The organism is Tengunoibacter tsumagoiensis, assembly GCF_003967535.1.
Classification (GTDB): Bacteria; Chloroflexota; Ktedonobacteria; order Ktedonobacterales; family Ktedonobacteraceae; genus Tengunoibacter; species Tengunoibacter tsumagoiensis.
This window is the reverse complement of sequence record NZ_BIFR01000001.1, coordinates 1-115,343: the sequence shown is the minus strand read 5'-3', so window position 1 is coordinate 115,343 and position 115,343 is coordinate 1. Positions and strand designations below refer to the sequence as shown.

The following is a 115,343-nucleotide window of genomic DNA, read 5'->3' as shown; positions in this document are numbered from 1 at the left end:
TGCTCCGTATAATACTGATTCTGGCGGGAATCCTTATTGTAGGAGTGCTTGTCTGGCAAGGCATTACCGCTTCGGGCACTCCTGATCCGACTGCACCACATCTTGATCATAATGCAGTCATTTTAAATACCGCCATTCTTGTGTTTCGTGAGGGTCTGGAGGCTATTCTGGTCCTGTCGGCGTTAACTGCAAGTCTCGTAAAATCCAACCAATCCTATCGTAAGCCGATCACGATTGGCTCGGGAATCGGCTTTTTAGCCACCGTTGCTACCTGGTTTGTCGCTATTGCAATCATTGATGCGGTAAGCGCGCCAGCTCTGGATATTCAGGCTGGTACTGGCCTGCTAGCCATTATCGTTCTGTTAATCATTATGAACTGGTTCTTCCATAAGATCTACTGGACTGGCTGGATCTCTTTACATAACAAGCGCCGCAAAGAGATTATGAAGGATGCTGGTAGCAATCAGGCAAAGACAAATTTCGGTCTGGCCATGCTGGGGCTCTCGGCCATGTATCGTGAAGGTTTCGAGGTAGTCCTGTTCTTACAGAGTTTGCGGCTCCAGGTGGGGGCTCAGACCGTTCTGATGGGCGTCTCAATCGGACTCTTCTTCACCGCTATTGTGGGACTGTTGACCTTTAAGTTCCACCATAAGTTACCCTATAAGAAGATGCTGGTCCTTACTGGCGTGATGCTTGGCATTGTTCTGGTCGTGATGGTTGGTGAGAGCATTCAAGAGATGCAGCTGGCACATTGGATCTCTAGCACACCAGTCAATCTGCCAATTCCAGGCTGGATGGGCCTCTGGTTTGCCGTCTTCCCCAACTATGAGGGGCTTATCTCTCAAGTTGTTGCGGCGTTGCTGGTGGTTGGCTCCTACTTTTCAGCCGAATACTTCAAAATCTGGCGTCCACGCCGTCAGGCTGAACAAGCTGCTAAACAGAATATCATGAGTACGACCAGCACCAGATAAGCGGGTAAGAGCTTCGAGTCGTGGCTCTTGAAGATACAGGGCCATTTTAAGAGCAGGAGCGAGCGAAAAAGATGATCGTCTTTTTCGCTCGCTCCTGCTCTGTGTTGTAACCTTTTGGTCCGGTTCTGGTATCTACAGGCAGAAGCGCAAAAAAAATTGGGAAGGACAACGATGAAGCTTTCGGAACAGATGCTCCCCACATTACTGGCACAGGATCTGCGACAGTATTTTCAACCCATGGTTGAGTGCTATCAGCAGCGTTTGTTTATCTTTGCGCTACGCCTGACAGGGAATGCCCAGGAGGCGGAAGATATTGTACAGGAAGCGTTTGTACATGCCTATCTCTCCTTAAAAAAATATCCTGCCTGGCGTGTGCAGACACTTAAACTGCAACCCTGGCTCTACAAAATCACGATTCATTCTTTCGATCATCATGTACGTGGTGCGCGGTTGCAGGTAGTCTCTTCTGGTCTTTTTGAGGATAGCTCGGTCATAGAGATGGAAGAGAGAACAGAAGAGCAGCCAGAGATCATCTTTGAAACGCAAGAGCAGCAGGCAGAGCTAGAGGCGCTGGTGGCGCAGCTCCCAGAACGCTATCGTCTGGTTATTACCTGTTATTATTTTGAGCAACTCAGCTATCGTGAGATTGCTGAGCTCCTGGACCTCTCCCTGGCGGCAGTGAAGGTTAATCTCCATCGTGGTGTAAAACAATTAAGGATGTTCTTACAAGCGCAGACGTTGGTCCGCGACAAAGCGTAAAAGAGGAGGCCAGGATGGAAAATGAGACTGAACAGCAGCCTGAACCTGCAACAATAGATGGATCAGCAACAGGTGTACAGGCTCCAGCCTCGTTGTTAGCAACAGTATTGAGCCGAATTGAGCAGCAGGAAGAATATGAACAAAGGGTAGAGGAGCTCTCAGTCCTGCGACAGGTCCAGTTACTCAGTCATACGCAGTGGGAGCTACGAGTCGCGGCCCTGGAGGCCCTATCAGCCCATCCAAATGAGGCTCTGATCGATCCCCTTCTCATCGCCTGTCATGATGATGAACCCCAGGTGCGCGTGGCAGCGATACAGGCCTTGGGGGCACTGGGTTCGCAGGCTCCGTTAGAGCAATTTGTCTTAAGCCTGCGCGACCAGGACTGGCAGGTGCGTGAGATGACGGTCCTTACGTTGGGTCAATTGGCAATGAGCTATGGGCAGACTGTGATGCCGCTATTGAAGTCTGCTCTACAAGACACCAGTAGTAGCGTACGTGTATCGGCTCAATCTGCTCTGGAATATGCGCAACAGAGCATTGAGGTGCGTACAGTCCAGAAACAGCAGTTACGTCCGTTTTTTCATGGCGTTTACTCATTGAGCCTCACAGGACAGGCATACGAGATATTTTATCATGCTATGCTGGTCTTTCGCGCTCAACTGACTCTCATGATTGGGCGTTGGAAGGTACCTGCGCTTCTCCTCCTGTTAAGCTATGCTGCTGTGTTGTTTGTTACCATGGCCTTTGACCACACACCAGGCCATCAGGCAGCGGCAACCAGTTTGACGCTGGTCTGTCTGCTTTCGACCATGCTGGGCATCGCCTTTACCATTGATATTCGCGCTGAAGAAGGCATGGAGATTGCTCTGGCAACCCCAACTTCGCTCCGTTTGCTCCTCTTTAGCCGTTTTCTCGGCATCGTGAGTTTAAATACCCTGGCAGCATCGGGGGCCTCAGTTATGATTGCGCTGCTGTATCAGCAAGGTTTCTGGGGAATTTTGCAGCTCTGGCTGGAACCTCTCTGCCTTATCGCCTCAGTACTTCTGGTATTAACAATCCTTGTGGGGGCGTGGTGGTCCTGTCTAAGCATGTTTCTCTATGGTCTGGTGCAGGCCCAGAGGCTCAACGAGCCAATCATACCGCTGATAATGGCACCACAATGGCAATTCTGTCTGATGATCATCTGTCTGGTCGTCGCGTTTTCTATCGCGCCGTGTCAGATCAGGGGCTTTAAAGAATTATAAGAGGAGTGCTGGTTCATCATGTTGCGTGATCGTTTATGGTATGAGCTCAAATTAGGCTGGCGCGTGATCGTGGGTGTTCCGATGTGTGCAATGGGAATAGTTGTGTTATTCACGCTGCTCCAATACTTTTTACATCAGAGTGTAACGCGAACCTGGCTGTCCGGCCTGGAGATGTTTCTGCCCCTTTCGGCTGGTATCGTCGCGACCTCATTGCTCTCTCAGGATAAAGCAATTGAACTGCAATTAACCATGCCCAGGAGCTATGGTACGACGAATAGCTTACGGCTGGGGATCATTTTCGTCTGGAGCGCACTCCTGGCCTGTTGCTGTCTGATTGGCATCGAACTCAATACATTACTCCCTTTGCCAGCTTTTCAGCAGAGCTGGACGCCTATGGCTCGGGTGGCGACCTTACAATTGCTCTGGCTGGCCCCGTTACTCTTCTTTCTCAGCCTGGGCTTCTGTCTGGCGTTGATCATTCAGAGCCGGACTGCCAGTGGAGCTCTACTGGGTGGAATCTGGCTGGTAGCCATCCTGTTTGTTGATACCATTGCCAGTGTGCCCTGGCTGAGACCATTTCTTCTTTTTCCATCGACCCTGCTGACCTTTCCTCTGGAGCACGTTTCACAGACTCATTTTACGCTTTACTGGTGGAATACGCGCTGGGACCAGTTAGTCCTGAGCCTTCTGTTTTTTATCGCAGCCTGGCTCCTGTCACAGAACACAGAGCGCTTACTGAAAGGTTCAACTGAAGAATGAAACAGCACTTTCACCTCTTTCTGGGGATAGTACGGTATGAATTTCTGATGCAGCTGCGTCGGCGTTCGCTATGGATTACATTTCTCATTTTTACTCTTTTGATCCTGGTTGAATATGGTCAGGGCTCCAGTCGGCTGGATAAAACCGTTCCATTATTGCTGGCCCAGATGCCTTTACTGGCCGTTGCTGCGCATTGGGCCTTTAACGCGACTACATTTCTGCCCATCTGTGTAGGTGCCTTACTGGCTGATCGCTATACACGGGATCGGCGCACACATGTTGATGAGCTTTTAACCACCATGCCCGTGTTTTTGCGCTCGCGTCTGTTTGGAAAATATATTGGGAGCCTGCTGGCAACGTTGATTCCAATGTTCCTGGTCTATTCGGGCCTGATTGGCTACACTCTTTCGGTCTCACACAACTGGCTCCTTATTCCGTATGCCCTGGAAACATTTATCGTCATCGCGTTGCCAGGAGTATTGTTTGCAGGTGCTTTTTCGATTGCCGTTCCTGCTGTCCTGTGGGTGCCGCTCTATCAGTTCTTGTTCATTTGCTACTGGTTCTGGAATACGCTCTGGTTTCATGCAGACCTCTTTAATCTGGGCCGAACAATTTTAGCCCCGACTGGCCTGTATATTGCATTTGGATTCTATGATCTGGGGCGTTACGAAGATACGAAGGGGCCGCATGGTGATCCTGGTATTCATTCCTCCCCATTATTAGCAATCGAGAGCACCCTCCTGTTGATTGCGCTTGCCATCCTGGTCATTTTTGCTCTGGAAGGGTATATCCGTTTGCGCCGGGCTCTTCAATAGCGCTGCCATGTGTAGAGATCTAATCTATGAAATGAAATGAGAACGATGAGAAAGAAGGAACGAGATGCAGATTCAGATTCAGGGATTAGCGAAGACCTATCGTAGTAAAGTGGAGGCATTGAAAGGGATTGACCTGACGATTCCTAATGGAATGTACGGTCTTCTGGGCCCAAATGGAGCCGGGAAGACAACGTTTATGCGTATTCTCGCGGGGATTCTTCATCCAACCAGTGGGACTATTCAGGTTGGTCATTTTGATGGTACCACTGCACAGGGGATGGCGCAGATCAAGCGCATATTGGGCTATCTCCCACAGGATCTAGGCATGTATCCTGATCTCAGTGCGCGTGAATTTCTGGACTATGTGGGGATTCTCAAAGGACTGGATAATCGGCAAGCGCGAAAGCACCGTGTGGATGAGTTATTAGAGATGGTTGCGTTAAGCAATGTCGCGTCCCGTAAGATTAAGACCTTTTCAGGGGGAATGAAGCGCCGGGTTGGGATTGCGCAGGCCCTGCTGAATGATCCGCAGCTATTGATTGTAGATGAGCCGACAGCTGGATTAGACCCTGAAGAGCGCATTCGTTTTCGCAATCTCCTCTCAGATCTAGGTGGCAATCGGACTGTGCTGCTTTCGACTCATATTGTTGAAGATATTGCACAGACCTGTCAGAACCTGGCAGTAATGAAGAGCGGCCAGGTTATCTTTCAGGGGACGATTGTACAGATGCTAGAGGAGGCGCGCGGTAAGGTCTGGATTGTAACAACCAGCGGTCCAAAACCAGAGGGCGACCTCATGGTAGTCTCCACATTGAACATGGGGACTACCGTACAATATCGAGTCATTGGTCAGCGTGTGGTGAACGGTATTCCTGCTGATCCTACGTTGGAAGATGGCTATGTCTGGCTGATGCACGAGCAGCGTACGGGTATGTCTGCCTCAGCATACTAAAAAACAGGGAGATAGCGTTCGACCTCCCACGAGTGGACTTGCTGGCTATAATCGGTCCACTCAATGCTTTTGGCATCGATAAAGCCCTCATAGATTGAATCGCCCAGTGTATCGCGAATTAATGCATCGTCGCTCATCAGATCCAATGCCTCGCGAAGGGTTGCGGGCAGAAGTTGAGCACGTGGGCGGAGGCGTTCGCTTTCATCATGGAGGAAGATATTCTCGTCCATGGCAGGTGGGAGGGTAAGCTTGCGCTCGATGCCATCGAGTCCTGCCCGCAGCATTACCGCCAGGGCAAGATGAGGATTGCAACTGGCATCGGCGCCCCGTAATTCGATCCGCATCGATGAGTGGGGATCTGATCCTAATCGTGGAACGCGAATGAGCGCCTGACGATTCACCCGGCCCCAATTGACAAAGACCGGTGCTTCATAGCCACGAACCAATCGTTTATAAGAATTGACCAGAGGGGCCAGGAGTGCGCACATAGCTCGTGCGTGGGCGAGCTGACCGGCGATAAAGCCTCGTCCGATATCTGAGAGACTATACTCATTATGCTCATCAACAAACGCGTTTTTCCCCGTCTCCAGGCTCATCAGTTGTTGATGGATATGCATACCCGAGCCATTGACACCATAGAAGGGTTTAGGGAGAAAGGTTGCATAGAGTCCATGCTGAGCTGCAATAGCCTTAATCACATATTTAGCCGTCATCAGTCCATCAGCAATCTGGAGGACATCGCCACTTGCCAGATCAATCTCATGCTGACCCTCAGCCACTTCATGATGGCTGGCCTCAATCTTAATGCCCATCTGTTGGAGAGCCTGCACCATCTGACTGCGAACGGTCACGGCAAAGTCGGTTGAGAGATCAAAATAGCTTCCGCGATCATGTGGAAGTGGAACAGGCGTCTTATCCTCGTAGCGGAGCAGGAAGAACTCTAACTCGGGGGCTACGCGATACGTAAAGCCCAGATTATTAGCCTGTTCAATTGCCTGTTGAAGAGCGGCGCGGGGATCGCCATCGAAGCGCTCGCCATCGGGAGTGCGGACATCACAGATCACGCGCCCTAAGATCTCGCTATCGGATGAGAGATCGCTAGAGCCTTTGCGTTGTGATGAAGAGGGGCGAACCTTGCCAGGGAGGACCGCAAACGTTGCAATATCTGGATGCAGATACATATCGCTTTCGGCCACGCGAACGAAGCCCTCTAAAGCAGAGCCATCAAACCACTTTCCATGTTCCACACAATCGGCGAACTGTTCCACTGGAATCGTCACACATTTGGCCATACCAACCACGTCGGTAAATTCCAGGTTGATAAAGCGGACTCGCTCGTTTTTAATCATGGCCATGACCTGCTCATAGCTGGGGTGTGATTTTCTCTCTGGCATCCTTTTGCTCCTCTGCTCGCACTACTTATCTCCGTTGACAATAGTTGACAATATAGGCGAGGGCTCTGATTACTGTTTCTTTTCTCTATATTCATGACTGTACAAGTATGACTGTGCAAGTCTGGTTGTGCAAATAATTGTACAATCATTGCGGGCAATACTGATTACCAATATATCAATGTACCAATTGCTAAGTGCTAAGTGCGCAATTTCTTCGCATTGTCACACGTTCAGAATTGCCTGTCAAGAGAGCTCATAGGTAATGTTTTGTTGCTGTCGTCAGGAAGTATTTTCTATACTCTTTATTAGTCAATCTTACTAAAAGTATATCGTTATCAGGAAGCGTTATAAGGTAGACGAAGGAGGTCGTAATGGAGAAAGTTCAAGGGCAGCCGAAGAAGTCGGGGCAGAGGCGATGGTGGCTGATCCTGTCCTCTATTGTGCTGGTGCTGGCTATTGCGGGTGCCATACTCTACAAGCAGTGGCCAGCCATTAGCTACAAGGTAACAGGGGCTCAAGTTCCAGTTAATGCTGCGGGTACGACCCTGCTTCAACTGCCCAAAGGTTTTCAAGCCGAGGTGTTTGCCAGTGGTCTGACCAGTCCTCGTATGTTGACCATTGGACCAGATGGGACGTTATTTGCGGCAGAGCGCGGAACAGGCTCCATTCTCGCTTTCCCTGCTTCTCAACATGCAGGCTCACCTGGCGAAAAAGTGGTAGTTGCCAGTGGTTTAAACGATCCAACCAGCCTCTCTTTCAATGATGGAGAGCTGTATGTTGGAGAAGCTTCTCAGGTGAGCCGTCTGACGCTGGATCAGCATTATCACATGACCAACAAACAGGTTATTGTGTCTAATCTGCCCACGGGAGGCAATCATGTGACGCGAACGGTGCTGGTCGGCCCGGATAAGATGCTCTATGTCTCGATTGGTTCTACCTGCAATGTCTGCATTGAGACGAATGAGCAACGTGCAACCGTCTGGCAGTATAACCTGGATGGAACAGGTGGTCATTTATACGCGAAAGGGCTACGTAATGCCGTTGGTCTGGCAACGAATCCCTGGAAGCAGCAGGTCTGGGCAACGAACAATGGACGGGATCTATTGGGCGATAACATTCCACCTGAGACGGTCTACGCTCTGCAAAGTGGCGGAGATTATGGCTGGCCTCGCTGTCATGCAGGCGAGCTCATTGATCCTGATTATGGGCATGCAGGTGATTGTACTGGCATCATCAAGCCGGTTGTGAAGATGCAGGCTCACTCAGCACCATTGGGGCTGGCCTTTTATACTGCAAAGCAGTTCCCCAACAGCTATCAAGGCATGTTTATCGCCTTCCATGGATCGTGGAATCGCAGCGTCCCAACGGGCTATAAAGTCGTCTTTGTGCCACTCAATGCGCAGGGTGAGGTCAGCGGACAGGTTCAAGATTTTGCGACTGGCTGGTTAGATAGCAAAATGGCTCAGCATGGTCGACCCGTGGGCCTGGCCGTAGGGCCTGATGGGTCACTCTATGTCAGCGACGATGGAGCCGGTATCATCTATCGCATTAGCTATCATGGTTAGTACGGCTATCATTGCGGTCTGTGTGTATTGATAGGTACGCATTGTATGTGTAATCAAGAGAGCAAGAAGAGTAACTTGTGAGGATCTCTTCTTGCTCTCTTGATTACACACCACAATGGTCGTCCATTCTCCCGATCAATACGGTAGATTATGCAGTGCCAAAGGTGACGCCCTTTTCGCGCAGCCAGCGGCGATAGGCGATAGAGAGCCGATCTGAGCGCAGGTGAAGCTCGGCCTGAAGGTCTAGAGGCAAGAGCTCAGGTCGCTGAGACTCCACAACGGGAATATCCTGGAAGAGAATGCTCTCTTGAAACTTGATGATCTCCTCGTCGGACTCCTCAAGGGTTGTCGTTGCCTCATAGGTCCAGACCAGAGAATGGTCGACATCGACAGGCGTGATGGTGAAGAGCAGGGCCAGCCCGGAGGTATCGTCAGCCTGTTTCGCCAGATAGGCCGTCAGGGGTCGCAGCACCTTGTAGACATAGTGCATGTAGGCTCCGTGTCCAACGCCAAGCGGATCAGGTTGCCAGACAGTGATATCATTCGCCACAACCTCCTCAGCGGTGACCTCAACCGTATAATCGGAGAGAGTGGTATGTTCGAGATCGCCCAGACTGCCTGTATGGACAAAAGGGAAGTGGGCTACATCGAGGAAGTTCTCGATGAGGCGTGGTCCACCTGCACGGACTGTATAGGGTCCACAGACGACCGCCTTGAAATCAGGGTCGTCCCACTCAGCGAAGGGGGGGATATCCTGCTCTGGCTGTCCCAGCGAGACCCAGATCGTATCATAGCGCTCGCGAGCCCGGAAGACCCTGGCCTGTGCTTTAGCGGGCGGGCACTGCTCGGGGTGGGCCGGAAAGCGCACACAACGTCCCTCGGTGTCATAGACCCAGCCATGGTAGGGACACGATAACGTCGTCCCATTTGTCTTGCCCAGCGAGAGCTTTGCTCCACGATGGATGCAGAGATCGCGCCAGGCATGGATCGTACCATCCTTGCTTCGCCAGAGCACCAGATCCTCACCAAGCAGTCGAGCTGCCACGGGTTTTTCTGGCACAACATCCGAGGAGCGTGCGAGGGCATGCCAATCGTTGATCAGTACGTCATCTTGAATCATCTAACCTGTCTCTTTCTATTCTGCCAATGTACCTGCTCACCGCATGCCTGGAAAAAGGGGATGTTGTGATACAGACCTGCCGTTGTTTGTGATGGAAACTGTTGACTTTATCTTATCCCGAACTCAGCGTAGGGACAAGCGAGCAGGCAGAAAGTCATGTCTCCAGCTTTCGCTATCTGCAACATCCTCATTTCTATTGCTGAATTGGATGCTGATAGAGATGTTATTAAGAATAGCATTGATCAAAAATAATGAATTGGGCCTCATCTTTGTTTTTCGGGAGATTTTATTCATATTTATGGCAAAGTATATATAGCTTGAATTTCTGTTGACAGGCATCAATATTATATTTAAAATTATAAATGTAATATCTTGAGTAATGAGGTGATGATGGAACCACAGCATATCTATAAGCAGGAAGAAGCGTATCGATCAGCCTTTTCTGAGAGTACTCTATCTGGAAAAGTACGCTCTCCAGATAAGTGGCAGCGAAGACACAGTCTGTTCAATGTTGTCTGTCAGATCGTATTACTATTCATCTCATGCACTTATGTGCTCGAGTCACCCAGTAATGACTTCCCTACAATGATTGTGCATAGTCTGGCTTTGAACATTTTTTTTGCCGGGATCGTGTGGATGGTCTCGCGCCGATTGAAGAGGGTGCGAAGGATGATGTATAGTGCTATCGCCTGTATCACATCGGTCCTTGCCATCTTTGCGTTTGTGATAATTATTATTAATGCAAAAGATCCCGATGGGGCTATGTTCGTCTGGGGGGCTCTGATTGTTGTAGATGTAGTGGCCTATCTGCTGGCTAGCTCTGTTCCTGAAATAATAGTTTAAAAAATAATGCTTTAAATGGTATACCATCACAAGAAGAGGTGTCAGTAGCCATTGCCCACTGACACCTCTTCTTGTAGATTGACGTGATTATTGTACCGAGAGCGTCTCGCCCACCAGAGCTTCCTGAGTCAGGGGGCCGATAGCGGCCACAGTCAGAGGATTGACGGGAGAGTAGCGATGGAGAACCTCCAGCACCTGCTCCTGAGTGACTGCATCGATGGCCTCTTTCACTTCGTGAACGGTGCGGAGCTTGCGTTCATACCACCAGGAGCGAGCCAGAGCACTCATGCGGGAGCCAGAGCCCTCGCTGCGCATAATATTCTCGCTCTTCAACTGTACTTTGGCACGTTCAAGCTCATCGTTGGTAATGCCATCTTTCTCCAGCTTGCGTAGCTCATTGATGATAACTTCCAGACACTCGTGACCTTGTTCTGGAGTTGTGCCAGCATAGACGCGCATCGCTCCAATATGTTTATTGCCAGCCAGGCCAGCGGAGACGCCATAGACCAGACCACGCTTCTCGCGCACCTCGACAAACAAGCGTGAGGCCATATTGCCGCCCAGTACCTCAGCGATCACCATCGCCGCATAATACTCGGGATCGGTATAGCTTGGGAAAGGGAACATCAGAGCCAGATGCTCCTGTTTGCCCTCTTGATGCTCAAGGTTAATGCTGGTCGTTGGGGTCGGATTGATGGCTGGTGTTGCTGGTGATGAGCCTTCCCAATTGCCAAAGAGCCCTTGCAGCTTCTCAACCACATGATCCCAATCAAACTTTCCGGCAATCGAAAATAGCGTATTTTTGGGCTGATAGCGCGCCTGCCAAAATTCACGAAGATCCTGCCGTTGGAGCTGGCGGACACTGGCGTCAGTGCCTAAGAGCGGACGGCTGAGGGGCGTTCCCTTATAGAAATCATCGCGAACCAGTTCAAAAATGCGGCTCATGGGCTCATCATCGCGGCGTCGAATCTCTTGTAAGATCAGGTTGCGCATCTGATCGAGCTCATCGTTAGGAAACGTTGGTGTCAGCAGAACTTCGTGGAGAAGATCGAGCGTGGCATCAAATTTCGTATGAACGATCTGTGCCCAGACCATCGCTGTTTCCAGACTGGTGCTGGCGCCCTTGCGTGCTCCAAGCGATTCAAAGGCCTCATTGAGCGCTCGAGCATCTTTGCGTTTAGTGCCCTGGAAGAGCATATATTCAAAGAGGTGAGCGAGCCCTTGTTTCTCCTCTGGCTCATGGACAACGGCAGCATCTAGTTGGAACCCAAAGCTGATCGAGCTCAGGCTGGGCATATATTGACCGACCAGTTCGATCCCATTAGGTAATTGATGATAGAAGTAATTGGGGGGTAAGCCCTGCTGATTACTCATCTATTTAGAATTTTCCTTTCTGAAACAGGAGTGGAGACACAGATGGAATTATGGTCAGTATATCACATTGCATGCATGCCGATGGTTGCCCTCGTAACGTTATTGTTTTGTTGTGCGTGTCACCAGCAGTCCGAGCAGCGAGATCAGTAGCAGAGCCGCAGCAAAAATATGAAATGTCAGGGTCGTACCGAAGGTGGGCATGGTATAGAGGACTGGCAGAAAGGTTCCAGCCAGGCTACCAGCAGTGGAGATCGCATAGAGCAGCCCCGCCGTTCGTCCTGCACTGCCAACTTGTTGCACACGCAAGCGGATGGCAAACGGGGAGATACAGCCCAGCAGGATATTAGGAATTGCAAAGAGGAGAATGACAGCGACCAGCGACCCATAGAAAATTCCCAATGGCTGGCTGGTTCCCACCGTTCTCAGCGACCAGTTGAGGACGGGATCGGAGATCAGTGGGATCAGACTGGTAAAAAGAGATGCAACAATGGTAATGCCATAGAACAAAGCCGGGCGTGGGAAGCGATCAGAGAAGCGTCCACCAGCATAATAGCCTACCGTTAGATAGAGCAGGATCAGGCCGATAATGTTGGACCACACAAAGAGCGAGGTACCGAAAAAGGGAGCCAGCAGACGAGAAGCGGCCATCTCTATCGCCAGCGAGACCGCTCCAGCCACAAAGACCGTCAGAATCAGGAACCAGCGAGCAGAGGGCTGCTGGTCTGGAGTTAGTGTCTGCTCTTGCTGTGCGATAGGGGATGTAGTGGTGGACATGGTTGGAATGACTCTCTTTCAGCGCTATAAGTGCGTAAGTTAAAGAACCTTTGTGTGTATCAGACTCTGTCTATCGATTCTGTACTATCAACTTTCTATTCTGTAGCATATCATATTTCTAAGAAACGCTTATCATACCCGGGCGATCTCTGGATCTCATTCAGATCCCACGCTACATGGCTACATGGGAGCTTTAAGCGGTGCAAAGCGAGCAAAGACCTCTGGCTGCATCTTCATTGCCTCTGTACAAAGTTTCTGATACTGCTCGCTCCCCAATTTTTGTTCAATTGCGACCAGGAAACGTTCCAGCATAGGCGCAGTTGGATCGTTTAACGTCTGCCGTAGCTGTAATGCCGTTAGCAGGAGTGCAATGGCCTCCTTCTGTTGCTTCTGCTCATAGAGGAGCATCCCCATATTGGTCAGGATCATCGCAATATAGGGTTGTTTATTGAGATGGTGAGCTAAGGTCAGAGCCTCAATATAATGATTGAGTGCCTCTGCATGTCTGCGCATCTGCTGCTCTAGCAGCCCCATATTATGTAAGAGGACGCTGCGCAGTGTCAGATCGGGATATTGATCATTGATAGCGAGAGCCTGCTTGAAGAGAGTACTGGCCTGATTGAGGTCGCCCTGGATGCGTAACAGTTCGCCTTGATTGGTAAGAGTCGTCGCCTCGCCCTGATGATCAGGGATACTCCTCTGAATCGAGAGAGCCTGCTCAAAGTATAATCTGCTTTGCTGTGGTTCTCCAATGCGGCCATACAGCATAGCCACCTGGCTATTGACCAGCCCCTCATCATGCGGTTTCAGCACGCCAAAGGGAGGCAGCATAGCTGTATACAGTCCGATGAGCGTATTCCATGCTCCCCACTGAACCAGCGTCTCATGAATCTGCTCGGTAAAGAGGAGCTCACATGCACGTTGCCAGCGCCAACCCTGACAGAGATGGCGGATGGCCTCAATGATAGGGACAACATCTTGCAGACCTTTGCGCCTGCCCCTTGGAGGGCAGAACTCCTGAATGGCATGGCGATAGTAAGCAGCGACCTGAGTATGACCAGCGGCCAGAGCGATTTTTTGCGGATCTTGAGCTGCATGATCGGGGCTGGATGACGACGGCGGCTTTGTACCATCTTCGAGGAAATGCTCCAGCACAAACTGACGAAGGAGTGGATGCAATGTAAAGCGAACCTGTCCCCAGGCATCCAGAACTGTCTGGATGAGGCCAGCATTAACCAGTCGATGAAGCTCCTGCTCAAACGCGCGGACAGCCTGATTCTCGCTATACGCCTGTTGTTTAGGTTTGCCAGTAATAGTCATCACAATACCATCCATGGGCGTTGGCTCATGGAACAGGCTGAGAACATGGAGAATTGCACGCTGAACAGGATTGAGGAAGCTATAGACGCCACCAATGAGATTCGCAGTGACATCGCCGGCCCACATAGGCTGATAGTCAGAGGAAGTAAGCACATAGCTCAGCGAGATGCCGCTAAGATGAAGGAGAGCGCTAAACAGAACCATGGCATAGGCCTGCCCCATACAGCGGCGCCAGACCGACGAGATCTCATCAGGCGAGCCCTGCATCCCTCGGAGCTGCAATAACGCAATGCCTTCAGGAAGGCTGATGCGTGAGACCAGATAGCTACGCACACGATTCTCGGGGAGATCTTGATTTTCGAACGGAGAGCTATAACTGGTCATAATGATGCGGCTATGTCCCAGATCCGTCTGTAACATCTCAAGAAAGGCTGGGAGTACTCCACGACCGGCAACCCCTTGATTTGTCTCAGGATAGAGCAGCAGTTCAAACTGATCAATAAAGACAAATATCTGCTCCTGACTGCGCCTCAGTGCACGTAAGAGCGTAGAGATCTGTTGCTCGGGTTTGAGCATAAAAAGTCCAGGATCATCCATCTGCACCTCAGAGAGAATCGCGGCAATAATATCAGGGAGGGTTGAGTAGGTGCCGAGTGTGAGCCAGACCAGATGGTGAGGGGCGGCAAGCCCCTGTTTTTTCGCGAGTAAGAGTCGATGATAGAGAAGCGCGGCCAGGGTCGACTTGCCTACCCCAGGATGGCCCGTCAGAAAGACGGCACTGGTCTGGGCCTCGCGGAGCATGCGTTGAATCGTATTGACCTCGTCAGTACGTTGCATGGTCGTCTGTGGATCAGTGGGTGGCGGAGTCAGGGAAGTGACCCCAAAGGCAGTCGTAGATCGGCGTTGTTCATGGGATTGGTTCCTGATGTTGGTGTCAACTGAGTATCCTGTCTGTGCTGTCTGTGCTGAAAGTGTGTGTGCAGGGCTGCTTACTGGGCGCTCCTGCGGCCTGGATACATCTCCCCACTGCATAGAACAGACTCCTTCCTTTGTGCATACTAGATGCAAGTATAACATACTACTTGAGCCTATTTGCAGCGAAATTTATCCGAATGTGCTACTATGAATGGCGCACTCATTGCTGTTTGTGCCTTCTCCTGTTTCTGTTCATGTCAGGTTCGTATTGGCCAGAGAACAGGACGAATGGGAGCAGAGGAACGAGAGAGTCGCTAGAGTGTAAAATAAGAAGATATAAGGTAGAAAACTGTGAAGCCCATGCCACTTATCACTATAAATGTGTAGAGAGGGATACTTATGCTTCGTGTCATCTATATGGGGACACCCTATTTTGCTGTTCCTGCATTGACTGCTCTGATCGAGAAATCGGCCCCCGGCGCATTGTTACCCGAGGGTTTAGAGATCGTGGCTGTGATTACCCGACCAGACAAACCATCGGGCCGTGGCCGGGAGGTCGCTTTCTCTCCAGTGAAGCAGACTGCACTCACCCATGCTATTCCTGTCTGGCAGCCGGGATCATTAAAGAAGGCCGAGCATCAGGCCAGACTGGCTGAGTATCAAGCGGATCTGTTTGTGGTAGCGGCATTTGGTCAGATTCTGCCACAGGCTGTGTTAGATATGCCTCGCTATGGTACGCTTAATATCCATGCCTCACTGCTGCCGAAGTATCGTGGTGCCGATCCTATTTCAGAGGCGATCCTTCAAGGAGATGCAGATGCAGGCGTCTCGATTATGTTGTTAGATGCAGGTATTGATACCGGGCCGGTACTCAGCCGAAAAAGCCTGCCTCTAAGTGAGAATGAGACCACAGGCAGCCTGACCATCAAACTGGCCGAAATCGGCGCTACCGCTCTGGTTGAGATCTTGCCAGAGTGGATTGCTGGCAAGATTACCCCTGAGCCGCAGGATGAACAGAGGGCTACGCATACGCGGATGCTGAAGAAAGAGCAGGGGCTGTTGCGCTGGGACCTTCCAGCGGCGGTTCTGGCGCGTAAAGTGCGTGCCTATACGCCATGGCCCGGAACGTATACCTACTGGCAAGGGAAGCTTTTAAAGATCCTGTCCGCGCATCCATTAAGCGTCGAGATGGCAGAAGAAGCCGTGCCAGGGACCGTAAGTCTCCGTGAAGAGGCAGGTCATCGTGTCCTGACGGTAGTCACTGGCTCGGGATTATTAGTTGTTCGGCAGTTGCAGCTCGAAGGAAAGAAAGCGTTGAGCAGCGAAGAGTTTTTGCGAGGATATCTGCAGATCAATGGACAGGTATTGGGCTAGCGATGGTGTGTGTTTAGAGCAGGTCGCTATAGCCATCATACATGCCAGGCCCTACCTCGTCAGGCAATGAATGGCCCTTTTTAAGAGCGCTTCGTTGCCTGAGAAGGGTGGGGCCTGGCATTTAAAGAGTATGCCATCATGTTCTAGTAGAATAGAACAAAAACCAGACAAAAGGTTAATATGGGCGCAGGCCGGTCCAGAAGATAATCAGAGAGAGCAGGCCAAAGCCCCAGCAATAATAGGCAAAGGGATCGAGCCGGCCTTTCTCAAAATACTTCATGAGGAACTTTGTACTAAAATATGCAGCAACACCACAGATAATCATTCCCAGCACGATCTGGAAGAGCGAAAACATATTCTGGTGAAAGAGCTTTGGCACCTCCAGCACGCCAGCAGCCAGGATAACGGGCGTCCCCATCAAGAACGAGAAGCGAGCTGCATCCTCGTGCGTTAGACGAACAACCAGGCCTCCAACCATCGTCATTCCTGAGCGTGAGAAGCCGGGGATCAGTGCAAAGGCTTGAGCGAAGCCGACGGCCAGCGCCTCCCACCAGGTAAGAGAGTTCAAGGGTCGGAAATAGGTAGCGCGCTCTTGCGGAGAGAGCTTGGCCATCTTATTTTCAGCGCGACGGCGTAGTCCCTCACCTAGAAAGAGAAACGAGCCATTACAGACGAGGAAGCCAGCAGCCAGAATTGGCGAAGCAAAGATCTCCTTAAGCTTCTCCTCAAAGAAGACGCCCAGCAGACCAGCGGGAATGCAGGCGATAATCACCGCGACAGGGACCCATGCTTCGGTGCCACGGCGTACATCGGCATCAATGACACCCTGAACGATCGTCTTGCCAAAGCCAAGCCAGTCGCGCCAGAAATAGAGGATCAGAGCCGCGCTGGTCCCCAGATGGAGAGCCACCACCAGAGGCAAGAAACAGCTCTTGCCTCCGCAGCCCGTATCATTGAGCAGGTGCCCCCAGCCAAATAGTCCAGGGAAAATGACGGTATGCCCCAGACTACTCACCGGGAACAGCTCCGTCAAGCCCTGAAGAAGGGAGATGAAAATGGTCTGTATTGTTTTTATATCCATGTATAACTCACCTAATTGTTTAAGCCTTTGTTGTTAACAAGATTGTTAAATTCATCGAGCGTCTTTGCAAACCGCGTCTTTCCATCAGAGCCAGCGACAAAGTAGACATACTTTGTGGAAGGAGGATTTGCAGCTGATCTCAGGCTCGCATCGCCCGGGCTACAGATTGGCGTTGGTGGAAGACCCTGTATTTTATAGGTATTCCAGGGGCTCTTTGGAGCGATATTCTCTCCCTTATCTTGTAGTGGCGACCAGTAGCCCTGAACATCCTTTGGCGGCTGATCGGTATCGGCGGCATACTGTACAGTCGGATCGGCCTGGAGCTCACCACCAGCAGTCTGTGCTTTGCCAAAATCGGTATACAGACGATTCCAATACACACTGGCGATATTATCGCGGTAATCTGGACTGGCGGTCTCACGTTCCACGATTGAGGCCATTGTCAGCCATTGATAAGGGTCCATCTGATGTTGCTGAGCGGCCTGGACTAAATTGTCTTTCTGAATGTGGCTATTCATCGTATTGAGGAGAAGCTTCAGCACACTGGTGGCGTCGGCATCAACTGGTACGTCATAGGTATCAGGAAAGAGCAGGCCCTCCATACTTTTCTGATCGGCAGGAAGGATCTTCAGAATAGGAGTATCATTGGCATCCGGGAACTGATCGCTATGATGAGCATAGTTCAAGAAATCGGTTGTTTTAAATTTGACGAGAGGCGGACTGGCAGTTGCGAAGGCATTAGCAATCTGCTCCAGACGCCACCCTTCTTTTACCAGCACGCGAGCAGCTTCAGGGCGAGCATTGAGGAACTGATCCGTAATATCGCTAATCGTCATACCTGGAGTAATATTCTTATAGATGCCTGGTTCTAGTTTGGTATCTAGCCCCTTCACACGTGCCCAGAGGCGGAAGGCCAGAGCATTGCGAATCAGTCCTTTATTATAGAGATCATCTGCAATCTCAGCTGTCGTCTCATTTTTATTAATCACCACAGTGACCGGTTTATTTGAGCTGGAGCTGGCAGGCTGAAAAACATCGCTGACAGAGTTCCAGAGCCAGGAGACTCCTATAAAAATAATCACCGCAACTAAAAGAACTGAGATAAAAGCAGTGAGTGATCGTCGTCTCATAAATTTTCCTCGGTTTTATTCCCCAGATGATCCAGATAATCCTGGAGGATAACAGCCGCTGCCAGGGCATCAATCTCCTGGCCGGGCTTTTTACGGCGTCGTTTTTTCTGGGTCTGCTGGCGGCCAACGCGCCCCTGTCGCTTGCCCCCATCATCCTGACCGCGTTGTGCAAGTAGACGCTGTGCTTCAACTGTGGAAAGGCGCTCATCCCAAAACGAAATGGGCAGAGAAAGGAAAGGTCGTAAGCGTTCAACGAAGGCCTGAATGCGCTGCCCCTGACCGTGGATCTGTCCATCCAGGCTAATAGGGAGGCCAACGATCAGACCTTCGGCTTCTGTCTCTATACTGAGCTGTTGAATAGTTTCAAATAGCAGCTGTTCGTTGCGGGTGACGTAGATCGTCGTATAAGGGGAGGCCAAAAATCCTCTGGTATCACAGACCGCTACACCTATGCGAGCCTCTCCAACATCCAATGCCATCAATCGAGCCATGATCACTTTTCCCGCTCTATTGCCTTCTTACCGCCCCTCTCAGGAGTGTTGGACGTGCGGAAGGCATTTTGTACGCCATTATCCTTCCCATTGTATCGGAGCTTGCTTTATTCTGTCCAGTTTCGGCCTATTGTGTTAGCATTTTATGGCTGTTGTTGCGTAAGCACCCTGTTTGCGCCATACAGATGTATGAGCTTCTCTTTATGAAGGCGGACAGACTTGTTTGAAGCAGTTCTCCAAAGCTTTTGCCTTTCTCCTTATCTTACGGATCTGGGACCGTCTGCGTTACTTCCGATAGGACTCAAACGAAGAATGCCGATCTAGAGGACTTTACGTCTTAGATCGGCATCGTGCTTTCAGGCTTGCTGTGCGCTTGCTTTGTGCTCTATTTCTTTGGCGCGGTACCGGCCTGAATCGTGACAGTGATATGCTCGTGGGGATAGACAACCCATGAGACAAAAGCTGGATTCGATTGGATCGAGATCTGCTGAAGATCTGGGATCGCCTCATGAAGGATTGCGCGTGCATCAGTAAACGAATGTCCAGCGATGCGATGCTTGATATCATCAGCAGTGATAGATGGAACAGCTTTTGACGTTGCGTGAAACTTCAGCGTCATCGAGGTTGTATCCGCATTAGCTGTCTGCAACTGATCAATTTTCACGGGCGATTTGGGGTCCGCAAAGACCGAATAATTTGTATAGGCCTTATCCGCATGGATGGCAGTGTTTAACTGTTGAACAGCCGCCTGTTGCAGATCTCTGGTTGTGACATAGAGAACGTTTGTATGGATCGTCAACGTGACAGGAAAGCTCCCGCTCTCTTCAATATCCCCTTCTTTAGGTGCTGTTGTTAAGGTATCGGTGGTCACAGGCGTCCCTATCAGGCCATTGGCAGCGACCTGTTTGGTCCAGGCATCAATACTGGCCTGTAGCTGTGCATGCAGATCACTTTTGGCCTTATCGAGATCCTGAGCAGAGACGGCTGGGACGGGTTGCACTCCACCGCCAGTAATCGCCTTTTCATTATTTACCGTAATCTTTAGATCTTTAGCCGCTGTTGGCGAGTTCTGGCTACGGGCGATGGCGTTCAGACTGTCATCTGGAATAATCGTAATGGTCCCTGCTCCAACATTGCCCGCTTCACCAGGTTTGACGGCCTGAATCTGAATCTTATAGGGATCGTCGGCTCCACAGGTATAGTTAGGAAGGATAACCGTATCCTCCTGTGTCTGAAATTGGGTTCCATTAGCTGTTGTAAGAATAAGTGCTGAAGGAATATGGACAGTTGTATTGCTTGCGTTTGAGAAGCAGACATACCCATGAGCGATGGCTCGATCGATCTGTTTGCTGCCTGTGGCAGCGGCTGTCCCGTCTTTCGTAAAATCTTTGCTAAGCAATTGTGTTGGGAGTGCATTGGCTGGATTTTTGGTACTGGCAAGTAAGCTGACATCGTGGGAATAATCGCGGGCCGAGACGGTGAGATTGACGGTGCTGGATGGGCCATAATAGGCCAGTACAGCCACAGCGATCAACAGAATAATCGCGACTGCAAGAATTGGAAAGACGATGCGTCTATTGGAGCTCTGTCTGACTGGACGCCTCTTCCTGGGAGCTGGTGGTGGAATATGGCGGGCAGCAGGTCGTTGATTGTTCAAAGCCGCCGCAGTCCGAGGATCTAATGGCAGAGTAGAACGTTTCGGTGGTAACTTCCCGGAAGGGCGTATTTGAGCTGGCCTGGGCTGTTCGGCAGGTTTTAATTGCCCAGAGCGCCGTGAAGAAGGTATCAGAGGTCCTGAGCGCATCTGAGAAGGTGGCACGAGCTGCCCTGAAATAGATTGAGATGGTGGTTTAGGCTGCGCCGGGCGCGGACCAGCAGGAGGTCGTGCGGCGGCGGCTGGCGGCTGCATACGTGTTGGAAAATCATCAATCTCTACGGGTATTTCCTGTTGAGAGAGAGGCGTCTGAGGAACCGCAGGTTTTTGCGGTGCCCTGGGCGCATCAGATCTGGCTGGTGGCGTATAACCGCCACGACGGGCACTACGACCGCGTAACGGTCGTATATGACGAATGCCGGGCTCCTCATCCTCTTCGGCCTCAGGAATCGGTTCGCTCCAGGCATTCTCTCCAGAAGGAGGCGGTGCCGAAAAATGCCCATCCTCGCCCTGAAACTCAATACCACTCTCTTGAAGATGGATGGGAAGATCGGGAACCTCTTCAATGACGTGTTCGACGGTATCAAACCCCTCTATAGAAGCTGAGCCACGTTGTTCTCCCTGGATGGCTGGCTGTTCATCAGCCATATAATCAAATGGATCATTTGAGATACTGGGAATCGGCAAAATAGAGTGAGGAATTCCTGACCCCTTCTCCTCAACGAAGCCTTCAGGTGTACTGGTTGGCGTTTTAGGGACCTTCATACTACCACTGGCTGCTTGAAGAATATCCTGGGCCTGTGTATAATCCTCGAGCAGCAGATCGGGTTCCTCAATCTGTTCAGACGAGAGAGGGCGGATTGAGGGTGAAGAAGAGATCTGAAAATCATAGCCTTGACTAAACTGACGTTCGGTGTCATACGTTGGAGAAGAGGCATAATGCTGCCCAGGCTCTTCAGAGCCTGAAGGAGTTTCGGTGGGATACCAGTCGCTCTGTGGCTCTGGTTGGCGGTTCCGCGTACTTTTCACACCTCGAGCATCCTGAGGGCCACGAGGAGGGGTTGCGCGTCCAGATAATGGTTTACTACGAGGACCACCAGCATGGGGTGGTCGTGTTGCTCGACTGGCTGGACGTGACTTGCCAGCCGTCGTCGATTCTAGCGAATGAGCAACCTTAAATTTGACAGCATGAGCTACCGAGCGTACCTGGGGATCAGAGCTTACGATCAGGACATCCTTACCCAGTTCGCGAGCCCGGGCATAAAGCAACTTCCAGGCGACATGGCTCCGTAGCTGTGTCTGTAATGGTATAACAAGTGTAACGCCGCGAGATGAGATCTTTTCCAGGCGTTCACGCACAGTAGTTAAATCATCGTCAGGGCTAATATAGATTGTTTGCTCATCACTCATGAGCCCTTTCACCCCCATATACAAGTAGCAAGCTTACTAGAGTAAGTTTAGGCTTAAAATTAGTATTAAGGTAGCGTGTTAGAGATAACATAACTATCTACGTAAAAAGCAATGTTAAGTTAGATATGCCAGGTTAGATATGCATAGTAGCAATAACGCGATCGAGAGCCCTTTCAAGGATATTGTTTTCGTTTTGCAGCTCTACTGCCTGATAGGCCAGAGCCATCGGAGTAATATCCTGCACATCGACAAGCATCCCCTCTTCATCGATAATACTGCCGACCATTTCAGGCTGGACCGTACGGATGATGGGTGCTCGAGAGAAAGGAAGTCGATCCGTCCAGGGAAAACTCTCCAGATGTTCACGAATATCGGGGAGAGCCGAACCACCACCAACGATATAGATGGCGGGGGGCAAGAGCTCACCTTTAGACAATTCATCGATTAATAATTCTACGCTATCCATCCAGGTTCGACATTCCGATGCCAGAATGGCCTGGATCTCGTCGCGAGCCCCTCCTTTAATCTCTCCATTACTATAACTTATTTTTAAGCGTTCTGCATCTTTGATGGAGATACCTTTACTGGTAGCGATCCGTCTGGTGAACGTTCGCCCGCCCAGGGCGAACATGCGTGTCTCTTCAATGCCACCCTGTCGTACGAGAGCGATATCGGTAGTGCCGCCGCCGATATCGATAAAGATGGCCCCACTATCGGCGCTGGCATTTGAGCTTAGACAACGTGCCAGAGCGTAGGGTTCCACAACAATCGTCACCAGGGTCAGATCGAGTCCCTGCGCTACCGTTTCGAGTGCACCCAATTGGGTCAGGGGAGCGAAGGCACTGAAAAGCGTAAGCGCAAAATGGCGGCCTCGGAACCCAATCGGATTAGAGACCAGCTGTCCATCGATACGGACAGAGATCACAGCCGTATTGGTCAGGCGAACATCAATATTATTATAGCCTGTTTCAGCGGCGATGCGTTCCTTTGCAAGTTTTAAGAGCCGTTGTTGGCCCGAAGTGATCAAGCCTTCAAGCTCTTCGGCTGTAATTTGTTTCGTTGGTTGTTGTCGTTGTTTGCTGACAGTCGTCGAACTGCCTTTGACCAGCTCCCCAGCGATACCGATCACGGCTGAGGGCGCAATAATGCCGCCGGCAGCTTTTTCGGCTTTGAGGAGGGCTTCATTACAGTTAGCAATGACGCCGGGAATATCAGTGACAATGCCATCTGCCATATGTGCATAACTTTGCGGATGGCGTCCTACTCCCAATACCTCTGCATGGTCACCATGCACCTCAATGATCATCGCTTTGGCAAAAGCCGTACCGATATCAAGCGCAGTGAAGAGCTGACGTTGTCCATTTTCTTCTGACGGTAGATTATCTTCATCCTCGTCCTCGCCCTCGTCTCCGTATCCATATTCATCCTCATCCCCGCCATCCAGGTCAGAAGGGTAGTATTCGTTAGCTCCCGGTCTTCCCCATACGAGGCTTCGCAGACGCTGCAAGAGATCTTTCATGTGTTCGTTCCGAATCTATTGCTCCACTTACTGCTATCCTAGGAACGCGCCAGAGCCAGTTGGCCCTGGCGGGCGAGGGTTCTGTCTTTATACAATAAAGCGCAATAAAGCGCAACAAAGCACCCTCGCCGTCCAGCTTATTTGATGGTATCACGTACCAGTGTTGCTACAAGTTCCAATGCTGACCCCAGGGCGGCTTTATTTTTGCCACCGCCCTGGGCAATTTCTGGCCGTCCACCGCCCTTGCCACCGAGATGGCTACCGATTGAGCCAGCAATCTTACCGGCATGGAGGCCACGTTTCGTGAGTGCAGGATCGATAGTTACCTGGAGGGCAATGCGCTCACCGAGATCGCTTGCCAGTACCACAACGCCGGGCTGCTTAAGTTTGGTGCGGACCATCTCACCCATTTCACGCAGGACTTTATCATCGGGTACGGAGACGCTAGCCGCGACCACAGGGATGCCAGAGACCTCCTTACTCTGCTGTACGATAGTTTCGGCCTGACGGAGGGCATCGGCACGCTGAAACTGAGCAATCTGGCGTTTTGCTGCTGCTAGCTCCTGGTTGAGCTGCTCGACACGACTCTCCACCTGATCTGATTGAACCTGTAAGATACTGGCGATAGAATCCACAGTGGCGCTACGTCTCCGTAAGTAGGCCTCAGCGGCCCGGCCAGTGAGGGCTTCAATGCGGCGAATACCAGCAGCGCTACTGGTCTCTTGAATGGTGAGATAGAGCCCAATCTGTCCGGTTGAGCGGCAGTGGGTCCCACCGCACAGCTCGATACTCTGTCCCATCGAGACCACGCGAACCAGATCATCATATTTTTCGCCAAAGAGAGCCATAGCGCCAGTGGACATAGCATCCTTAATGGGCATAATGTTGGTCTCAACTGGATAATTGGCGCGAATCCAGCGGTTGACCTGCTCATCAATATGAGCGATATCTGAGCTGGTGAGTGCATGTGGACTGGTAAAGTCGAAGCGCAATCGTTCCGGCTCTACGAGCGAGCCGCGCTGTTCTACCTGTGTCCCGAGCAGATCGCGAAGAGCTTTATGGAGAAGATGTGTTGCGCTATGGTTGCGCATGGTATCTTCGCGGCGCTGTTCGACAACATCGGCCTGGACATTCTCGCCAACCCGCAGATGCCCTTCGCTCATAGCCCCATAATGAACGATCAGCCCTTTGAGCGGACGGCGGGTATCCTGAACATGAAACGTGCCGAGCGGTGAAGTGAGATCGCCGCGATCGCCGATCTGGCCACCACTTTCAGCATAGAACGGAGTACGATTAAGAATGACCAGTGCCTGTTGAGGGGCACTAATGCTCTCTACTTCTTCACCATCTACGACGAGAGCAATAACTTTACTGCTATCGGTAATGCCCTGATAGCCAGTAAACTCCGTCGTACCATGCTGTTTCAGAATCTGATCCAGGGCTCGTTCGTCGGTGGCCTGCACAAAACTGCTGGCGGCGCGGCTGCGCTCCTGTTGACGTTGCATAGATTGTTCAAAGCCAGCCGTATCGATGCTAAAGCCCTGTTCCGAGGCAATCTCCTGGGTTAACTCAACAGGAAAACCGTGAGTATCATAGAGCTTAAAGACGTCCTCGCCAGGGATGACCGTCTGCTGCTTCTGTCTGAGCTGATCCAGCAGTTCATTGAGCAGAGAGAGACCTGTGCTCAGCGTCTGACTAAATTTTTGCTCCTCCATGCTGAGGATCTCAATGATGCGTTCCTGCTGGGTACGGAGCTCGGTATAGTAGTCGCCCATGAGCTTAATCACCGTCGTAGCGGCCTCTGCCAGGAAAGGTTTATCCAGGCCAAGCAGTTTGCCGTGACGGACTGCACGACGCAGAATGCGGCGGAAGATATAGCCGCGTCCCTCATTACTGGGAAGGACGCCATCGGCGGCCAGGAAGACCAGAGCCCGTCCGTGATCAGCGATGACGCGTAATGAGGCATCTGTTTTTGCATCTTTGCCATAGCTCGTCTGTGCAAGCGTTGCAAAGTGATCGACAATACCACGATAAAGATCAATCTCAAAGACCGATTCTTTGCCCTGAAGGAGCATAGTCAGGCGTTCAAGTCCCAGACCAGTATCGATATTCCGGCGAGGTAGCGGAGTGCGCGTCCCATCGAGATCCTGATAATACTGCATGAAGACCAGATTCCAGATCTCCAGGAAGCGTTCGCAGTCGCAGCCAGGTTTGCAATCAGCCTCACCACACCCATACTGGCTCCCACGATCATAATAGATTTCGGAGTCAGGACCACAGGGGCCCGAGGCTCCTGGAGGTCCCCACCAGTTCTCATCTAACCGTACAATTGCCTCATCGGCAAAGCCAGCGATCTCACGCCAATAAGCGGGAGCCTCATCATCCTCCGGGTGGACCGTTGGATGTAAGCGGTCGGGTGGGAGCTTAACAACCTGTGTCAGGAACTCCCAGGCATAGCTAATGGCATCGCGTTTAAAATAATCGCCAACTGAAAAATTGCCAAGCATCTCAAAGAAGGTCAGCGAACGCTGATTCCCAACTTTATCGATATCTGTGGTGCGGAAGCATTTCTGGGCCGAGGTTAGACGTGAGGCGGGTGGCGTCTCTCTCCCCAGAAAATAGGGGATCATCTGCTGCATGCCCGCAGTAGTTAGCAGCACAGTTGGATCGTTGCGCGGCACAAGAGATGAGCTGGGCACCCTGGTATGGCCCTTGCTTGCAAAGAAATCAAGGTAACGCGCACGAATTTCGGTCCCGGTTAAGGTCGTATTGACAGACACAACAGCATCCTCCTCGGTACAGTATGATAAAAGGAACGCTCTGGATGATGGGCATTCCGTAGAGTTGTTGATACATGTAAATGATTGGCCTGGCGTTATTCATTGAGCAAGTGCGAGCTGTGTCCCATCTGTTCAACTTGATCAGTTGAGCGAATGTAACCTGTGCACAAGCGATCTGCTGCTACTGGCTGCGTAAGTGCTGGATGCGCACAATCGCTGTTCGCAGTGGATGGAAATCCCTACGACGTAGCTATGCATGCGCATTATACCAAAAAGGAGAAGCTCTTGCGACCATGTATTCCGAGCGCTGCATACGCGATAGTATATCAAGTTCCGCACCTACATGTCTACTAGAGAGTTATCGCTTCCTACCATCTGTATTATTTTACAACGGCATTGAGTCCAATTTTGGGGGATAGATCTTCTCACGCTGTGAGAGAAACTGTGCTAATTCCTGACGGTTCTGATGACAGAGAAGAGATTTAAATTTTTCGTAAGTGTTTGCATTCTGTTAACAGTCTGCCATATAATTGAAGCTATACTAATAAAGATGAGTTACGTTAAGTCATGCTGAGAAGGTGAGTGAGCGCATTTTCATGGAGAGAGCAACGTTGCCCGAAGAGCCAGCAAAGAATCAGCCAGCACAGATAGCAGGGACCGCTCATGATGTGTCCATTATTGTCCCGGTAAGAACATTGATCGTTCTTTGTGGGCCGGCAGGAGCCGGCAAAAGTACTTTTGCTCGTCAATTTGTCAAGCGTCATGCCAGTCAAGGGTATCGGCAGACGACCATCGTTTCTTCCGATTATTGTCGGGCTTTGATTAGCGATGATGAATCTAGCCAGCATGTGAATCGTGATACCTTCGACCTCTTCTATTATATCATCCATAAGCGAATGTTTCAGGGCCGCCTGACCATCGCTGATAGTACCGCTATTCTGCCAGAAGCGCGACATAAATTATTGGAACTGGCACATCGTCATCAATATCAAACTTGCTTGATTGTTTTTAATATTCCTCTGGATGTCTGCCTGGAGCATGATCATCAGATTGAACGTGGGCGAATTGTTGGTGAAAAAGTTATTGCTTATCATATTGAGCAGCTTCAAGGTGCCCTGACGGTTATTCCGCAAGAAGGTTGGGATCAGGTGTATATTCTTGATGGGACCCAGGATCGGATTACCAGTCAGATCATTTGAGCCATACATCACGATGCCCTTGCTGGAGCACCTTATGTGGAAGTAGCCTCTTTGCTTCCTCAAGTGGGATGTTCCGCCATGCCAGCCCTTCATAGCCCATGTTCTCGTGAAGGTATGGAGGGGCTCACAGAGCGGAGTGGGAGCAGCGGAAAGAGACAAGCGACTTTACATATCACGATATATTTTTTCAATCGATAGAGAATAAAAGCAGTCGCTTGTCTCCTTCCAAATCTCGAAGCTCCACCATGGTAGCACCCCCATAGTATTGCTTTCACTTAAACCATGGAGGGGCTCACAGAGCGGAGTGGGAAGAGAGGAAAGAGACAAGCGACTTTCCCTTGTATCTTAACAACAAGGAAGGTTTCTTGTATGCTAGAAAGAAGAAGAAAGATCAGTTCAGCACTCAGTGAAGACGAACTTTCCCTTGTTGGCTTTGACCACGTTCAGTAGATCGTTCTCCTAAGTGCTGTTTCCAGACGTCGAGTTCCAACGGTATCAAGGAGCCTTCCCCCACCAGTTGCCCACTGCAAGGAAGAGCCCGCATACAAGGGTGACACCGAGTCGGGACAACTGATCTTGTGAACAGAGTATATCAGAAACAAGGAGGTCTTCCTATGGCGTATCCTCTGCAATCCACCCTGCTTCCTCTTGGTGCGGATGTGTCCAAGCTCACCATCGATCTGCATCTGGGGACCGAAAAAGGCCGTCGTTTCCACAAGCGCATCGCCAATACCCTCTCCGGTTTTCAAGAAGCGCAGCAGTGGCTTGTTGAGCAAGGGGCTCTTCAGGTTCACGTCTGTGCGGAAGCCACCGGAACCTACTCTGATGCCTTTGCGACCTTTATGGATGCTCAAGGCCATCGCATGAGCGTGGTCGCTCCACATAAAATGCACGCATTTCGCAAAAGTGAAGGACAACTGGCCAAAACGGACCCGTTGGATGCCCGCCTTTTAGCGTTGTATGCCGCTCAAAAACAGCCCCCTGCCTGGCATCCTCTTGATGATCTTCATATCCAATTGAAACTGAGCCTGGAGCGGCTCGATCAATTGGAAGGCCTCAAGCAACAGGAGGTGAATCGCCTGGAAAATCAGCGGCTTTCGCCTGCCCTCCGCGAGCAGATTCAAGCGCTGATCGCCTTCGTCGAGCACCAAAAAGAACAGGCGAATGCTCATATGCGCGATCTGTTGAAGCAGATCGCGCAGCAGCAACGCCAGACATCTGAGGAGGCGTTGTCTGCATCCGAGCGGACTACGACCACCCCACCCCCCGCAAAAGAGGAGCCCCTGGTACTGGGGCACAAGAAAGCGGTGGGCCTCGCGTGTGTCGATCATTTTCAGGAGATCAAAGGGATCGGACTGTTGACCGCCGTGCGCATGTACAGCCTGTTGAAGACGATGCAAGAGGTTCATTCAGCGGCTCAGCTGGCTGCCTACATTGGGGTGGTGCCTCATGCTGCCACCTCGGGCACCTCTGTCAGAGGCAAAGCTCAACGGCGAGGAGGCAATGCCAAAGCGCGCAGCTGGCTCTACATGTCGGCGCTCAATAGCAAACGATTTGATCCTGATATGCGGGAGTGGGCGCAGCAACTGCAAGCTCGAGGGTTGTGTCAGAAACAGATTCTGGTCGCAGTCATGCACAAACTGGTGCGTATTCTCTTTGCGCTCTACACGACCGGCCAGCGCTATGATGCGAGAAAAGCCTGGCCGACCCATGGGAGCAAAGATGCGTCATCGGTGATGTCACAGGTGGCCTAACAGCTCGATCCAGGCACATCGTTCCTCGTATTGCTCAACAAGAGCGTCGTGGTTTTCGACGCTCTTGCACATCGGTGTGGGCTCCAGCAGGCCTGTTTTTCTTTCGTTTCTGAGGCAGGCAATGGTCAACCGAAGCCGCAGCTGGTGTCAAGGGAAAACGCAGTGGCCTTGACGCCAGTTGCGGGCTTCGGTTAGGCTTTCAGCCTGTCAGAAACGAAGGAAAAACAGGTCAACAAGAAAAATTGGTCACGTTTCCTCTTGACAATCAAGACGGTATCTACTTAAAATTGTATGATATTTGTTTTCGTGCGCGATTCGACAAAAGCAGTAGGGAAGGTAGCTTGTCTCCTTCCAAATCGTGCCCCTCCACCATGGTTGCCCCTCCATAGCATCCTTTCCCCGTTTTCCGTTTTCCACTTGAGCTATAGAGGGGCTCACCGAGCGGAGTTGGAAGAGAGGAAAGAGACAAGCGACTTTCCCTACTTGAACATATTTTATATGTGAAAAAGATCATAATATGACAAGACAAGTAGGGCGTCTCCTTCCAAATCGTGCTCCTCCACCATGCCAGCCCCTCCATAACATCCTTTCCCATTGAGCTATGGCGGAGTGACCAGAGTGGAGCTGCAACAGAGGAAAAGCGACAGGGTTACACGGGCATTAATTAGCGATTAAGGTAAAAGAGGCTTTCTAGTAAGGCTCCCATTGCCTCGGTCGTGACCATATCGTTGTTAGTGCCATTTTTAAATTTCTGTGTACTCCAGTCTGCATTCACAAGATAAAGCGCACCATGAACGGACGGTACATAGATATGCTGAAGCGAAACAGCGCGCATAAGATTCTCCATCTCCTGATACTTATTGTTCGTAAACTTATTCGCGAGATGGAAGGCCATAAGCATAATTGCCTGACGCCCGGCCTCCTTGCGTGTTGTCACCACCGCTAATGGACCAGCGTTTGTGGGTGAATCTCCCTGGAATTTTACAGAAAAGAAGTATCCACCATTGGTCGGATCCCATAGACCAAGACTATTATTCGTATTGGTGAGTGGATCCAGCAGATCTGTAGCCTTCTGCAAAAAATCCTGGTTCTGCGTTACCTGATAGGTATCTAGCAACGAGACAATCATCTGACTGATATTCCCCAACTGAAGCTGATCTCCATTGACGGTATAGTTTTTTGTGCGACCATTAAAGAAAGCCTCTTGCGGATTGACTGTATGGTCGGAAGTAAGCACATTATTCATCTGGCTTGGAAAGGTATGATATTGAGGAATATAGGCGTGGGAGTAGATGAAATTGATCGTGCTTATTCCATCCTGTATCCAATCGGGATGATTAAATTGCGTACCAGCTTCTACCAGAGCGCAGCCTGACTCCAATGTGAGATCAACTCGATATGAGCCTTGAGCATTCGCGCTTGTTTTATAGATCGAGCCGACCGTTGGATCAAAATTTTTTGCATAGCTGGCCGCCAGGCTTTGAGCCGTCTCTTGATAAAAAGAGTCATGAGAGAGATTATAAAGGTCCATAAACTCATCATAGAGCCAGCCTCTCTCATTGTGGGAGTTTTTAAATTCCATCTGCACAATTTTAGTAAAGCGTTCGCGGTCTGAATCAAACTGTTTATCGCCAGGATTCTGAACCGTATAGAGCCAGAGATTATGCAGATAGCGAAGATCTGTCAGCGCATCATGGCGTAGAGGCTGGCCGCTTACATCATCGGTTTCACCTGTGCCATTAACATTCGTCTGAAGCGGCTGTGTTCCATAGCGCCAGTTGATATAGAGCCCACCCAGTCCATCATTGATGCTGGAGTCATTATTGAATCCATTAGTTTTGATATTAAGCAAGAGATCCAGTTCAGCGTTATGGATATCACCAGTCTCAATAGTATGAGAACCTTCAACGATCGGAGTTGCAGAGTGATGACTGCTCGGCGATGGTGTTGAGCTATTGCCGAACCACGAGCACCCACCGAGTAGAAGCGTGCAGCAGAGTAAAATCCCTGTTATCAAGCGGTTTGTTGTTACTATTCGCATTCTATTCTATCCCCCTTACCATATCTCATTCACAAAAACCAACCTTTGACCATAGTATAATCACCGTGAATAAGTAATTTGTCAAGAAATCTTCAAAAAAGTGTAAGAAGTACCTCCATCTTTTCAAATAAGGCTATAATCTTGTTAAACACAATACTACGAACGTACAAAAAAGAAAATGCCTCTTCCCTTTTAAAAAGGAAGAGGCAACGTAAGGTCTCAAACTTATTGGACAGAGAAAAGGCTTTCAAGTTCTGCACCGATAGCTTCAGAAGTACTCACCGTATCTGGAGTGCCATTCGTAAATTTCACAGGGCTCCAATCTGCTCGCACCATATAGTGAACCCCATGAACATTGGGATCATAGATATGATGAAGGGCTACCAGGAGCATTTTTTGCTCCATATCCTTGTATTTATTGCGAGTAAACTTATTTGCCAGGTGAAAAGTCTGCAACATAATTGACTGACGTCCGGCCTCCTTCCGATTTCTATCCACCGTTAAGGTACCTGGCTCACTAGCAGTTGAGCCAGAGAAATTGGCCGAGAAGAAATAGCCTCCATTCTGTTGATCCCACATCTGTAAGCCGCTTGTAGGGCTGATTAATTGATCGAGCAGAGAAGTAGCTTTATCGAGCAAAGCGTTCTTTTGTGTTATCGCGTAAGCCTGTAGTAAGGAAACAATGATCTGGCTCATCCCTCCCATCTGCATATGATTGCCATGAACCAGATATTGATTGCTATAGCCTACGTAAAAGGTTTCGTGAGCGTTGACTGACCCATCACGATTGAGCACATCTTCCATCTGGGTTGCAAAAGTATTGTATCGTGCGATATAAGCGTGATTGTAGACAAAGGACAGGACACTATAGCCTTTGGCAACCCACTCTGATTGATGAAATTGAGTGCCAGCCTCAATCAGATCGCAGGCCTGTTCAATCGCGTAGTCAACCCGATAGGTACCATGAGGATGCTTGGCATTTATCTTGAAGATCATTCCTACCTGTGATTGGAAGTGTTCGGCGTAACCCTGAATGAGATTAAGCGCTGTATCGAGATAGAATTGATCGTGAGATAAAGTGTAAAGATTCATAAATACATTGTAGATCCAGCCACGTTCGTTCTCTGTTCCAGTAAATTCTTGCCGAATAATTTTGGTAAAGCGGTTAAGCTCTTTATCGAAGGTAGTTTCGTGAGGATAGGCATGTTTATACGACCAGAGGTTATGGAGATAGCGGAGGTCGGTGAGATCGTCATGACGTAAGGAGATGCCCTCTGCCCCATCGGTCTGTCCAGTACCATTGATATTGGTCTGAAGAGGCGAACTTCCATAGCGCCAGTTGACCCATAACCCGCCAAGCCCATTGTTCAGATGAGGGTCGCTATTGACGCCAAATTGTTTAATATTGTTTAGCAGATCAAATTCTACTTGTTGAGCATTAAAAGGCATCTGTTGAGCAAGTAGCGTTGTTTGAGATGGTGAGTTTGTGGAAAGTACCGACTCATTGGTTATCTGTATTGGTTGTGGTGGATTGTACACAAGCAATGTTATTTCAACAAGAAATTTCCCAACGATAAGCGAACCAAGACAATATAAGACCACAAAAATATATTTTCCCCTCACTACGTACATTCCCTACCTCTTTCTCTAATTGCAGCCGCACTTTCGGCAAGATAATAACAAACATAGTATAATAGAATTATGGCAAACAAAAGAATACACCTATTATCTATAGCCAAAAAGTATTTATAAGCATGCATCTAGGCAGAATGTTTCTTGAGAAGAATAAACCTTGCATAATCAGATTTACGTAACAATACGTGCAAATACGGCCTTATGATAAAGAAGATATAAAAATTTTCGAGAGGGCAAAAGGCGATCTATAGAGTGGAGGTAGTCATCAATAAACGACCCCGTTCTACAGATCGCGCTTTGCAGTATGTGGTGATATCAGAGCCTGATCAGAAAAATTATTTTTTTGTGAGAGGGAGCTCGAAAGTAAAGGTCGTCCCTTTGGACGCCTCAGGTATCCCTTCCTCATTATTGGGCTCCAGACGTAAAGTACCATCATGAGCTTCAAGGATAGATTTCGTGATGTAGAGCCCCAGGCCAGAACCTTCGCGGGAGCTTGTAGCAGCCAGCCGTGTATAGGGCTGGAAGAGCAGGCCCATATCTGCCGAAGGGATGCTAGCGCCCTGATTATGAACGCTGACGAGGACTCGTCCGTTGTCTAAGCGAACATGTACCGTCACCGTCGTATGTTCATCAGAATATTTGACAGCATTATCGACCAGATTGCCCAGAGCCTGTTGAAGTCGACCGCCATCCCAATAGCCAATAATGGGTTCATCGGGGCCGACAACCGTAATCGTGTGATAAGGAGCGACGGGGCGCAATTGTTCGATAGTCTCCTCTACCAGAGTCATAAGATCGCAGTCCTCGCGTAAGAGGCGGAACTGATTGGAGGTGAGCCGTGAGGCATCCAGCAGATCGCTTACCAGTCGACTGAGCCGGCGGGCCTGACTAATAATAATCGTCGTATTTCGTTGGATAGCTGTCGCCTGACGAGCATTTTTTTGGGGTTCAGCCGGGAGCGACTTTGTCTGTCGGGCGAGCATCTGAGCGTAATTAATAATAGGTGAAAGCGGACCGCGTAATTCATGGGCGATCATCGCAGTAAACTGCTCTTTGCGGGCCAGTTGATCTTGCAATCGGAGGTTTTCAGCCGTCAATGTTTCGACCTGGCGCTGTAATTCCTGAATAACCTGCTCTTGTGACTGTTCAGATGTGACTTGCATGACCTATCTCTCTCTCCTCGGCAACTGGCAAAACCCTCTCTATTTTAGGGACTGTGCGTTAAGTATACACTGGTCTAGAGAGAGTAAGATAGGCATAGAAGGTTTTCTAGGAGTATTGGGTAGTACCATAAGTGGTCGGGCTTATTTTTTTCGCGTTCGTGTATGGGCGCGTTGTAACAGGTTATCAATCGGAAGTATCTTCCCCGTTTCATAGATTGGTGGGCGAAAGACCTCATGCAAGAAGACGCTAGCGGCCCCCTGGGCCCAGCGCCGATTATCAGACGGAACAGTGATGAGAGGAACATCGGTGCGAATATGTCCAAAGGTATGCTGTGGGATCATAGCTCTTGCGGGCTTCAGGAGTAAGTCTTCGTCGCGCAGACCTTCCCCGGCAATCAGAATCTGAGCAGGATCGAAGAGATTGACAAGATTTGCCAATGCAATGCCCAGGACCTCTCCGGCTCGCTGAAAAATGGCCTGGATCTGAGTATCACCAGTGCGGGCACGATTGATGAGCGTCTGCATCAATTGTTCATCAGAAAAGCCCAGCTCTCCTCCCAGTGCGGCATAGATAATGCCATAATCGGAGATAATTGCTTCGAGGCAGCCACGTTTGCCGCATGTGCATGGGGGAGCAGTGGGAGAGCTATCCATAGTAATATGCCCAAACTCTGCTGCCGACCCATAGGCTCCCCGAAAAAGCTCGCCACCAATGATCAGACCCATACCAACGCCATGTCCAATACTGACGAGAATACAGGTGGATGAGATACGGCCAGAGCCATATTGATATTCAGCAAGCGTCAGCATATTGACATCGTTTTCGATAATAACGGGAACGCGTGTCTTAAACTCAAGAGCTGGACCCAACTCAACATTCTGCCAGCGAAAGAAATTGGAATAGCGCAGGATACCGCGCTTCTCATCAACCAGACCTGAGACCCCAACCCCCATTCCCAGCACATCCTGATGATTGATCTGATTCTCATGGAGACACTTCTCAAAGTCAGCTGCGATAATATCAACGACCTGATACGGTTGAGCATCAATTGGGAGAGGCGATTCGGTTTGATAGAGGACATGACATTCGAGATCACAGAGAACCACGATAACCTTATACTCGCGCAACTTAACACCAATCACATAGCCAGCCGATGGATTGATGCGTAGAAGGATTGGTGGGCGGCCTCCGCTTGATTCCTCTGTAGCAGTCTCCCAGACCAGATCAGCATTAATAAAGTCATTCATAATGTTCGTAATAGTTGCCGCAGTCAGACCACTCTGACGTGCAACCTCTACCCGCGAGATCGGACCGTGGCTGGCAATAATATTGAGCACGCGGCTACGATTCATATCGCGGATAAGCCCTTTGCTTCCTGCACGTGTTGTGTTCATACGTTTCTCTTTTTTTAATGAATTTATTTAGTCTAGTGTTGGGGAGAACCTTCAGAAGAAGATTAACATAGACTGTGCTATGCGTCAAGGTAGTTATGAACTGTATTAGCCGTAAACAGGAAGATAGAGGAAGTAAGACAGACTTTTACTGGACATATTGGGACTTACAATGAGCAAATCCGTTAAAATAAGCATCTTTTTTCGATTTTTTAGCAAACAAAGAAATTGTTCTGCTCACCACTTGACGAAATAAGTTCTGCTATGGTAAGCTTGCAATCAAGTAAATTTAGTAAATTAAATAAGTGAGCGCTAACCTGAGAGCGTTGACGCGTCTGGTGTGGAGAAAAGCGGTCACTATTTGAGAGAAGGTGTTCAATGGAGACACGGATTGATGGGGTTCAGCAGCTTGAGCGCCAGTCTACCTCCGTCAAAGCGGGTCGCAAGAGACGGTCGGTAAAGCGCTGGAGAAGCTCTGATACCATTGCTGGGTATCTCTTTATTTTCCCGGCGATTTTTGGCTTCCTGCTTTTTATTGGCTATCCGCTGGTGTTTTCAGGATATTATGCCTTTACCAATTGGAATGGCCTGAACGATCCGACCTGGGTGGGGCTAAAAAACTTTCAATACCTCTTTACCAAAGATCCAGCTTTCTGGCCCTCTTTGCGAGCGACTGCCTACTTTGGCCTCTTAGCGGTTCCCTCTACTCTGGTTTTAGGTTTATTGCTTGCTTTACTCCTGAATCGTACATTTCCGGGCGTGAAATTGTTCCGTACGATTATGTATCTTCCCGTTGTCTTACCTGTTGTTGCAGTCTTGACCTTGTGGAAATATATTTATGATCCTACATTCGGTCTGGCGAATATGTTGTTGTCTACTCTTCATCTGCCAACGAGCCTCTGGCTTGGCAGTGATCAGATGGCGTTGCCAGCCATGGTCATTATTGGCCTCTGGGGTGTAGGTGGGAGTATGGTTATCTTTCTGGCAGGCTTGCAGGCGGTGCCCAATGAGATCTACGAGGCGGCAAAGATCGATGGTGCCGGGACGCTCAGTATCTTCTGGCGTATTACCTTGCGCATGATCTCTCCAATCCTGTTCTTGCAACTGGTCTTGCAGCTCACCGCGGCCTTCCAGGCTTTTGCTCAACCCAAGTTATTGACTGAAGGTGGTCCTGATTTTGCCACTGATCTCTTCATGTACAAGATTTATAAAGATGGCTTCTCAGGAGCTTTTCCTCAGATTGGTTATGCCACTGCTGAGGTCTGGGTTCTGTTTCTGATCATTCTTGTGGTCACAGCCTTAACGTTCCGCTCATCTTCTATGTGGGTTTACGCGGACAACAATCTTGACTAGTCATCAGTAAGAGATAGAAAGGACCTGGTCTATGAGCTTATTTCCTGCATCGTCCCCTCTGACGGCTGGTCAGAAAACGCCAGCGCTGGTGAGGCGTGAGCGTCTGAGTCTGGTGGGAAAAATTGTCTGGTATAGTGTCTGTGCCCTGCTGAGTCTGACCATGCTTTTCCCGCTGTTGTGGATGCTGTCCATTGCATTGAAGGGGAATGGTGATATTCATCAGGTGCCGCCGCAGTTTTTCCCAAAAGAATTTCACTTTGAAAACTTTATTCTGGGGCCACAGCAGATCCATTTTCCGTTACTCTTTCTCAACACGGCGATTATTACGCTCTTGAGCACGGTTGGGAGCGTTCTCAGCTCGATGATAGTGGGATATGGACTTTCGCGAATCCAATTTCCTGGCCGTCAGATCTGGTTCTATGTGTTCATTGGAAGTATCTTTGTGCCACCTTTGATTGGCCTCCTTCCGATTGTTCGATTGGCGATTAACCTGGGTTTTTATGATACTTGGCTTCCGTTGATTCTGCCAGCCTGGTTAGCTAATCCACTCTATATATTTCTCTTCAGACAATACTCGATGTCAATTCCTTTCTCGTTAGACGAGGCGGCCAAGTTGGATGGAGCAGGACACTGGTCTATCTTCTGGCGCGTGATGGTGCCGTTGACGCGGCCCGTCTGGATGACCATGGCGATTATGGCGTTCCAGGCCTCCTGGAATGATTACCTGAACCCTCTGGTCTATCTGACATCTGACGATAAATTTACGCTCTCTCTCGGTATGGGATCGTTTGCGGGTCAGTTCGCCGGGGTCGCTAATACGCAATATAACTATTTTATGGCGACAAACTTGCTGTATATGTTGCCCCCGCTCCTGTTGTTCTTCTTTGCCCAGCGCTACTTTATGCAAGGGCTAGGAGCATTGGGATCTGTCTCACAAAAATAGTGCATTCCTGCTGGGGACTGACTGGTATCAGCCCCCTGGAATAGATCGTTCTTGCTTGAATGAAGAGGTCTGTTCACCTGGTTGTTGAAAGAGCCAGCTGGTCAGCTCTCTTGATCGACAAGGGCCTTACCCTTCTTCATGGTTAATGGTGATCATGAAGCAACCGTTATCATTCTCACATATGAGGAGTGGTATTTATGCGATTTGCAAAGATGAAAATTGCCCTGTTAGTTTGTGTGGCGATGAGCACTTTATTGACGGCCTGTGGTGGCGCTTCCAGCACGAGTTCGAGTGATAAGCCGACCGTGACCTTTATGACCTGGGAGTCCAATAACACGAACGTTGCTATTGATAGTGCGCTTGCCAAAATGAATGATTCTTCGCTCACAATCAAGCGCCTTCCAACGCCAAGCACTGATTTTGATCAGAAGATTACCTCGTTAACGACCGCTAAATCTCTTCCCGATTTCTTCTGGTGCGGTAATGACACCGAACAGGCTCTGGGTGCTCAGGGAGTGCTCTTTGACTGGTCGAGCTATATTTCGAAAACAACGGCTGATTTTGATCAGAAGAACTTTGCTCCTGAGGCGGTAAAGAACTGGTATTCCGCTGATGGTTCGAAGCTCTATGGTCTGCCAACGTTGATGAACACCTATGGCTATTTCTATAATGCTGACCTGTTTACCGCTGCTAATGTGCCCCTGCCAAAGGCTGGGTGGACCTATGATGATATGTTTGCAGCTGCTAAAACCCTGACAAAAACAGATGGTTCTCAGCCTGCAGCTGTTGGTGGTCCTTACACCGATCCTTTCCTGATCAGCAACTACGCTCTCTCAGCTGGTGGTAGCTCATTTACCGATCGTGTGGTCTCTCCAACCAAAGTGACAACGGATGCCAAATTTGTTGAGGGGACTCAGAAGTTTGTTGATGGTCTGAAAGCGGGCTACTTCACTGCACCAAATGCCAATACTGGTACCGATACTGCTGCTGCTTTCTTGACTGGTAAAGTTCCGATGCTCTGGGGTGGTCAGTGGTTAGCTGCCAGCTTTATGACAGCCAATCCAAGTTTCAAAATTGGTTTTGCTCCCCTGCCTATCGTGAGCAAGCAGGTTCATATCTATGATGCAGTTGGTGTCTGTTCTCCTTCTTATATCAAAAATCCTGATGCAGTCTGGAAAGTAATCACCTATCTGGATACCAAAGGTTGGAACGATATTCTGCCCAGCGCTCCCGTTGCTCCTGCAGCTTACGTTCCCGCATCCAATGCCTATTATGATACACTGAAGGCAAAGAATCTTGGTTCGGTTGCTGATTCGGTCGCATATGCTTTGAATGCGCCTCAGAAGGATGCCGTCCGCTTTATTGCTCCCTGGTCGACCAAGGCCAATGATGTGATTACAGCGAACTGGAACGATATTCTGATGGGTAAAAAGCCAGTACAGTCAACGTTAAACACGATGACTCAACAGATTAACGATGTGATTAAACAGAACAGCTAAGACAGATTCCAGTTTTGACTGGTGTTTGCCTGATAAAGCCTCTCATGTCAGTCTGTCTACTGGGATGAGAGGCTTTTTGGTTGCAAAACTTAGATGGAGAGAGGTTGAGAGGATCAATGACTCAGTATGAATTGGTGTATCGGCAGATTGCTGCGATCAAAGAGCGTTTTGTGCAGCGGCCCCAATTGGGGACGTTGTTTGCTCAATGTTATCCTAATACTCTAGAGACAACGACCGAGCTATTGGATGATGGAACAACCTTTGTCTTTACTGGCGATATCCCGGCCATGTGGTTGCGTGATTCATCGGCGCAGGTTCACCCATACCTTCCGTTAGCGGCTGAGGATGGTGATCTTCAGCGTTTATTTCGTGGTCTGATTGCCCGTCAGGCTCAATATTTGCAGATTGATGGCTACGCTAATGCATTTAATCGTGAAGCGAGTGGTCGTGGTCATGTACAGGATATTCCTAAACAGGGGCCCTGGGTCTGGGAGCGCAAGTTTGAGCTGGATTCACTGTGCTATCCCATTAATCTCTGCTATAAATACTGGCATGTAACGAAAGATGCTACGATTTTTACGCATGAGCTCCATGAGATGTTCCGCACAATTGTGAAGATTATGCGTACTGAGCAGCATCATGATAGTGCCTCGGAGTATCATTTTGAGCGTCCTAATCCCTGGGCGGCTTCTGATACGTTGCCTTTTGACGGCCATGGCACCCGGACAAACTTTACTGGTCTGATCTGGTCGGGATTTCGTCCGAGTGATGATGCCTGCCGCTTTGGCTATCTGATTCCAGCCAATATGTTTGCGGTCGTGGTCCTGGGCTATCTAGGAACCCTGGCCCGTGTTGGTTTTCAGGATGAGACGCTTGCTCTGGAAGCTGAGCTTTTACGTAAAGAAGTTGAGTTTGGGATTGAGACCTATGGCACCGTATTGCATCCCCGTCTGGGGCGCATCTATGCCTATGAGACTGATGGCTATGGCAATTATAATCTCATGGATGATGCCAATGTGCCGAATCTCTTGTCGATCCCTTATCTGGGGTATCGACCTGTTGATGACCCGCTGTATCAGCGTACACGTGCGTTTGTGCTCAGCCCGGAGAATCCCTATTACTTTGTAGGGAAAGCTGCAAAAGGGCTTGGTAGTCCTCATACCCCTCATGGGTATATCTGGCCCATTGGTCTGTCTATGCAGGGGCTGACCAGTCAGAATCCAGAGGAGATTGCACAGGTGTTTGAATGCCTGGCAAATACCACGGCTGGGACCAACTATATGCATGAGGGTTTTCATGTTGATGATCCAACGCAATTTACTCGTCCCTGGTTTGCCTGGGCCAATAGTATTTTCTCGGAGTTTTTCTTATATTGGGCAGCGCAGACCCCGGTTGGATCTCGTCGGTAGAAATGAGCTCGATGCTCTCTCGAGGCTATAGATGGCCCGTTGGAGACGCGTGGCAGAAAAATGAGCCTGTGAAGCATGCGGCAATGAGCATATGTATGACACAGCACAGGCCCGGCCCCGATTGCGAGATCTCGCAATCGGGGCCGGGCCTGTGCTGTGTCATCATGGTGTGAAAAATCCTCGATGAGGCTTATTTGCTGGTGGTGGTAGAAGCCGGAGCACTGGCTGAGGAGCTAGAAGGCGTGCTGGCGGCTGTGCTGCTACTCTCGCTAGCGGTGCTTGTGGCTGTCTCAGCGGGTTTACTCTCGGAACTGCCTTCGCTTTTCTTTGTATCAGCAGTGGGGCTAGCGGCGGCATTTTTCCCATTATAATCGGTCTTATAGAACCCGGAGCCTTTAAAGACCACCCCGGCAGGGAAGAGCACGCGGCGGATGGACGCTCCACATTCGGGGCAGATGGTTAAAGGTTCATCGGTCATTTTCTGCCACGTCTCGAAGCGGTGGCTACAGGTCTGACAAAGATACTCGTACGTTGGCATATACCAATCACCTCTTAGAAAATCTGAAGATGAAGATGCTTTTCGGCATAGAGATAGGATCGTCTCTACTATTAATAGTAGCGCGAAATAGCGCAGTTGTCAATCAAAACGAAAGACTGCTAGCACTCTGTGAGCTTTATGTGGCGAAAAGCCCCTGAATGCTCAGCTTTCACACGCTCCGCTTCCCTATATATTCTTTGACTTTCTCTGCGGCATCGCGTGTCATTCCATCAAGGGCTGCCAGATCTTCGACGCTGGCGGCGCTGATAGCGCGAACGGAGCCAAAGTGTCGTAGCAGGGCCTGTTTGCGTTTGGGTCCAATGCCAGGGATCTCATCGAGGACCGATTTAAAGGTCTGATCGGAGCGGACTTTGCGGTGATAGGTGATGCCAAAGCGATGCGCCTCGTCACGGATGCGTTGAAGCATATAGAGCCCCTGGGAGTTGCGTGGCAGGATGATGGGATCAGGAGAGCCAGGGATATAGATCTCCTCAGCCGTATCTAGCTTCGTATGCGAACCCTGTTCTTTAGCAACGCCAATCGTGGGAATATCGAGTTGGAGCTCGCGCATGACCTCCAGAGCGGCATTGAGATGTCCCCGTCCTCCATCAATAATGACGAGATCAGGCAGGGCCCAGTCGTGATGCAGAGTCGCATCTTGTTTTTCCGGTTGCTCTGCTGTTTCGTCTATTGGAGTAGAAGAGGTCAGAAGTTCCTCAATAGTCTCGCCAATAGGTTCATTCATGTCCATAGATTGTGAGGCAGTGAGAGTCTGTGCCGCTTTACGGAAGCGTCTGCGTAGCACCTCTTGATGGCTGGCATAGTCGTTTGGTCCTTCAACCTGTTTGATTTTAAAGCGTTTATATTCGCTATTTTTTGGGCGTCCACCCTCAAAGACGACCATGGCCCCCACTGAGTTGGTCCCCTGTGTATTGGAGATATCATAGCACTCAATGCGTTGAGGGGGAGCGGCGAGATTCAAGGTCTCCTGGAGCTCTTCAAGCGCCATCTGAGTCTTCTGACTATCAGTTAACCATTTGATGCGCTGTTGTTCAAGGACCTCCTGAGCATTTTTCTTGACCATTTCGACAAGGCGGACTTTATCACCGCGCTTAGGGGTGCTGATAGAGACCGCAGTGCTACCTCCACTGACGGTACCTTTGCGTTTCTCGCGCAGCCAGCTCTGGAGGACTGGCCGATCTTCAGGTTCGGCCTCTACAATGATCTCGGCTGGCACGTGAGGCGAGCTCTCATAAAATTGTTGCAGGAAAGAGCTCATAATCTCACCGGGACTGCTCTCACGCGTTCCCTGGAGGATAAAGAACTCGCGCCCCACCAGCTTACCGGAGCGAAAGAAAAAGACCTGAGCACAGGTCTCATCATCGGCGCTCGCCAGGGCAATGACATCCTGGTCATCCTCTTCCTCTGTATTAATGATACGCTGCTTCTCAAGGATTTTTTCCACGGCCTGGATTCGATCGCGCAGGCGGGCAGCCTCTTCAAAATTCAGTTCCTCGGCTGCATGTTCCATGCGTGTATAGAGCTCTTTGAGAACCTCATCGTGCTTGCCCTCTAGAAAGAGAATAACCTGTTTGATAATGAGATCGTATTCCTCGCGTGAAGCATGGGCAACACAGGGCGCGACACAGCGATGGATATAGTATTGTGTGCAGGGCCGATTGAGTAACTTTTGCTTCCAGCCTTCGGTCTTGCCTGAACGGGGAGGAGCCCAGGAGCTGGCATCGTAGCGACATGTGCGGAAGGCAAAGAGCTTATTAAGAATATCCAGTGTTGCATCTACCGCCCCGGAATTGGTGTAGGGGCCAAAGTAGCGATTCCCATCATGATGGAAGCTGCGCACGCGATAGACGCGAGGAAAATCTTCGGTTAAAGCGACTTTAATATAGGGATAGCTCTTATCATCCCGTAGTAAGACATTGTACTTAGGGCGATACTGTTTAATGTAATTGCTCTCAAGAACCAGCGCTTCGACCTCGTTATTGACGACAAGGAATTCGATATCCTCAATCTTCGCGACCATACTACGGTTCTTAGGACCGTGATCGGTGGACTCCTGAAAATAGGAACGGACACGATTGAAGAGCGAGATGGCCTTACCCACATAGATGATCGTCCCCTCGGCATCTTTCATCAGATAGATTCCAGGTTGGTGGGGAAGAGAGTTTAAGACTGACTGAATTTTTTCATTCATAGTAGTTTGTAACAGCCTTGAGTAACAAGATGACAAGTAATGCTAATCTTCGTGCCGCTATTATACTGCTACCTTTCTCATACTCGAATGTACCCGAAGATACACGCAAGCGGTCAGTTGTTCCTGCTTCATTGCCAGCAGCCAGAGCACGGGAACCTTTGAATCGGCCCTCCCGCTTCGGTCTCACATTGGCTCCACAGGCGCTTTTACGTCATAGGCCGTAGCCACTATCCTGGACGGCCACCTTTACGCCGAAGGGTGGCGAAGCTGAGTCTGTGCAAACTGGGCTAAGTTGATAGATGCATTCAGATCGCGATCCATCACCAGCCCACAGGCCAGGCAATGATAGGTGCGATGCTTGAGAGGCATGCGTTTTTTCACCACCCCACATCCTGAACAGCGCTTGGTCGAGGGAAACCAACGAGACGACACAAAAAGGTTCCCGCCAGAAGCAGCGACCTTGGTTTTCAAAAACTGCAGGAGTTGTCCCATCGCTGCATCCGCCACGGCACGTGAGAGCGTGCGGTTTGCCATCATCCCCATAATGTTGAGGTCTTCCATGCCAATGGTTCCACACGTTCGGGCCAGCTCCGTGGTGAACTTGTGCTGAACATCCCGCCGGATGTTGGCAATCTGCTGATGCTTTCGTGCCACTTTCACCCGCTGCTTTTGATAGTTCTTGCTGAATGTGGTTTTTCCCGTTTGCGGGTCTTTGATCTTCTGTTTGCGACTGAGTTGACGTTGCAGCTTGCCGAGCTTTTTCAGATGGAGCGCGAGCGGCTTTTGGTTCTCAAGCCTTCGCCCATCCGACACGATGGCAGCTTGCTTTAACCCGACATCTACCCCGACAACTGGTTCTGGCGTCGGAGGCATCGCTTTGTTGATCTCGAGCTGAACGCTCAGATACCAGTGATCCGCCTCACACGAGACGGTCGCTGCCAGAATCTTCATGCTCTCGCAGAGGATCTGTTTGCGCCGATTGCATTTCTTGAGGGGAGGTGATGCTTTGTCCTCCTCGACAAAGCGCAGTTTTTCTGACAGATTGACGGTTCCAAGCTTGCGCTTCCGTTTCCCTCGATCTTTCACCTGTTTGCGTTGATCCAGAATGAACCGACCTAAACCGGGAATGGCAATCCAATGGCTGCCAATCGTGAATTTATCATTGGAGAGATAAAATGATTCGTGCGATTTCCCCTTTTTCTTGTATTTTGGATACGCCGCTCGTCCCGCAAAAAAGTTGCTGTAGGCTTTGCCCAGGTCATCAAAGGCACCTTCCACGACACATTTGGTGACCTCATACGTCCAGGGGTAGAGCTCTTCTCGAATGGCATTGAATTGCTTTTTGAGGGCAAGCGCGTTGGGTGGGGTGAGCACACGTTGCGTTTCAGGAATCGTTTCTTGTTCCAATCGATACGCTTGATACTGCTTTTCCCACTCTGCGCGTCCCCAGTTGTACACAAATCGACGGGTTCCACAGGCACGTTTCAGATACTCCACCTGCTCAGGAGTGGGATTCATTCTGATCTTGTGGGCTGTTTTCATCATCGAGTGCCTTCTCTAACGCGTTGCGATACGTCCGCAATCCGGACAGGCGGGAACGAAAACCATGGGTAATGGCAAACAAATCCTGCACGAGTTCCTGCTCTGGACTCAGTTCCTCAGCACTCAGAACCAGGAAGTCGCAGTGGTGTGTCTCACAGAGATGTGCCAGTAACGGATATACGTCTATTCTAACACATATTTGCGTACATTTTCAAGAGCTAAATATCTACTTATCTGCTTATCTGCTCCTTGAGCAGCATTTCTTTCGATGGATCTCCGCTGTGGCATTCTGGTCTGGAGATGGTGCATGATGCTTCAGGGATTGGGCAGGCACCAGCAAATGCGTTATACTAAAGACAGACTAGCACATGGGTTGTACAGATCGCTTATATAGGTGAAAGTAATGAGTTGTATTGGAACTGCCGGGCATGTTGATCATGGCAAATCCACGCTTGTACAGGCGTTGACAGGAATTGACCCTGACCGTCTGACGGAAGAGAAAGAACGTGGCATGACCATTGATCTGGGCTTTGCCTGGCTGCGCCTTTCAACCGGGCAGGAGGTCAGTCTTGTCGATGTGCCAGGTCATGAAAGTTTTATTAAGAACATGCTGGCCGGTGTTGGGGGGATAGATGCAGCGCTGCTAGTTATTGCGGCTGATGAAGGAGTGATGCCCCAGACACGCGAGCATCTTGCCATTCTGGATCTCCTGCGGGTAGAGCGAGGAGTCGTGGCTCTCACGAAAGCCGACCTTGTAGATGATGAGTGGCTGGCCCTGGTGCGGGAAGAAGTGGCAGAGACATTACAGGCGACCACGCTGTCTCAGGCGGCCATTATTCCGGTCTCTGCCTATACAGGGCAGGGACTGCCTCAATTGCGGAGCGAACTGGAGCGCATTTTGCAAGACGACCTTGTGTGCAAAAATATTGCTCGTCCACGTTTATCTATAGACCGGGTCTTCTCACTGTCAGGCTTTGGAACCATCGTGACCGGGACCTTGCTGGATGGTATCCTGAAAGTTGGTCAGGAGGTTGAGATTCTGCCTCACGAGAAGAGGACTCGTCTGCGCACATTACAGACCCATAAGCAGCAGATTGAGCAGGCGCAGCCAGGCAGCCGTGTCGCCTGTAATCTTGTGAATATTGCACGTAGCGAACTCCAGAGAGGCGATGTAATTGCCCTGCCGGGGCAACTACAACCAACGATCCTTCTAGATGCACGTCTGGCACTTTTGCCGACAGCAAGGCCACTGGCACACAATACGCAGGTAGATTTCTTCTGTGGGGCACAAGAGATTTCAGCTCGTATGAGAGTGCTAGAAGGAGAAGAGATCCAGCCTGGAGCAGAGGGCTGGGTGCAACTGAGATTGCAGCGGCCCGCAGTTGTTGCCCGTCGAGACCGTTTCATCTTACGCATCCCTTCACCTGGTAGCACAATTGGAGGTGGCGAAATTATCGACGTGCACCCGAGGTATCATCGGCGCGGCCAGTCGGCGGTCATAGAGTCCCTTGAGCGACTCCGACAGGGAACGCCCGAAGAGATCGTCCTTGCGGCCCTTGATCGTCGTCCAGTTGGACGTACGATGCTGTCTAAGCCCGTTGTTGGAAGCAGAGCCTCTACTGGTCTGATGGGATATGAGCTGGCTGAACTGGTCAAAGAGTGCCATTTGGCGGAAGATGTGACGCAGCAGACACTTGAGTCGTTGATAATAGAAAGAAGAGTTCACAAAATTGGAAATTTCTGGTTTGCGCAGCCAGTCTGGGAGCTACTTGTAGCGGATGCCATCCGCCTCGTCAAGGAGCAGCACCAGCAGTATCCTCTGCGCAATGGGCTCTCAAAAGAGGAATGGCGATCTCGCCTGCACCTCTCCCCCAGAATGGCGGCTGATGTCCTGGGAGCCTTACAAGCAGATAGCTTACTAGAGACAGTTGAGCCCTCTGAGGGAGAAGGACGTGGACGTGCTGGAGCCTGGCTTCGCCTCCCAGCCTTTCGGCCAACCTTTACTGACCAACAGGAGAGTCAGGTAGCTCAACTCCTTCAGCAATTTCTGGTTGAGGGTCAGGGAGAGAACTCTTATATGCCACCGACCAGAGCAGAGGCAGAGGTTTTAGTGGGGAGTGAGGTCATCAACGCGCTGCTAGAGCAGGGGCGTCTGATCAAGATAGGAGAAGGGCTGCTTCTAGGTAGCGACTGGTATAAGCAAGCATTGAAAAAGTTAATTGAATATATGCGCATGCATGAAACCCTCACCGTTGCAGAGGCTCGTACCTTATTAGGAACCACGCGTAAGTATTGTATTCCGCTGCTTGAGCATATGGATGCATTACGCCTGACGAGGCGCAATGGTGATGAACGTACATTGGGAGTGATAGAAGGAGGGGTGGGGGATTTTCTGTAAGCATGGGTAGAAAGAGACAGAGCAAGTCGTCAGTGCATTCTTCTTAAAGAGAAGAATAGAGAAGGACTTGAAACTCCTACTTTCTTGTAGACTGTTCCATTCTTGCAGAGAATACGGTAAAATAATGGCGCAATGCATGACATACGGCCCTCTCCCCATGAGGGGGAGATTTTATAGTCAACCCGGTGCCATCGGTTAGCCCTTTTGCGGAGGAGGTGTCCCCTTCTCACGATACGAGAACTCAGCGAAGGCATCCTGTAGTCAGGCGATGCATTGTCCAGCATCTCTGAGACATGCTGAGACAGATGCGCGCCCAATCGGCAAGGGAGGGCGTCCCTAAGCGCCCTTACAATGCGGAGAGCTATGCAAATCGAAGTTTTGGGTGAGCGATACCAATTACAAGAGCCGATAGGGCGTGGTGGAATGGCCACGATCTACCGGGGACGTGATATGCGCATGGACCGCGTCGTAGCCATTAAAGTGCTGCGAGAAGTCTACAGCACCGACCCAAAGTTTGTGACGCGCTTTCAGCGAGAGGCGAAGGCTGCATCCTCTTTACAACATCCCAATATCGTGCAGGTGTATGATTATGGCCAGAGCGATGGAAACTATTTCATCGTGATGGAGCTCGTTGAGGGGACTGATCTGCGGCGCTACCTGCGTTCGCGTGGAGTCCTGGCGATGGATCGAGCCATTATTATCGCCCATGATGTCGCACTGGGATTAGGTGCTGCTCATCGCCGTAATATTGTTCATCGTGACGTGAAGCCACAGAACGTCCTGGTTGGTCGCGATGGTTCGATTAAGCTCACAGACTTCGGTATCGCCAGCGTTTATAAAGATATTAATGATGAACGTCTGACGACCACTGGGATGACCCTGGGAACCGTTCAGTACTATGCGCCGGAGCAGGCACAGGGCGAGATTGTAAGCCCGGCTGCCGATGTTTATGCGCTGGGTATTGTCATGTATGAGATGCTGACTGGTCGTACCCCTTTTGATGGCGATACTCCTGTAGCTGTTGCTATGCAGCATATTCAAGATGCCCCTATTCCGCCCAGTCAGATGAATCCTAATATTCCGCTTGCACTTGAGAAGATTATCTTGCGCTGCCTGGAGAAGCAGCCTGAAATGCGTTATCGGGATGGCAATACGCTCGCTCGTGCATTGGAAATGTTGGGAGAGGAAGATGCTCGTTCTCCTTTAGGCAGCAATATCGCTGCTGCTGGTCTCTCTTCAATGCTTACCTCAACACCAGGGATGCTGCCAGATGGATCGCGTTCGGGGGCAGATTTCCGCCCTATCTCTGGTCCCACCCCTGCCTCGTCCGCCCAGGGCTCGGGCCCCAACTATGGCTACCCACAGGATTATGCGGGTCAGCAAGGTGGCCCTAACGGAACGTATGGGCTGGAGCCTGCTTTCTCTGCTACTCAGGCCGGGGTAACTACTGAGGGTGAGCAGCCATATATCCCTGGCTCTCAAGCGGAATCAACCGATACACGACCATTTGCCAAAGATGCAATTGCTTACAGTGGCACTGCCCAGACACAGCGTGAATCTCGCCTTGCTGGTATTATTACAATCTTGATTCTAGTGGCTACGTTGTTATTATTGGGTTTTAGCGTCTATCTCGCAGTGGAACTGGGGGTTTTGCCACTTCCTTTTGGCGGACATAGTGGTTCAAGTACCACTGTCACTGTAACGGCTCAGCAGGTCCCGGTCCCCAATCTTGTGGGTATGGATTATCAGGCTGCTGTGACTCTGGCAACCTCTAAGGGCTTTAAGGTGCAAGTACAGAATAATATGAGCTCAGGGAAGGTTCAGAAACAGGAGCCCAATGGCAAAGAATTGGCAGCTAAAGGGAGCACTATCCTGGTTGAGCTTCAGCCAGCACTGAAGGTTCCAACGGATCTGATTGGCCGTCCTCTAACCGCTGTTGAGGATGAACTCACTGCTCAAGGGATTAAATTTGCCGAGGCAGAAGATCCTAATAAGCCTACGGATAAGACGAAGGGCCCTAATATCGTTACTGGAAGCGATCCTGAAGGTGGTGCAGACCTCCAGGAAGGTCAGACGGTGACCCTCTACGTGGTGAACTACAATAGTCAGCAGCCTATTGTGACTCCAACAGCAGGGGTAACACCAACGCCGACGCCGACTGCAGGGGCAACGGCAACTCCGACCCAACTCCCAACGGCGACACCAACGGTAAAGCCAAGTCCAACGGCGACGCCTACCCCAACTCCAACGGCCACGGCTGTCCCAACCGCGACGAGCACGCCAAGTGTCTCGATTAGCCCGGCTGTCAATGGGACCTCCAGTACCATTCCAGTTGCTCAGTCCCAATAGCGGCAAGCTCTAGAAGATACAGACAGCGTCTTTCCTATCAGACGCAGCAAAACAGATTGGTATATTTGAGAAAATAACCAATCTGTTTTGCTAAGAAGCCTTTACATATGTTCAGGGTTTATTTTTAACTCTAATTACAGAGATAATCATGATTCTTAGATAGGTGCAGGCTAATATGCTATGCTGTACGACTGTTTTTCACTATTGATGGACTGCCTCTTCTACTGTAGATCAATTTCATCCAATGAGATCAACCCTTTTTTCAGAGCATAGATAACAGCCTGAGTGCGATGGGCCAGTTGCAGCTTGGTCAAAATATTGCCAACATGGGTTTTTACCGTCTCATCACTGACGATCAGGGCCTGAGCAATCTCATGATTGGTGCGACCAAGGGCGAGTTGGCGCAGGACTTCTTGCTCACGTTCTGTGAGTTCAGCAGTATGTTTACCGTTGTTTAGTAGTTCTTGCATGACGGCACCAGCAACAACTGGATCAAGCAGGGACTGTCCACGGGCTGCTGCACGGATGGATGCGAGCATACTATCGGGGTCCGCATCTTTTCGTACATAACCAATTGCGCCAGCACGCAAAGCTGCCAGCACGCGTGATTCATCGGTATAGCTGGTTAAGGCGACTATCCGAGTATTGGGAAGAAGTAGCCGCGCACGTCTAATTGTTTCAATGCCATCTATCCCCCCTGGCATCAGCATATCCATGATAATAACATCAGGCATCCAGCCTTCTAATTTTTGCAAGGCTTCTTCTCCGTTCCCTGCCTCACCTACAACCTCCAGATCGGGAAAGGCTTTGAAGAAACTCTGGAGGCCACGCCGCACAATATGATGGTCATCGACCAGAACGATACGAATTGGATCGGCCATGTTGTATCTATCCCTCCATGTGTGCTTTGGATTGAATGAGTGTCCAGTACCAGCGCTGTGTCTGTTGATATTCAAAGAATAAACCAATTCCCAGAATAAGGAGAATAAATGCCAGACCATAGGCCGTTTTTTGAGCAATAGTCATGATGGGAAAGAGAAAGAGACGGTAATTCAATAACAGCCCGGAGATGCCGATACTGAACCAGACAATAATCGAGCGTGTTATTGTCTGTCGATGCCTCTCCAACTCCCACTGAAGCTCTTGTATTGAGAGCAGTTGATAATAGTGTTCTGTGTCAAGATAATAGCGTCGACGAGTGATCTGAATAATGCCGACTAAGATACTAATAATGGCCCCCAGTATCCACCAACCAGGACCGGTTTTTAGTATACCTGCCAGTGTCAGACCATACCAGGCACAGATGCCAAAGAAGCGCATAAGACTAAGGCCGGATCTGTATTGTTGACGTTTGCTGACAAGGATCTGCCTTTTTTCTGCAACTGGATTGAATGTTACTTGAATCCGGTAGTAAAGGCCACTACTATAACCATAGATAGCGATGAGTCCCACGAGAATAACAATACTCCAGGGAAGATCTAAAACGATGGCCATGCCTGCCAGGGCCATGCCTATGAGTGACATATTTGTGCATAGCTGATAGCCACGATTCGAGAGTTCAGAGGCTCGTGCAAGTTCATAGTGTTGGTGTGCAACTTCTTCAGGATGAGATAACATGTCTAGGAGAGGGATTGTGATGATAATCCTGGTTCCCAACCCTGGCTGGCTAGTGATCTCCAGCGTTCCATTAATCTCTTGTGTGCGTTCACGAAGATTGTTCAGTCCCATCCCCTGGTGCGTCTGTGTACTATCAAAGCCTCGTCCATCATCATGTACCTCAATCGAGAGCGTCTGTCCCTTAAGACTTAGCTTCAGCCAGACCGTCTGCGCTCGTGCGTGCCTGGCTATATTGGCAAAAGCCTCTTGAATCAGGCGAAAGATCGTCTCCTGAGTGCCTGGCAGGAGACGGTCATTGCCTGGTAACTCCCCAATTTGTACATGCACCTGAGCACCAGTGCGAAAGCCCAGTGCCTGCGCCTGAACATTGAGAGCCTCGACCAGACTCGCGTTTTCGAGCGGAGCTGGCCGCAACTGTTGTAAAAGTGCCTGCATCTCAACCTGCGCCTCTTTGGCGCTCCGCTGGATATCTTCGACCGCTTCCTTTGCGTCTCTGGAATCTTCGCCTTGCCAGAGAGCCTTTGCAGCAGCAGCGCTGACGCTAATACTAAAGATCTGCTGTTTGATTGAATCATGAAGGTCACGTGCAATTCGATTTCGTTCGTCCTGAGCAGCGGCCTCGCTCGCCTGTTGTAAAGCTTTTTCGCGCAGCTCATTGGTTAAGAACTCATGCTTTGTATAGCGTTGCATGCGTCGATCCGTTGCGTCCAGACGTAAAAATAATGGGCCAAGAGGCCAACGTCTGACAAAAGTTTTTCGCGTATCATCTGAACTGTTGGTAAGGGTCTGCTGATTGCGGGAGAGCTGTCCGAGCGTTACCTCCAGAAGATAGAGGCTGTATTGGACGTTGGAGGTTGCCAATACTCCTACTACGCCTGCGCCAGCAAGTGCGATAAAGAACGAGTAAGGATGTAAAAAGCTTATTTGATGAACAGAGAAGCAGACAATGAGCACAAAACCACCAGCCAGTAGATGGCTTAGAAACAGTTGAAGTGCCACTCCACCCTGTGAAGTGGCATGTCGTGTTGGAGAGCCTGATTGTTGGAGAGCATTGTCATCTAGCTGAAGCATACCATTTCTCCTGGCATAAGTACCTGTTGGTTCTATTTTTGATGGGCTTTATAAAGTATACCTCTTTCTGTTTTATTGCTCTACCGTTGTCTGGCGGCTCTCCCATGGTCCGGGTGATTGTGTTTCCGTGATTGTTTCCGTAATAAAGAAGAACAAAAGCTGTTATAACATGGTTCGTGCCCCTGGTAGCCACCAGTTCCACTTACCGAGCAGGCGCATCGTTGCAGGCACAAGGAGGACGCGGATAATAGTACTGTCGATCAGAACGGCTACCGTCAAGCCGATCCCATATTCCTGGGTCGTGATTAGGGATGAGAAGATCGACGAGGCCGAGATCAATAGAAAGAGGAGAGCGGCATTGGTAATTGTGCCGCCAGTCTTTTCCAGACCATAGGCCACTGCCTGCGTATTATTACCCGTATGGAGCCACTCTTCGCGGATACGACTCAAGAGGAAGACCTCATAATCCATTGAAAGTCCAAAGAGCGTACAGAAGAGCAGGATGGGAACTGGACTATCGATAAAGCCATTGGGCGTAAAGTTTAGTACCGACTGAAAATTACCCCATTGGAAGACAAAGACCAGTACCCCATAGGCAGCCCCAATTGAGAGCAGATTAATAATAATCGCCTTGAGAGGGATCAGAATTGAGCGGAACATAATAGCCAGCAAGATGAAGGTTGAGGCCAGGATAAAAGCGATTGCAAGCGGAAAATTTGTATAGAGAGAATTCGTAAAGTCCAGACTACTGGCTTGATAACCACCAACCAGAACACGTAAGCCTTGAGCCGCAGCCGTATGGTCACTGCGCAGATGCGTAATCAACGCTTTTCCAGCACTGCTATCAATCTGCGTATTATTCTCTACACTAAGCAGGGTTGTATCATCAGCCGTGGTAGCAGCCACAAATTGAGCCAGAGCAGGTTGCTGTTGATACGTGCCAGTGCTATAGAGCACCATGAGTTGCTGCTCGTTTAATTGCGTGTTTCTGGTAGGGGTGAGTAAGCCTGTGACATTGGTGATATGTTCCTGTTTTTGTAGCCAGTTGGTCAGGTTCGCAACCTTCTCGAGATTCGGCGAGCTCAATATATTGGAATGATCAGAGCTCTGCACCAGAATCTCCACAGGTCGATTGCTAAAAGAGGAGAATTGAGCGGAGAGAATATCATACGCCTGACGTGACTCCGTTCCCTTTGGAAGAGCACTGGTATCAGGAGTCCCAATATTCAGTGAGAAGATAGGCCAGCCTAACGTCAGGAGAACAAGCGTGACAACAGTTAACACCAGTAGAGGATGTTTCATGATACTCAGAGCCCAGTAATGCCAGAAGCTCTGGCGAACCTCATGCGAGACGTCCTGACCAGCACTCTTCCTGGGGGCCACACCCACGAAACGGCTCAGGAACGGAATGCGTAATGCATCAACTCGCCTCCCCAGAATGCTCAAGATCGCCGGGAGCAGCGTCAGAGCTGCACAGACTGCGGAGCCTACTACTATCAGTCCGCCCAGACCAAAGGAGTTAAGGAAACTGACGTGTAAGACCAGCAAGCCCGTAAAACCAATCATTACCGTCAGCCCACTAAAGAGAATTGCCTCCCCTGCCGTAGCGATCGTCCAGATAATCGCCTCTTCATTATTGTTGCTGCGCGCCAATTCTTCGCGGAAGCGGCGTACAATGAAGAGACTATAATCGATAGAGATTCCCAATCCAGTGATAGAAACCACACTAATAATAAAGACATTTGTGGAGATATAGTGACCAATCACCGTAATAAGAGCGAGTGAAACAATAGCCGAAGTAATGGCCAGCAAGAGAGGCATAAGCCCGGCAACAAGTGAGCCAAAGACAATCAACAGTACAATGAGAGCGATCGGTAGCGCAATGGCTTTTGACCTGGCGGTCTCTTTAAGCAAGGTCGTAATATATTCTTGATTGCTTTTAGCTGCTCCTGCCACATACGCATGAGCAGGCGTGGCAGCGCTTCCCTGAGGGACAAGCTTTTGAAAATCGCCCAACTGGCTATCGATCGTATTATTTTTATCAAAATTGACCACAAGATAGGTGCTTGTGCCATCTTTTCCAGTCCCCCCATTTTCAATACTGCTGACATGGGGAAAGCTCCTGGCTTGAGTGATGAAATCCTGGAGCTCATGTTGATAACGTGCATCGCTGACCAGCATCGTCTCCGCCTGGAAGACGACCAGGAGTTGAGCACCTGGTCGATTGAGTTTTTGTTGGACTAACTGATCAACCTGATTGGATTCGCTGGTATTGTCGATCGAGGTATTTCCCTGTAAAACAGAGCCTAAGTTGAGCAACATAGGGAGGCTCAGGCCCAGGATAATGAGCCAGAGGAGCAGCATTGGCCAACGCACACGATAAATAATGCGGGCATAAGCCAGGCCAAGTCTGTTAGCACTACGTTGTTTGATCGGATTATGTGCCTCCTGGGCAAGAGAATCCTGTTGAGTATTGTTCTCCATTATTATTCATCCCTGGTATATGAAACTGAACAACTTTCTAAAAAAGGTAACGGTGACAGATGTAGCGGATGCGCTATTCATAGAGTGGATAGTGTATGCCTGGATGAACCTGGTTGATGCGTAAACAGATGATGAGCCGCTGTGTAATGATGCTGACCACGAAGAGAGAGTCTGATATTGTTTCTCCTTTTGGGTCCATAACTTGTTGATGAGGAAAGTGTAACGAATAGAGCGTGAGAAGTTATCGCTTGAGATCGGGATCTTTCTCTCCCTCTTTTGGGGGAGGGCCTCATCATTCGCCGCGAGCATAGGAGATTGTCTGCCTGATCGGCTTTAGCGTACACTTTCCTGGTGACTTTCTCGTTAAGAAGAAAGAAAGGATCTGCCTTTTAGATGTTTGAGTTTGCGGAGAAGATATTGTAGAACCGCCTGAATCGAAAACAGCGAGTGTAGTTGACTGGGAGTGTGTAAAGGAATGCAACGCGTCCAAGAGAGGAGGTATATGTTATACTTCGCATTGAGAACGACGTTTCTTAACGTTTCTTTATGAGCAACGTGGTATACTACACGTAGATGTATTTCATGTCTGCTTGCTGCTGCTGGCAAGGCCTCTGGAGTACAGCCGAAGAACGATGGCAAGGCATTGCAGGGTTTGTGACCTCTACGATATCGAGGCTCCGCGCATAGTGCCAACACTCAGTGTCTCTCGCATTGCGTGCTGCTGGCCTATTGTTCAAGGAAGGATGCTCAGCCTGTCCTTCTCAAACAAGTAAAAAAAAGAATGAGGACAATCTATCATGATGAAGCTAGACGGAGCAATATCACCAGAGAATACGCTATTTGTTCTGCTCTGTTTTGAAGGGCCCGATGTCTATTCTACGGCTGGTGGATTGGGGACCCGGGTTACCGAACTGAGTGAGGCGCTGGCCTCACAGGGATACACCACACATCTCATTTTTATTGGTGATCCCTACAAGCCAGCGGTTGAGACCCGCCTGGATGGACGCCTGATACTGAAACGCTGGTCGCAGTGGGTAAGTAAGTATTATCCCAACGGTGTCTATGATGGTGAAGAGCAGAAGCTATACGATTATAACGAAAGTGTCCCTTACCATATATTTACGGATATTGTGCGCCCTGCTGTAGCTGAGGGCAAGACCGTGGTTGTATTGGGAGAAGACTGGCATACCTCAGAAGTCATGTGTCTGACCTCAGATCTCCTGCACTGGTTTGGTGTTCGCGATAAAGTCCTGATGCTCTGGAACCTGAATAGCCTGATGTCGTTGAACAGGGTGAACTGGGGCCGACTGAATTTTGTCACCACCTTATGCACCGTTAGTAAGTATATGAAGCATAAAATGTGGAATCTTGGAGTCAATCCGCTTGTCGTCCCCAATGGTATCCCATCCCGTCACCTCAACCCCGTCGATCCTAAAGATGTTGAGCGTTTACGCACTATTGCGCATCGGGGTGATCCAAATCGTCTCTTTCTCTTCAAGATTGGTCGATTTGATCCAGACAAGCGTTGGATTATGGCTATGGAGGCAGTCGCACGTTTAAAAGAGAGCGGCCATCCAGTGACCTTATTTGTGCGCGGTGGTATTGAGCCTCATGGTGCAGACGTTTTCCGGCATGCCTATCATCGTGGCCTGCATATTCAGGACGTCGTTGCTCATCGACCAACGCTCTCCCAGTGTCTGGATGCGATTGAGCAGGCTGGCCCGGCTGATATCTATAATCTGCGTTTCTTCCTTCCCGAAGAGTTTGTGCGTACAACCTACGCGGCGGCGGACGCTACATTGGCGAATAGTGGTCACGAGCCATTTGGTCTTGTTGCGTTAGAGGTAATGGCTGCGCAAGGGATTGCTGTCACGGGCTCCACGGGCGAAGATTATGCAGTTTCTTTTGAGAATGCCATTGTCACCGAGACCGATGATCCTGATGAGCTCGTTGGCTATCTGCTTTACCTGAATCGGCATCCAGAAGAGAAAGAGCGTATGCGTGTAGCTGGACAATATACTGCAAAGCAGTTTGTCTGGGATCACGTCATTGAAAATATGATTGGAAAACTGGAGTTTCTGGCTCGCAAACAGAATATCACCCTGGTGAATTCTGGTGTTATTGATGTCATCAGTGATGCTCCTGTACGTGCCAGTATGGCCAGAGAAGCCGGACAGGCTAAGGGTGTTGAACATAGCAGTGTGATGTGAGAGGATGGTTAGCATGGTTGCGGATCTGGCGATCTACACGGTGGTTCACCAACCACGTCGCCTCAAGCTCCCCGCTCAACCGATCCCACGGGGTGCTTCAGCTGAGGATATTGCTCGTTGTCTTTTTGACGAACGGATGAACGAGCGCTACTTTCGAAAAGTAGCGCAGTATAGCTATTATCCGGCGACACGGATGTTTCTGGATCTGGTGCAACAAGGGATGAAGCTTTCGATTGGCTTCTCTCTCTCTTTTGTACGGCAGGCGGCTGCCTGGGATCCAACGTTGTTGGACCTGTTTCGAGAGTTGGTGGCCCACGAAAACGTCGAGTTGATCGGCGTGGAGCCCTATCATAGTTTTCTCTTCTTGCTCGATCTGCCAGCCTTTATTACGCGGATGCTCGAGATGGCGCAAGAATTAGAGACAATCTTTGGGAAGCGCCCCGTGGTGACCGATACGACCGAGATGTGTATGTCGGCTCCGCTCTATAATGCTCTTGATGCGGCAGGCTTTCGAGGGGCTGTCATGGACGGACGGCCCTGGGTGATGGACTGGCGCGAGAGCACACATCTCTATCGCTATGGGGAAGATCCCGAGCCCTTTGCTCTGCCAATTCAGGAGAAGAAACGGCGTGCTCGGACCAGGCGTCTGGCCGCGGGCGAAGCGGAGCGTGAGGGACAGCCGCCCTTCCTGCTGACCCGTCATCTAGAACTGAGTGATGATGTTGGCTACCGCTTCTCCAATCGAGGCTGGTCCGGGTATCCACTGTTTGCAGATACCTATGCTGATTGGCTGGCCCATACATGGGGGGATCTGCTCCTGTTGGGCTGGGATTTTGAGACCTTTGGCGAACATCATCGGCGGGATAGTGGCATCTTCGATTTTATGCGTGCGCTTCCCGGCGAGCTGACAAAACGAGGCGTCACAACCTATACCGCAAGCGAATTGATCGAGCGTCATCGGCAGAACGCCTATCATCTTCCCCTGCCGATCTATCCAACGACCTGGGCGGGGAGTGGAGGAATGGAGTTCTTTCTGGGGAATGAGGCTCAACAACACATTCTTCAACTTATGGGACATGTCTATGGCATGGCTAAACTGACGGATAACCCGGAGCTTATCGATCTTGCGCTCTGGCTCTCCCAGTCGGATAATCTCCACTTGATTCAATGGTATGGACGCAGCGGACCTGAAGCAGAGGTCTCAGCCTATTTTACCCCTTCTGAATGGTGGTCGTTGGGTCCAAATCGTGTCATCCATGAGCAGAAGCAGGTCTATCTCAATGCCTTACGGGCCATTGAACCCTATCTCCCAGCACGCCTTCAACGCCAGGTAGAAGCTGGAAAGGTCGCTCGCAGCCGCGAACGTGAGCAGAAATATGAGGAGGCCTTTGCGGCCACCATCAAGGCTCCATCACGCAGCCGTAGCAGATCTGCGACCCTGTAACACCTGCTTTCTCTTTGCGGTATATCATCAACATGCTTGTAGGGACGGTTGTTCGTTTCCTTCTGTAGTGGGTAGAAACCATCTGCCGCTACAGAAGGAAACGAACAACCGTTCTGGCGTTAGTTAGTGCCTCTTTTTTGCTAAACATATGTCAGGGTGGTTAAACTCAGCCAGTAAACCATGACTTTTCACCCCCTTTTGCCCCAATAAATTGACGCATACCGGTTCAGTTAGTTAGACTCTGCATCAGAACTGGTTTGTCGTGTACGCTTAAATATGGTAAGAGGTAGATCCATGTCACAATTTCACTCTCTGCGGCCAATCCCTGGCGAAGAGGCCGATCTGTCACGAGAGCGCTATTCGCAAAAGCTGCAGGTGATTCCCCCTACAGGCTTGCCATCGGAGACCGAGATGGTACGACCAACCACAGAGACCTTTGCAGCCATCTCTCTTGACAAACATACAGAACCTATTCAACCGCTACAGGCGGTGTCATATAAAACGGTTACTATCCCTTTACAGGCAGTTGCCCAGCCACCCTCGCTTATTTCTGCTTTAGAGGGGACTATGCAGTCGAAGGCGGTGCGGCCAGCAGTTGTCATCCCTGGTTCGCGTCAACGTCCAGAACGGACTCGTGGCGCTGCTCAGAACGGTTCGCGTTTACGAGGAGCAGTGCGTCATGGGCTGGTGACAGCTCTGACCCTTGGGGCTGTGTGTATGACTTTATTTCTGTTTTTCTCTCCACTGGGAAATGGTCAGAATGAGATGCCGATGGTAGGTGGGGCTGTACGCTGGGTTGCCTCGCAACAGTCGGCATTGAGCTTTATCTCTCGCCCACAGATCCAGGCACCTGCAACGACCGCCCCCGCACCAGTTGCGCCAGTCGCGCCAGCCAGTCTCCCAAAAAGTCAGTATATAGCCATTGCTCAGCAGGCAGCCGTTGCGGCAGGAATCCCACCGGATGCTTTTGTGCGCCAGATTAACCAGGAGAGTGGTTTCAATCCCTATGCGGTCTCACCAGCTGGAGCAGTTGGGATTGCGCAGTTTTTGCCCAGTACAGCCGCGGGTCTCGGCATCAACCCTTACGATCCGGTTTCAGCCCTGTATGGAGCTGCACGTTATATGGCAAGTCTGGCAGCTCAATTTGGTGGTGATTACGCAAAAGGTCTGGCAGCGTATAATGCTGGCCCAGGAAATGTACAGCGAGCTATTAATCTTGGTGGTGCGAATTGGCTGGCCTTTATGCCTCTAGAGACACAAAACTACGTTCGCATCATTATGGGGTAAGTGGACCCGGCTACTGAGAATACTATCTCGCATTATCTTTGTATACCATACGATCTGTGGCACCAGCGCAATCAAGCTAATTGCACTGGTGCCACAGATCGTATACTGGCGAAATTGTGTGGTGGCCTTAGAATTGGCGCTCGGAGGGAGGCTCTGGATATCTGAACCCGGAAGGTCGATTGCCTGATGACGAATTGTTCGCATGAAACTGCGAGCTTGCGGGTGAAGGAAACTGAGAGCCAGAAGGTGGATTGCCCCCAAATTGCCGTTGCATATCGCCAGCCAGATTATAGCCCTTATTCGGAAAAACAGGACCAACACCTGGAAACGACGTATTGCCAAGAGCATTTCCACTTTCAACCGTATCCAACTGAAAGGAGATAATACCAGTTCGAATCTCCTGTGCCTGAATCGCCACCTGGCGGGCAAAAGCGATGACATCATTGGCAAAGGACGTATTGAGACGAATAATCTCTGATAGCTCAGTACTTGAGGGCTCAGAGCCACTCTTTGACTTCACATTGCGAACTGCATTGGCAAGGTGGTTCAGATCATTGTCAAGGTCTTGCAAGCTCTGTGAAGATGTATTTTGAACATTCTGAAACTCAGATATCATGCGTTTAAGAACCGTCTCGAGTAAGCGGAGCTCACGAACCTGCATCTGAATCACATCCATAGCAGCCTGACGGTTAGATGTATCGCTCTGTGTATTTAACGACTTACTGAGTCGTGTGATTGAGTGTGAAATTTGCTCTCCCATCGTAATGACAGCCCTCGTATGGCGGAGCATATTGTCTCCCGAGAGCTGTTGGAGGCGCTCGCGAGCTTTCTTCACTTGCAGAGTCAGATCGGCGTTTTTCCCATCCTCAATCTCTGGGGAGCGCATCGTCTCTTTTACATTAAAGCGCAGGGAACGGTTTTCTGCAAACTGGTTAGTGAGAGGAGTAGGTTGTTGTGGAGAAAATGCTTGTTGGGCATTTTTTGGCAACTGAATAGCCTGACTGAAAGCCTCAGCCCGCTCGATCTCCTGACGTACCAGCACATCTAATTGTTCTGCAGTGGCCTTGGTGCGCTGTACAAAGCGGCGGAAGCGTCCAACTGTAAAGTTAAAGGCATTGGCCAGCATCCCGATAGGATCATTGCTGACGGGCGCATTGATGCGTAGATCACCAGCACTTACAACGCGCATATCTGAGAAAAGATGTTCAGCTGCGTTCGTAAGTGCGTCGCGCTGGTTGCGCGACTCCTCTAGCAGACCAACGATGGCGGTGAGCATGGCATTGACCGAAGCCGAGACATCAGCAATCTCGTCGCGACCCACCACATTGACACGCCGATCGAGCTGCCCCTGTTCTACTGCAAGCGTTACCTGACGCAGGTGGCGCAGGCGGCTAATAATTGTTCCAGAGATCAACCAACCAATCACCAGGATCAAGATAAAGGCGATCACAGAGCCAACGACTGTATAGATAAACTGCATCTGCTGTTGTGCGACAGCGGCATCCTCAACGGACGTTGCCAGCTTTCCATTAAAATGGATCAAAGCTCGTAGAGCACTGGTCGTATCAGTGTTCATGAACTCGCCTTGAATCTGTTGAATATGGGCAGCCTCATCCCATTGAGCCGTATCGATAGCCTGAAGAATCTGCTTCTGAGCAGTATTGTACACCCTCCAGGTGCGAACGGTACTGGCGGCCAGCGTTTCCTGCTGCTGAATCTGATTATTATGATTGGCCGCATTCAGTAGAGCCATCTGATCGGGGTGTTTGACCAGAATATCGTTATTGACATAACTATTCAGAAGAGAATCATAGCGATCGGAAAGACTTTTTAGTGCATCTTTCTGTTTCGTTAAATCTTCTTGTGACGATTGTGCCGACGTTTTTGTGCTTAAAATAGTTGTGATCTGAGCATTCATGAGTTGTAGATAGCTGGAACCAGTTGTCAGATTCGTATTGGTCCGTAGAAGCGTCTGATAAAAATTGGCCTGTCCTTGCAGCGAATTCGCGTTTTGTAGACCAATGGCTCCTGTCACGAAAGAAGCGATCAAGGCGGCTAGAATAAAGCCAAGGATCAGACGGGCTCCAATCGGTAGATCAATCAGCAGGTTACTGCTACGTTTTGACGTGGAGCGGATGCGCAGAGTAGTGGCTGGTGGGTTCGGCTGCGCTTTTTGTGGACTATTGGCGGCTTTCACTGTAGACCTCCTCGTTAGCTACGAGCGCGATGGATGAGTTGCCAGAGTTATTAGGAATGTTCGTTGTTGGAAGGTGCATATTACTGATGGGAATATAGTGAATATTCTCAGCGGCATTCTGCACTGGCGGCGAGATCATATAGTCGAGAAAATCATTGATCAAAGGAGTATCCTTCATCGTATACATATGTTCATAGGCCCAGAATGTATAGCGACCAGAAGAGATATTTTCCTGCGTTGGTAAAAAACCATTGATGCCTACTTCATGGACTGAGCTATTGATAACTGACAGTGCAAGATAGCTGATCGCCCCTGGGGTCTTAGCCACCGTATCGCGGACATCGGTTGAAGAATCAATAGTCGTTAGATCGCTTTCATCGCGACCCCCCAGGACATATTTACGAAAAGTATCACGCGTCCCCGAAGTCTTTGTACGTGCCAGCGGAACGATTTTTAAATCTGGCCCACCAACGTCCTTCCAATTGGTAATTGTACGGGTTGTAAAAATTCCAACGATCTGGTCAGGCGTTAACGTATTTGAACTGATTGTGACATCAGGATTAGTAACCATCGCAAAGGGAATAACGCAGACGATATGATCAGTCAGATTGGGATCTGGATAACTGACTGGATCTGCATAGAGATCTGAATCTCCGATATCTACTTTTTCACTTGCAACCTGATCCAGTCCTACCTTGCTTCCTCCACCCTGCACCTTAATTTTTACCTTTGGGTGTTGCTTCATATAAAGCGTTGCAGCCGCAGAGACAAGAGGCTGTAAGGCCGTTGACCCAACAATATTGAGTGATCCACTTACCTCTTCAGTCTGCCCCACCCCTGTACTACAACTGCTGAGAATGAGAAGAAAACTCAGACAGCCAAGCAAAAGGGCACAAGAAATAGAATGTCCTCTCGTTAAAGAGAGCGGGAGATAGGTAATCTGTACTTTACGCTCGCTCATCTGCTTGTTCCTTATCATGACCGTATCCTTTAAATAAGAGATCCAGGGCTCTTTTTATAAAAAGGGGAATCATATAAAAATTAAATTAAAAATCTAAATTGATTATGCATGGGCAAGTTTAAATGATTGTTAACATAGGACTTTTTAACTAATTATCATATTTTTTATTGACGAAATGGAATATATTTTGTCTGTATCTTCTTTTTTTTAGTGATATCTTTTCTATTGATGAGATCAAGCTCAAACGATGATTTATCCTTTTTTTCTAGTGATTTTCTAGTAATAGGAAGAAAGATCAATATGGGAACTATTTTTTCTGAGAGTGCGTCAAAAGAGTAACTGTAGTATTGTTACTTTGCCAATGAAAAAGGAGTTCGCATGATGCGTGCGATGAGAAATACAAAGCCAACGGGTATATGGAGAGTCCTGGGCCTTCTGGTCAGCCTGATAGTTGTTGCCTGTATGTGTGTGGCCTGTGGAAAGGATGCAGCGGGAACAGCCTCGAGCCATGCTCCCCAATCTTCTGCTACGCCAACATCGTTTTCCTCGCCAGTTGTATCTGAGACGCCGCAAGTCTCGCCGACATCAACGACCAGTGTTGCGATCAGTAGTCCCACCCCAGGCACAACCAGCGGAGGAACTGGAAAGGCGACAACCTCACAGCAGGGCTGTCCTACAACGCAGCAGCCAGCGTCAGATTTAGCGCTTGCAACAGTCGTTGTAGAGCCAAAAGACGTTGAGCAGACGGTGACGGCACACATTGGTGATGCAATTGAAGTTCGAGCTCCACTGGGCTTCAAATGGATCGGCCCCACTTCTTCGCAGGGAGGGCTCCAATTAGCGCAACCATCTGGCTATGTCTCCTCTACATATAATGCCTGTATCTGGCATTATACTGCACAAAGTACTGGAAGTATAGACCTTCATTTTCAACGCATGGTTCTCTGTAGGCCAAACGCAATGTGTCCCTATGTTGTTGTTGCGATGTCAATAACTATTGATGTGAAGTAACATACATTGTAGAGAGCACAGGTAGAGAGCACAGAAAAAGCAGCCCGAGCAAATAAATTTGGGCTGCTTTTTCTGTCTATTTTAGCGAAAAAGCAGCGCTTCATCTGGCGTTCTTGACAGAGAAGACTTTTTGCGGGTATGCTACATCTGATTTTTTATATCAAAGACGGATATATACGATCCTGTTGAAGAAGCGTATTGCGCTCTAGTCATCTGATACGAACTACTGGAGAAGAGGTGTTGCTTTGGGACCTGTGCAACGTCGTGATCCATTGTCGATGCTCCCGCTTACACCAGCGGTTCTGCATATTTTATTAGCATTAGTAGATGGTGAGCGCCATGGCTATAGTATTATGCAAGAGGTGGTTGCTCGTAGCGAGGGAACAATGCGTATGGGTCCGGGCACACTGTATGGCTCAATTAAACGGATGCTTGCCGATGGATTGATTGAAGAGGCTGGTGAGCGTACAGATAGCAAGGGAGATGATGAGCGTCGTCGCTACTATCGCTTAACAGATTTTGGTCTTCGCGTGGTTAGAGCCGAAGTGGCGCGCCTTGAGCAGTTGGTTCAAGTAGCTCATGGTAAAAAAATGTTATGGCAACTTGAAGGGGGCCTCTCTTAAAGTTGTCCGAAACCTTCCACTGGTCCTGACAAATCATGTATAATATGCCTAAAAAAATTTCTGTGTTCGTAAAAGGAGCTTTCTATGCCGGATATACTCCCCCATGTTGAGGTAGCTTTGCGTTCGGATGTGGGCCGTACACGCAATCACAATGAGGATAGTATGACCTCAGTGGTCCCCGAGGATCCCGCTGTTTTAGCGTCCAAAGGCATTCTCTTGCTTGTCGCTGATGGAATGGGTGGACATGCCAAGGGTGAGGTGGCTAGTAAGCTGGCTGTTGAAACTATTCCGCAGGCTTACTATCAAGATGAGGGTGAAGATCCCGCAGAGGCTCTTAAGCAAGCAATTCAAAACGCGAATGCAGCTATCTACCAGCAGGTCTCAAATGAAGAGTCGATTAACAGCCGCGCCGGGATGGGGACCACGTGCATTGCCGTAGCATTGCATGGTGATACAGCTTATGCTGCAAATGTGGGGGATAGTCGGGCTTATATTATACGCAATGGCGAAGTGTTGCGGCTCTCACAGGATCATTCGTGGGTTGCTGAACAGGTTCGAGCAGGCATTATTACTGAGAAACAAGCCAGTGTACATCCTCAACGCAACGTCATTACGCGAGCTCTGGGAATTTATCCCAACGTAGAGATTGACCTTCTGACAGAGAAGATTCAGCCTAATGATGTCTTTCTGCTCTGTTCTGATGGCCTCTCGAACCTTGTGAGCAGCGACGAGTTACGCGCTATTTTGGAGGAGCATGAGCCGCAGGAAAGTGCCCAGCGTTTGATCGACTGTGCAAATGCTCATGGTGGATTGGATAATATTACGGCAGTCGTCGCTCGTGTGAGTTCACTGGACTAAATTTGATACGATAGAATCGAAAATTCGAGAATTTGATGAGTATTGTCGTTGTTGTCCGTCTCCTTGTTCTCCTTCTGCTCATTGCATTAACTGTGATCTTAATCACGCGCCGGTTGGACGTGCCCTATACGCTTGGTCTTGTAGTTGTCGGTCTGGGGATTAGCCTGTTTGTGAATACAGGGCCCTTTCACCTGACTCCTGACCTGGTTCTTTTCGTGTTCTTGCCAGCCCTTTTATTTGAGGGTTCCTGGTCAATGTCGGTTCGAGCTTTGCGTGATAATTGGCTGACTATTTTTCTGCTAGCGGTTCCTGGCCTGCTATTAGAAGCCATCCTCATTGCCGTTCCGTTGCGCTTTCTGACGCCTCTTAGCTGGATTGATGCGTTTCTACTGGCAGCTATTCTCTCTCCAACAGACCCGATTGCCGTCCTGGGTTTATTTCGGCAGCTCAAGGTCGACGCGCAGCTATCAACTATTATCGAGGGTGAGAGTCTCTTCAACGATGGTGTGGCAGGTGTTCTGTATCAGGTCGTGCTGGTTTTTGTGCTTGCATCTATTCATCATGTGCAGTTGACCCCATTTCAGATGATCGGTCAAGGTCTGCTAACCTTGCTACAGCAGGCTGGTGGAGGCATAGTGGTAGGGATCTTATGTGGGTTCCTGATCAGCCGTTTTGTGAAATATATTGACGATCCTCTCATTGAGATCACAATTACCATCGTGACGGCATATGGCGTCTATCTTTTAGCCGACTATCTGCATATGTCTGGGATTCTGGCCGTCATTGTGGCTGGCCTGATCCTTGGAAGCTATGGTCAGATGCATGCTATGTCGGAGAGGACGCGCGAGGTGGTGGACAGTTTTTGGAGTGTGATTGCCTTTGTTGCCAACGCACTCCTTTTCTTGTTAGTTGGCGTTCAGCTCGATCCGCTCGAATTTCTACAGTCAGCTCAGCTCTCCCTCTATCTCTCTATCGCAGGCCTCGCCATCGCTGCGGTGCTGGTTGCGCGTTATCTGCTGGTACTGATTCTCCCTGCGCACCTGCCCGGGATGAGATTGCGTTCCTGGCGTTTCTTGATCTTCTGGAGTGGTCTGCGTGGAGCCCTCTCTCTGGCACTGGTGCTGGCTCTGCCTCTGGAACTTCCCAGTCGGGCTGCTTTGCTCTTTGCTACATATGCAGTTGTTTTCTTCACGCTGATGGTTCAGGGCTTTAGCTTGCGCTTTATTCTTCATCGCATACCTTCGCTTCACAATTGATGGAGATCTTCCTCAATGGAGATAAGCTATACTGGTGGAAGTATGAAAGAAAGTAGTCTAGCATTTGAAGGAGCAGGAGGCTATGACAATGGTATCTCTTAATGGCGAGAGTTATCGCTCACGCATTGGTCTGGTAGCCGATTCGCCTAATTTTCCAGCGGCCTGGGAGCAGGTAGTCGAGAAGGTCAAGATTGCGGATGAACTTGGTTTTGATTCGATCTGGCTCAGTGAATCATGGGGCTATGAGCTCTTTACCTCGATGGCAGACCTGATTCGTGTCACCAGACGCATTAAAATTGGGGCGGGCATCGCCAATATTTATTCAAGGACGCCAGCACTGCTTGCGAGCACCGTAGCAACCTTAGACGAGCGCTCGAATGGTCGTATTATCCTTGGATTAGGAGCCTCAGGTGCCAATGTCATTGAGGGCTGGCATGGCCTTCCCTTTGAGAAGCCCGTTCAGCGGACTCGCGAATATATTGAGATCATTCGCATGATCCTGCGCGGTGAGAAGCTGGTCTATCAAGGGGAGTTTTTCCAACTTGAGCGCGGCTTTAAACTCCGCTTTACGCCAGTACGAGCCTATCTTCCTATCTATGTTGCTGCTATGGGACCTAAAAATGTGGAACAGACTGGGGCTCTGGCCGATGGGGTTTTGCCAGTCTACTGGCCAGCAACAAGATGGTCGGAGCTACGCAGGCAGCTGGATAGAGGTTCAGAGCAGGTTGGCCGCCCACCCCATAGCGCTTTGATTGCACCGTTTATTACCAGTGCTATCTTAAGCGAGCAGGCGGATCAGCGAGAACGACAGGCGGCCCGCAATGCTGCTGCTTCTCCGCTGGCATATTATATTGGGAAGATGGGCGTCTATTATGCGCAGATGCTGTCTCGGAATGGTTATGAGGCCGATGTGCAGGCAGTGCTTGAGGGGTGGAAGCAGGGGATGAAATCAGCAATTGCTGCGGTGAGCCCCGAACTGCTGGATGCCGTTGCCATCGTAGGGACGCCTCACGAGATTGCGGAACGCGTGGCACAGTGGGAGACAGCAGGAGTGGACCAGCCGCTGCTCACCATGCCTGCTGGCTCTGTTGATGAGGCAGGCGCTCAACTAGCAGCTCTTAAAGATGCTCTGCCCTTGTAGGCAGAGCATCTATTTGTAATCCATACCTGCCTATTTCAGTCTTCTGCGTAAATAAAGGATATTAGCGGTGATGATAAAGCCAATTAATAAGATAAATCCTATATATGTCCAGGTGTGATCATACTGAGCCATCCCTGCATTTTCTTGAATAATTGTTTGTTGTTGTAGAACAAAATAAATTGCAATTAAAAAAATCATAGATATAATCGGTAAAAGCATATTTTTCAGTCTTCTGGAAGACCGATCAGGGCGTAGTTTTTCCCGTTGTTGATTGCCATAATGTGAAGCAGAATAGCCATCCTGATTGCTATATGCGTGTTCTTCTTCTTGCTGTCTCATCTTGATTTCTTTTTTTCTTCCTACTATGAAATCATAGCAACCTTATATAATCATTAATAATAATAAAAACAGATTGGGAATTCAACATTTTTAATGCTCATTTTGTATGTGAATGACATTATCGTATATTTAGATACTACCAGTTTTTGCAGAGCTATATTTCGATATTCTGACCCTGGATCTACTGACAATGTTCAAGGATAGTTGAGTAAATACCAGCTCTCCATTGAGAGTGGAATGCGTGTGTTGATGCCTGTTAGCGTAATCGCAATCAAGAAATGGGCAAAGATAGTATTCAATCGGAGGATGATCATATTGAAAAAGCAGTCGAAAAAAGCTACAGGTGTTGAGGAATATGTCCTGATCAACGGAATTCACCAGTATCTCTTTCATTCTGGGACAATTGATGAGAATCCAGTCCTGCTATTTTTGCATGGCGGCCCTGGAAGTGCAGCCTCCCTCTTTGCACACGCATTTCAGGACCGATGGGAAGAGTTATTTACCGTAGTCCATTGGGATCAACGGGGAACTGGAAAAACGTTGACAAAGAATCCAGAGAGCTACCCAACTCTAGAAGTACTTCTCCAGGATATTCTGGAAATTGTTCACTATCTCAAGAGCAGATATCACAAACAGAAGATTGTTCTCCTTGGTCATTCCTGGGGAAGTGTTTTAGGCAGCCTTTTTGTCCAGAACCATCCAGAAGAGGTTGAGTACTATATTGGAGTAGGGCAGGTAATTAATAAACTTGCAAGTGAGCGCCTCATCTATGCAAAAGTGAAGGAAGCTATTGTCCAGGCAAACGACCAGAGAGATCTGAAGAAGCTGGAGGCCCTTGGCGACTACCCTGGAGAGCAATCTGATCCGCAATGGCTGAAGAAATCGCTCCAGCTTCGCAAACTGCAAGGGAAATATCATCTCACAATGAAATCAAATGTCTCTCCATTAAAAACTCTCTGGGCGAGCCCTCTTTTTCGCTTCTCCGATCTATCTGCCTTGGTCAAAGGAAATAAAGCAAATAAAGAAATAATGGATTTATTAGGAAGTTTTGATTTAAATGCAGCTCCAATAGACTATAAAGTTCCTCTCTATTACATCGCTGGCGAACAGGACTGGCAGACACCCCTTGCTCTTGTGCAAGACTATGTTCAGAGGATCAATGCCCCGGAGAAAAAGATCTACATCATACCGAATGCTGGACATATGACCATGATTGACCAACTGGCTCTGTTCCTGAACAGCCTGCGCGACATTAAGAACAGTCAACTGTAAATTGAGTCATGAAAAAAATATAGGAATAGAGCCTTCCCCTGATCCAGAGGCTTTCAACCAGAGAATGTACCAAAACGGCTTAAGACCACAATTGCAGATCAGCGCTGAGGTTTTATAAACTGTACAATAAGGACAGTATTCTGTCAGATGTGAATCAGTTCAGAGTAGTGAGCAGCAACTGGCGTAGACCAGCCGCTGCTCATTATGTCTGCTAGCTTCGTTTGCTGAAGCAGACGTTCAATTATCGGCTCTTAAAGAGGCCCTGGCCTCATAAGCGGAGCGAGAAGCGAATTCATCGGCATGTTTGAGACGTTTACTAATAGAAGGGTGGGAATGGAAGAGCACCTCAATCCAGGCGGCTGGCTCAATATCGGCCAGATTCTGATTGGCCAGCCGGGTCATCGCGCTTTTAAAGGCAGCAATCTTATGCGTAGACTGGAGAGCGTACTCGTCTGCCTGATACTCGATCGAACGAGTATAAGTATTGCTGATTGGGAGAATCACCAGACTAAACAGAGCCGTCAGCACCAGGAATAGAGGGATAGTTGCAGCATCTGTCAGAGCCAGATAGGCATGTTGTACATCAATAATCCAATGGAGTAAGAGATTGGCAAGGTAGAGACCAACAAGCATCAGTACGGACTGGCTAATAATCATCTTCCAGATATCGCGGTGGACATGATGCCCTAATTCATGCGCCAGAACCACCTCAATCTCATCGGGAGTATAGCGATCGATCATCGTATCACCCAGAACGATGCGGCGTGTATTGCCCAGGCCCATCAGAGCAGCATTGGCAGCTGTAGTCTTATTGCTCATCTGCATCAGAAATACTCCACGGACATGCGTATGAGCTTTCTCCGCCAGTGCGATCAGGCGCTGTGAGAGCTCACCCTCAGGCAACGGAGTAAATTTATAGAACAGCGGAATAATCAACACAGGAGCGAGATTGGCCATGAGGACAGAGAAGAATAGAATAATGAGCGCCGCCCAGAGCCACCAGAGCTGAGGCTGAAAAGCCAGCAAGGCATAAATTAACGAAATAAAGATGCCTTCCAGAAGAACGCTTAAAATAATACCTTTCCCTTGATCGCTTAGCCAGGCTTTAAAGCTCATCACGGAGAGACCATAGCGATGAGGGAGTACAAAACCGCTATAATAGCTCAATGGAAGTGTAAGAAGCTCGTAAGCCAGAAAAATGAGCAAAAAATAGCTCAAGATCTGTACAGGATACCACCCATGAAGCGGCTGCCACAGTAGAGCAGGAAGCCAGCTACCGGCGCTCTGAATAACATCCCGAAACCACTTATCCAGACCAGTCCCCAGAATAATAGCAATACAGATCGCTGCAACGCCCAGACTACTAAATGAGATCCATCGGTGAATACGAGCGTATTCGCGTGCTTTCTCTTGCCGCTCTATATCGATCTCCATACCCTCGATACTCCTTCTTTGCTAGTAGATGATGAGGGAAAAGCCATGTTTTGTCGTAACAGGACGTTTTGATTGAAAGGCCCGCCAGGCAAATTTACTAATGCCAGCTTGTTTACGAAGAATATGGAGCTGTTCCTCAGTAAAATGCTCTGAGGCGACCAGAACAACGCCTCGTAGCTCTGCGCGGATGGCATTGATACGCGCCTCCAATTCAGATAAGCGTTGAGCATCATGCGGCTGTCCTTGAAGTGAAAGGCGAGCGAGGTCAGCCCACTGACGTGCTGGCTGGCGTAAAGTTGCCACGCGTTCTTGAATAAAAGTGGTTATTTCAACAAAATCTGGAATAGATGAGAGGTGACTCATAACCAAAGCCTCTACTTTCTACACGTTTGATTGGCTGTGTCGATACGCCATCTGAGACAGTGTGGTCGCTTTCAATGTTTAGATCTACACACGCCCCAGATATAACTCATACGGGCACACCGGAATCGTGCAGGAGGGGGGCTATCCTTGCATACACCTACCTTTGTGGTGTGGAAGCGTAATCCTGTCTCTCTTAATAATAGACGTCGTGGACCCTCTTTATGAGGCGTAAATAGGGGTAATTCTATCTACGCCTTTCATGATACGCAAAAATGGTTATGTTAAACTACTGTGCAGATTTTCAAATGAGCGCTGTGCACTTTCCAGGGAAGGAATGGCAGGCTGATCATTCTCAACAATGAAGCGCTGGGTGCCAGAATTGCGGGCAGCCTGGACGATGCCAGCAATATCCAGTGTTCCATCGCCAACCTCAGTAAAGGTGCGCTCTGGCGTCATATCCTTCAAGTGGACGCTTGCAATGCGCCCTGGATGACGATTGATAAATGCGATGGGATCGACGCCTGCAAAGGCGACCCAATAGGTATCTAGCTCAAGCTTCACAAGAGTAGGATCGGTCGTCGCAGCTAGCTGATCCAGCAGAGTGCTCTCACCAGCAGGCTGTAACTCGAAATCATGATTATGATAAGCAAGCGTAATACCACGCTCTTGTAAGCGCTGACCATAAGAATTCAGAGATTCTGAGAAGCGTTTAAATGCATCGCCAGTGCGTAATTTTTCTTCAATCCAGGGAATAATGAGAAGATTGTTCCCAGTTGCAAGACAATAATCTACTTCGCGCTCAAAATCATTTTCAATTGCATAGAGGCCTACGTGGGTTCCAACAGCTTTCAGGCCAGTCTCATGTAATAGAGCTTGCAGTTCAGTGGCTGAAAGATCGCCATAGCCCGCAAATTCTACTCCTGCGTAACCAATCTCAGCCACCCGGCGCACCGTTGCTTTAAAATCTTTTGCGGTCTCGTCTCGTACCGTATATAACTGTAATCCTACAATGTCGGTCATGAAAAACTCTCCTAATAACTAATAAACGGAGGTTGGGACAGACTTTTAAAATATGTCCAGGCTTACCCCTAGTATATCATGTTTTGCAGGTTGCTCTCTCGCCTCGCTAGCAAGCTTATAAGCAGTAAGATTCAACAGGAGAAGAGGATAGGAATGACCAGCGGAACAGGCAAAGAGAGTATGCGAAGGTGCTCTAGATAGAAGAAAGAGCCCGATCCAAAGGCTATCTACCTTCTTCAAGCGGGTAATATAAAACCTGAAGAATTGAATGAGTAGATCTCTGGATCGAGCATTGTTGGCCAGCCTTTTTAATTACTTCTTCTCTTTCTGACTGGCTTTTTTTACTGCGTCATGGATCTCTTTCTGAGCCTGTTCGCGAGGAATTGTCTCGACATCATCCAGCTCATCCTTCTGTGAGCTCTTCTGAGATCCTGAGCCTTTCACCTTCTTAACGGCCTCTTTGAGCTCCTCTTTTTCATCCTCTTTGATAGAATGAACTGCACCCTCGATCTCATGTTCAGCCTGCTCACGGGGGATAGTCTCAACGTCATCTAACTCATCTTTTTCTTTTCGCTCTGGCATCGTTGTCTCCTCTTGATCTTCTCATAGAAGCTGGCGATCCAACTATCCATGATCAAAAGATCATCTGCATACATATGCTCTTCACCTACAACAAAAAGGCATGACATGGTAGACACGATCCCTGCAACAGAGAAGTTACATTCAATTGCACAAACAAAAATATCTGGTTGAGTTGGGCCGTATGAGCTTTGTGAAAGGAAAGTGGGAAGCAAAAACGCGGTCTGGTGAGGTGGGTGAGATGGCAGCGTCCAGCTTTGAAAGAGAAGCGACAAGCAAAAATGCCACCCAGTTAGGCGGGTGAGATGGCAGCGTCCAGCTTGAAAGAAAAGAGAGAAGCAAAAACGCCACTCGGGTAGGCGGGTGAGATGGCAGCGTCCAGCTTGAAAGAAAAGCGAGAAGCAAAAACGCCGCCCAGTTAGGCGGGTGAGATGGCAGCGTCCTATTTTCCCATGCAGTTGCCCGCAGAGTATCATCGGGGCTGAAGAGCTTAACTACCGTGTTCGGGATGGGAACGGGTGGACCCTCTTCGCTACAGCTACCAGCTCACCTGCATAGCCAGGTGGCGTTTTCAACAAGACGAATACTACCAGAACCTTTGAGCTTTGTCAACCCCTTTTGGTCCGTCTTTTTTTCTAGGACTGCATTTTCCTGAACAGAGACGCAAGGAAAGAGAGGATGGCTGTCTCTCCCTGCGTTCCATAGGCCGTACGCGCTGGTTTAGGGATGAAGCACGATTTTGCCGTACGAGGCCCGCGATTCCAGCAAGCGGTGCGCTTTCGCAATTTCTTCAAGCGCGAAAGTGTGCATGATGCGTGGGCGCACCTTCCCTTGCTCGACGTAACGTCGAAAGGCTTGTCTCCCCTGTGCAATGAGATCAGGATGCTGTTGCATGAGAGTGAAGGACGAAAAACCTTCAATCCGTTTCAGCCCCATCATGAGTTGAAAGACGCTCTCTGATGGTAAGGCGGGAATACGCCCACTGGCTGCGCCAGAGACAATGAGACGGCCAAAGGAGGCCAGGAGTGGAAGGCTTTCCACCAGGATCTGACCGCCCACGACATCCAGGATGATATCGACGCCCTTCCCTTCGGTCGCCTGCATGACCTGCCTGGTCCAGCCTGGGTCGGTGTAATTGATCAGTGTATCAGCTCCCAGGGTTTGCGCTACGTCGAGTTTCGTCGCAGAACTGGCAGTGGCGATGATCTGGCCTGCTCCCATGGCGCGTGCCAGTTGTAGCGCAAAATGTCCGATCCCTCCAGCAGCCGCGTGGATCAGCACCCGTTCACCAGGGCGCAGCCGCGCTGATGTCGCCAGCAGATGATACGCCGTCTCGCCTGCAACAGGGAGGGTTACCAGCTCCTCTGGCGAGAGCGAAGCCTCTGGCAAGGGTTGAAAACGGAGTGCGAGAGGTACCAGCGCGTATTCGGCATAGGCTCCCACTGGCGCAAAACCGAGAATCTGTTCTCCCACCTGAACCTCGCTCACCCCAGGCCCCGTCTGGACCACCGTCCCGTACACATAGTCGCCAGGTGCCACCGGGAACGTAGGGGTTCCCCACGGTGAGCCCTCATTGCGCATCTGCGTATCAACATACCCAACATCAATAGCTTCGACTTTGACCAGGACCTGACCGGCCTCAGGCTGAGGAATAGCCGCATTCTCGATCTGTAAAACGTCTGGCGTTCCAGCAGTGTAATATCGCACCAGCTTCATTTCTTTCGTCTTTCTTTTCATTCGATTTCAACAGGTTTACAGACTCGCGTGATGCTCTCGGCGAGAACGGAACAGCAGTCGTACATCAGGATCAGTTCTGAACGGAAGTCGTTGCGTGCCTGAGACTCGAACCTCGTTTGGCGCACGTGCTAGAACGATCACGTCGTCTGTCTGGTGAGAGTATGGAACAATTCCTCTGCAGTAACCAGGAGTGTGTTGTATCATATGTCTAGAAAGACACAGCCTCCAGAGCATGTGCAGGGAGGTCATGAGGAGCCTATGAGAGAAAGAATCAAGAGCCGGGCGGGACTGGCTGATTTTTTACAAAGCCGTCGTGCTCGTCTGCAGCCAGAACAGTTTGATTTCCCAGCATTTCAGAGGCGGCGAACTCCTGGCCTCAGACGAGAAGAGCTTGCCCAATTAGTTGGCGTGGGCGTGTCCTGGTATACCTGGCTTGAGCAAGGTCGGGATATTCAGGTCTCCGATCAGGTCTTAGAACGTCTCGCATCCATTTTGCAACTCAATGAGGAGGAGCGCCGCCATTTGTTTCGCCTGGCGCAAGGTCCAGGCTCATTCCTGGGCGAACAGGGGGATCAAACATATGTACCCAATGCTACTGTGCAGGCTATTCTTGATGGCTTCATATATCCGTCCAGGCTCTTCGATCCACGCTTCAATGTCGTAGGATGGAATGAAAGCGCCAATCGGGTCTTTGGGGATTATGCCAGCCGAACGGCCAGAGAACGCAATGCCCCCTGGTTTCATTTCATGCATCCATCTTCACGCATGTTGGAGATTCATTGGGAACGAGAAGCGTGGCGCTGCCTCGCCTCTCTGCATGCCAGGTCTGATCAATACCCTGATGATCAATGGTTGAACGAGTTGATTGCAGAGTTGCAGCAAGCCAGTCCAGAGTTTCGCGCCTGGTGGCCTGAGCATGAGATTGTACTGGACTGTGGGAGCATCTATGAAATCAATCACCCGCTGGTTGGACGTCTTGCCTTACACCCCACGGTTTTCCCCATGCCTGAGCAGCCTGACTTACAGATGATTGTCTATACTCCGCTGGCTCAGGAAGGCACCGCAGCAAAACTGAGCGTGTTAATGAGTGGAGAGAGCCAATATCACAAGATGATATCGTAATGCCTGGATGAACTATGTTTGAAATGGCACGCGCGTTGTTGTTGCGGCGGATCGATCCCAGAGAACAATGCAGCCTACCTTTTTTATATGAAGGCAAGGCGCACGATGTTCGCTCCTCCCAGTCTCGTTTCGAGGTGGGAATGAAACGCGAGTAGGTGCAAAAGGGAGAGAGGAAAGAGACGCCCTCCTTGACATAGAGAGTCTTCCACATCGTGCCTCTGCACCATGGTTGCTCCTCCATAGCTTCGTTTCCCCATTTTCCGTTTTCCACTTGAGCTATGGAGGGGCTTACAGAGCGGAGTGGGAACAGAGGAAAGAGACAAGCGACTTTCCCTACTTGATATCATTTTATACGCAAAATAGAGCATGATATGACAAGACAAGTAGGGCGTCTCCTTCCTGAACGTGTAGCTGCACCATGCCAGCCCCTCCATCGCCCATGGTCACGTTGCGTGATGAAGGGGCGACCAGAGCGGAGTTGAAACGAGCCCCTTCCCAACGCTTCCCCGCTTCTGCACGAACCAGCAAAGCCCAGCAAAAAGTCAGCCCCCTCTTGACAGCCCCTTTCCCGAGTGCTATACTCCGTGAGCTGTCGTTTCCAGACAATCACTCTCTCAAGGGTGCTCCTGTCCGCAAACCCCCGGCTGTGCCACGATAACGTGGCCCCTCAGGAAGTTGTCCTTCCCGATGATGTGCACGACCACACGGTTCGTCCGTAGGTCTTTCAGCCCTCTTCAGAGGCCGGAAGCGTCCACACAACGGAGAAGAAGGACTTTCGGGGCAGGCGAAAAAACTCAACGAGAAAACGCTTGACAGACCCCGAGGAATGTGAGATACTACAGCAGTCGTCGCGAGAACGCCAAAACAAAGCAATCGAGCGAGACACCCGAGAGCTACGGTTCTCGATCAGTCGCACTTTGACAACTGAAGAGTGGAAAGCAGAACAGTAACTGGTTTTAGAGAAGTAACAAGACACCAGTTCCTGTCAATTCAATCACTTGGCTCACGCTAAGTGATGCAAATCTGCGAACAAGCCAAGCAATAAACACTTGGACTGGATCGCGAACTACACAATGCATTTTCGGGAGGCCCGCTGTGGCTCTCTTGAACATAAATTGGATGGCGAGTTTGATCCTGGCTCAGGATAAACGCTGGCGGCGTGCCTAACACATGCAAGTCGAACGCACTCAGCAATGAGTGAGTGGCGGACGGGTGAGTAACGCGTGGATTATCTGCCCCAAAGTGAGGAATACCGGCGAGAAATCGCCGACAATACCGCATATGCTCGCAAGAGGAAAGCTCGCAAGGGCGCTTTGGGATGGGTCTGCGTCTGATTAGCTAGTTGGTGAGGTCAAGGCTTACCAAGGCGACGATCAGTAGCTGGTCTGAGAGGACGATCAGCCACACTGGGATTGAGAACGGCCCAGACTCCTACGGGGGGCAGCAGTGAGGAATTTTCGTCAATGGGGGCAACCCTGAACGAGCAACGCCGCGTGCAGGATGACGGTTTTCGGATCGTAAACTGCTTTTCTTGGGGACGAGAACGGACGGTACCCAAGGAAGAAGCCCCGGCTAACTACGTGCCAGCAGCCGCGGTAATACGTAGGGGGCAAGCGTTGTCCGGATTTATTGGGCGTAAAGCGCACGCAGGCGGTCAGGTAAGTTTGTACTGACAATCTCCGGCTCAACTGGAGAGGGTGTATGAAGACTGCCCGACTTGAGGGCTTCAGAGGGACACGGAATTCCGGGTGGAGTGGTGAAATGCGTAGATATCCGGAGGAACACCAATGGCGAAGGCAGTGTCCTGGGAAGTACCTGACGCTCAGGTGCGAAAGCCAGGGGAGCGAACGGGATTAGATACCCCGGTAGTCCTGGCCGTAAACGATGACCACTAGGCGTTGGAGGGTTCGACCCCTTCAGTGCCGGAGCTAACGTTTGAAGTGGTCCGCCTGGGGAGTACGGTCGCAAGATTAAAACTCAAAGGAATTGACGGGGACCCGCACAAGCAGCGGAGCGTGTGGTTTAATTCGATGCAACGCGAAGAACCTTACCAGGACTTGACATGGAATTGCACCAGCGGTAACGCGCTGTCCCTTCGGGGCGGTTCCACAGGTGCTGCATGGCTGTCGTCAGCTCGTGTCGTGAGATGTTGGGTTAAGTCCCGCAACGAGCGCAACCCCTGTCGTTAGTTGAATGGTCTAACGAAACTGCCGCGATCAACGTGGAGGAAGGCGGGGATGACGTCAAGTCAGCACGGCCCTTACGTCCTGGGCGACACACACGCTACAATGGTCGAGACAAAGAGTTGCGAACCCGCGAGGGGGAGCCAATCTCGTCAAACTTGGCCTCAGTTCAGATTGGAGGCTGCAACCCGCCTCCATGAAGTGGGAGTTGCTAGTAACCGTAGGTCAGCACACTACGGTGAATACGTTCCCGGGTCTTGTACACACCGCCCGTCACACCACGAAAGTCGGCAACACCTGAAGCCGCTGGGCTAACCCTTCGGGGGGGCAAGCGTCGAGGGTGGGGTCGGTGATTGGGGTGAAGTCGTAACAAGGTAGCCGTACCGGAAGGTGCGGCTGGATCACCTCCTTTCTAGGGAGCTTTGATCTCTTTCGAGAGATCCACTCCTAGGTCGAAACAGGAAATGGTCGTTACTTTTGCAAGCCAGAGGGCTGGCTGGTTTCCACTCTCCAGTGGTTGGGGTTCTCCCTGATCACGTGCACCTGAACAACTGAAGAGGATATTCCTTCAATTTTGCTGAGCGATGAAGATTGCAAGCACGAGTTGAAGCAGAGCAAGCAAGACACCATCAAGACCGTAGAAACGAACAAGCTACACAGAGTACGAGGTGGATGCCTTGGCACGAAAGACCGATGAAGGACGCGGAGACCGGCGAAACGTTCGAGGGGAGCTGCATACAAGCCATGAACCTCGAGATTCCGAATGGGGCAACCCATCCAGAGTGATGTCTGGATACTCCCTGTTGAACACATAGACAGGGCAGAGGGCAGCGGGCGAACTGAAACATCTCAGTAGCTCGACGAAAAGAAATCAACCGAGATTCCCGTAGTAGTGGCGAGCGAACCGGGAGGAGCCCAAACCATCCGTTCTTCGGAACGGGCGGGGTTGTAGGACTCGCAACAAACAATGGCCGATCATTCGAATGCGTTGGAAAGCGCAACCAGAGCAGGTGAGAGTCCTGTAGAAGACGATCAACCGGCGTGGGCGAGGATCCTGAGTACCACGAGGCACGTGAAACCTTGTGGGAAGCTGGGGGGACCACCCTCCAAGGCTCAACATCTTTCGTGACCGATAGCGAACAAGTACCGTGAGGGAAAGGTGAAAAGCACCCCGAGAGGGGGATGAAAGAGACCCTGAAACCACGTACTCACCAGCAGTCAGAGGCCACTGTTCCAGGAGGAACTAAGGGCTGATGGCGTGCCTTTTGTAGAATGATCCGGCGAGTGCATCGTCGTAGCAGGTTAACCAACGCTAAAGTTGGGGAGCCAGAGGGCAACCGAGTCTGAAGCAGGCGCGCGTTGCGGCGATGCGACCCGAAACCACGTGAGCTATCCATGAGCAGAGTGAAGCGGATGTGACAGTCCGTCGAGGCTCGAACCCACCAGTGTTGCAAAACTGGGGGATGACTTGTGGATAGGGGAGAAATTCCAATCGAACGTGGAGATAGCTGGTTCTCCCCGAAATGTATTGAGGTACAGCTGCATGTGTTGTCTGTTGGAGGTAGAGCGCTGGAAAGGCTCGGGGCCCTGTGCGGGTTACCAACCCTTCTCAAACTGCGAATGCCAGCAGAGTGGAGCATGCAAGTGAGACAGTGGGGGCTAAGCTTCATTGTCAAAAGGGAAACAGCCCAGATCACCGGCTAAGGTCTCCAAATCACTGCTCAGTGTCAAAGGGAGTCAGTACGCAATAACAGCCAGGATGTTGGCTTAGAAGCAGCCATCATTGAAAGAGTGCGTAATAGCTCACTGGTCGAGTGTAGTGGCACCGACAACGTAGCGAGGCTTAAGCAGTGTACCGAAGCCGTGAATTGCATCCTTGTGGTGCAATGGTAGGGGAGCGTTCTCAAGCAGAGAAGCCAGACCGCAAGGACTGGTGGAGCGACGAGAAGTGAGAATGCCGGAATGAGTAGCGCAATCTCTGTGAAAACCAGAGACACCGAATGCCTGAGGGTTCCTGGGCACCGTCAATCGTCCCAGGGTGAGTCGGGCCCTAAGCCGAGGACGTCATAGTCGTAGGCGATGGAAAGCAGGTCAGAGATTCCTGCACTAGCGTCAGATCGTGATCAACAATGGGGGGACGCAGTAGGGAAGGTGAACCGATCGAATGGACAGGATCGGCGTGTCGTTTGAAGTGCGAGACCGAGGCAAATCCCGGTCTCCTGTGCATGACAGCGGCACCGAGCGCGAGCAATCGTGCGGAAGTCATCGGACCCCAGGCTGCCAAGAAAAGCCTCTCGTGAGAGCTGACGCTACCCGTACCGCAAACCGACACTGGTAGGCAGGGGGAACTCCCCCAAGGTGATCGAGCGACCCTCTGTTAAGGAACTCGGCAAATTGACCCCGTACCTTCGGTAGAAGGGGTGCCCCAGTAGCGTGTTTCGATGCGTGAGGGGGCTGCAAGAAATTGGCTCAACCGACTGTTTACCAAAAACACAGGTCTCTGCGAACGCGAAAGCGGAAGTATAGGGGCTGACTCCTGCCCAGTGCCGGAAGGTTAAGCTGAGTGGTGTTCGTAGCCACGAGGTGAAGCCCCGGTGAACGGCGGCCGTAACTATAACGGTCCTAAGGTAGCGAAATTCCTTGTCGGGTAAGTTCCGACCCGCACGAAAGGAGTAACGAGTTGAGCACTGTCTCGACAGAGGACTCGGCGAAATTGAAGTACCCGTGAAGATACGGGTTACCCACGACAGGACAAAAAGACCCCGTGGAGCTTTACTACAGCTTGGCCTGGATACGAGGGACAGCGTGCGTAGCATAGGTGGGAGCCGAAGAATCCATCCTTGTGGGGGTGGAGGAGGCAGCAGTGAAATACCACTCTCGTTGTGTTTTGTGTCTCACGCCAGACCGTGAACCGGTTGGCAGACAGGACCAGGTGGGTAGTTTGACTGGGGCGGTCGCCTCCCAAAGAGTAACGGAGGCGCTCAAAGGTTCTCTCCGGGTGGATGGACATCACCCTTCAAGAGTGTAAAGGCAGAAGAGAGCTTGACTGCAAGGCAGACGCGCCGAGCAGGGACGAAAGTCGGACTTAGTGATCCCACATTCCCGAGTGGAAGGAGTGTGGCTCAACGGATAAAAGCTACCCCGGGGATAACAGGCTTATCTTGCCCAAGAGTTCACATCGACGGCAAGGTTTGGCACCTCGATGTCGGCTCGTCGCATCCTGGGGCTGGAGTAGGTCCCAAGGGTTGGGCTGTTCGCCCATGAAAGCGGCACGCGAGCTGGGTTCAGAACGTCGCGAGACAGTTCGGTCTCTATCCGTCGTGGGCGTAGGAAGATTGAGGGGCGTCATCTCCAGTACGAGAGGACCGAGATGGCTGAACCGCTGGTGTGCCAGTTGGCCTGCCCGGGCCACAGCTGGATAGCTATGTTCAGAAGGGATAAGCGCTGAAGGCATCTAAGCGCGAAGCCGCACCCAAGATGAGTCTTCCCATCACTTTGTGTGATCAAGATCCCAGGAAGAAGACCTGGTGGATAGACGACGCGTGGACGCCTGGTAACAGGTGGAGCGAAGTCGCCCTAATGATCGTACGGCTTGTCATTCAGGTCTTGAGTGGGTGAGCGAGCAGAAATCGGCTTGAACGCGTGGTTGCAAGCGGCACGCTCGGCAAAATTGAGAGAATATCCTCAACAGTTGGCACCATCAGGTGCAATGGAACAAAGAGAGAAGTCAGGATTGTAAGATCCTGGCTTTTTTTGTGTTTATGGCTTAGCTCTGTCGTGAGCGCAGTTAAAGTTGTAATAGTGGCTGCTTTCTGAATGTAGAAGGACAGGTATTATCTCTACGCCTCCCTTATGATTTAATACATCAAACGCCATAATGCGGGATCATCATGATTTATCGTCAAATCATAACGCACGTCTCGCCGCATTCATCATCGATGCGGCGAGACGTGCGTTATCTCAGCCCTTTTTCATGAATGAACCATCATTGTGATGGTTGCTGCATGATATGCTGCGCACGGGCTTATTTTAACCGAGCTTCAATTGCAGCAAGTTGTTCTTTAAGTTTGCGATTCTCTTCGCGAACATCATCGAGATCTTTGCGTAGCAGCTTTAACTGCTCATCATCCTTTTTGTTTTGTCTGAGATTATGAGCAGCCAGGCGCATTCTACGTTTAGCCCCATCATCGAGCTCGGATTTTGCGGTAGTATCAAGCAAACCTGCGACACTTGCATCGCCCAGGCTCATCAGAGCGGCAGCAGAGGCCTGGCGTGCAGGGCTCCAACTGTCGTGTTGAACAGCATGGCTGAGCGCCGTTACTGCTTGCTTGCGGACCTCTTCGCTATAGAGCAGGCGATTAGAGCCTACTGCTTGAAGACCAAGTGCAGCAGCCATGCGCAGAGAGGGATAATTTTCGCTATTGTAAAGAGCTCTGGTGAGAATTGCAACTGCCTTTTCTTCTCCAGTAGCTCCTAAGCCCGCTGCGATCGAGCGATGGATATAATAGTTCCAGCTCGGTTTCTGGAAAAGCTGATCGAGAACCTCCACACTGCCAGCAGTTCGCGTCTGACCGAGCGCCTCGGCTGCTCCAGCTTCGACCAGATAGCTGACATCGCCTTTCTCTAACAGAGCACGTAGCGTCTCCGCTGCACGTTGAGCCAGCTCTGGTTGCTTGTTTTCCTGATAGGTTCCTAAGCGACGAGCAATGGTGCTGCGTACCCGTGAGAACTGCCTGGGATCAAGTTCATTGAGCGCCTGAATAAGGATATTCAAAGCCTTTTCGTTGCCATACTGGCCAATCGCGCGTGCTGCTTCGGCTCGAACCCCTTCAAAAGCATCATGAAAGAGAGCAGTTTTTAAGGCCTCTAGATTTGCTTCATCCTTTAGTTCACCGAGAGCTTCAGCTGCCTCAATCCGCCCCAGCACATCTGGATCGTTGGCCAACTGGTAGGTCAACATTTTTGTAGAGCGCTCGAACGAAAGGGTTTTAAGGAGCCAACCATCAGGATCGATACGGACCATCAGAGGTTCGCGCTCAAGGGGAAGATAGAAGCTCTGTTCCGTCTGACCTTCTTCACCTAACAGAACTTTTAAGGATATAGTACGAGTCTGCCCATTGGGATCATCAGCTACCGGAATAGTGAAGGCAATATCCAGGGGTGTATAGAAACAAGGTGTGAGATCATCAACCTTCTGCTTCTGCTTAATTTTAACCTTTGCCAGCTTGTTCTCACCATCCCAGGAATAGGTAACATCTAATTCGGGGTAGCCGCCACTGTAGATCCACTGTTGAAAGAAACGCGCCAGACTATGACCAGTCACCTCTTCCAGCGTGCGCTCGAGATCAGCAGTAATGACCTCTTTCGTGCGGTAGCGTTCTAGATAGGCTTGAATGCCACGTCGGAAATTATTCTCACCCAGTTGATGGCGCAGCATATGCAGCACCCAACCCCCTTTTTTATACAGGTGTGCATCGAAGAGCTCAAAGCCCTGGTCATGATAAGCATAGTAGACAACCGGGCGACGATAGCGTTTATCCTCAGCCAGATAGATCTGCTTCTCCTTGAGCATCTCATACTTAAAAGCATCCTGACCCCGATCATGTTCTCCCCATAACTGCTCAAAATACGTTGCAAAGCCTTCATTGAGCCAGCCGTTGGACCAATCGCGGCAGGTTACGAGATCGCCAAACCATTGATGTGCAAGTTCGTGCGCTACGACCAGAACCATATCATCATTGATATCCAGCGCCCCTTTTTTATCCGTTAATAGTGCAAAACTGTGTGTTGTGGCAGTTGTATGTTCCATGGCACCCGTGTAAATCTCTACCACAGTCTGTGCATATTTATCGTAAGCGTATTCAACCCCAGTATATTCTGAGAAGAATTGCATCATACGTGGGGTTTTTCCCATGTAGTGAGGGGCATCCTCTTTGCGGTCTTTGCGGACATAGTAAGTTACTGGTTTTTCTTTATACTTATCCTCAATAACAGCAAAATCGCCAACCACCAACGAGACGAGATAGGCAGCGTGAGGAACATTGTGTAGCCAGTGGTGAGTTCTGGTGGCACCGTGATCAATCACCTCAAGCAGATTTCCATTAGAGATCGTTACAAAGCGTGCAGGCACTGTCACAATGATCTCAGTCGTGGCTCGATCGTTTGGAGCATCATGGCAGGGGAACCAGTAGCTATGATAGCGAGGCTGACCAAAGGTCCAGGCATGTTCAAAACGTGTGGGATCTTCAGGTACTGGCTTCATAAAATGGAGCCCGGTACGTGGTCTGGCAGAATATGTAATGGCGACGGTAAATTCTTCCCCATGTTTATAAGGGCGATCAAGCGTCACTGCTAATTTTTTATCGGTCTGAGAATAGGCAAGTTTTGTGCCATCAGCAATACTAATCTCGGCGATCTGTAGCTCTACAGCATCAAAATAAATAGTTTTGACCTCTTCATAGAGTGCTACAAACGTGGTAAACGCAGTACCACTGATGGTCTCCTGCTCAAAATCGAGCGTGATCTCGAGCTTGACATGGGTCACATCGGCGGGCCGCTCTGGAGCATATTGTAAGGGGTCGCCAGGTAACTCAAAATCGCGTGCATGTGGTGTGGGCAAAGCGCTCTGTTCGCCCAGCAGAAAAAGGCTATAGCCATCCCCAATGTCTATAGTCTGTCCACGTTGGCAATGTTTCATAATCTCTCCTCGACTAACTGGTATAAAGTGTGATCGTCTGTATATCATATTACTAATGTCCATCTTTCTTCAAACCACAAACTCACCAATTTCGTAGTGGATTATAGGATGGTTTCTGTGCTGAAAGAGGATGGATATGCAGACAAGTATCGGGCCTCTGGCCCCGTTTGTGCGCTTCATTCGTGTCGCGCGTTTACTACTATGGACATTATGGGTAATTTATCGTGAGCGAAAACGGGTTATCCGGGCTCGCCAACGTGGTGATTATGAAGTAAAGCCTGATATTGAAGTGTTAATTGCTGTTCTGACGAATTTTAAGCGAACTGCACTCAGACTGGGTGTATTAACAATTAAATTGGGCCAGTTTTTGAGTTCAAGAGCAGATATACTTCCAGAGCAAGCGTTGGCTGTCCTGAGCACTTTGCAAGATGAAGTGCCTCCGGCCCCATTTGAGCATGTTGTAGCCACGATCGAAAAAGAGTTCGGACGGCCAGTGAATGAAATTTTTAGCGTTTTAGAGCAGAAGTGTACTGCCGCCGCCTCTCTAGGACAGGTTCATAAAGCCGTGTTAGCTGCGACTGGCGAGACCGTGGCGGTCAAAATTCAGCGACCACATATTGAGCAGCTTGTACGTCTGGACCTGCGCACCCTCAAATTTGTCATCTGGCTGATTAATAGATTTGTGGACACCAAAGACTTTATCGATCTGGGGAGCGTCTACCGTGAGTTTCGTCGCACAGTCTTTGAAGAGGTTGATTTTAAGATCGAGGCGGCTAATGCCGAACGTTTTCGTGAAATGTTTGCTGATGATCCAACCATCTATGTGCCAAAAGTGTATGCTGAGTATGTCTCACGGCATGTATTAGTCTTAGAATGGATTGATGGCATAAAGGTCAACGATTACGCTGCCCTCGATCTGGCTGGAATCGATCGTCTTGAGGTCGCTAATCGTACCATTAGAGCGTATTTTTACCAGTTTTTTGCCGCTGGCTTTTATCATGCTGATCCCCATCCAGGCAATATTTTTGTCAAACGCGGCTGCGATCCAGCCAACCCGATTGTCGCATTTGTAGACTTTGGAATGGTTGGATCTATTACACGGACGATGAAACGTCTTATGCGCTCTCTCTTCCTCAGTCTCGTAACACAAGATTCTGAAGGCATGGTCCAGGCATTAAATCAGCTAGGTTTCATTGGTGAGCGTGCAGACCTCAAAATGATTGAAGATGCACTAGGACTATTGCTTGAGCAATATTATGGGATGACATTGGGACAGGTGCGGGATCTGGATATGCGTTCGGTTGTCAGAGAGGTAAGCGACTTGCTCTATGATCAACCTTTCCGCATTCCGGCACAATTTGCCTTTAGCGGGCGTGCGGTGAGCACACTTGTTGGTGTTGCGACGGGCCTTGCACCTGACTTTAATTTTGTGGCAGTTGCAACCCCTTATGCGCAAAGTTTTCTAGGACTGGATATGAACAATTTGCGGGAGAGTGCACAGCAACTACTTAAGCAGACACTTGATATGGGAAAGGTTCTCCTCAAACTACCACATTCTATTGATCGTTTAGTGACACGTATTGATGCTGGTCAGGTCGAGGTACGGTTAGCCAATCTGGCAGGTAGTGGGAGTCATATTCGGCGAGGTAAGGCTGGCGGACAGCTTGTCCTGTCCGCTGGCCGGGGAAGCATAGGCTTTACCTTGTTGGGACTGGCATCGATGGCTGGCGGAATTTATCTCCTGACATCGCATCTGCCAGCCCCAGGATGGTTCTGTTTAGGTCTTGCAGCAATAACCACACTGGGCCTGTTCGTAAAGAGATAGGTTTTCTCCCTAATTATGCTCTTCCCAGCGAATCCACGTCTGATCTGGCTGCTGAAGTGCCCTTCTTTCGCGTGCGAGCTTAATGAGATGAGCGGTTACGGATTGTTCAGCAGCCGGGTGAAGGGCCGGATGGAGATCGGCATACATTTGTTGGACAAGAGCAGAAGTACTGATCGCCTGATCTGTTGTAGAGAGTGCCGAGAGAATCTGTTCTTCTCGCTGCAAGCGGTGAGCAATATAGTCAGCGATCTTTTGTTGTGGTTGCGTAATGATGGGACCATGGGCCGGAACGATCTCCTGAAGGGGAAGCTGTTGTAGACGGGCAAGAGAGTCTAAATAGGACTGCATATCTCCTTCTGGTGGAGCAATGACAACGGTCCCTTCTCCAGCCAGGAGATCGCCGGCAAAGAGAGTCTGAGTTTGTTCAAGATAAAAGCAGAGGTGGTCAAAGCGATGACCAGGAGTATGAATAGCGCGGAGGCCAGCTGGAAAGAGCAGCCCATCTGGCACCTCCTCGTCGGCTATGGGCACTCCCTGTCGACTAAAGGCATAGATAAAGATTCCTAACTCGCGCCGCAGGGCTAAGGCTCCTCCCATATGGTCGGGGTGTCCGTGAGTAATGAGAATGCGCCGAATACGTCCGCGCTCCTCCCCGGCTTTAAGTACAGCTGATAGGTAATCATGATCATCCACCGCCGGATCAATGACGGTTGCCCCTTCGACCCCACCTCCGACAATTACCGTAGTCGTGCCCGGACCTGTCAGGATAGAAGCATTGGGGGCGAGAATACACGTATAGGGAGAGAGTCTACTCATAAGCTACAGGCTTCTCTTTCGTTCTGCATAAAAAAGCGTCTCAGTGTTTCACAGTTGTCATCAACTGTAACTCGCGAAGTATATTCGACTGTATCTTACCATATTGAAGCATAGAGCAGAGTGGTATGATATATTTATATTACTTACAAGTCCTTATTTTTGGCCAGCTGAATCACAATGTATCTTGCGAAAAAGTACAGAAGATGGGTATTTGGATGTCTGATCATGACGATTTTTTAAGGCAAGTGGAGCATACCTGGCGCGTTGGATTGATTGGGAATCCCGTGGCTCACTCCTTCTCGCCGAGGTTTCAGCAGGCAGCGTTTAATGCCTTACAGATTCCTGCCCGCTATGAGCTATGGCCCACACCAGCAGAACAGCTGATAGAACGCATTCGTTCATTATGTGAAGAAGATTGTCTTGGGGCTAATGTGACTATTCCATATAAAGAGGCAGTCCTGCCACTTTTAGACAAAGTTGATCCACTGGCGACGCGGATAGGGGCAGTCAATACTATTGTACGTCAAGATGACTATTTATGCGGCTATAATACCGATGCGATGGGACTCTTATATGCCCTTTACGAAGAAGGCCTGGGTGAGCGTTCCGAGACGGGGCAGATCTCGTTAGCAGGCTATACCCTGATTTTATTGGGAGCTGGGGGAGCGGCTCGTGGGGCTGCCTTTGCTCTGGCCCAGGCTAATATTGACCGTCTCATTATCCTGAATCGTCATCTTGAACGTGCACAATTGTTAGCGGCTGAAGTGCAACAGGTATACGAAGGTCCAATTTTTTGCTTAAATGATGCTTCTTTTCTCATCCCTCATGGAAACTCAATCATTATCAATGCAACCTCTTTAGGTCTCCATGGTGATGTAAGCCCATTGCCAGCCGAGATCCTGGATCGCTTTGACAGTGATACATTTGTGTATGATATGATCTATAATCCCAGTCAGACATATCTCCTTTGTCAGGCGCGCATTATGGGCCTGCGTGTAGCCAATGGCCTCTCAATGCTTCTCCATCAAGGAGCGTTAGCTTTTAACTTATGGACAAAACATCCAGCTCCTCTTGACGTAATGAGAGCTGCGTTACTATGATATTGTGCCATAGTACGTCACCATGTGATAAAATAGGCCCGCAAGAAATGTTCTATTCGCTCTTCCCAATAGAATCCCAAATAAGCAAAAGCCATGTCGTGGCAGCTCCCCTTTAGCGAATGAATGGACAGAGGCATACAAGTTGTGCAATAGGATATGCACAGCGCGTGGCCTTCTTGTTAAAGCCAGACCAAATGAAGGAGCAAAGAAGAAACATGCATAAACTGACTCTATCGCTATTTCCGCAGGTATTTGCTATTTGTCGCTTGCACCCTGATGGGTATATTCCAAATTGGGCTCTGATTGGTGATTTTATCTCTCTTACACGCACTCCAGAAGAGCTCTCAATTATTTGCCCCCAGGAGAATGTTCCCGAAGATGCCCAGGCAGCCCGCCATTGGCGCTGTATTAAGGTAGATGGTCCGTTTGATTTCGCTGTCTCGGGCGTTCATGCCGCGTTAGCTCTTCCACTGGCAGAAGAGAATATCAGTGTTCTCTCTGTGGCAACCTATGAGACCGACTATATTTTGATCCAGGAACCAGATTTAGATCATGCCATTGCTGTTTTAAAGCAGGCTGGTCATACATTTAGAAATTAAGCTACCAGTAGAAATTAAGCTGCCAGCCCTCAAATGATAGAGATATAAGAGCGATATATTTCATATAGTAAATACATATAACTGTGTGGTAGATAGAGTGAGCTCTTAATCTGTCCAGGTGCCCAGAGGGAAGCAGGAGAAGATGTACCTTTATCGAATATAGATAATCTGTCTATATTTTTTAGAGGTCTGTATTGGTTTGAAAGCCTGCTATCCTCTTGTTGGCTATTTCCTGGTTTGTTGAAGATCTGCTGATCCTACCTGCGTATAATGAATGGTGCCATCGGCATTGAGATCAAGATGATAGATCTTTCTACCTGGAAAAGCCGTCTGAAGTTGCTGATAATCTGTCGCGTCACTGGCCAGTGCATAGATCAGATCTCCCTGTAGCTGTGGATCATTCAGGGGGAAAAGCACCATCTGATAGATTGCGTAATTCTCTGTAACAATAATGGCATGATGCAGGTCTGGTCGATAGAGTACTGGCAGATCGATTGGATAAACAGAAAGGCCACTGTAGTTTTGATACAAAACTATCTGACGAGGGAGATAATAGAAGACATTGCAGCTCAGTAAGCACAGCATCAGAGTCGTAGTGAAGAGATAGCCAGCGAATGGTAGCCCCATCTCTCGATGCTCATGTTTGAGCAGGAAGGTCCTATAAATACGAGCTGTCAGCTCTTTAGCAATTGCAATGAGTGTGAGTATTCCACGAGCAGTTAGTATCAGCAGAAATGGGAGCGTTTCGAAAAGATACCGTGGTCCTAGATAGATCCCATGATAGAAGTAGCCCACGAACGAGGCAGCGATGAGGCAGACGCAGGCTAAACATAACCAATCAACCATACGAGCGCGTAAAGTTAAAAAGGGAATAGCCATAAAGGCCAATGTCAGATAAAAAGGCCAGCCATAGAGATCGATGGACAGGATGGTCAGGATCTCATCCAGATTGACGAGGCCAGCGGCGACAGTATGCTGCCCATAGAAGCCGATACCAGGACCAAATCCCCAGCGATCCCCAGCGAAAAACAGCGTACGTGCAGAGGTAAAGGGATCGCCAGTAAGGCTCTGATTGACAGCGAGTGTAATCCCTCCAAAGAACAGACAGATCAGGAAAAAGCCTGTGGCTGGAAGCTTCCAGCGCCGCCGCTCCTGCCAGATCTGTTGGCGATAGAGCAGTACAATCATCGAGCAGCTCAGTCCAGCAAACAGAATTCCCACCAGATCACGAGTCAAAGCCCCCATTCCCAGGAGAAAAGCAGCGAAGAGAAGATTCCATCGTGCTCCTCCCTGGGTGAACCGTAGAAAGGCCCACAGACCCCAGATGAGGTAAAACAGGGCAATCGCATGGCTAAGGTAGCTGGCTGCTAGATAACTATAGAAAGGTGAAAAGGTCCCCAGAAGTACAGCAAGGGTGGCTACCTGGCGAGTATAGAGCCGGGCTGCGACTAAACCAATCCCAAGCAGAGCAAGCGTCCCAAGAACAGGCTCTACCAGCCAGGGAACCCCTAACCAGAGACCAGGGACTAAGGTAAGAGCTGTACCAGGTGGATACTGAGCAAACCAGCGCCCCTGAAAAGTAATCATAAAGGGACCAGGAAAATGACTTGCAGCAGGAGGGACTGGCACTGACAGATGTCCCTGTGCATACATTTTAGCGGCAAAGAGATAGGCATTGGCATCATAGATATGGGGTTGGCCGTTGTATTGTACACGTGCAATCCAGGCAACAAACAGGAATGAGAGGCAGAGCGCTAACAATGCTATGGGATGGAGCGCTTCCACAAGTTTCTGCCAGATTGTCCGCAGCCAGAGGAGGTTTTTTACCTTTGCCAACCTGGTTGTCGAAGGTTGCTCAGGCAAACCATATTCTGTATCTGGTGAATAGAAAGGGATAGACTGGTAGTGATCTTCATAGAATTCAGGATCAAAATCCCCAGAATGAGGAAGATCTTCTGTAATTGCCGTCAGATCGGCTCTGGGAAAGCTTGTATGAGAGATGAGCGTTTCTTGAAGAACGGGAGGCGTGGAAGGGATATAAGAGCTCTTCGCAGGCGAAAAAGAGTGCTGCACCTTAGCTGTAGATGGAGCGAAGTAGATTTGTCGGAGCAATAATGCAGAGAGGAGCGCCACGATCATCTCGCATAGTAAAACAGCACCTAAGAGCACAAGAGCCCAGAGGAGTACACGTACGAGGAGATCCAGTACCATAACCCCAAAGGGAAGCGCATCTGTAGGAAAGAAGGACTTATTGAGCTCAACATCCGCCAGACCAGAATGTGATTGAATAACCTGAACAAAACGATCATTCCGGTTGATCACAATAGAGATACTCTCCTGATCATTGATAATGAGAGAGATTGTTCGCTGCGTCTCGGGCCGTTGGAGCTGCATAGTGACCTGCCAGCCTGTTCCGTGGGGAAGAGGAAAGCTGGAACCATTGGCAGGATCTCCCATGGAAACATCTGATCGTTGAGAAGCTGGACTGTGGATATGAACATTGCGCCACTGACTGGTTCCAGCCAGATCGCGCATCCAGGCCTGGAAACGGTAATAAGGGGTTGTAGAGATCTGATCGAGATAATTTCTATCAAGCGTGAAATTATTTGTACTATCACTGCCATCAATCTGGTACTCATGAACAACGGGATCAGTGGCATCAAATTGTAGAGATTCTGGTGCCTCTTTTATATCAATAGGAAGAACGGTATTCCCAACATGGAGTGTTAACTTCCCTGCATGACTCTCCAGCGAGACCGGTAATGTAAAATGGTAGCAGAGCCTGTCTAATCCGAGCAGCAGACCTAGCCCTAAGAGGAGGAGTACTGTATAGCGGGCAGTATGCCATGGTCTTCCTCGCATCATCATATTTTGCATATTTCTTTCCCTACTTTTGCCTTCTCTACAGTCTATTTTACGCTCTTTATCGAGGGTATGGTACACTATTCTGAGTATTGGTAGTTTAAAAACTGAGCATTTTCTAGCTACCATTGTATGTCATAGGATATATGTAGCAGTATACAGGGGGGGACGAAGCAATTCTCATCTAACAATCAAGTGATGAGGCACTGAATACGTCCATTCCTCGCTGTATTGTATGTTACATCATTATTACTAAGCTTGCTTGCTGGTACTTTTATAGTGAGAAAGAGATAGTTAGACGTGAGATTTGTCAGTTTTTCAACAAACTTGTTGCCAGTTCCGCATCTAGGTCTGATGCGTGGAGAAGAGGTAGTGGACGTTGATCTTGCGGGGCGTGTGCTTGGCCTGCCAGTTCCAGACCAGATGCAGGAGCTGATTGAACACTATGAGCACTATCAGACAAGTTTGCAAGCGATTATAGAGAGAGCTGGAGAGAGACCTTTTACAGAGGTGAAGATCTTTCGTGAGATAGGGGCGGCCCATGATCTGCAAGCCGTGACTCTGGCAGCTCCCATTGTGCGTCCGCGTAAAAATATTTTCTGCCTGGCTGTTAATTATGTAGCTCATGCCCAGGAGACGGCAGAGATTCGTCAGCGGAGTGCTGAGGCCCCGGCGGACCCGGTCTTTTTTACCAAGGCGCCGACCACCGTTAATGCACCATTTGGATCAATTATCATTGATCCAGAGGTTTCCACCGAGATTGATTGGGAGGTTGAGCTAGGGGTGATTATTGGCAAAGCGGGCAAAAACATTTCTGCACATGAGGCCATGAACTATGTTTTTGGCTACACCGTCCTGAACGACGTCACGGCACGTGATCTGCAAGCCAGACACAAGCAATTTTTCAAAGGGAAGAGCCTTGATGGGTCATGTCCCATGGGTCCCTGGATTGTCACAGCCGATGAGATTGCAGACCCCCATCATCTGGCAATCAGATTGAAGGTAAATAATGTTATTAAACAGGATGGGAATACAGAGCAGATGATCTTCTCCATTCCCCAGACAATCGAAGTCCTTTCCCGGGGTATGACATTGGAGCCAGGGGATATCATTGCCACAGGGACACCTAGTGGAGTTGGCTTCTCGCGCAAACCAGCCGAATTCCTCAGACCAGGCGACCTGATGGAATCCGAGATTGAAGGGATTGGGGTTCTGCGCAATTCAATCGTCAGAGCATAGCATCTGAGCGTGAGTGGATAAAGATCTGCAATTTAGAGCTATCATCACTTAGTGAGAGCGTGCAAGTGATGATAGCTCTAAATTGCAGAGGAGATTATGCCTTCAACGAATGAATTACGCCTGACCCTCTTCTCGTATCCAATGTGGGAGAGCGCCCCAGAGATTCAGAGCCATCGTGCGCGTATGCCAGAGACGTGGGGGAGCAGTCACATCGCGATCATGATACTGCTGAATCTCCGCCGAGAGCTCGAGATGAATAAGTTCAGGATCGGCAATGCGTAAAAAGAGATCATTGCTAGCGCCATGGCGACCGGGTCCCCAGAGGAGAGGAACCTCATAGTTGCTTAAATAATCGGCCCAGCGCAGTAATTCATCTCCATTAGCGATCGTATAGCCGACATGATCGATACCTGGAGTGCCTTGAATCAAGAGGAGAGTATGGTGATTTTGATTACAGCGGAGCCAGGCGCGCTCTCGCAAGAGCCAGTCTGACATATCGAAGCCCAACGCTTCCGTATAGAACTCAACCATTGTCTCTAACCGAGCAGTATAGAGAGCGATATGTTGAAGCCCATAAGGGCGAAGAGGGACATGTTTCATAGGAGCATGTTGTAAGAACAGAGCATCGCGAGCCACCACAATCTCCAGACGATTCTGATCGGGATCATTGAGCCAGAGACTGCTTCCAGAATCGGGATCATCGCCTCGTGGTTCAAGAGAGAACTCAACCCCTGACTGATTGAGCCGGGCGGCCAGAGCAGCCAGTTCAGCATCAGTATCGACCTCAAAAGTCAGATGATGGAGGGGGGAGAACTGTACGGGTTTGCGACCAGTTGTATTTGCGGTGCGGGTATCAGTATAGATACTGAGACAAGATTGTTCGCTCGACAGAGCAAGCAACAGATTGGCCTCATCGCTATCCAGATCGAGATCATCCTGGCTGGTTGTTTTTATCTGCATCCCCAGAACCTGGGAATAAAACTTTGCTTCTGCTGTTAGATCCTTTGCCCACAGTCCTACTTGTGCCAATCGCTTAACTTTCACTTTTTGTATCTGTTGATTGCTCATGGCTACCTCCTCTTGCCTGCCTGCATGATATGTGCAATTTCAAAAAGTATCATACCTGCCAAGAGTTGAGGGGTCAATGAAACTACCCGAAGGTCATAGTCGTAGACTGGTCATAGACGGGCTCCAGTGGAGCTCGTCTGTATTAGACTTCGTCAGCCGTGAGGGTTCTGGGGGCTGGCATGGGAGTAATGACCTGTTTTTCGCTATCCATGAGCCGATCTGGCATGGGAGTAACAGCATATTTTCCACTATCCAGGAAATGTTCTATATTAGTAGAAGAGAGATCGATGGTCTCCAGCACACGAATCAGAGGAGTCGTGGGCATAGGAGTTTCAGGAAAGAATTGTGCTTCGGCGGCATCCAGTCCTTGTTGTGTAGAAGGGAGTGGAGGAATAGAGAAGAGAAGAGCTTCTGGAGCCTGTAGAGCCTCATGGTCAGACAGCATAGGCGTATTGAGGGCCTCCTCACCCCATTCATCATGAAAGAGTAGTTGTAAGATAATTAATGTCGTCATCATGCAGAGAACGGCCAGGATTAAAAGGACGGACCAGCTATAGAGCACGAACAGAACCGCCACGATCGCCGCGGCCAGGATCACCACAATCAAGCGGGCTGCATGAGCGAGAGTAATGCGGCGGGCCCAGAAGTGGATAAAGCGTAGCTGGAGGATCGTTACAGTATCAATGCACCAGACGCCATGGAGCAAGAGCTGGCGATGCCATTGAGAAGCTCGATCTGTATTGGCGCAGATACGCATAGCGCTGGGCCAATATGCCTGACTTACAGAGCGTTGTTTAAACGTGTAAACTTGTTCATCACTACCCATACATCCTCACTTACCCCGCCTCCCAGGTTTACCATTTATCGAGACACTGAAGTACCGGCGTTATTGCCGGTAGGCTCCAGCCCCGGATGTAGAACACAGCATGCCCCACCCCATCATCCACACTGAAAGAGAACAGCCCCGTTACCTCTGCTGTGTGAGTCTGTGTAACGCCACGACCCCACCCTACCACACAGCCAGAGCCTTTCTACAAGCTTAATCGATCCAGCCACCAATAGTTGCCCCATTCAACCACCACAACGCCCATCACCATTGGACCTCACACTACCCCACTTCACAGAGGAACGATTCAAGCTGTCATAGGTTCTGATATTTCCGTTACCCCACACTCCATCACAGAGGTATCAGCGAGCCATCTCTTCCAACCTCACCACTTTTTATGCGTTGCTAGTCTGTACAGAACCGACTAGTACTTCTAAAAAGAGGTGCTATGCCCACACCGGCACTTCACTGGCACGATAAAAATCACCCTTTTTTGAGCAAGCCTGGTGGAGTCCATCCCTACCCACACATCCCTTTTTGAGCTCAATAGAGAGAGACTAACACAAAAGGAGTTTGTATTAGTCTATTCTTTTACCGATTTCCTTTTTCGTACAGGGGTATTGTACTTGTTCTCAGTCTCTATAATGGTAAGGAAAATATGGAGATTATGTTGAGAACGAAAGATTTTTTTATTCAATTCTTAACTTGATGATTGATATATATCTTTATAAAGATATTGTTAAGGTTGTGGTGGAAGGGAATCTGTGTGCAGACGAGTTGAAAAGGGACAAAAAAAGAGCATGCCTGGCGGATAGCTCTTAGTGGAACAACGGATAGGTTAATCGTTCGTGAGAGTGCCAGGCATGCCTTCTTCGACATGAATTGTGCCATGTAACACATGAGAGGGGGGAGAATAGGCAGGAGGATCCCAATCGAAGCTCACTTTTTCGCGTTTAATGGGCATATTAGCGAGCAAGAAGTCCAATTCCCCATTGTGCGAAAGATTGACCTGCATCTGTTCAGCATCGATCTCGAGTCGCCGTGAGACAACGCTTAAGATCTCCTCTCGAATAATCTCCAGGAGCTCAGGATTGAGCTTGAGGCGATCGTAGGAAAGAACGACCTTCAAACGTTCTTTTGCGACCTCGCCTGGAGTTGGTTTTTTGCGTCCGACCATAAATTCAAACACACTCATTCTGTGAATCCCTTCTAAGAAGGCTGAGAGCGTTCCTCAGTCAGGGCTGGGCCAAAGCCCACAAAACGGCGTAAACGTTCTATTAATGAGGGAGCCTCTGCGAGTTCATCAAGAGGGACCTCCTCACCGAGGAGACGCTGGGCTGTATTTACAAAGGCGCGGCCAGCTCGTGAGCGTTTGTCATAGATGGCTGGTTCACCTTTATTTGTTGCCACAATGATCAGCTCATCTTCAGGGATGATCCCCATGAGATCGATGCCCAACACTTCGAGCACATCGGCCACATCCATCATATCGCCGCGCTTGACCATCTCCGGGCGCAGCCGATTAAGGATCAAGCGGGGTTCAGGTTTTCCCGCGGACTCAACCAGACCGATGATCCGATCTGCGTCACGTACCGAAGCCATTTCGGGGTTAGCAACAATAAGAATCTCATCGGCCCCTACAATGGCATTGCGGAACCCCTGTTCGATGCCTGCGGGAGAGTCAATGAGAATAAGATCAAACTCTTGCCGCATTTGTTGGCAGAGCTGCACCATCTGGGTGCTATTGATCGCATTTTTATCGCGCGTCTGGGCTGCTGGTAAAAGATAGAACTCTGGGAGGCGTTTATCTTTGATTAAGGCCTGACGGAGGCGGCATTGTCCTTCGACCACATCGACCAGATCGTAGACGATGCGGTTCTCCAGACCTAAGGTGGCATCGAGATTGCGCAGGCCGATATCTGCATCGACCACGACAACTTTTTTGCCCTGAGCTGCCAGGGCACTGCCGAGGTTGGCGGTGGTAGTCGTTTTGCCTACTCCACCCTTGCCAGAAGTAATTGTGATGACACGGCTATCCATGCTTGACTCCATTCGAAGAACTTTTCAGGCTTCTGTAGATCTAGTATACCACGATTTTTTGTGGAGATTGAAAAGTCTGGACCTGTGAATATACTAGGCTCTACTTGCGTGGAGGGCGACCACTGACCCAGGTTTCAACAATAATCTGCCCATGACGAATGGCTGCTACCTCAGCTCGCAATTGTGCTTCGAAGCCTTCAGGTGGTCGAGAAAGCAGGTGCGCAATGCGTAATTGGACAGGAGCTAGCTGTAAAGAGCAGACGACTGCCTGATCGTTATCGGGGTAGCCTGCATGAACCATGCCGCGAAGTACTCCCCAGACAATGATATCACCACCAGCCACAATTTCAGCTCCCGGGTTTACATCTCCAAGCACAACAATATTGCTGGCATGATGAATGGCTTGGCCCGAACGAATAGTGCGGCGTAGGAAGAGTGTATCGGTGTTCTCGCGCTGTTCAACTGAGAGGTCTCGTGTGACATTTCCTTGACTGGATGTTTCTGGAAGCGATGCTGTCCTGGGCGTGCGCTGAAGTTCTAGCTGCGAAGGAGTTGAAGGGCGTGAAGGTTTTGAGGGCCTGGATGGCATCTCTTGAGCTGAGACAGACATCTGATACCCGGCTAATAGCTCTTCTAATTGCAGGCGTTCATTTATTCGGAGGGCTCGCTGGCTTGTATCTACAGTGAGAGCTGCCCCACGAAAAAAGGCGGGTGATTCGGCCAGCCGCTCTGCAAGTGCATTCAACAGTTCGCTGAAAGGGGTTTCAGGCTCTAAGGTCAGCAGCAGGCCGCTGCGTGTTCCTTTGATCGCAATATATCCTGGCACAGACTGGTGCTCCTCTCTTCCCTGCCTGCTTGCTGATGGTTGTGAGGATGACGTTTCGCTCCTTGAATGTTCCGTCATCTACCGCTCCAGTGGTGGATACCCTTGCCTCCAGGCATAGGGACCGAAGGTTGATGGGATTCTCGACATACAGATTGCTCCTTTGAGTCGTACGTGTTCTGATAAGGATAGTAATCTGCGTCTCCTCTGAGTACGGCGTTAGATCTCATCTCGTCTTCGTATATGGATACCCCAGCCTTCAGGCAGCGCATATTTGAATGGGAATGCGCAACCCCACCGGTTTGCCCAGGGAAAGTGTGCCTCGACGAAGACCTTCTGCTATCATAAGAGTATACGCATATCAATCGTAAAATGCAATAGGATGAGCTGATACGTAGCCGCAATGGTCTGGCATTGGATCTGTGAAGTGCTCTTGCGCTTCAGCAGGGATCTGCGTACAATGCCAGGGGACTCCGTGTGAACAGAGATCGTTTAACAAATGTGTATTGGAGTGAACGTTTTTATGGCGATGCAGTTCCCTACCGCTCGTGAGCAGGTTTTACGCAGTGGCGAGACGACTATTGGTGTTATTCCAGAGCTAAGTCTGGTAACGCATTTTCAGGTGGGCTCCTGGCCGGTTCTTTATCGGCCTGCCCAGACCGGCAATGTGAAGCGCTGGGGCATCCCCCTGATGCTGCCTAATTTTGGACGTCTGCCAGATGGTCTTTTTGAGGAGAAGGGGACGACCCTTCCTATGCATGGGTTTGGTCGGAATCTTCCATGGTCTGTTATTCAGCAGGACGATAGGAGCATTCGTTTCCAGTTGAACGATAGTGCTGAGACGCAGGCCGTCTTTCCGTATGCATTTACTTTTACGGCCACGATAGAAGCACATGAGCAAACATTAACCTATACGCTGGTATTGGAAAATCGCAGTGCTGAGGTGATGCCGCTGGCACCTGGCTTTCATCCCTATTTCACGGTGGCTCAAGAAGAGAAGTCTCGATTGATTGTCAGTGGCTTGAACGAGTTTAGCCCTCTTGAGGTTGAGTGGGCGACGCAGCCTCCTGATGTGCATTATCCCTTTCCGCATTCTGTGACCGTTACAGTTCCTTCTTATGGAACGTTTACGATTGCCGAACAGCCTGTCAATGGACGGTATCTGCTGGCTGAGATGCAGGTCTGGTCTGAACCAGCCGCAGCTCCAGACCATGATTTTGTCTGTTTTGAGCCGATTGTGGCACATGAGGGTGGCATTAATCGTCCAGCCGATCGACTCAATATTGCTCCGCATAGTAGCGAGACGATTGTGTGGCAGCTAAGCGCGCAACCACGCTAAAGGTAAACCGGATGTGTCCTCAGGCTCGGGATGCACCATGTGAGCTCTTTCCATCGCTCATGTTCCCATTAAGCGATGGAGGGGCTCACAGAGCGGAGGGGAGCAGAGGAAAGAGACAAGCGACTTTCCCTACTTTGCAGTGTTTTATATTTGTAATAGTGCATGATATAACAAAACAAGTAGGGAAGGTAGCTTGTCTCCTTCCTAAATGTGAAGCTCCACTATGTGAGCTCCACCATGGCTTCTGTTCCCATTGAGCGATGGAGGGGCTCACAGAGCGGAGGGGGAGCAGAGGAAAGAGACAAGCGACTTTCCCCACTTTGCAGTGTTTTATGTTTGTAATGGTGCATGGTATAATAAAACAAGTAGGGAAGGTAGCTTGTCTCCTTCCACATCGTGCCCCTGTACCATGGTTGCCCCTCCATAGCTTCGTTTCCCCATTTTCCGTTTTCCACTTGAGCTATAGAGGGGTTCACACAGCGGAGTGGGAACAGTGGAAAGAGACAAGCGACTTTCCCTACTTTGTGGTGTGTGATGAATATATTCGTGTATGGGTGAAGAAAACAAGAACGAGAAGCTGTACAAAGCCAGCCCTTCCATAGCTCAATTGGAAAGAGATATATTAAATAGGTATACATGAATATATAGCTGGAAGAGAAGAAGGATTGTTCACTGCACATGTTTTATTTATAATGAAATAGGAACAAAAATAGATATTGTCGTGAGATGGGGTGGAAAGAGGGAGCGAGTATATGAGTATTTCGCAGCCATTTTCAAAGGAGCTGAGAGTTGGGAGCTCTTTGCGGCGGGGCGAGTATCTAATTCAGAGCATCTTAGGCCAGGGTGGGATGGGAACGGTCTATCTTGCTACTCATATCGCACTGGCTGATCCTGTAGCGTTGAAGCGCCTGCCTGCTGATAATGATCTTCCAGAGAGTGTCGCAGCGGAATTGGCAGCCCTTCTACAGAGTGACAAAGTGCAGTTACAAGGTGCGTTGACAGGACAGTTTCCCAGTAGTGGTGGTGAGTATACCGATCATTTTCTCCGCGAAGCGCTCTTTCTTGCTCGCTTACAACATCATGCTTTGCCTGCTCTCTACGACTATTTCTTAGAAGATGGCTACTGGTACCTTGTCATGGATTATATTCCGGGCATCCCTCTTAATCTCTATCTGAGTCGCCATGGGCCGATAGACGTTTTGGAGGCGTTAGAGTATGCAATGCAGCTCTGTGAAGTGCTGGATTACCTGCATGCACAGGTGCCTGCAATCATCTTTCGTGATCTGAAGCCTGCCAATATTCTGATCCTCGCTGATGGTACGTTGATGCTCATTGATTTTGGGATTGCGCGCTATTTTAAGGATCAGCAGGAACATGATAGTAGCGATTTTGGCTCCCCTGGTTATGCTCCTCCTGAACAATATCAGGGAAGTGGCCAGACTGATGCTCGCTCAGATCTCTATAGTCTGGGCATTATTTTGCATGAGATGCTCACTGGCGTTTCACCTGGTGAAAGATTATTTGAAGAGCTATTGCCCGCTCGCCACTATCGACCTGCTTTATCGCCTCTGGTTGGAGCTTTGCTACGACTGATGACTCGACATGAGCCCTCATTACGTTTTCAATCAGCTCTGTTGCTCTATCAAGCGTTGACACGCATCTATCGTTTAGAAGAGTGCCGTCTGTATATACAGGAGGTCGAGGCTATAACCCAGCCATTTCATCCTGGAGAGCAGGCGTCACCTGTGCGGTTTTCTTCTGGCGCGGATGAGCAAATGCATTCTCCTGCTGAAGCAGTGCCTTCATTGGAGCAGCGCCGACGTCGGAGGGCGCAATTGCAGGAGGCCCATCGTCAGCGCCTGGAGTACCAGGAGCAGCTTTTTTGGGTCGATGAGGGGCTTCAGAGCCGTTCAAGGCTCTCTTTGTCTCAGCTTGCTCTTCCTCGGACGGCGGATGAGCAGATTACCATTGTGCCACCGATCCATTCAAACTTCTCGCGCGTTGTTAAGATCAGTTTTCTGCTAGCATTATTGCTCTGTAGTAGCATGTTGATCCTCTTTGTGAGCGCTCGTGGCTTGTTTTCCTTATCCTTCTATTCTTCCAGTCAGAGTACTTCTACTGCTCATCATGATGAGGAGCATCGTACATTTGTGTGGCAGGCGATGCCATCATTGTTGCAGCCTCAGGCCGATACCACAGCCGTCTATGTGATGGTGAAAGGACGACCTTATGTCTATATGGGTGGCGGGTACCGCGGAAGGATGACACCGGCCTATAGCCGTACGCTCTATCGCTATGATATAGAGGCAGCTCACTGGGAAAGTGCGACCAGCATCACCTTTCCTGGCATGGTCAATAATGCGGCGACAGCCAATGGGCAGCAGGAGATCTACTTTACTGCGGGTTATTCTTCTGACAGTTATAAGGTAAGCTCACTACTCTATCGTTATCAGCCTGAGAGCGATACATTGGATAAGATAGTGCCACCGGCAGAGATCACTTTCGGGTTTGGTAGCAGTATCCTGGCTGATCAACAGGGTCATCTGTATTTAACGCAAGGGTTTCTGCATGCGGGCAATGGACATGAATTGGCTGGACGGAGCTGGTACCGCTACGATCTGTCCACTGGTGTCTGGCACCTGCTCCGACCGCTGCCAGTTGGTCTGGGATATCTGACATTAGCAATGGATGGCGATAATAATATTCTCTTATTAGGGGGAGCCAGGGATGCAGGCCAACAGCAACAGACAAACGAGCTTTATCGCTACTATCCAGCGTTAAATGTGTGGGAGCATCTAGAAGATCAAGCCCCTCTTCCGTTAAGCGGTGCAGCAAGTTGTGCTCTAGATAGCACACATCTTGTATTGGTGGGTGGCTATGATACGAGCTCTCAAAAGGGGCGGCCACAGAGCTGGTTATTTGATCGGCAGACACTGTTCTGGTCACCGCTCCCTGTGCTTCCCAGGGGAGGATCAATGCTGGGAGCTGCCGCTTGCGATGGCAAAGGACACCTCTATCTTATTCAAGGAGCAGAGGATCCTATCCAACCAACACAGCAGTTTTGGGAATTTATTGCCCCCTCTGCCAGCGTACCACAGCGATAGATGCCGAACAAGCCGTCTATCGCTATGGGCGTTCGTCAGGGGCGGATTGTATCCCAGATTAATTGAGGTTCCGGTACAGGAGCTTCACTCCAGGTATAGCAGCTTAAAAGTTCCGCTTGAACGGCATGTGCCTCTTGCTCATTGCGAGCATGAATCTCTACCAATGGAGCACCCGCCTGGAGATATGCGCCAATTTTTGCCTGTAAGACCAGTCCGGTCCGATGATCGATCTCCTCGCCTTTTTTAAAGCGCCCTGCACCCAATTGCATACTCACCAGCCCTATGCGTTCGGCATGAATAGTAGCGAGATAGCCACTATGTGGGGCAGTGAGCATCACAGTAGAAGGAGCGGCAGGAAGTAAGTCTGGTTCTTCAACCTGACGACGATCGCCACCTTGAGCGGCAACGACCTCGGCAAAGGCCTTGATAGCGGCCCCATTGTGGACTGCCCGGGCCACCTGTTGCTCAGCTTGCTTCATAGATGACGCCTTTCCAGTCATCATCAGGAGCTCAGCTGCTTCATGATAACAGAGCTCAGAGACATCGTCTGGACCTTCACCTTTCAGTATTGCGATGGCCTCCTTCATTTCCAGAGCATTGCCAATGGCCCGACCAAGTGGTTGATCCATCGAAGTAATGCTTGCAACAGTATGCATCCCACTGTTACGGCCAATCTCTACCATCGTAGAGGCCAACTCACGGGCGCTCTCAACCGTCTTCATAAAGGCCCCCGAGCCGAATTTTACATCGAGTAGTAGATGTGAGGCACCGATCGCCAGTTTCTTGCTCATAATACTTGAAGCAATTAATGGAATACTTTCAATGGTTCCCGTTACATCACGGAGAGCATACAGTTTGCCATCAGCGGGAGCTAGCTCGTTAGATTGTCCTGCCAGCACAAGTTGATGTTCTGACAGAATGCGTAGAAAATCGTCGCGAGAGAGCTCAGCGTTGAAGCCAGTAATGGACTCCAATTTATCGATTGTTCCACCAGTATGACCAAGACCACGGCCACTCATCTTGCCTACCGCAACGCCACAGGCCGTCACAAGAGGAGCGACCGCCAGCGTCACCTTATCGCCTACTCCACCAGTACTATGTTTATCAACAACGGGAGAAACGAGCTGCCGAATCTTTAACTGAGCTCCAGATGCAGCCATTGCCAGCGTCAACTGGCTTGTCTCCAGAGCATTCATGCCACGCCAGAAGATCGCCATCAAAAGCGCCGCAGCCTGGTAATCCGGCAGATCACCTTGTGTATAATGCTGAATAAACCAGGAGATTTCAGCCCCACTTAACGTACCACCATCGCGTTTTTTGCGAATAATCTCAACTATCTGCATCATTCTCTATCCTAAAATCGATCGTTTGGTTGGAGTAGAGCAATAGATGGCCACATGTTTGCTCTTTAGCAAGACTAGCAGCCAATTTTCAGGATGTCAACTGGCTGTCATTCAGTCAGAATGATACGTAGCGCATCGATGACCAGACCATTTTCAGTTTCAAACACATAACGTTTAAGAATCTGGCTACCAAGATGAACATTGCGATCAAATGTCAACTGACCATTATTAAAGCTATAAAGATCATTTTGTTCGTTTTGAATACCTTGAATCACCACGGTATCAAATTTTTCAGCATCGTAGGCGTTGAGCGCATGGAAGAGTGTTGCCACCTGTTGCCAGGGAGCACAGTGGCGATAGCTAATATGAATAATTCTTTTCTTACCGTATCCCTTCTCTTCACTTGTAAAGGTATAGTCCAGAGCCCCCTGCTCTAACTGTTTTAGATGAGTAATGGAGCGTGGTGGAAAAGGAGCGGGAGCATCGGGAACAGCTGGCTTTGGTTCGATAGGAGCCTCCGGAGTGGAAGCCTTTTTCTGTCTCCGTACAGCCGTCGCATTGGCCGGAGCTGGAGGTTGTTGTTGTGGTTGTGCTGGACGATAAGGTTGAGGATTGGAGGGAGGCATAGTTGTTCCTGTCCGGCCTGTTGAATGCGCAGGTCGTTGATTGGCTGGTGCCATAGGTGGAGGTTGTAAGGGACGTTGAACTGGAGGAGGTGGGGGATAGACTGGTTGTTGGATGAGAGAAGGAGTATTGCCAGTTCTTTGTCCGCCAGAGCCAGGTTGTTGTGCAGGCGGTTGCCTGGTCAGATCACGCCCACAATTGATACAATAGTTTAATTGATCGGGATTAAGACCGCCACAATAGGGACAGCGCATAGATAGCCTCCCGTTTTCTTATCATTTCCATAACAAATGGTGTTGCTACCGGCAAACAATTGTCCATAAACCATGGCACATGTTAGACCAGTACAATACTGCTAGTAGATATACGTACTGAGCTTGCTGAAGTTTTAGCCTGGCAAAATAGAGTAGACCAGCAGCCACTTATCGTACAAGGCTAAACAATTAAACGGCAGCTAACGTTTTTCATCCAAAGGCACAGTAAGTGAACAAGGGAGTGTATTTAACTTTGCTTAACAATTGCATCCACCAGAAGGGCATTTGAGTGGGTCTTCTCAAAGAGGCGAATGACCTGTTCAGTACTCTCGCGGCGCGAGAGATCAGCCATGCGGCGTCGAACAATCGCTATAGCGCGTAGCTCCTTCTCTGAAAGGAGGCGCTCTTCCTGACGTGTACTGGAGGCTGTGACATCGATAGCAGGAAAGATACGTCGATCGGATAGCTCGCGTGAGAGCCGTATTTCGAGGTTGCCAGTGCCCTTAAACTCCTCATAGACAACTTCATCCAACTTACTTCCAGTCTCCACCAGACAGCTTGCAACAATTGTCAGGCTTCCTCCTTCTTCGAGCGTGCGAGCGGACCCAAAAACGCGCCGACCAACCTCCAGCGCATTTGCATCGATGCCGCCAGAGAGCGTGCGACTACCAAAGCCGCCGCGGCCACCACGGGGAGACTGCCACATATCAGTATTTAAGTTATGAGCTCGAGCCAGGCGGGTAAGTGAATCGAGCAATATTACGACATCGTGTCCATATTCAACTTCTCGTTTGGCATCGTGGAGAGCCTGCTCAACAATGCGTCCATGACGGGCAGATTGTTGATCAAAACTCGATGCATACAGGCGAACCATATCGCCGCGGACCTCCATGCGCCAATCGGTAACTTCTTCTGGCCGTTCGTCGACCAGGCAGAGATAGAGACGTGTTTGTGGAGAGTTAGCCAGAATGGCTGCGGCAAGCTGGCGTAGAATCGTTGTTTTGCCTGTTTGAGGCGGTGCTACAACGAGTGCGCGTTGCCCAAAACCAATCGGAACGAGCAGGTCGATCATGCGAGTAGCGACCGGCAGTGCTCCTGTCTCCAGTATAATGCGACGATTGGGATGGATGGGGGTCAATTTTTCAAAGGGAGTTCGTGTTGATGCCACTCGTCCTTGCACTCCTATCAGTCAGTTTCCTTGAGTTATCCAGGGGATTATTTTCTTCTACTGTATCACATTTGCTTTGCATTTGTCCCGTTGCTTATCCTTATGGTTTACTGGTTCGGGTTGTTAATGCCGATGATGAATGGGGGGCAAGAGCCCGGCCCACAAAATCGACTTTGATTATTGTGGAGCTTCGTTTGAGAGCGGCCTTATCTGGTGGAACTAGCAAACAAGGGCGGAGGCATGTTCGATGGATGGTAATTCGCGCTCTAAAATGGCCTGAGCAAATCTTTCGACCTGTGCCATACAGTCTTCCAGTGGACCGGTATTGTTGATGAGTTGTACAAGATTTGTGAGATGAAATTCTGTGTGTAGCGCTCCCGTAATATATGCTCGGTTGTCCTGTCCATAGTAGTTGCGAAAGATCGTACTAGAGAACGAAGGATGATCATCGGCATTTTTCGAGCAAGCGACGCGCTGATTGACACGTTGGAGGCAGAGTTCGAGGTCAGCATCCATGAATAGAACATAAGCGTTTCTTAAGAAAGCTGGTGTAAACTGGCGAAATGCATGGCGATAATTGTCGCGAGCGAACTCAAGGGTTAGCAGATTGCAGCGTTTGGACCACTGCTGTGCTTCACATTCTACTTCATGAAGGGCCTGATCGAGCACAGTGAAATCGATGGCATCGAAGCCATTATTGGCTGTGGGAAGAAAGCGTTTATGGTCGACATCTTCCCGAAACATCCGCTGTAGGATTGTATAATCGTTGATGTGTCTGGTAGTGTACTGGTGCAAGGCGAAGAAATGCCTGAGATGACGCGCTACAGTTGACTTTCCGCTGCCTGGACGTCCTAAAACGAAAACTTTTATATTCATGGGATGGACACTCCTCACAATACCAGCCAACTTTTTCTTGCTTTGTTTTATTCTACAGGAGTCATACAAAATGGAATGAAAAGCAAGCAGATCAATAAAAACATGGCTGGAGGAATTGGTTAGGTACAGTATATCGGAAAACGGAATAAATTATATACACAGCCAGGGAGGATAGGTGAGATGGGCTATGGAGTACTCATTGTCGATAGCTGTGGCTGAGCCTTATACGCTGGATGAGGCTCAGACGGACCTGAAAAAGATCAGGGTCCGTCTGCACTTTATAGGGAAAAATTATAGTGGGAGTTGAATGAATCCAGGGATTGTAGGGTCCCAACTTAAGACAACGCTACCACCTTTTTGTTTGCCCAGGGCCAGTTCCTCTTCAAGAAAGCCAGTGATCTGTTGACGGACTTCAGTAATGGCGCTGGAGGCTGGATAGCGCAGCAGAATCTCGGTAAGTTTCTGATAGGGATAGGATGAGATCCCCAGGCGAACGGTAATATTTGGTATTGTGACGAGATGTTCTGTCAGGGTGAGCTGCCCAATGGGGGCACGATGAGGATCAATGGCATAGGCTCCTTCGAGCTTTTGCTTCAAGAGTTCTGCTTTGCTGCGAGCCTGTTCCAACGTCATATTCTTCAGCAGGATATAGAAGCGGTCAGCGCAGATGTGATAAAGCTTATATTCAGATGCATCTTTAAAGGCACGCAACTGACTATGGATGCGCATCCCCACGGCGCGACTGAGGTCGCGGGCCATCCCATCACCATACTTGTTAGCAATATTGCTCTGATTATCGATATCGATAGCAATGAACGAGAGTGCTTCAGTGGTAGGCGGCCCTTCCAGAGTCTGTACCTGTTTCAACAGGCTTTCAATCTGCATAATCAGCTCATCTTCGGTCAGAAATTCCTGAAATTGTGTATCGACAATCTTGGGATGGCTGATCATTGAGCGTAATTGCTGGCTGCTCTGGATACGGGCTTGATAGCTTTCGATCAACTCGCGAACCATTTTGCCGAGTATCCGTAGGACACAGAAATCTGTTTCTGAGAAGATCTCAGCTTTTTCCGAGGCCACATAAATGACAGCAATAGCCGTTCCATCGTGGCCTTCAACGGGGACAGCAACACTGGAGAGAACCCCCTGTTCTAGCGACTGTTCCTTTCGTTGGATGATTGGTTGATAAATGATCTGACCACTTTGAAGAGCCTTGATGCTTGAACTAATAAAAGGCTCTTGAGGGGTCTGGGTTGTTATACCAGTCGTATATGGTGCATGCTGGCTTTGTGCGCGCACGATAAGGCTACGCTGCTGTTGAGACAGGATAGAAGCTGGATAATTGGGAAGGAAGATGCAGCTAAAGCGCCAGCGAGGAATGCCAGCCTCGTCGGTGCCGCCCAGGCGTACGATCATCTCAGTCAGGCCTGTCAGGACGATATCTTCATAGTTATTGTTGCTACTGAGATCGATTGCTCCATTCATCTGATCGCGCATCCCCACCCCAAAACAGGCGCGGGTCAGGTATAGATCGGTATAGAGGGGTTTAAGTAGACGATGAAGCGTCTCTGTAAGGAGTGGACTGAGAGTAAGGGGGCGAGCCTCACGCGGTAGGACAATCAACGTTTTGTCTTCGCTGGAGACATCGCTTTGAAGAATGCCAGCCTTCATTGAGCGTAATGGCTCAATGCGATAATCAGAGCTATATTGGAAAGACGGTCGAGGAGTTAATAACGTATGTGTCGAACGATTCTGGTTCATCCACCCCACCAGCGACTCTCCGAGCGTAGGAAGATCATCAATTGAGAGTGTTGGAGCGTGAGAGAGCTCGCTTCCAGTTATGGTTGATTCCAGGGGAAGTACCAATCCTGCCGTCGTATTGGGATGATCCTCGCAGATCAGCAGAAGAGCCAGGCGTAGTGTCTGTGCTACAAAGGTGCGCCAGAACAATTCGGCATGCGCCTGAGTAATGCGCAGATTAATTGGCATATCATGTTGTGCAAAAAGAGGATCCTGGCGGTCCGATTGATGAGGCAGATCACGAGGAAGGCGAGTCGTATTCCAGATCTTATCGATATCGGCAGGAATATCGCTGGGAGAGTAGCCAGCATTGATCAACTCTCGAATAATTGCCAGTTTATCCAGTTCCGAAGGGGTATAGAGCCGACGACCCTTAGGGCCTCCAGGGCGTAAGGGGCTAAGAAAACCATATTCTTCCCAATCGCGGAGCTTATTCTCCGTGATGCCAAACAGATCAGCCGCTCGGCTAATGGTTACCGTCGCTTCATCGCGACCCTTCTGGATATTCTGCAGGATACGTTCTTGTACATCTTCTTTCTGAAGATGTTCTTTGATTGGTTGCTTACTTCGCACGTCCATCTTTGTCTCCCTGGATAGGTGAGGAAAACCTGGGTTGGCGCAACACCTGCATGATAATGGTACCACATAAGCGCATCATTTTGTATCGCGTTGTTTGCAAAGAATGTTGAATTTACCTGTAACAATTGCAAGACACTCGCGCCATTTTACAGCTTGTTTGCTCACACTTTTGTTACATGTTATTGCCAACGCAGCCTAAAAAAAACAATACAGTGTCAAGAAAGTTCATGAATCTAAAGAGAAGTCATGATAAAGATGTTTATAACAGGATTTAGACGTACAGATTTCATAAGTTTCCTCTCTACTATTGACAAAAAAGCTCATGTCAGGTACCATTTACTTTAAATATAACAATTTTCTTCGGAATTGTAAATATGCCTGGGTTGTATTTTCTACCAGGTAGAAAAACGGTCATAATTGCTCGACTTGATAGGTGAGTCGGTTATCTTTGAAGCCAATGCACTGACGGCAGTACTGCTCTCTGTGCGATGAGGCAGAGATTACTGGTAACGGTATCTCTGGGGAGGTCGCTCTCATGGTGACGGATACGACATATACAGGCCTCGATGAGCAGCAGCTGGGTGATGGGCAGACGTGGTATGACCTCTACAACTGGTTGCTTCCTCTTGTTGAGATGTGGGTGCGCGATTCTGGTGTGACATCCTGGTATGGGCAGCAACGGGAGATTGCGGAGGATGTGGCTCATGAGGCGGTGGCACGAACATTTCGGTACAATCAACGTGCACATCGTGGCGAAATGCCTCCCATTGGGTCACTGAAGGCATTGAGCCGGGTCATTGCAAGGAATTATTTCCGCGATTGGCGAAAAAAAGATTGGTGTCTTGTTCGCCCGACGCAAGATGGGGATCTCTATCAGAGTTCGATTGTTACCTGTGACGTGGTTGATGCTTCGCAAGTGGCTATTGATCACCTGATGATGGATGCGATTATTGTGATGGTGGCCCAGGTGGTGGCGAAGTTTCCACGCGGTCAAAAAGTGGCTTTGCTGACTGATCTCGCGAATATGTCTGATCTTGATGGTGAACCTTCGTTGCTGGAACAGGCGCTTCAGGCCGTTGGTGTGCAATTGAGCGATTATAAGCGCCCTCGCTCGGATGACCCTGGCGAGCGAGGGCGTTATGCCGCTCTGCGCAGTATCGCCTATAAGCGTCTCAAACACGAAGTGCAGGTCTAGACGAGCCGCGTTATCTTTCCTGCTGTAAACAGAAACGCTGACCCTGCTTATGTGAAGAAAAATACCCACATAAGCAGGGTCAGCGTTTCTGTTCATGGTAGACGTTCATGAAAGGGGCTCACCACCCGATATGAAAACTTTGTTTTCAGAGGAGAAATACAGGTCTCATCTGTATGGTGTTGCTCATCTTTTTGTGTTGGCACACGATCATGGTCGCGGTAAGGTTGAGGCTCTAAGGGCTGATGCCTGTGGTACAATAGCGTTAGAATGCGATGGTGACCACTAGTTTTAGCAGTACTGAAGGATAAATGTTCATGCCACAACCCTATTCGCAGACATACCTCCCTTTATTTCAGTCCTATCAGGACGAATTGTTGCAGCGTTTAGCTTTACTGGTCAATATTGATTCGGGGACTGGTCAGGTTGAGGGAATTAATCAGGTGATGGCTCATCTTCAGCAATGGCTGACTGAGCTCGATTTTATCGTTACCCTCCATCCCAATGATGAGTTTGGAGCGAATCTGGTTGCTCGTCGGCAGGGGAAAGGGACGCGAAAGATTCTTCTGGTCGGACATGTGGATACAGTCTATGCGGCTGGCGCAGTTCAGGCGCAACCGTTTGCTATTCAAGATGGCGTTGCGCATGGTCCAGGTGTCATTGATATGAAGTCTGGCGTGGTAATGGGGCTCTATGCTCTGAGGGCTCTCCTGGAATCCGGGTTCGATCAGTTTGGTGAGCTGGTTGTTGTCTGGAACAATGATGAAGAAGTTGGTTCGCCTGGAAGTAGTGCGCTGTTACAACAGATTGCGCACGAGGTTGACTATGGTCTGGTGTTGGAGCCGTCGGGCAAGCCAACAGGTCTCACCCAGGCTCGTAAGGGCGCTGATAAATATGTACTGGAGATCAGTGGGGTGTCAGCTCACTCAGGTGTTGAGCCTTATAAAGGTCGTTCAGCAGTGATTGAATTGGCCCACAAGATCCTGGCGATCCAGAATCTTCATGCGCTCTTTCCAGGTGTGACCTTTAATATTACGCGCCTCTCAAGTAGTGAGACACTGAATATCGTCCCGGATCAGGCAAGTTGCCATATCTCTGTACGCGCTTTTAGTTTGCAAGCTCTGGAGGCGGCAGGCGAGGCTTTGAATGAAGTGGCAAGTTCTTCAACTCTGCCTGGAACAAAGATTAAGCTTACATGCACCCATGGACGCAGACCCTATGAGCCGACCCCAGCGGTCAGTCATATGTTAGAGTTAGCAAAAATTGAGGGTGAAGGCGTGGGCCTGAAGCTGCATGCCGAACCTAAAGGGGGCGTCTCAGACGCGAACAACCTCATGGCGGCAGGACTTCCTACCTTAGATACACTAGGACCTGTTGGAGGTGGGATGCATAACCTGGACATTGAGCATCTGCGTGTTGCTTCATTGCCTGTGCGTGGCGCTCTGGTTGCAGGTCTCATCCATCGTCTATGCCTCTCTGAGCCTCTGCATAAAGCTTAGGACCAGTTGATTTGCCTCATCCTATTCGTCAGGGGCCATCTTTTCCGCTATAATAGGGAGAGCTATCACTCATACGTTGCGTATCAGCAGCCTATGGGACTGCTGAGTAATCAATGTCAGCATTGATCTAGCCAGATAGACTATCTGGCGTTATGATAGTCATGATAGCGTTTTTAACAGACCAGACCATCAGAGGAGTTGTTGTTTATGGAATTTCTGACCCTGACGGCCCCGTATCTTGTCATTTTGTATGCGGCGGTTCTCTTATTTATCCGCCCGACCAGGGCGGCCTGGCTTGCGTCTCTGCTGGCTGGCTTATTGATGGGGATCATCAATATAGTGGGAGATCTGCTCGCTTACTCAGCTCACTGGTGGCATTATAGTTTTCATGCCATGACTTTTCAGTCAGTTCCAGCGTATCTCCTGCCTGTGATTAATGCTTTTAATGCAATGGAGAGTAACTGGCATATCTCGTTGCCATTTTATCTGACACCTGTGCTGATTTTTGGGAGCCTGGGCTATCTTTTTGTCTGGCGCTTCTGGCGTAGTCGAGCGCATTGGGTCTCGCTGGTCGCATTAGTCGCTGTTCCGCTCTTTTGTATCGTAAGAGATATTCTGGGTGGAGTCTCCAATACCTCATTCCAGATCTGGGAGAATGTGCCAGCCGCCATCATAGCGACCGTAGTGATGTGGTTAGTGGCGTTTTTTGCGGGCTTTTTGCTGTTCTGGTTCCTTGCTCCAGCTCGTTCCACGCAGGAAGAAGAGCTTACGACCCTGGGAGAGGCACAGGTACACAAACAATAGAGACAAAGGATTGAGAGGCTATGGAACTTTCTCAGGAAGAGATTCTGGCGCGTCTGGCTGCAATCAGTCAGGGAACAGCCGTAGAAGCGATGAAGATCACCATCACCGAAGCCTTCAAGGATCGTGTGGTGGCGACGATGCCAATCGAAGATCAGCATCGGCAGATTGTTGGCTATCTTCATGGAGGAGTCTCAGTCTTATTGGCAGAGACTGTTGCCTCAGTGGCCAGCGTACTGAACATTGATATAGACCGTCAGCTCGCCTTTGGATTAGAGATTAATGCCAACCATGTCCGGCCTAAGAAGGATGGAGTGGTTCGAGCGATTGCCACCCCGTTGCATCTCGGTCGGACCACCCATGTGTGGGATATAAAGATTGTCGACGAGCAAGAGCGTCTGATCTGCGTCTCACGTTGTACGGTAGCAGTCGTAGAGAAGCCAGCATCGTAAAGAACGTTCTTACCGTAGACTGGCGATCTCGGCCATCATCGTGGCGAGATTCTGATAGACATAGTCGGGTTTAATCGTTGAGCGTGCGAGATCTTCGGGCCGATCTTTGCCAGAAAAGACGAGCAACGTTCTGGTGCCAGCTGCCGTACCAGCCTGAATATCCGTATCGAGCCCATCCCCGACCATCACCGTTTCCTGAGCCTGACTCCCTAAGAGGCGTAGAGCTTCCCAGAGGAGTCCGGGCTGCGGCTTCCCAATGACCTCAGGGCTGATGCCACTGGCCGCCTCGATTGCGGCAACCATCGCACCACAGCCTGGTATCACTCCACCAGCAATAGGTAGCAATGGATCGCGATTAATAGCGATAAATGTCGCTCCGCCACGCACAGCCAGAACCGCCTGCGTGAGAGTCTTATAGTCAAAAGAGCGATCAAGTCCAACCAGCACAGCATCAATCTTCTGCTCTGTATGGTTAGCAATCTGAAGCCCATTAGCCTCCACCATATCGAACAGAGGGCGTTCGCCGACTACATAGACCGAGCCAGCGGGGAAGCGATGAGCAATATTTTTGACGGCGGCCTGACCAGCTCCCATAACATGTGAGCCATCGGTCGTAATGCCTAATCGTGCCAATTTTGTCAGAACCTGTACTTCACTGGCAAAAGAATTGTTGGTTAAGAACAGATATTTTTTGCGGGAAGCGTTGAGCCAGTTTACAAACTCATGAGCTCCAGGCAGGAGCTCCTCGCCTCGATAAATCACGCCATCAAGATCAATTAAAAACGTCGTTAGTTCGGTAATCATAGCTCTCCACACTTGTCATCGTATTGGAATGATACAGGAAAAGAGGAGCCCCTTATCGTATTCAGAGAAGGTTTTCCGCCTTCAGGATACCACAAGGGGCTGATAAAGCAATGAGAGGAGTGTGCATGAAGGTTTAGCTGCGCATAAGCTGCTCGCGAATATCAATAATTTCGCGGCGCAAAGTTGGATTAATATTCAGTGTTCGATCGATCTTTTCACAGGCATGAAGAACCGTACTGTGATCGCGTCCACCGAAGAGCTGCCCGATCTCCAGCAGAGAAGCTTGAGTCTCCTGGCGAATGAGATACATAGCAATCTGTCGTGGCATCACGATATACTTATCGCGCTGCTTCCCACACATCGCTTCGAGAGAGATATGATAGTACTCAGCCACAGCCTCAGCGATCTGCTGACTATTAAGATGCGTTTCGCGATTATCATTGCCTAGCGATGAGATAGCTGCGCGTGCCACATCGAGCGTCAGATCGCTACGATGTAATTGTTGGTAAGCCATAAGCCGATTGAGGCAGCCCTCGAGCTCACGAATGTTGGTCTGTACGCGGCCAGCGATATACGAGATAATCTCATCTGGGACATGATAGTGGAGGAGGTCGGCCTTCACACGGAGAATAGCCATCCTCGTCTCCAGATCTGGTGGTTGGATATCAGCGATCAGGCCCCACTCAAAGCGGGAGCGAAGGCGTTCCTCCAGGCTGACAATCGCCTTGGGCGGGCGATCGCTACAGATAACGATCTGCTTGCTCATCTCATAGAGACTATTGAAGGTATGGAAGAACTCCTCTTCCGTTGATTCTTTGCCAGCAATAAACTGGATATCGTCAACCAGCAGGATATCGACGGAACGATATTTAGCGCGGAACTCCTCAGTCGTGCGATACCGAATGGCATTCACGATCTCATTAGTAAACTGCTCAGACGAGACATAGAGCACAGCCAGGCCGGTCTGAACGCCTTGATGTCCGATCGCATGGAGGAGGTGAGTTTTGCCCAATCCGACTCCTCCATAGAGGAAGAGAGGATTATAGGACTCGCCTGGAGCCTCAGCCACAGCCAGAGAGGCAGCATGAGCTAAGCGATTGCTATTACCCACGATAAAGGCATCAAAGGTATAGCGTTGATTGAGGCGATTATTCATGAGCATATTGGTGCGTTGCTCATTGTCCCACTCATCGAGACGTTCGCGTGAAGCATAAGCGAACTCAGTCTGGGTTGGTGTGCGTTGAGTATGTGAGGACACGGAATCGTAATAGGTCTGTTGTGCTGATTGCGCACTGGTCTGATGGCGTACTTCGCGTTCACCTCGTTCTGAGCGTGGACGCGAAGGGGGGGCCTGAGTTGCACTGATGACTGTCAGTTGAGCAGGTTGACTGAGAATCTCCGAGAGCAATTGTTCAAGGATCCCCTGCCAGCGCTTCGTAATGACATCGCAAGCGAGATCATTAGGAACCTGGAGCAGAAAAAGGCCACTATGTTGCCCATGAGTAGATGTCTCCTCGCCCATTGCAGGACTATTCAGGAGTTGAGCATCCTGTAGCCAGGTTTTGGAGACGGCATCAATGGGTGAGTGCTCTAAGTGCTCCAGGACCGTACGCCAGATAGTAGCGGTATTCACCGTTCGTTAAATCTCCCCTTCGCCTTAGCCTTCGACAAGTGCGATGCATTCGATCTCGACCAGAGCCTTGCGAGGAAGTTCAGCGACCGCGACCGTCGAG

The 115,343-nt window shown here is 49.8% G+C and carries 83 protein-coding genes, 3 rRNA genes and 1 pseudogene (1 of these 87 running past the window's edge); 41 read left to right on the top strand and 46 right to left on the bottom strand.

The genetic code is table 11. From position 1 onward, the window contains the following. From EL628_RS00425 to EL628_RS00400, 6 genes are all read left to right on the top strand, one after another. On the top strand, window positions 1-971 hold the 3' portion of the coding sequence (locus tag EL628_RS00425; RefSeq protein ID WP_126577841.1) for an FTR1 family iron permease. The gene continues 52 nt to the left of window position 1, outside the view; only the last 971 of its 1,023 coding nucleotides appear in the window; the start codon falls outside the window, past its left edge; its stop codon occupies window positions 969-971. Window positions 972-1,142: 171 nt separating this feature from the next. Then, window positions 1,143-1,730, top strand: a complete 588-nt coding sequence (locus EL628_RS00420) for an RNA polymerase sigma factor (protein WP_126577840.1) — start codon at window positions 1,143-1,145, stop codon at window positions 1,728-1,730. Window positions 1,731-1,744: 14 nt separating this feature from the next. Continuing rightward, a complete protein-coding gene (locus EL628_RS00415) occupies window positions 1,745-2,974 on the top strand; it encodes a HEAT repeat domain-containing protein (protein ID WP_126577839.1) in 1,230 nt (409 codons plus the stop codon). Window positions 2,975-2,992: 18 nt separating this feature from the next. Beyond that, the gene (locus EL628_RS00410; protein WP_126577838.1) at window positions 2,993-3,733 is read left to right on the top strand and encodes a hypothetical protein; all 741 of its coding nucleotides are present in this window, start codon (window positions 2,993-2,995) and stop codon (window positions 3,731-3,733) included. Next, window positions 3,730-4,548: an ABC transporter permease gene (locus EL628_RS00405; protein WP_126577837.1), complete on the top strand. Its 819-nt coding sequence runs from the start codon at window positions 3,730-3,732 to the stop codon at window positions 4,546-4,548. Before EL628_RS00410 ends, EL628_RS00405 begins: the two co-directional genes overlap by 4 nt. Window positions 4,549-4,612: 64 nt before the next feature. Continuing rightward, the gene (locus tag EL628_RS00400) at window positions 4,613-5,500 is read left to right on the top strand and encodes an ABC transporter ATP-binding protein (RefSeq protein ID WP_126577836.1); all 888 of its coding nucleotides are present in this window, start codon (window positions 4,613-4,615) and stop codon (window positions 5,498-5,500) included. Here the strand turns inward: EL628_RS00400 and EL628_RS00395 are convergent. Next, a complete protein-coding gene (locus EL628_RS00395) occupies window positions 5,497-6,894 on the bottom strand; it encodes a glutamine synthetase family protein (RefSeq protein WP_126577835.1) in 1,398 nt (465 codons plus the stop codon). The two genes, EL628_RS00400 and EL628_RS00395, sit on opposite strands and share 4 nt — an antisense overlap. Before the next feature lie 371 nt (window positions 6,895-7,265). Between EL628_RS00395 and EL628_RS00390 the strand changes: the two genes are divergently transcribed. After that, window positions 7,266-8,459 carry a PQQ-dependent sugar dehydrogenase gene (locus tag EL628_RS00390; protein ID WP_126577834.1) on the top strand — a complete coding sequence of 398 codons (1,194 nt, stop codon included), beginning with the start codon at window positions 7,266-7,268 and terminating at the stop codon, window positions 8,457-8,459. A 148-nt stretch (window positions 8,460-8,607) separates the two neighbouring features. Here EL628_RS00390 and EL628_RS00385 read toward each other — a convergent pair whose 3' ends face one another. Further along, window positions 8,608-9,579, bottom strand: coding sequence for an aromatic ring-hydroxylating dioxygenase subunit alpha (locus tag EL628_RS00385; protein WP_126577833.1), 972 nt, complete (start codon window positions 9,577-9,579; stop codon window positions 8,608-8,610). Window positions 9,580-9,966: 387 nt separating this feature from the next. On the opposite strand from EL628_RS00385, the gene EL628_RS00380 reads away from it, so the two are divergent. Next, window positions 9,967-10,422 carry a hypothetical protein gene (locus tag EL628_RS00380; RefSeq protein WP_126577832.1) on the top strand — a complete coding sequence of 152 codons (456 nt, stop codon included), beginning with the start codon at window positions 9,967-9,969 and terminating at the stop codon, window positions 10,420-10,422. 87 nt (window positions 10,423-10,509) lie between these two features. On the opposite strand, the gene EL628_RS00375 is transcribed toward EL628_RS00380, so the two are convergent. The 3 genes from EL628_RS00375 to EL628_RS00365 all read right to left on the bottom strand — a co-directional run bounded on the left by EL628_RS00375 (window position 10,510) and on the right by EL628_RS00365 (window position 14,922). Beyond that, window positions 10,510-11,796, bottom strand: coding sequence for a M16 family metallopeptidase (locus EL628_RS00375; protein WP_126577831.1), 1,287 nt, complete (start codon window positions 11,794-11,796; stop codon window positions 10,510-10,512). Between the two features lie 99 nt (window positions 11,797-11,895). Then, the gene (locus EL628_RS00370) at window positions 11,896-12,570 is read right to left on the bottom strand and encodes a fused MFS/spermidine synthase (protein ID WP_126577830.1); all 675 of its coding nucleotides are present in this window, start codon (window positions 12,568-12,570) and stop codon (window positions 11,896-11,898) included. A gap of 180 nt (window positions 12,571-12,750) precedes the next feature. Continuing rightward, entirely contained in the window at window positions 12,751-14,922 is a 2,172-nt protein-coding gene (locus EL628_RS00365) for a tetratricopeptide repeat protein (RefSeq protein WP_161975173.1), read from the bottom strand. 282 nt (window positions 14,923-15,204) lie between these two features. Here EL628_RS00365 and fmt point away from each other — a divergent pair, with 282 nt between their 5' ends. Continuing rightward, window positions 15,205-16,179: a methionyl-tRNA formyltransferase gene (gene fmt, locus EL628_RS00360; RefSeq protein WP_126577828.1), complete on the top strand. Its 975-nt coding sequence runs from the start codon at window positions 15,205-15,207 to the stop codon at window positions 16,177-16,179. 175 nt (window positions 16,180-16,354) lie between these two features. Here the strand turns inward: fmt and EL628_RS00355 are convergent, their stop codons facing one another. The 6 genes from EL628_RS00355 to alaS form a co-directional block, all read right to left on the bottom strand. Further along, window positions 16,355-17,260 carry an undecaprenyl-diphosphate phosphatase gene (locus EL628_RS00355; protein ID WP_126577827.1) on the bottom strand — a complete coding sequence of 302 codons (906 nt, stop codon included), beginning with the start codon at window positions 17,258-17,260 and terminating at the stop codon, window positions 16,355-16,357. 11 nt (window positions 17,261-17,271) lie between these two features. Next, window positions 17,272-18,390 (bottom strand): endolytic transglycosylase MltG, encoded by a 1,119-nt coding sequence (mltG, locus tag EL628_RS00350; RefSeq protein WP_126577826.1) that lies wholly within the window; start codon window positions 18,388-18,390, stop codon window positions 17,272-17,274. Beyond that, window positions 18,387-18,881, bottom strand: a complete 495-nt coding sequence (gene ruvX, locus EL628_RS00345) for a Holliday junction resolvase RuvX (protein WP_126577825.1) — start codon at window positions 18,879-18,881, stop codon at window positions 18,387-18,389. Before ruvX ends, mltG begins: the two co-directional genes overlap by 4 nt. A 385-nt stretch (window positions 18,882-19,266) precedes the next feature. Then, window positions 19,267-21,945, bottom strand: a complete 2,679-nt coding sequence (locus EL628_RS00340) for a baseplate J/gp47 family protein (RefSeq protein WP_161975172.1) — start codon at window positions 21,943-21,945, stop codon at window positions 19,267-19,269. A gap of 133 nt (window positions 21,946-22,078) precedes the next feature. Next, window positions 22,079-23,464 (bottom strand): cell division FtsA domain-containing protein, encoded by a 1,386-nt coding sequence (locus EL628_RS00335; RefSeq protein ID WP_126577823.1) that lies wholly within the window; start codon window positions 23,462-23,464, stop codon window positions 22,079-22,081. A 137-nt stretch (window positions 23,465-23,601) separates the two neighbouring features. After that, on the bottom strand, window positions 23,602-26,244 hold the full coding sequence (alaS, locus tag EL628_RS00330) for an alanine--tRNA ligase (RefSeq protein ID WP_126577822.1): 2,643 nt from the start codon (window positions 26,242-26,244) through the stop codon (window positions 23,602-23,604). A gap of 596 nt (window positions 26,245-26,840) precedes the next feature. Between alaS and EL628_RS00325 the strand changes: the two genes are divergently transcribed. Further along, window positions 26,841-27,443, top strand: a complete 603-nt coding sequence (locus EL628_RS00325; protein ID WP_126577821.1) for an AAA family ATPase — start codon at window positions 26,841-26,843, stop codon at window positions 27,441-27,443. Between the two features lie 614 nt (window positions 27,444-28,057). Beyond that, the gene (locus tag EL628_RS00320; RefSeq protein WP_126577820.1) at window positions 28,058-29,197 is read left to right on the top strand and encodes an IS110 family RNA-guided transposase; all 1,140 of its coding nucleotides are present in this window, start codon (window positions 28,058-28,060) and stop codon (window positions 29,195-29,197) included. Window positions 29,198-29,861: 664 nt separating this feature from the next. On the opposite strand, the gene EL628_RS00315 is transcribed toward EL628_RS00320, so the two are convergent. From EL628_RS00315 to EL628_RS00300, 4 genes are all read right to left on the bottom strand, one after another. Next, complete coding sequence (locus EL628_RS00315; RefSeq protein ID WP_126577819.1) at window positions 29,862-31,238, bottom strand: YyaL domain-containing protein; 1,377 nt, start codon at window positions 31,236-31,238, stop codon at window positions 29,862-29,864. 225 nt (window positions 31,239-31,463) lie between these two features. Continuing rightward, window positions 31,464-32,870, bottom strand: a complete 1,407-nt coding sequence (locus tag EL628_RS00310; RefSeq protein ID WP_126577818.1) for a hypothetical protein — start codon at window positions 32,868-32,870, stop codon at window positions 31,464-31,466. 338 nt (window positions 32,871-33,208) lie between these two features. Then, entirely contained in the window at window positions 33,209-34,036 is an 828-nt protein-coding gene (locus EL628_RS00305) for a sensor histidine kinase (RefSeq protein ID WP_126577817.1), read from the bottom strand. A 141-nt stretch (window positions 34,037-34,177) separates the two neighbouring features. Continuing rightward, entirely contained in the window at window positions 34,178-35,431 is a 1,254-nt protein-coding gene (locus EL628_RS00300) for an ROK family transcriptional regulator (protein WP_126577816.1), read from the bottom strand. A gap of 375 nt (window positions 35,432-35,806) precedes the next feature. Between EL628_RS00300 and EL628_RS00295 the strand changes: the two genes are divergently transcribed. The 4 genes from EL628_RS00295 to EL628_RS00280 all read left to right on the top strand — a co-directional run bounded on the left by EL628_RS00295 (window position 35,807) and on the right by EL628_RS00280 (window position 40,632). Then, on the top strand, window positions 35,807-36,781 hold the full coding sequence (locus EL628_RS00295; protein ID WP_126577815.1) for a carbohydrate ABC transporter permease: 975 nt from the start codon (window positions 35,807-35,809) through the stop codon (window positions 36,779-36,781). A 31-nt stretch (window positions 36,782-36,812) separates the two neighbouring features. After that, window positions 36,813-37,724 carry a carbohydrate ABC transporter permease gene (locus EL628_RS00290; protein ID WP_126577814.1) on the top strand — a complete coding sequence of 304 codons (912 nt, stop codon included), beginning with the start codon at window positions 36,813-36,815 and terminating at the stop codon, window positions 37,722-37,724. Between the two features lie 197 nt (window positions 37,725-37,921). Then, entirely contained in the window at window positions 37,922-39,223 is a 1,302-nt protein-coding gene (locus EL628_RS00285; protein WP_126577813.1) for an ABC transporter substrate-binding protein, read from the top strand. Between the two features lie 116 nt (window positions 39,224-39,339). Then, window positions 39,340-40,632 carry a glycoside hydrolase family 125 protein gene (locus EL628_RS00280; RefSeq protein ID WP_126577812.1) on the top strand — a complete coding sequence of 431 codons (1,293 nt, stop codon included), beginning with the start codon at window positions 39,340-39,342 and terminating at the stop codon, window positions 40,630-40,632. Between the two features lie 190 nt (window positions 40,633-40,822). On the opposite strand, the gene EL628_RS00275 is transcribed toward EL628_RS00280, so the two are convergent. The 4 genes and pseudogenes from EL628_RS00275 to EL628_RS31195 all read right to left on the bottom strand — a co-directional run. Beyond that, complete coding sequence (locus EL628_RS00275; RefSeq protein ID WP_126577811.1) at window positions 40,823-41,170, bottom strand: FmdB family zinc ribbon protein; 348 nt, start codon at window positions 41,168-41,170, stop codon at window positions 40,823-40,825. A 169-nt stretch (window positions 41,171-41,339) separates the two neighbouring features. Continuing rightward, window positions 41,340-43,382, bottom strand: coding sequence for an excinuclease ABC subunit UvrC (gene uvrC / locus EL628_RS00270; RefSeq protein WP_126577810.1), 2,043 nt, complete (start codon window positions 43,380-43,382; stop codon window positions 41,340-41,342). Window positions 43,383-43,628: 246 nt separating this feature from the next. Continuing rightward, entirely contained in the window at window positions 43,629-44,924 is a 1,296-nt protein-coding gene (locus EL628_RS00265; protein ID WP_126581834.1) for an RNA-guided endonuclease InsQ/TnpB family protein, read from the bottom strand. Beyond that, window positions 44,884-45,102 (bottom strand): annotated as a pseudogene (locus tag EL628_RS31195) (IS607 family transposase); the annotation flags it as partial. The pseudogene EL628_RS31195 and the gene EL628_RS00265, both read right to left, overlap by 41 nt. A gap of 225 nt (window positions 45,103-45,327) precedes the next feature. Between EL628_RS31195 and selB the strand changes: the two are divergent. Together selB and EL628_RS00255 are read left to right on the top strand one after the other, a co-directional pair. Further along, complete coding sequence (gene selB / locus EL628_RS00260) at window positions 45,328-47,322, top strand: selenocysteine-specific translation elongation factor (protein WP_126577809.1); 1,995 nt, start codon at window positions 45,328-45,330, stop codon at window positions 47,320-47,322. A gap of 363 nt (window positions 47,323-47,685) precedes the next feature. Beyond that, entirely contained in the window at window positions 47,686-49,671 is a 1,986-nt protein-coding gene (locus EL628_RS00255) for a protein kinase domain-containing protein (protein ID WP_161975171.1), read from the top strand. A 221-nt stretch (window positions 49,672-49,892) separates the two neighbouring features. Here the strand turns inward: EL628_RS00255 and EL628_RS00250 are convergent, their stop codons facing one another. From EL628_RS00250 to EL628_RS00240, 3 genes are all read right to left on the bottom strand, one after another. Further along, complete coding sequence (locus EL628_RS00250; RefSeq protein ID WP_126577807.1) at window positions 49,893-50,552, bottom strand: response regulator; 660 nt, start codon at window positions 50,550-50,552, stop codon at window positions 49,893-49,895. 7 nt (window positions 50,553-50,559) lie between these two features. Then, on the bottom strand, window positions 50,560-52,359 hold the full coding sequence (locus EL628_RS00245) for a sensor histidine kinase (protein WP_126577806.1): 1,800 nt from the start codon (window positions 52,357-52,359) through the stop codon (window positions 50,560-50,562). Between the two features lie 162 nt (window positions 52,360-52,521). Then, window positions 52,522-54,843, bottom strand: coding sequence for an MMPL family transporter (locus EL628_RS00240; protein ID WP_126577805.1), 2,322 nt, complete (start codon window positions 54,841-54,843; stop codon window positions 52,522-52,524). A gap of 797 nt (window positions 54,844-55,640) precedes the next feature. Between EL628_RS00240 and EL628_RS00235 the strand changes: the two genes are divergently transcribed. The 3 genes from EL628_RS00235 (at window position 55,641) to EL628_RS00225 (ending at window position 59,784) form a co-directional block, all read left to right on the top strand. Next, window positions 55,641-57,053 (top strand): glycosyltransferase family 4 protein, encoded by a 1,413-nt coding sequence (locus EL628_RS00235; protein ID WP_218028850.1) that lies wholly within the window; start codon window positions 55,641-55,643, stop codon window positions 57,051-57,053. A gap of 13 nt (window positions 57,054-57,066) precedes the next feature. Next, window positions 57,067-58,497, top strand: coding sequence for a glycoside hydrolase family 57 protein (locus tag EL628_RS00230; protein ID WP_161975170.1), 1,431 nt, complete (start codon window positions 57,067-57,069; stop codon window positions 58,495-58,497). A 294-nt stretch (window positions 58,498-58,791) separates the two neighbouring features. Next, the gene (locus EL628_RS00225; RefSeq protein WP_218028849.1) at window positions 58,792-59,784 is read left to right on the top strand and encodes a lytic transglycosylase domain-containing protein; all 993 of its coding nucleotides are present in this window, start codon (window positions 58,792-58,794) and stop codon (window positions 59,782-59,784) included. A gap of 127 nt (window positions 59,785-59,911) precedes the next feature. On the opposite strand, the gene EL628_RS00220 is transcribed toward EL628_RS00225, so the two are convergent. Both EL628_RS00220 and EL628_RS00215 read right to left on the bottom strand, forming a co-directional pair. Continuing rightward, window positions 59,912-61,981 carry a HAMP domain-containing protein gene (locus tag EL628_RS00220; RefSeq protein ID WP_126577803.1) on the bottom strand — a complete coding sequence of 690 codons (2,070 nt, stop codon included), beginning with the start codon at window positions 61,979-61,981 and terminating at the stop codon, window positions 59,912-59,914. Next, window positions 61,965-62,942 carry a phosphate ABC transporter substrate-binding protein gene (locus EL628_RS00215; protein WP_126577802.1) on the bottom strand — a complete coding sequence of 326 codons (978 nt, stop codon included), beginning with the start codon at window positions 62,940-62,942 and terminating at the stop codon, window positions 61,965-61,967. The genes EL628_RS00220 and EL628_RS00215 overlap by 17 nt, the downstream gene beginning before the upstream one ends. A 378-nt stretch (window positions 62,943-63,320) precedes the next feature. Here EL628_RS00215 and EL628_RS00210 point away from each other — a divergent pair, with 378 nt between their 5' ends. From EL628_RS00210 to EL628_RS00190, 5 genes are all read left to right on the top strand, one after another. Further along, on the top strand, window positions 63,321-63,953 hold the full coding sequence (locus EL628_RS00210) for a hypothetical protein (protein ID WP_126577801.1): 633 nt from the start codon (window positions 63,321-63,323) through the stop codon (window positions 63,951-63,953). 254 nt (window positions 63,954-64,207) lie between these two features. Continuing rightward, entirely contained in the window at window positions 64,208-64,576 is a 369-nt protein-coding gene (locus EL628_RS00205) for a PadR family transcriptional regulator (protein WP_245994195.1), read from the top strand. 84 nt (window positions 64,577-64,660) lie between these two features. Next, window positions 64,661-65,434, top strand: coding sequence for a Stp1/IreP family PP2C-type Ser/Thr phosphatase (locus EL628_RS00200; RefSeq protein WP_126577800.1), 774 nt, complete (start codon window positions 64,661-64,663; stop codon window positions 65,432-65,434). A 35-nt stretch (window positions 65,435-65,469) separates the two neighbouring features. Then, window positions 65,470-66,690, top strand: coding sequence for a cation:proton antiporter (locus tag EL628_RS00195; RefSeq protein WP_126577799.1), 1,221 nt, complete (start codon window positions 65,470-65,472; stop codon window positions 66,688-66,690). An 82-nt stretch (window positions 66,691-66,772) separates the two neighbouring features. Further along, window positions 66,773-67,831, top strand: coding sequence for an LLM class flavin-dependent oxidoreductase (locus EL628_RS00190; protein WP_126577798.1), 1,059 nt, complete (start codon window positions 66,773-66,775; stop codon window positions 67,829-67,831). Window positions 67,832-67,861: 30 nt separating this feature from the next. Here the strand turns inward: EL628_RS00190 and EL628_RS00185 are convergent, their stop codons facing one another. Beyond that, entirely contained in the window at window positions 67,862-68,170 is a 309-nt protein-coding gene (locus EL628_RS00185; protein ID WP_126577797.1) for a hypothetical protein, read from the bottom strand. 306 nt (window positions 68,171-68,476) lie between these two features. Here EL628_RS00185 and EL628_RS00180 point away from each other — a divergent pair, with 306 nt between their 5' ends. Further along, on the top strand, window positions 68,477-69,442 hold the full coding sequence (locus tag EL628_RS00180) for an alpha/beta fold hydrolase (RefSeq protein ID WP_126577796.1): 966 nt from the start codon (window positions 68,477-68,479) through the stop codon (window positions 69,440-69,442). A 237-nt stretch (window positions 69,443-69,679) separates the two neighbouring features. Here the strand turns inward: EL628_RS00180 and EL628_RS00175 are convergent, their stop codons facing one another. The 4 genes from EL628_RS00175 to EL628_RS00160 form a co-directional block, all read right to left on the bottom strand. Next, entirely contained in the window at window positions 69,680-70,876 is a 1,197-nt protein-coding gene (locus tag EL628_RS00175) for a M48 family metallopeptidase (protein ID WP_126577795.1), read from the bottom strand. Between the two features lie 21 nt (window positions 70,877-70,897). Continuing rightward, window positions 70,898-71,239, bottom strand: a complete 342-nt coding sequence (locus EL628_RS00170) for a hypothetical protein (RefSeq protein WP_126577794.1) — start codon at window positions 71,237-71,239, stop codon at window positions 70,898-70,900. Window positions 71,240-71,515: 276 nt separating this feature from the next. After that, window positions 71,516-72,259: a sugar phosphate isomerase/epimerase family protein gene (locus EL628_RS00165; RefSeq protein WP_126577793.1), complete on the bottom strand. Its 744-nt coding sequence runs from the start codon at window positions 72,257-72,259 to the stop codon at window positions 71,516-71,518. A gap of 312 nt (window positions 72,260-72,571) precedes the next feature. Next, a complete protein-coding gene (locus EL628_RS00160; RefSeq protein ID WP_126577792.1) occupies window positions 72,572-72,841 on the bottom strand; it encodes a hypothetical protein in 270 nt (89 codons plus the stop codon). Between the two features lie 145 nt (window positions 72,842-72,986). Here EL628_RS00160 and EL628_RS29670 point away from each other — a divergent pair, with 145 nt between their 5' ends. Next, on the top strand, window positions 72,987-73,142 hold the full coding sequence (locus EL628_RS29670) for a hypothetical protein (protein WP_161975169.1): 156 nt from the start codon (window positions 72,987-72,989) through the stop codon (window positions 73,140-73,142). Between the two features lie 125 nt (window positions 73,143-73,267). On the opposite strand, the gene rrf is transcribed toward EL628_RS29670, so the two are convergent. Then, a 5S ribosomal RNA gene (gene rrf / locus EL628_RS00155) occupies window positions 73,268-73,384 on the bottom strand. A 174-nt stretch (window positions 73,385-73,558) separates the two neighbouring features. Next, window positions 73,559-74,554 carry a quinone oxidoreductase family protein gene (locus tag EL628_RS00150; protein WP_161975168.1) on the bottom strand — a complete coding sequence of 332 codons (996 nt, stop codon included), beginning with the start codon at window positions 74,552-74,554 and terminating at the stop codon, window positions 73,559-73,561. Between the two features lie 225 nt (window positions 74,555-74,779). Here EL628_RS00150 and EL628_RS00145 point away from each other — a divergent pair, with 225 nt between their 5' ends. The 4 genes from EL628_RS00145 (at window position 74,780) to EL628_RS00130 (ending at window position 81,480) form a co-directional block, all read left to right on the top strand. Next, on the top strand, window positions 74,780-75,697 hold the full coding sequence (locus EL628_RS00145; RefSeq protein WP_126577790.1) for a helix-turn-helix transcriptional regulator: 918 nt from the start codon (window positions 74,780-74,782) through the stop codon (window positions 75,695-75,697). Window positions 75,698-76,115: 418 nt separating this feature from the next. Then, window positions 76,116-76,355, top strand: coding sequence for a hypothetical protein (locus tag EL628_RS00140; protein ID WP_126577789.1), 240 nt, complete (start codon window positions 76,116-76,118; stop codon window positions 76,353-76,355). Window positions 76,356-76,813: 458 nt separating this feature from the next. Further along, window positions 76,814-78,292: ribosomal RNA gene (locus tag EL628_RS00135) — 16S ribosomal RNA — on the top strand. A 233-nt stretch (window positions 78,293-78,525) separates the two neighbouring features. Then, window positions 78,526-81,480, top strand: a 23S ribosomal RNA gene (locus EL628_RS00130). A gap of 424 nt (window positions 81,481-81,904) precedes the next feature. Here EL628_RS00130 and EL628_RS00125 read toward each other — a convergent pair. Continuing rightward, window positions 81,905-84,577: a M1 family aminopeptidase gene (locus EL628_RS00125; protein WP_161975167.1), complete on the bottom strand. Its 2,673-nt coding sequence runs from the start codon at window positions 84,575-84,577 to the stop codon at window positions 81,905-81,907. A gap of 136 nt (window positions 84,578-84,713) precedes the next feature. On the opposite strand from EL628_RS00125, the gene EL628_RS00120 reads away from it, so the two are divergent. Continuing rightward, the gene (locus EL628_RS00120) at window positions 84,714-86,402 is read left to right on the top strand and encodes an ABC1 kinase family protein (protein ID WP_161975166.1); all 1,689 of its coding nucleotides are present in this window, start codon (window positions 84,714-84,716) and stop codon (window positions 86,400-86,402) included. A 9-nt stretch (window positions 86,403-86,411) separates the two neighbouring features. On the opposite strand, the gene EL628_RS00115 is transcribed toward EL628_RS00120, so the two are convergent. Next, window positions 86,412-87,218 (bottom strand): MBL fold metallo-hydrolase, encoded by an 807-nt coding sequence (locus EL628_RS00115; RefSeq protein ID WP_126577786.1) that lies wholly within the window; start codon window positions 87,216-87,218, stop codon window positions 86,412-86,414. A gap of 215 nt (window positions 87,219-87,433) precedes the next feature. On the opposite strand from EL628_RS00115, the gene aroE reads away from it, so the two are divergent. Continuing rightward, entirely contained in the window at window positions 87,434-88,318 is an 885-nt protein-coding gene (gene aroE, locus EL628_RS00110) for a shikimate dehydrogenase (protein WP_161975165.1), read from the top strand. A 215-nt stretch (window positions 88,319-88,533) separates the two neighbouring features. Then, on the top strand, window positions 88,534-88,917 hold the full coding sequence (locus EL628_RS00105) for an ACT domain-containing protein (protein ID WP_126577784.1): 384 nt from the start codon (window positions 88,534-88,536) through the stop codon (window positions 88,915-88,917). A gap of 225 nt (window positions 88,918-89,142) precedes the next feature. Here the strand turns inward: EL628_RS00105 and EL628_RS00100 are convergent, their stop codons facing one another. Next, window positions 89,143-91,794, bottom strand: a complete 2,652-nt coding sequence (locus tag EL628_RS00100) for an ArnT family glycosyltransferase (RefSeq protein ID WP_161975164.1) — start codon at window positions 91,792-91,794, stop codon at window positions 89,143-89,145. Between the two features lie 285 nt (window positions 91,795-92,079). On the opposite strand from EL628_RS00100, the gene EL628_RS00095 reads away from it, so the two are divergent. Next, a complete protein-coding gene (locus EL628_RS00095; protein ID WP_218028847.1) occupies window positions 92,080-93,018 on the top strand; it encodes a fumarylacetoacetate hydrolase family protein in 939 nt (312 codons plus the stop codon). A gap of 114 nt (window positions 93,019-93,132) precedes the next feature. Here the strand turns inward: EL628_RS00095 and EL628_RS00090 are convergent, their stop codons facing one another. The 5 genes from EL628_RS00090 to minC all read right to left on the bottom strand — a co-directional run bounded on the left by EL628_RS00090 (window position 93,133) and on the right by minC (window position 97,778). Further along, window positions 93,133-94,086: a VOC family protein gene (locus EL628_RS00090; RefSeq protein ID WP_126577782.1), complete on the bottom strand. Its 954-nt coding sequence runs from the start codon at window positions 94,084-94,086 to the stop codon at window positions 93,133-93,135. Between the two features lie 142 nt (window positions 94,087-94,228). Further along, the gene (locus EL628_RS00085; protein WP_126577781.1) at window positions 94,229-94,912 is read right to left on the bottom strand and encodes a hypothetical protein; all 684 of its coding nucleotides are present in this window, start codon (window positions 94,910-94,912) and stop codon (window positions 94,229-94,231) included. A gap of 838 nt (window positions 94,913-95,750) precedes the next feature. Continuing rightward, entirely contained in the window at window positions 95,751-96,107 is a 357-nt protein-coding gene (gene minE, locus EL628_RS00080; protein ID WP_126577780.1) for a cell division topological specificity factor MinE, read from the bottom strand. 14 nt (window positions 96,108-96,121) lie between these two features. After that, entirely contained in the window at window positions 96,122-96,952 is an 831-nt protein-coding gene (gene minD, locus EL628_RS00075; protein ID WP_126577779.1) for a septum site-determining protein MinD, read from the bottom strand. Window positions 96,953-97,052: 100 nt separating this feature from the next. Next, on the bottom strand, window positions 97,053-97,778 hold the full coding sequence (gene minC, locus EL628_RS00070) for a septum site-determining protein MinC (RefSeq protein ID WP_161975163.1): 726 nt from the start codon (window positions 97,776-97,778) through the stop codon (window positions 97,053-97,055). 520 nt (window positions 97,779-98,298) lie between these two features. Here minC and EL628_RS00065 point away from each other — a divergent pair. Together EL628_RS00065 and EL628_RS00060 are read left to right on the top strand one after the other, a co-directional pair. After that, a complete protein-coding gene (locus EL628_RS00065) occupies window positions 98,299-99,114 on the top strand; it encodes an aldose epimerase family protein (RefSeq protein WP_161975162.1) in 816 nt (271 codons plus the stop codon). 752 nt (window positions 99,115-99,866) lie between these two features. Continuing rightward, a complete protein-coding gene (locus tag EL628_RS00060) occupies window positions 99,867-102,218 on the top strand; it encodes a protein kinase domain-containing protein (RefSeq protein ID WP_126577776.1) in 2,352 nt (783 codons plus the stop codon). A 35-nt stretch (window positions 102,219-102,253) separates the two neighbouring features. Here the strand turns inward: EL628_RS00060 and EL628_RS00055 are convergent, their stop codons facing one another. From EL628_RS00055 to EL628_RS00035, 5 genes are all read right to left on the bottom strand, one after another. Beyond that, window positions 102,254-103,561 (bottom strand): thymidine phosphorylase, encoded by a 1,308-nt coding sequence (locus EL628_RS00055; protein ID WP_126581829.1) that lies wholly within the window; start codon window positions 103,559-103,561, stop codon window positions 102,254-102,256. Between the two features lie 107 nt (window positions 103,562-103,668). Next, a complete protein-coding gene (locus EL628_RS00050) occupies window positions 103,669-104,439 on the bottom strand; it encodes a hypothetical protein (RefSeq protein WP_126577775.1) in 771 nt (256 codons plus the stop codon). A gap of 247 nt (window positions 104,440-104,686) precedes the next feature. Continuing rightward, window positions 104,687-105,607: a transcription termination factor Rho gene (rho, locus tag EL628_RS00045; RefSeq protein ID WP_161975161.1), complete on the bottom strand. Its 921-nt coding sequence runs from the start codon at window positions 105,605-105,607 to the stop codon at window positions 104,687-104,689. A gap of 219 nt (window positions 105,608-105,826) precedes the next feature. After that, entirely contained in the window at window positions 105,827-106,483 is a 657-nt protein-coding gene (locus EL628_RS00040) for an AAA family ATPase (RefSeq protein ID WP_126577773.1), read from the bottom strand. A 291-nt stretch (window positions 106,484-106,774) separates the two neighbouring features. Beyond that, window positions 106,775-108,862 carry a MerR family transcriptional regulator gene (locus tag EL628_RS00035; protein WP_126577772.1) on the bottom strand — a complete coding sequence of 696 codons (2,088 nt, stop codon included), beginning with the start codon at window positions 108,860-108,862 and terminating at the stop codon, window positions 106,775-106,777. Between the two features lie 535 nt (window positions 108,863-109,397). Here EL628_RS00035 and EL628_RS00030 point away from each other — a divergent pair. The 4 genes from EL628_RS00030 (at window position 109,398) to EL628_RS00015 (ending at window position 112,806) form a co-directional block, all read left to right on the top strand. Beyond that, complete coding sequence (locus tag EL628_RS00030; RefSeq protein ID WP_126577771.1) at window positions 109,398-110,057, top strand: RNA polymerase sigma factor; 660 nt, start codon at window positions 109,398-109,400, stop codon at window positions 110,055-110,057. Window positions 110,058-110,371: 314 nt separating this feature from the next. Continuing rightward, window positions 110,372-111,553, top strand: coding sequence for a M20 family metallopeptidase (locus tag EL628_RS00025; protein ID WP_161975160.1), 1,182 nt, complete (start codon window positions 110,372-110,374; stop codon window positions 111,551-111,553). A 207-nt stretch (window positions 111,554-111,760) separates the two neighbouring features. Further along, a complete protein-coding gene (locus EL628_RS00020; RefSeq protein WP_126577769.1) occupies window positions 111,761-112,357 on the top strand; it encodes a hypothetical protein in 597 nt (198 codons plus the stop codon). 20 nt (window positions 112,358-112,377) lie between these two features. After that, a complete protein-coding gene (locus EL628_RS00015; RefSeq protein ID WP_174719947.1) occupies window positions 112,378-112,806 on the top strand; it encodes a hotdog fold thioesterase in 429 nt (142 codons plus the stop codon). A gap of 9 nt (window positions 112,807-112,815) precedes the next feature. Here EL628_RS00015 and EL628_RS00010 read toward each other — a convergent pair whose 3' ends face one another. After that, window positions 112,816-113,610 (bottom strand): HAD-IIA family hydrolase, encoded by a 795-nt coding sequence (locus EL628_RS00010; RefSeq protein WP_126577768.1) that lies wholly within the window; start codon window positions 113,608-113,610, stop codon window positions 112,816-112,818. A gap of 133 nt (window positions 113,611-113,743) precedes the next feature. Next, entirely contained in the window at window positions 113,744-115,243 is a 1,500-nt protein-coding gene (gene dnaA / locus EL628_RS00005; protein WP_218028846.1) for a chromosomal replication initiator protein DnaA, read from the bottom strand. Between the last annotated feature and the right edge of the window lie 100 nt (window positions 115,244-115,343).

Excerpts from the sequence above, each read along its gene's own strand:
- EL628_RS00420 (WP_126577840.1), top strand. The coding sequence starts at position 1,143 with ATGAAGCTTTCGGAACAGATGCTCCCCACATTACTGGCACAGGATCTG.
- EL628_RS00415 (WP_126577839.1), top strand. The coding sequence starts at position 1,745 with ATGGAAAATGAGACTGAACAGCAGCCTGAACCTGCAACAATAGATGGA.
- EL628_RS00410 (WP_126577838.1), top strand. The coding sequence starts at position 2,993 with ATGTTGCGTGATCGTTTATGGTATGAGCTCAAATTAGGCTGGCGCGTG.
- EL628_RS00405 (WP_126577837.1), top strand. The coding sequence starts at position 3,730 with ATGAAACAGCACTTTCACCTCTTTCTGGGGATAGTACGGTATGAATTT.
- EL628_RS00400 (WP_126577836.1), top strand. The coding sequence starts at position 4,613 with ATGCAGATTCAGATTCAGGGATTAGCGAAGACCTATCGTAGTAAAGTG.
- EL628_RS00395 (WP_126577835.1), bottom strand. The coding sequence starts at position 6,894 with ATGCCAGAGAGAAAATCACACCCCAGCTATGAGCAGGTCATGGCCATG.
- EL628_RS00390 (WP_126577834.1), top strand. The coding sequence starts at position 7,266 with ATGGAGAAAGTTCAAGGGCAGCCGAAGAAGTCGGGGCAGAGGCGATGG.
- EL628_RS00385 (WP_126577833.1), bottom strand. The coding sequence starts at position 9,579 with ATGATTCAAGATGACGTACTGATCAACGATTGGCATGCCCTCGCACGC.
- EL628_RS00380 (WP_126577832.1), top strand. The coding sequence starts at position 9,967 with ATGATGGAACCACAGCATATCTATAAGCAGGAAGAAGCGTATCGATCA.
- EL628_RS00375 (WP_126577831.1), bottom strand. The coding sequence starts at position 11,796 with ATGAGTAATCAGCAGGGCTTACCCCCCAATTACTTCTATCATCAATTA.
- EL628_RS00370 (WP_126577830.1), bottom strand. The coding sequence starts at position 12,570 with ATGTCCACCACTACATCCCCTATCGCACAGCAAGAGCAGACACTAACT.
- EL628_RS00365 (WP_161975173.1), bottom strand. The coding sequence starts at position 14,922 with ATGCAGTGGGGAGATGTATCCAGGCCGCAGGAGCGCCCAGTAAGCAGC.
- fmt (WP_126577828.1), top strand. The coding sequence starts at position 15,205 with ATGCTTCGTGTCATCTATATGGGGACACCCTATTTTGCTGTTCCTGCA.
- EL628_RS00355 (WP_126577827.1), bottom strand. The coding sequence starts at position 17,260 with ATGGATATAAAAACAATACAGACCATTTTCATCTCCCTTCTTCAGGGC.
- mltG (WP_126577826.1), bottom strand. The coding sequence starts at position 18,390 with ATGAGACGACGATCACTCACTGCTTTTATCTCAGTTCTTTTAGTTGCG.
- ruvX (WP_126577825.1), bottom strand. The coding sequence starts at position 18,881 with ATGGCTCGATTGATGGCATTGGATGTTGGAGAGGCTCGCATAGGTGTA.
- EL628_RS00340 (WP_161975172.1), bottom strand. The coding sequence starts at position 21,945 with ATGAGTGATGAGCAAACAATCTATATTAGCCCTGACGATGATTTAACT.
- EL628_RS00335 (WP_126577823.1), bottom strand. The coding sequence starts at position 23,464 with ATGAAAGATCTCTTGCAGCGTCTGCGAAGCCTCGTATGGGGAAGACCG.
- EL628_RS00325 (WP_126577821.1), top strand. The coding sequence starts at position 26,841 with ATGGAGAGAGCAACGTTGCCCGAAGAGCCAGCAAAGAATCAGCCAGCA.
- EL628_RS00320 (WP_126577820.1), top strand. The coding sequence starts at position 28,058 with ATGGCGTATCCTCTGCAATCCACCCTGCTTCCTCTTGGTGCGGATGTG.
- EL628_RS00315 (WP_126577819.1), bottom strand. The coding sequence starts at position 31,238 with ATGCGAATAGTAACAACAAACCGCTTGATAACAGGGATTTTACTCTGC.
- EL628_RS00310 (WP_126577818.1), bottom strand. The coding sequence starts at position 32,870 with ATGTACGTAGTGAGGGGAAAATATATTTTTGTGGTCTTATATTGTCTT.
- EL628_RS00305 (WP_126577817.1), bottom strand. The coding sequence starts at position 34,036 with ATGCAAGTCACATCTGAACAGTCACAAGAGCAGGTTATTCAGGAATTA.
- EL628_RS00300 (WP_126577816.1), bottom strand. The coding sequence starts at position 35,431 with ATGAACACAACACGTGCAGGAAGCAAAGGGCTTATCCGCGATATGAAT.
- EL628_RS00295 (WP_126577815.1), top strand. The coding sequence starts at position 35,807 with ATGGAGACACGGATTGATGGGGTTCAGCAGCTTGAGCGCCAGTCTACC.
- EL628_RS00290 (WP_126577814.1), top strand. The coding sequence starts at position 36,813 with ATGAGCTTATTTCCTGCATCGTCCCCTCTGACGGCTGGTCAGAAAACG.
- EL628_RS00285 (WP_126577813.1), top strand. The coding sequence starts at position 37,922 with ATGCGATTTGCAAAGATGAAAATTGCCCTGTTAGTTTGTGTGGCGATG.
- EL628_RS00280 (WP_126577812.1), top strand. The coding sequence starts at position 39,340 with ATGACTCAGTATGAATTGGTGTATCGGCAGATTGCTGCGATCAAAGAG.
- EL628_RS00275 (WP_126577811.1), bottom strand. The coding sequence starts at position 41,170 with ATGCCAACGTACGAGTATCTTTGTCAGACCTGTAGCCACCGCTTCGAG.
- uvrC (WP_126577810.1), bottom strand. The coding sequence starts at position 43,382 with ATGAATGAAAAAATTCAGTCAGTCTTAAACTCTCTTCCCCACCAACCT.
- EL628_RS00265 (WP_126581834.1), bottom strand. The coding sequence starts at position 44,924 with ATGAAAACAGCCCACAAGATCAGAATGAATCCCACTCCTGAGCAGGTG.
- selB (WP_126577809.1), top strand. The coding sequence starts at position 45,328 with ATGAGTTGTATTGGAACTGCCGGGCATGTTGATCATGGCAAATCCACG.
- EL628_RS00255 (WP_161975171.1), top strand. The coding sequence starts at position 47,686 with ATGCAAATCGAAGTTTTGGGTGAGCGATACCAATTACAAGAGCCGATA.
- EL628_RS00250 (WP_126577807.1), bottom strand. The coding sequence starts at position 50,552 with ATGGCCGATCCAATTCGTATCGTTCTGGTCGATGACCATCATATTGTG.
- EL628_RS00245 (WP_126577806.1), bottom strand. The coding sequence starts at position 52,359 with ATGCTTCAGCTAGATGACAATGCTCTCCAACAATCAGGCTCTCCAACA.
- EL628_RS00240 (WP_126577805.1), bottom strand. The coding sequence starts at position 54,843 with ATGGAGAACAATACTCAACAGGATTCTCTTGCCCAGGAGGCACATAAT.
- EL628_RS00235 (WP_218028850.1), top strand. The coding sequence starts at position 55,641 with ATGATGAAGCTAGACGGAGCAATATCACCAGAGAATACGCTATTTGTT.
- EL628_RS00230 (WP_161975170.1), top strand. The coding sequence starts at position 57,067 with ATGGTTGCGGATCTGGCGATCTACACGGTGGTTCACCAACCACGTCGC.
- EL628_RS00225 (WP_218028849.1), top strand. The coding sequence starts at position 58,792 with ATGTCACAATTTCACTCTCTGCGGCCAATCCCTGGCGAAGAGGCCGAT.
- EL628_RS00215 (WP_126577802.1), bottom strand. The coding sequence starts at position 62,942 with ATGAGCGAGCGTAAAGTACAGATTACCTATCTCCCGCTCTCTTTAACG.
- EL628_RS00210 (WP_126577801.1), top strand. The coding sequence starts at position 63,321 with ATGATGCGTGCGATGAGAAATACAAAGCCAACGGGTATATGGAGAGTC.
- EL628_RS00200 (WP_126577800.1), top strand. The coding sequence starts at position 64,661 with ATGCCGGATATACTCCCCCATGTTGAGGTAGCTTTGCGTTCGGATGTG.
- EL628_RS00195 (WP_126577799.1), top strand. The coding sequence starts at position 65,470 with ATGAGTATTGTCGTTGTTGTCCGTCTCCTTGTTCTCCTTCTGCTCATT.
- EL628_RS00190 (WP_126577798.1), top strand. The coding sequence starts at position 66,773 with ATGACAATGGTATCTCTTAATGGCGAGAGTTATCGCTCACGCATTGGT.
- EL628_RS00185 (WP_126577797.1), bottom strand. The coding sequence starts at position 68,170 with ATGAGACAGCAAGAAGAAGAACACGCATATAGCAATCAGGATGGCTAT.
- EL628_RS00180 (WP_126577796.1), top strand. The coding sequence starts at position 68,477 with ATGATCATATTGAAAAAGCAGTCGAAAAAAGCTACAGGTGTTGAGGAA.
- EL628_RS00175 (WP_126577795.1), bottom strand. The coding sequence starts at position 70,876 with ATGGAGATCGATATAGAGCGGCAAGAGAAAGCACGCGAATACGCTCGT.
- EL628_RS00170 (WP_126577794.1), bottom strand. The coding sequence starts at position 71,239 with ATGAGTCACCTCTCATCTATTCCAGATTTTGTTGAAATAACCACTTTT.
- EL628_RS00165 (WP_126577793.1), bottom strand. The coding sequence starts at position 72,259 with ATGACCGACATTGTAGGATTACAGTTATATACGGTACGAGACGAGACC.
- EL628_RS00160 (WP_126577792.1), bottom strand. The coding sequence starts at position 72,841 with ATGCCAGAGCGAAAAGAAAAAGATGAGTTAGATGACGTTGAGACTATC.
- EL628_RS00150 (WP_161975168.1), bottom strand. The coding sequence starts at position 74,554 with ATGAAGCTGGTGCGATATTACACTGCTGGAACGCCAGACGTTTTACAG.
- EL628_RS00145 (WP_126577790.1), top strand. The coding sequence starts at position 74,780 with ATGTCTAGAAAGACACAGCCTCCAGAGCATGTGCAGGGAGGTCATGAG.
- EL628_RS00140 (WP_126577789.1), top strand. The coding sequence starts at position 76,116 with ATGCCAGCCCCTCCATCGCCCATGGTCACGTTGCGTGATGAAGGGGCG.
- EL628_RS00125 (WP_161975167.1), bottom strand. The coding sequence starts at position 84,577 with ATGAAACATTGCCAACGTGGACAGACTATAGACATTGGGGATGGCTAT.
- EL628_RS00120 (WP_161975166.1), top strand. The coding sequence starts at position 84,714 with ATGCAGACAAGTATCGGGCCTCTGGCCCCGTTTGTGCGCTTCATTCGT.
- EL628_RS00115 (WP_126577786.1), bottom strand. The coding sequence starts at position 87,218 with ATGAGTAGACTCTCTCCCTATACGTGTATTCTCGCCCCCAATGCTTCT.
- aroE (WP_161975165.1), top strand. The coding sequence starts at position 87,434 with ATGTCTGATCATGACGATTTTTTAAGGCAAGTGGAGCATACCTGGCGC.
- EL628_RS00105 (WP_126577784.1), top strand. The coding sequence starts at position 88,534 with ATGCATAAACTGACTCTATCGCTATTTCCGCAGGTATTTGCTATTTGT.
- EL628_RS00100 (WP_161975164.1), bottom strand. The coding sequence starts at position 91,794 with ATGCAAAATATGATGATGCGAGGAAGACCATGGCATACTGCCCGCTAT.
- EL628_RS00090 (WP_126577782.1), bottom strand. The coding sequence starts at position 94,086 with ATGAGCAATCAACAGATACAAAAAGTGAAAGTTAAGCGATTGGCACAA.
- EL628_RS00085 (WP_126577781.1), bottom strand. The coding sequence starts at position 94,912 with ATGGGTAGTGATGAACAAGTTTACACGTTTAAACAACGCTCTGTAAGT.
- minE (WP_126577780.1), bottom strand. The coding sequence starts at position 96,107 with ATGAGTGTGTTTGAATTTATGGTCGGACGCAAAAAACCAACTCCAGGC.
- minD (WP_126577779.1), bottom strand. The coding sequence starts at position 96,952 with ATGGATAGCCGTGTCATCACAATTACTTCTGGCAAGGGTGGAGTAGGC.
- EL628_RS00065 (WP_161975162.1), top strand. The coding sequence starts at position 98,299 with ATGGCGATGCAGTTCCCTACCGCTCGTGAGCAGGTTTTACGCAGTGGC.
- EL628_RS00060 (WP_126577776.1), top strand. The coding sequence starts at position 99,867 with ATGAGTATTTCGCAGCCATTTTCAAAGGAGCTGAGAGTTGGGAGCTCT.
- EL628_RS00055 (WP_126581829.1), bottom strand. The coding sequence starts at position 103,561 with ATGCAGATAGTTGAGATTATTCGCAAAAAACGCGATGGTGGTACGTTA.
- EL628_RS00050 (WP_126577775.1), bottom strand. The coding sequence starts at position 104,439 with ATGCGCTGTCCCTATTGTGGCGGTCTTAATCCCGATCAATTAAACTAT.
- EL628_RS00040 (WP_126577773.1), bottom strand. The coding sequence starts at position 106,483 with ATGAATATAAAAGTTTTCGTTTTAGGACGTCCAGGCAGCGGAAAGTCA.
- EL628_RS00035 (WP_126577772.1), bottom strand. The coding sequence starts at position 108,862 with ATGGACGTGCGAAGTAAGCAACCAATCAAAGAACATCTTCAGAAAGAA.
- EL628_RS00030 (WP_126577771.1), top strand. The coding sequence starts at position 109,398 with ATGGTGACGGATACGACATATACAGGCCTCGATGAGCAGCAGCTGGGT.
- EL628_RS00025 (WP_161975160.1), top strand. The coding sequence starts at position 110,372 with ATGCCACAACCCTATTCGCAGACATACCTCCCTTTATTTCAGTCCTAT.
- EL628_RS00020 (WP_126577769.1), top strand. The coding sequence starts at position 111,761 with ATGGAATTTCTGACCCTGACGGCCCCGTATCTTGTCATTTTGTATGCG.
- EL628_RS00015 (WP_174719947.1), top strand. The coding sequence starts at position 112,378 with ATGGAACTTTCTCAGGAAGAGATTCTGGCGCGTCTGGCTGCAATCAGT.
- EL628_RS00010 (WP_126577768.1), bottom strand. The coding sequence starts at position 113,610 with ATGATTACCGAACTAACGACGTTTTTAATTGATCTTGATGGCGTGATT.